The organism is Nostoc paludosum FACHB-159 (assembly GCF_014698835.1).
GTDB classification, from domain to species: Bacteria; Cyanobacteriota; Cyanobacteriia; order Cyanobacteriales; family Nostocaceae; genus Nostoc; species Nostoc paludosum.
Genome location: NZ_JACJTU010000008.1, coordinates 115,343 through 230,685, shown reverse-complemented (window position 1 = coordinate 230,685; position 115,343 = coordinate 115,343). Strand labels below are relative to the sequence as shown.

Genomic DNA, 115,343 nt, shown 5'->3' with positions numbered 1-115,343 from the left:
TAAAGCGCGTAACCTTTCATCATCACCAAAATCTGACAAGAACCCATTTATTATGCAACGCCAGTGATGTGATTGTTTTAGGAGCAAGTCGTAACAGTTGATGCAAGGAAATATTCCAGAGAATATTTCTCGCAAGAGTAATTGCACAGTGATTATGGTGAAAACCTACAGCACATTGCAGCTTGGTGAGGTACAGATAATCGTAGGGGCGCTAAGCTTGGTATTGGTGTCAAATTAAGGCTACTTAACGCTAGTGTAGAAGAATGACCATATCATCTCATAGGGAGCGTGTCATGTTGCCCAAACCCAAGAGAAATTGGACGCCCCAGCACTGGGCGAGTTGGAAGCCTTTCGGCATCGGGGAACAGTACCCGAATAACTACTGGGAAGTATTTCGGGCAATTTGGCTTTCTCGCGACCAACTACCCTATGCATGGAATATCTTAGATAAAGGTGTTTGCGATGGTTGCGCTCTTGGAACAACCGGGATGAAAGATTGGACTTTAGATGGCATTCATCTGTGCAATGTCCGGTTGCGGCTGTTGCGGATGAATACAATGCCAGCTTTTGATCCCATGCTACTAGAGGATGTCTCGCAGTTGCAAAACCAAAAAAGTGTCCAATTGCGCGACTTGGGAAGACTTCCTTACCCAATGATTCGTCAACGCAATGAAAAAGGGTTTCGTCGTGTTAGCTGGGATGAAGCTTTAGAGATAATTGCTACTCGCATCCGGGCTACCACACCAGACCGCCTCAGCTTCTATGTTACCAGTCGTGGCACCGTTAACGAAACTTACTACGCTACGCAAAAAGCTGTGCGGGCAATGGGGAGCAATAATATAGATAACGCTGCCCGTATTTGTCATTCTCCTAGTACAGCAGGGTTAAAAGCTGCTCTCGGTGCAGCCGCTACGACTTGTTCTTATAAAGACTGGATTGGTACTGATTTGTTGGTGTTCATTGGCTCGAATGTTGCCAATAATCAGCCTGTTACCGTTAAATATCTGCATTATGCAAAAAAAGCTGGCACTAAAATTGTAGTAATTAACACCTACCGTGAGCCAGGAATGGAGCGTTACTGGGTGCCTTCAATTATTGAAAGTGCCCTTTTCGGTACCAAGTTTGCCGAAGACTTCTTTTTAATTAACATGGGCGGGGACATAGCATTTTTAAATGGCACAATAAAACATATAATTGCTAACAATTGGGTAGACGAGTCATTTATTAATTTACATACAGTCGGCTTTGCACAACTGAAAGCATCTTTAGAAAGCCAATCTTGGGAAGAATTAGAACGGCTTTCTGGCGCATCTCGCGAAGAAATGTACGCCTTTGCCAAAATGGTTGGGGAAGCCAACAAAGCAGTATTTGTTTGGAGTATGGGCATTACTCAGCATGAGTGCGGTGAAGATAATGTCCGAAGTATTATCAACTTAGCCCTCACCAAAGGTTTTGTCGGTCGGGAAGGTTGCGGTTTAATGCCAATTCGCGGTCACTCTGGGGTGCAGGGTGGTGCAGAGATGGGGTGTTACGCGACGGTATTTCCTGGTGGTAAAGCCATCACCCCAGAAAATGCTGCCCAATTAAGTCAGCGTTGGGGCTTTGAGGTGCCAGCAACTAAAGGTTTGATTGCTCCGGAAATGATTAATGCCGCACATCACGGACAATTAGATGTGTTGTTTTCCGTGGGTGGAAATTTCCTAGAAGTACTACCAGAACCAGATTATGTGGAAAGTGCCCTCAAGCAAATCCCGCTGCGGGTGCATATGGATATTGTTCTCTCCAGCCAGATGTTAGTGGAACCTGCTGATACTGTGGTGCTTTTACCTGCCACAACTCGCTACGAAATACCGGGGGGAGTCACAGAAACTAACACCGAACGCCGGGTAATTTTCAGTCCAGAAATTCCAGGGCCGCGCATTGGGGAAGCGCGTCCAGAGTGGGAAGTGTTTTTGGAATTGGCAAGGCGCGTCAAGCCAGATTTAACAGACAAGTTAGTTTTTGCTGATACATCTGCAATGCGTCAAGAAATTGCCCAAGTCGTGCCACAGTATGCTGGTATTCAACACTTGCAGCAAGCTGGCGACCAATTTCAATATGGCGGTTCGCATTTGTGCTTTGGTTGGAACTTCCCAACACCTGATGGGAAAGCACACTTTGGAGTTTTATTGCCACGCCAGCGAGAATTGCCAGAGGGCTGTTTTTTCGTAGCAACCCGCCGAGGGAAACAGTTTAATAGTATGGTGCAGGAACCCAGAGATGCAATTACCGGAGCAGTACGAGAGGCGGTGTTAATGAATGCTGCTGATGCGGCAAAGTTGGGTTTAAAGGATGGGGATCGAGTAATTTTGAAAAATGAGTTAGGCGAGTTGCCTTGCCTAGTTTACATTGCACCAATTCAATCAGGTAACTTGCAAATACATTGGCCGGAAGGAAATGTACTATTAGATAAAAGTAAGCGATCGCTCGAAGGTGTTCCTGATTATAATGCGATCGCCTGGTTAGAAAAAATTTAAATTTCCTAGTTTTAACAACATCTTTAACTTCTACTGCTACGCTAAACTATATCACCCCATACTTGCAGCTATGTCTGTCGCCAAAGATGTAATATTTCCTTCAGGAAATATAGAAAGTAACGAACCGCCATTGGAAACATATCTACATTTGCAACAAATGTTGCTATTAATAAAATGCCTTGATTGGTGGTGGCGAGACCACAACAACTTTTTTGCTGCCGGGAATCTTAGCATTTATTACAGTCCTCGCCAGCGTAAATCTGAAGATTTCCGGGGGCCGGATTTCTTTGTGGTGTTGGATACTGAACGTAAGCCCCGTGATAGTTGGGTGGTTTGGCAAGAAGATGGTAAATATCCCAACTTGATTATAGAACTACTTTCTGATTCTACAGCAGCAGTTGATAAAGGGTTAAAAAAACAAATTTATCAAGATATCTTCCGCACACCCGAATACTTTTGGTTTGACCCCAAAAATTTAGAATTTGCTGGATTTATCTTAGTTGGTGGTACTTATCAGCCCATAGAACCCAACCCTCAAGGTTTATTGTGGAGTCAACAGCTAAGTTTGTACTTGGGTGTTTATGAAAGCAAATTGCGTTACTTTACAACTCAAGGACAACTAATTCCTACACCGGAAGAAGCTGTTGAACAAGAAAAACAACGTGCCGATCGCTTGGCAGCAAAACTGCGAGAATTAAATATAAATCCCGAAAATTTATAAAAATTGACCGCCCCTAAAATTTGATAGCTAATGAATAGACAAGCTGGTAGCAAAACCAAAGGGCGAGTTTGGGTTGTGGAAAATGGTAAAATGCGATCGCGCTTCGATCATCTCACCACCGAAGAACCTTTAGAAATTCGCCTCGCTCCCTTCCAAAAAACTGTAGCTGTTACCATGCGAACACCAGGCGCAGATTTTGAACTAGCTGCTGGTTTTCTCTATGCTGAAGGAGTCGTTAACCGTAGAGAAGATATCCAACGTATTAGTTATTGCGTAGACGAGTCAGTAGATGGGGAGCAACGATATAACATTGTAAATGTAGAACTGCGGCATGGTTTAATTCCAGACTTACAGCCCTTGGAGCGTCATTTCTATACCAGTAGCGCTTGTGGGGTATGTGGTAAAGCCAGCCTTGGGGCTTTGCGTTTGCGGGGATGTTCAGCGATCGTTACCGATCTAACAGTAACACCTGAAATTATCTACAGCTTACCAGATCGGCTGCGAGCTGCTCAAGGCATCTTCACCGCAACAGGAGGTTTACACGCTGCGGCCACCTTTGATACTCAAGGACAATTGTTAAATCTGCACGAAGATGTTGGGCGCCACAATGCTTTAGATAAACTGATTGGTTCTGCATTTCTCAGTGACGAGTTACCTTTAAATAATCATATTGTCTTAGTCAGCGGACGCTCTAGTTTTGAAATTTTGCAAAAATCTGCAATTGCTGGAATTCCCATCGTCTGTTCTGTTTCTGCTCCCAGTAGTTTGGCGGTGTCTGTCGCCAAAGAATTCGGAATTACCTTAATTGGATTCTTACGCGGAGAGCGGTTTAATGTTTACACTGGCTCGGAAAGAATAGAAACTATAAACTGAAACAGGTGCCTGAATTTTAAATTCATTATTTTGAAATTAAAAATTGCGAGAAAATGAAGATCGAACTTTGAGTACAAAATTTATAGTTTAACTGGTAACTCCTTGGATAAAATGCACTAACTCCAATTTAGAGTTCCTTTAATTTTGAACTATACGCAACTCTATAAATGGAGTTTTTGCTTCACCTGTCCAAATTTCTTCTAGTTGCTGCGTATCTTGACTTGAGAGTTCGTCAATTTTTACTTCTGTTTGTGATTTGTAATATGTAAATCTAAACTGATATACTCCTAGCTTCAAAGGTTTAAGTATCCAGCCACCGTAAAAACTTGTGGGAATTAAAATTCCTAACCTATTACCCCAAATCCAAAATGTTTGTGCTTCAATAAAAAAAGTTACATTTGCTTTTGGTATCAAAGAAGGATAAGTATATTCCTCTGATTGTGTATAGCTAAACCAGCCACCTTCTACTAATATTTCATCATCTTCACCTACAATTTCTGGATATAACAAGTCTGAAGCCAATTGAAATCGAAGAGTCTTATCTGTATTATTAGTGATGCGTATACCCATTTGTACAGAATCTATAGGAAAAATTTCTCCCCCTGATAGTGATAAAAGTTGCAAAATATAGCGCAATTTTCCTATACATTTTTTTTTGGGAACTGTTAATACTTGCTTTGAAACTAGGGTTTCAAAAGAAATCCCATTGATTTCAACACTATTACTAGCATTGTCTTCAAAATATGCCATCTTGACTATACTCTCAAAATTTGTGGCAGAAATTATAGAAAATATTAAATTAAATAACCTGTAAATATTGAAATCTCAATTTAGCATCAAGTCAAATATGTATTATGTATTCAATTAAACTTTAATAATCAATTTGACTGATAAGGATTAGTTAAAAGTCAATCTGCCTTGTTCGCTGAATGCTTATACAAACGAAATCTAAATACTTTATCCTGGTCTCTAGTTTCTAATTTTTCTCCTTTAGTAAATCGAGCCTTGACAGTAGTTACTAATTGATAATCACCTATCAAACTTTGTAAGCCTGTATGTAACTCTTTTGGACTTAATTGATTGAAAGCACCATAAAAATTTGGGGAACCATCATAAATATCTGGAATATAAAAACCACCTTTACCTGTATCAACAATCCACTTTGGTGGGTTCGCTTTTAAAACAGAAACTGCCTCGCGTGCAATCTTTAAAGTCAGAGCATCTGAGTTTGTGATATCAATATGTGTTGGATTTTGACAATCTAGGAGAGTATATAGAACTGATGCCGAACCATATATAAAACAAGAGTCCCCAGGCTTAATATTTTGTTGCAGCATCGAAAAAGCTTGTACTTTCTCTTTTGTGACTTTCACAAATTTTGTCATGGGGTGTTCTAGAGGATAACGAGTATTCTGATAAAACCCAGAAATGTAATACTTTGCTTCTACCCCAATGGAGTCACGAACCACATATCCAGAAAATACACTTGCTGTAATAAATAAAAATGCCAATGCTAAGCCTTTTTTCCAGCTAGGGGAAATTTTAGTTGACATAATTATAGTCAAGATTGCTGAAAAAATTAAAACATCGTCATCTGTATAAGGTCTACCAGGCCAGGACATTTGCATAGCCCAAGTTGTTCCTAGCGTGAGAGCTATCAGTAATGGGAAAATTGGATATGGCAATCCGAAAAACTGTTTACTCTTCTCAGGAAAAATACAACTAGCAATCAAAGCTAGGCTAAAGAATGTTCTTGGGATGTCATAAGAAATTATATTATTCTCACCTAAAAAAATTTTTCCTAATAATGCACTAACAATTAGCAAAATAATAATTACTATTGTAAATTTTAGGCGATATTTATTTAAAAATCTGATGATTATTTGTCTGACGTAATTACATTTTCTGTTAAATGATGTTGTTATAAATCCTGGGGGATTAAAATTTTGATTAAATACTAATTCTTCTGGTTTAATAATTATTAAAAAAGCTAAAAGACATAATAATAATGGGAAAACCAGGTATATTAAAATTTGTGCTATGGAAGAATTATAGTAAATTGCTCCACCTGATAAAGCATCGATTAAACTGGAAAACGTGCTGATATATTTTTTTTCAGAAGCACCAATAAAAAGATGATATAATGCTTGTGATAAGCTATTATTCCATAACAAAACTCCTACTATTAATCCTAATCCTAAAATAATTCCGATTAAAAATGGAGCTAACACAGAGAGCAAATAATTTTCTTTTTTTATATTTCTCCAAATATAGACCACAAGAACTGCTAACGTAACCCCTATACAAATAGTTCCGTTACTCTGGCGTGCCGCCATGACTAAAGCTAGAAAAAATCCAGCTGTAGTTAAATATATAAATGAAGCTTTTTTGGTTAGCTTGTTCAGACCAAGAATGAGAAAAAAAATAGTAATCGATAAAAACAAAGTTACATAATTATCATTTCCTCCACGATAAAGTACAGGATGCATGAATAACCATCCACTAGAGACAGAGAATGATATGAGCCTTGAAGTAAATTGCCTACAAGATAAATAAAAGAAAAATAGGGTGCTAATCTTCACCAACAACCTAGCAATTAAACTACTTAAGTAGTTTTCTCCTAATATTTTTTGAAAAAAGGCATCTATAACAATACCGATAAATCCAGTTTGGTAATCAAAATCTTTGTAGGGAAAATCACCATGCAAAATTCTATTACCAAAATGAAATATTTGACTAGTATCTGACCAGTTCATTCCATACAGTGACAGTGGGAATGAAATTAATATAATAACGATTAAGAGCAGAAATAAGGTAGAAGTTTCTCGAAATCCATTGGTTTTTGCAATTTGAATATTCATTTCTTGGCCTCAAATTCCAAAGAGGATTTTTTAATCTTGCAAGAAGAATATTGTTGAGCTATCTTGAGTATCTATGCCATTTTTTGATATTTCACAGCCTCTACACCCTTTGAAGTGAATGTCCACTGACGCCGATACTACATTGCAGCTGCCAGTATCATAAAGAAATAATTTATGTAATACGTGTACTTTACCATCATTCCCATGTATTATTAAAATAAAGTTCTTGTAAAGGTAAACATCTTAACTGCCTATGCTATGCACACAAAAACTTTAAAAAGTGATAATTAGAAGCCAGTTATATTGAGGTGAGAAGTTAAAACCTACTTATAAAGATGATTTCACTCATTGTAATTTGATATTTAAATTATATCTACTTATCTATTAGAGAAATTGCATAAATATGATCTTTATGTGTATTGATGCATTTGTTACCATAGCATCGGTTAACTATGAAAATATAGTGAATTTCTATACAAAATTGCTCAAGCAAAAACCAGCTACTTCGATGCCAAATGTCTATGCTGAGTTTCATTTGCCTAGTATGCGATTAGGTATTTTTAAACCAAAGGATACCAATGAATCGGAATTTGAAGTAATGTCTTTTGACTCGCCGCTTTGTGTCTACAGCAAAAGTAAGATAAGTTTATGTTTAGAGGTGAGTAACTTAGAAGATGCGATCGCCCACTTAACCGCTTTGGGCCATCCCCCACCAGGAAAGATTTCCATTGCTTCTCACGGCAGAGAAATTTATGCTTATGACCCTGATGGTAATCGTTTGATTTTACATGAAGCGAAAAGGAGTGTTGAGTGCTGAGTTAGGAGTTATTCCCGGATTTCTCACCACATCTCTCAAAACCTTGAGCAGGGGAGCAGGGGAGCAGGGGAGAGTTCAATGTGCCTTGTTCTTTCCCCTCTGCCCCTTTCCCCCTCTGCATTTCAAACTTGTGAGAAATGCGGGTTATTCTCCTTATCTCCCACCCTGCGGGAAGCTAAAGCTACATCTCCTTCATCTCCCCACTCCCTTTGATTGAAAATAATTAGTAATTGATAGTTAATCAAAAATTATGTCCATAACTCAAAACTATAAATTAAACCTGATTCAATGGTATCCAGGTCACATTGCCAAAGCTGAGAAGAATCTCAAAGAACAGCTAAAACGTGTAGACGTAGTGTTTGAGGTACGAGATGCCCGGATTCCTTTAGCGACTCACCATCCTCAAATAGCTGAGTGGGTGGAGGGGAAGACACGGGTGTTAATACTCAACCGGGTAGATATGATTACGCCGCAAATGCGATCGCTGTGGATAGATTGGTTTAAACGTCAAGGAGAAACGCCTTATTTTACCAATGCTCAACATGGTAAAGGTATAGCAGAAGTGGCACGGGCAGCCCAAGCCGCTGGAGTAGAACTGAATAAAAGAAGAAGCGATCGCGGCATGTTACCCCGTCCAGTGCGGGCTGTGGTCATTGGTTTTCCCAATGTTGGTAAATCGGCTTTGATTAACCGTCTGTTAGGACGGCGAGTAGTAGAAAGTGCTGCTCGTCCTGGGGTAACTCGCCAACTGCGCTGGGTGCGAATTTCGGAACATCTGGAATTGCTTGATGCTCCTGGTGTCATCCCTGCTAGGTTAGAAGACCAAGACGCAGCATTGAAATTAGCAATTTGTGATGATATCGGTGACGCATCTTACGATAATCAGCTAGTAGCAGCAGCTTTAGTAGATTTACTGAACTATTTAGAAGCTGTAGCCACAGATCTATTACCAAAAAAACCGCTAGAGTCCCGCTACCAACTCGATTCTATATCTGAAACTGGAGAAGCATATTTGCACGCCTTAGCAGAGCATCGTTACAAAGGTGATGTCGAACGAGCCGCAAGGCAGCTTTTAACAGATTTTCGCAAGGGATTACTCGGTGAAATAGCCTTAGAAATACCGCCGAATTGAACAAAAATGTAGAATACAGAATTTATAATTCAGTAAAATATTTATTGCAAAAGTTCAAAAAGGGCAGTCTTTGTCATCAAAATTCTTGTAGAGACGTTGCATTGCAACGTCTCTAATCCCTATTTTCAACGCAGGTCAATCTCTTCGTTGGGGATTCAAACCCGCCACTAATTGATTTTTAGCCTTGGTGGCGCGTCTCCTGCTTCTAAACTGAATTTCAACTTCTGGATTCTTCTTCAATTTTTGGAACTCCGTTAAAGGTAAGACTTCAAACAAAGCGCAAATCTTGACAACAGAACGAGGGTGATTTTGCCAAGCTTGGGGGAGAATAGCTTGAGCAGCTATAGCATCTGACCTAGTGAGTAATCCATATCGATTCACCTTTTGAATTAAGGGCTTTAACACTCCTGTCCAAGGTCGATAGTTCCACAAAGATGATTTGCCCTCAATATCCAATAAATCGTATCCCAGTAGCTTTAATCTCGGATGATTTTCTGGAATCTGGTGTTTGCTAGCATCTACAAACAATAGATAATATTGTTCGCTAGATACCGGAATTGGAAGCCAATCGAGCAAGTCCCACACTTCCTCTAATGAATCTAGACGAAAGTTGTGGGAATAACTAAAGTGTGGATTGCACCAAGAATCAATACTGCGAATTTCATAACTAGCAGGTAAACCAAGATTTTTTGTATACTCTCTATATTCGTAGTCATTCAAAGACTTAATTACTCTCGTACTTAACCACATTATTTGTACTGTATAAAATCTCTAACAAGGAATTTTGAATGAGTTATTTTTGGCAACTTCCCTTGAAGTTAGGGACATCTAAAATTTTAGATATCTCTGCCAACAGTTTTCAAAGCTCTTTTAACAAAGAACCATCTCAAATACACTACTAATAACGCACCCTACAAATAGTTAATTCTGTTCAAAAATTAAACCGGATTCCTATATCAACATACAGCTGATTAACAGCATAGTAAATTCATTTAATAAAAAATCCTACTTTTCTTACATTTCCTACTAAATGTTACCGATATTCCAAGTTTTCAAAGCAATACCGTAAGAGATGGTTTAAAAAATTACCTAGTATAGTCTAAACACATATCTTGCCCCTGAGAGGCTTTGAAATCGCCATTTTTTTGTAATTAAATAATCAATAGTATATGCACTAACTTTGATTCCGGTTTAAGAAGAATTTATCAAGGTATGATGAATAGTTCTAAGGAAATTCAAAATTTCTGACAGGGACAAGGTAGCGATCGCCAATTTACCAACAGCTAAAAACGGGATTTAGCCAGACTTTAACAGGGTTATAGTTGAAGTTGACACTAATTTACAGCTAGGCTCCCGACATCGAATTAATTGTAATATCAGATACACGCAGTTGTCGGAATGCAATTAACAGTGTCATAAAGAAAAGGTGAAAAGTTAACCTGTAGGGTATAACTTACCCAATTGCCTGCACCTGTAGCTTCAATGGATCATTACACTCATGACTGAACTCACCCTACGCCTACAAGAGGGAGATACCGAGACAACCATCGCAGTTGACCAAGATGTATTTACAATTGGTCGTTTGCCAGAATGTAACTTGTACTTACCTTTTGCTGGAGTATCCCGCAACCATGCGCGGATTTTAAAAACGGCTGAAGGTATGTGGACTATTGAAGATCTGGGCAGCAAAAACGGCACGCAAGTAAATAAATATCTTCTAAACTGTCCCCAACAGTTACATCACGGCGATGTCGTTTGGCTGGGTAATGTTAGCCTAGTAGTGCTGCTCACAAATCCGGTTTCAGAATCGACATTCACGCCAGAGTATGCGCCAACTTCAGAAACTAATGAGCAAAGAACAATTCTTCACAACGTCGAACAACTACAACAGCAATGGATTGCAGCTGATAGTAAAGATGGTAACATCAGCAATAAAGATAAAACCATTGCCCGTCTCAAAGACTTAGTTGATATCGCCAAAAATCTCTGTGCGGCGGCGTCCATAGAAGAGATTTTTTCCCAGGTGCAACAAGTTGTATTTCGTTACCTTGATAGTATCGATCGCTTGGCATTATTAATTGATGTTAATGGTTGCGGACACTTAGAATTAGTGAATGCTGCCACTAGAAATATTTCCCAACAAAAACATCTACCTGCCGATGGTAGTTGGATTAGTCGTAGCATCTGCCAAAAGGTATTTGACGAGAAAGTGGTCATCCAAACTGGTGATACTCATCAGGACGAACGATTTGCTAGCGAACAGAGTATTTTAGTCAAAGGCATTCGCAGTGCAATGGCAGTGCCTTTATGGGATGAAAATAAAGTTGTGGGCGTTCTCTATGCCGACGCCAATCTTTCTTCTTACCATTGGGCAAACGAAGGCGAAGAAGAACTGAGCTTTTTTTCAGCTTTAGCAAATCTTGTGGCTTCTAGCGTCCAGCGTTGGCTACTGGCAGAAAAACTCAAAACTGAAGAAGTGATTCGCCACCGACTAGAACGCTATCACTCTCCAGCAGTTGTACAGCAATTGATAGCTGTAGGCGCGTCCCCAGATGGACGTTTAGCCCCATCAGAGAGCGAAATTAGTATTTTATTTGCGGATTTAGTAGGTTTTACAGCAATTTCTGAAAGATTAACACCAACTGCGATCGCACAATTATTAAATAATTTATTTGAAGAAATGCTCAAAGAAGTATTTACTTACGGCGGTACTTTAGATAAATATATTGGCGATTGTATCATGGCATTTTTTGGCGCTCCAGAACCGCAACTAGACCACGCCGATCGCGCCGTAGCTGCTGCTAAGGGAATGCTAAATCGTCTCGAACATCTCAATGCCAATAATTTTTGGCAAGAACCCCTACAATTACGCATTGCAATTAATAGTGGTAAAGCCGTCGTCGGAGATGTTGGTAGTTCCCAGAGGGTGGATTATACAGCATTAGGCGCAACAATTAATCTTGCAGCCCGCATGGAAGGAGTTTGTCCTCCAAGTGAATGCGTGATTAGTGAAGCTACTTATGCAATGCTTTCGCAACCCTCAGATTTTCAAGAAATGGGAGATTATCGCTTCAAAGGTATCGATAGATTAGTGAAAGTTTATCAAACAAAATTGCAGCCAGTATCAACAATTATTAGTCATTAGATATAACAATCCTCTTTTAATAGTGAAATTTTCGTAGAGGCAATTGTTTAATAGGAGTAAGTTTATTGATTGAGATTATTAGAGTTCCTGCTACACCGGAGCAAATTGAGCATATGCTACAAAAGTTAAAAACTATGACTCAGTTCCAAATCTAAAATCCCAAATCTAAAATTAAATGCCTGTGCCAGCGTGAAAAATTTCCTCTGCGGTCAAATTTAACTCTGGAAAAGTTGGTGATTGGATGCGGTCATTGCCTCGAAATTTACTAACGCGATACTCACCTTCTTCTAAACAGCAAACCGAAATAGTAGGTTGTTTAGGGTTGCCAATAAATTCCCTACCGCCGAAAGCTGCGTAATCAACAATCCAATATTCAGGAATTCCCATCTCCTCATAGTCAGCGTATTTTTTTAGATAATCATCACGCCAATTTGTACTGACTACCTCAATTACTAAAGAAATTGATGCTGCTTGAGTAACAGTTGATTGTTTTTTCCACAGAGGTTCGTTAACTAAATTAGGAAGATTTAGAACTAGCACATCTGGCGAGTAAGCTGATTCGTTCTCAACTGGTTTAACTAATACTGTTTTTGGTATACCATAGGGCAAATTAAGGCGACTATATTCTAAAGTAATTTTTGTGGCTACAAATCCAATTACCTCTTCATGGTCGCCTGTTGGTTGAGGGATTTCAACTACTACTCCATCATATAGTTCGTAACGTTTTCCCGTCTTATCTGGATATTTAGCAACGAATTCATCGAATGTAACTAGTTTGCCTAAGGCTTGAGTCATAGCTTAATTCCTCGAATTCTGTTAGCGCAGGAGGGCGTAGCCCATTCTGATTTCTGACTTTTTCTTGATTGGTATATTTTATTCCAAAAATAGTTGCGAGATTGTAATACTAAGCAGCTAATTGTTAACTAAAAGACTACTCAACGCTCCAATAAAGAGCGCTTAATTTCTGTTTTGCAACTAACCACTGACAAAAGACTAAGATTTAAGTATAAATACACGATTAAATTGTATATATTACTTCAAGTTTAATTGCGAAACTGTAATATGTAGCAACCATTTCTTAACTAAAAGACTAGAATTTGGGTGGTGGCTTCCAGAATAGATCTGTGTAACACTAGGAAGCCAACAGTTAAGGTATTTTTTAACGGGAGGTCAGGTAATGGCGATCGCCACGATTAATCCCGCCACTGGGGAAACTATTCAAACCTTTGAGCCACTCAACGATGCAGAAATTGACGCTAAACTCGATTTGGCAAATCGGGCTTTTGAAGGCTATCGCCAGACTAGTTTTCAAAAGCGATCGCACTGGTTAGAAAAAGCTGCCGATATTTTAGAGCAAGACAAAGCGGAATTTGCCAAGTTGATGACTCTGGAAATGGGTAAGCCATTCAAAGCTGCGATCGCCGAAGTCGAAAAATGCGCCGCAGTTTGTCGCTACTACGCCGAACACGCCGCTGGTTTTTTAGCTGATGTTCCTGTAAAAACCGATGCCAGCCATAGTTTTGTACGCTATCAACCCTTAGGGGCGATTCTGGCAGTCATGCCGTGGAATTTCCCCTTCTGGCAAGTTTTCCGCTTTGCTGCACCAGCACTCATGGCGGGAAATGTCGGCTTACTCAAACACGCTTCCAATGTGCCGCAGTGCGCCTTGGCAATTGAAGAGATTATTCGACGGGCGGGTTTTCCAGAAGGTGTATTTCAAACTTTATTGATTGGGGCTAGCAAAGTCGCTGGCTTAATGGCAGACGAAAGGATAAAAGCTGCCACCTTAACAGGAAGCGAACCAGCAGGCATATCCCTCGCCGTCGCCGCCGGCAAACAAATTAAAAAAACAGTTTTGGAATTGGGAGGAAGCGACCCGTTTATTGTGTTAGCAAGTGCTGATTTAGAAGCAGCAGTTGTCACAGCAACTACAGCGCGGATGTTAAATAACGGGCAATCATGTATTGCAGCAAAACGTTTTATTGTCGCAGAAGCGATCGCTGACAAATTTGAAAAATTGTTGTTAGATAAATTCGAGGCGCTGAAAGTGGGCGATCCCATGCAACCAGACACCGATATCGGGCCCCTGGCAACTCCTGGGATTCTCCAGGATTTAGACCAGCAAGTACAAACTGCTACAAAAACTGGTGGTAAAGTCCTCATCGGTGGACATCCATTATCAGATCGTCGAGGGAACTTTTATCCGCCAACCATTATCATAGATATCCCCCCCCACACACCAATTGCAAAAGAAGAATTCTTTGGCCCGGTTGCTTTATTATTCCGGGTTCCAGATATCGATGCTGCCATAAAACTCGCTAATGACACCCCCTTTGGCTTAGGTGCAAGCGCTTGGACAACCGACGATGGAGAACGCGATCGCTTGGTTGAAGAAATCCAAGCCGGTGCCGTATTTATCAACGGTATGGTCAAATCCGATCCCCGATTGCCCTTTGGTGGTATTAAGCGTTCTGGATATGGCAGAGAATTGAGTATCCAGGGTATACATGAGTTTGTCAATGTTAAAACTGTGTGGGTGAAGTGATTAGGGATTGGGCATGGGGGATGGGGCATGGGGCATAGGCAATAGGCAATAGGGCAAGGACATAAGAGATAGTAAATACCGAATAGGGAATAGTAAATGGGGAAGTGGCAGACAAGAGGGACAAGGCGGACAAGAAGAATAACCCATGCCCAATGCCCAACTCCCAATGCCCAATGCCCAATGTCCAATGTCCAATGCCCAATGCCCAATGCCCAATGCCCAATATTTATTGTCGCTAGTCAGGAAATAAAATGAATACAGCAGAACTCTTGGTGCAGTGCCTAGAAAATGAAGGAGTACAATACGTTTTTGGACTTCCAGGTGAAGAAAACCTGCACGTTTTAGAAGCACTAAAACATTCTTCGATTAAATTTATTACAACTCGTCATGAACAAGGTGCAGCGTTCATGGCGGATGTCTACGGACGGCTAACTGGAAAAGCCGGAGTGTGTCTTTCTACTCTTGGCCCTGGGGCCACAAACTTGATGACTGGGGTAGCAGATGCGAACCTCGATGGTGCGCCTTTAGTGGCGATTACCGGTCAAGTGGGAACAGACAGAATGCACATTGAATCCCATCAATATTTAGATTTGGTGGCGATGTTTGCCCCTGTTACTAAATGGAATAAGCAAATTGTTCGACCGAGTATTACACCAGAAGTAGTGCGAAAAGCATTTAAGCGATCGCAATCTGAAAAACCTGGTGCAGTTCACATCGATTTACCAGAAAATATTGCTGCCATGCCCGTAGAAGGCAAACCTTTGCGTAAGGATAATAGCGAAAAAACCTATGCATCTTTTGCTAGCATTCGGGCAGCAGCAGCAGCAATTTGCCAAGCAGTTAACCCATTAATTTTAGTAGGAAATGGGGCAATTCGCGCTAGAGCCAGTGATGCTGTAACGCAATTTGCCACCTTGCTGAATATACCTGTTGCTAATACCTTCATGGGTAAAGGCGTGATTCCCTACACACATCAATTAGCGTTGTGGTCAGTGGGATTACAGCAAAGAGATTTCATTACATGCGGATTTGATAATACAGATTTAGTAATAGCGATCGGCTACGATTTGATAGAATTCTCTCCTAAAAAATGGAATCGTGACGGCAAAATTCCAGTTGTGCATATAGGATTAAATCCAGCAGAAATCGATAGCAGTTATATTCCTGATGCCGAAGTCGTGGGAGACATTTCTGATTCCCTCTATGAAATCTTAAAATTAGCAGACAGACAAGGAAAACCCGATCCCTTTGCCATCAGTTTACGAGCAGATATTCGCGCCGATTACGAACAGTACGCCCATGATGATGGATTTCCCATTAAACCGCAAAAGTTAATTTATGACTTACGGCAAGTGATGGGGCCAGATGATATCGTCATCTCTGATGTTGGCGCACATAAAATGTGGATGGCGCGTCATTATCACTGCCATAGCCCCAATACTTGCATTATTTCCAATGGCTTTGCGGCTATGGGCATTGCGATTCCTGGTGCCTTAGCAGCAAAACTTGTTCATCCCAACCGCAAAATTGTTGCTGTCACCGGCGATGGCGGCTTCATGATGAACTGCCAAGAATTAGAAACTGCTTTACGTGTCGGTACGCCATTTGTCACCATCATTTTTAATGACGGTGGCTATGGATTAATTGAGTGGAAACAAGAAAATCAATTTGGTAAAGGAAACTCATCTTTTGTGCATTTTGGCAATCCTGATTTTGTCAAATTAGCCGAAAGTATGGGTTTAAAAGGTTACCGAGTTGAATCAGCTTTAGATTTAATTCCCATACTCAAAGAAGCCCTCGCTCAAGATGTACCCGCAGTCATAGATTGTCCTGTAGACTATCGCGAGAATCACCGCTTTACCCTAAAAGCCGGCGAATTGAGTTGTGCGCTGTAAAAAGTTAGGAGTAGAGACGCGATTAATCGCGTCTTTGTAAAAGTAAGGAGTTAGGAGTTATTTATTCCTAACTTCTTATTAATTTCTACTAACGCACAACTTTACTTCATTTATAGATCAATACGGTTCAGATAAAATTAAAACCTTTATCCTGCGAACAGAGACGTTGCAATGCAACGTCTCTACAGGTTTATGGTTCTCCAAAAAATCCTTAACTGAACCGTATTGCAGTAAAAAGACCCTTGTACTGATAATTTAACTCGCTGTCATGTCTATTCTTTCGTTGACAATTAGCCGATTGTTTTTGCTAATTTACGACTTGGCTACCATGACTGCGGGGGTCATCTTGACTAGGCGTTGGTGCTACTGGGGCCGAGAATTTGGAAACTTGTCCGCTAGATTGACCATAGGGAAGAGAGGAGCCAGTAACTAAAGCCTCTAAGTTGCTAGCCATGATTGTCCGGGGTTGATCGCCGATCGCCTGGGCGATGGTTTCCCCACCCGGCTTCAAAAACACAAAGTGCGGAATCCCATCCACGCGATATTTCAGCATTTCTGGCAACCACTTGGTATTATCCACATTCAGCATCACAAAATTTAGTTTGTCAGCATATTCTGTTTCCAGTTGAGCGATATCTGGTGCCATTTTTTGGCAGACTGTACACCAATCAGCATAAAACTCCACTAGAGATGGTTTACCGTTGGTCATTGCTACTTCTAGTGGTGTGGACGCTTCACTTAATTTCGCCAAGGAAGCGGAAGTTGTTTCAGTTCGCAATCCTATGAAAAAGGTAACGCTCAGGGCGATCGCTACGATCGCAACTAAGAAGTTTCTCAAACGCTTCCCTAGGGTCGATTCAGACTTTTCGGGAGAATTAGCTGGTGAACCCGTACTCATAATAGTATTATTACAACTTATTAAGTAGTCTCTTTCACTCTAGCAATTTACACGAGTCGGGAGTAGTAAATTACTAAGATCAAACTACCCCATCAGAAATCCTGCATTTTTTACATTTCGCCTCTGTGGCGGGCAAAATCCTTGTTATCTAATAATCAAACTGCATATTTTGTCAACAGCGCCACTAATCAAACTAGTTTTTACCAAATGCGCGGATGGGTAGGTGTTGGCCAGAGGATGGTTACAAAAATGCCTGTATTGCCTTATATGTAAGCACTTGACGATTCGAGTACCAGTAAACCTACCGCGCACCTTATCTAGACTGGCTTTCAGCGATTTACATCTAGCCAAATTACAAACCGTCGTGTTATGATTCTTGCATTCGCGCAACCGAACCTTGAAAACCAAATAATACAAAGCTTTCAAATGCCAGCCATTGCAATTAATCAAAATCCCTATTAGGGATTGAAACAACATCTACGCCATTTCTCAAAGAGGTGGCATCCAATTGCAATTAATCAAAATCCCTATTAGGGATTGAAACAAAATTTTGATTTTATCTAGCGCTTTGAAGGTGAAATTGCAATTAATCAAAATCCCTATTAGGGATTGAAACCGCGCGATCGATCGCCATATTCAGACGATGGTGCATTGCAATTAATCAAAATCCCTATTAGGGATTGAAACATCGAAGCGTTCATCGACAAAAGCAGCAATACAATTGCAATTAATCAAAATCCCTATTAGGGATTGAAACAGAAAAGCAACCACAAGGTTGGACTCAACTGGAGGATTCAGGATTGCAATTAATCAAAATCCCTATTAGGGATTGAAACGAACGATATAGGACAGACGTTGCTAAGTGCAATCGAGATTGCAATTAATCAAAATCCCTATTAGGGATTGAAACTTGCGTTCCCCAGCAAGCCACCCCCACAGCAAAGGATTGCAATTAATCAAAATCCCTATTAGGGATTGAAACGTATCTTACGTTGAGGACATTCCCATATCCTAATTGCAATTAATCAAAATCCCTATTAGGGATTGAAACATTTTTAGCGCGGGCCATAGCTTTAAACTCCTAAATTGCAATTAATCAAAATCCCTATTAGGGATTGAAACTTAGAATTCCCGTTGAACCGTGCTAACCAGTACAAAAATTGCAATTAATCAAAATCCCTATTAGGGATTGAAACTTAATTTGTAAATCACTTTCTAGTAAATCTTCTCATTGCAATTAATCAAAATCCCTATTAGGGATTGAAACTTTACCTGCAAGCTGTGAGCAAACAGCTTTAACTTCATTGCAATTAATCAAAATCCCTATTAGGGATTGAAACGTAAATTCAACGCCTAATTATGCTGAAGGGCGAGAAGATTGCAATTAATCAAAATCCCTATTAGGGATTGAAACCTCCATTTTGAATTGTTTGTAAAACGCCACGTTGCTGCGATTGCAATTAATCAAAATCCCTATTAGGGATTGAAACCTGCCAACGCACAGATAATGACTGCGGCTCCCGAATTGTTATTGCAATTAATCAAAATCCCTATTAGGGATTGAAACAGTTTGAAATTCAATCACCTGATGGAATTGCCCTAAATTGCAATTAATCAAAATCCCTATTAGGGATTGAAACGCGGTGGTATAGCATCAGGAGGATTTTGTCAACCAGATTGCAATTAATCAAAATCCCTATTAGGGATTGAAACAACCTCAATACTGATAGTATTCCTGAGGTAAATGGAATATATTGCAATTAATCAAAATCCCTATTAGGGATTGAAACCAAATCTCTCATGATTGCCGCCCCGACCGCTGGAATTGCAATTAATCAAAATCCCTATTAGGGATTGAAACACTTTAGTACTTTCTAGGGTAACACCGAAGAAAGTAAATTGCAATTAATCAAAATCCCTATTAGGGATTGAAACTAAGACTAACTTACAACATTTCATTATTCATAGCGAATTCTCTGCGTCCCTTTGCGCTTACCACTGCGCTCCTTTGCGTTTAAATTTCAACCGTCAATTCGCCACGATTTTACGCAAAGCTGTACTTAGGTATCTCAGCCATTTAGCTTTCATTGCAATTAACCAGCCTATCCCCGACTTATCAAACAAGTCGGGGATAGCACTTAACTTACAAAATCACTCCAGTTTCTTTCAAATAAACTCGTGTAAATGGTTCATCTTGCCCCAAAGTGTAGTCCTCAATTAACCCTTTGCGACGAATAGAAATGTCGTTGCCTTTTCTAATCACCACAGTAGAACCGTCAAAAACATCCCGCGCCAATATCATCTCAGTTTCGGTGGGATTATCCAAAACTACGAGATTACTACGTTGGTAAAACATACCCTCTTGCTCTAATATGTCTTCCCCATACTCAGCAATCAACACATCAAGTTTGGGATGACGCAGCAAAGTTTGAACATTGCTGTTGTAAGTTGTGCTTAATACTTTTTTCGAGCGATTCACAAAAACTGCGTCACGACAAACAGCGCCAATTGTCCAGTCAGGATGTTGCAAAAGAATATGGTCAATTGTTGTTTGCAGTTCTTCAACTGAGATTTTATTAAAGGTAATAATCGGTATCCTGGCATCTGTACCAGACTCAAAAAACGTTTCTAAAATATGAGAAGGCACATCAACGCTTTCACCTTCAGAAGGTTTCAAATGCATTAAAATTCCTGGTGCAGCGTTAATTTCCAAGATAGCGAAGTTACTCGATTTCCAAGATTCTGCAAGACTTTTGGTAATGACATCAATACCCAAACAAGTCAGCTGAAAGTGTTGGGCAATATCTTGGGCGAGGATAATATTGTCATCATGAACTGTATGTGTTGCATTGATGCTCATACCCCCAGCGGAAAGATTGGCGACTTTACGTAGGTAGACGGTGCGCCCTTTCTCAATTACACTGTCCAATGACAAACGCTGTTCGTCTAGGTAGAGTTCCATCGCATTGTCCACCAGAATTTTACTCATGGGCGAGGTGGGTGAATCTAAACGTGCAGGTTTGCGGTTCTCTTGACGAATTAATTCGGCGATGGTTAGGTAGCCATCACCAACAACCGATGCCGGACGGCGTTCTGTGGCGGCGACGAATTTACCATCAACACACAACAAACGAAAATCCGATCCGGAAATGCTCTTCTCTACTATGATTCTGGGTAGCTGGTCTTCAGGAATCGCTGCTACTGCCCGACTATAAGCAGCTTCTAGTTCTTTTGAGTCTTGCACATCAGCGGTAACGCCAATTCCTTTATGACCTACCACTGGCTTAACTGCTACTGGGTAGCCAATTTGTCTAGCGGCTGCGAAAGCTTCCTTTTCGGAAAAGACGATCTCGCCTTCAGGTACTGGAAAACCCAGAGTTTTCAAAAATGCCTTACAGTCGTCTTTGCGGGTAGTAAATTCCGAATCTAGATGACTATCGCGGTTAAATGTTGTTGCTACCCCCCGCACATGTTTTTTTCCCATACCATATTGCATTAATCCTTCTTCCCACAGATAAAATGCGGGAATACCTTTTTCGTAGGCTGTTCGCAATAGGGCGTAGACTGTGGGCCCACCATAAACAGATGCGCGGAATCTACTTTGCAGCCTCACTAGCTGATCCTCAAAGTCGAAGTCTTCGTCTTGGGTAATGGCTTCAAACCAATCCCAAACAAAGTAAACTACTTCTCTAGTTGTGCGTTCGTGTAGGGATTCGATACCAATTCGCGTGGATTTTAGATATGGCTTGACACTCCAATGATTGAGGTGCAAATCCATGTCCAATTTTCCGACTTGTGAGGCCACTTGGGCGAATAGGTGGGCATAGGATTCGTAGCTTTGGTCGCGCAGATGGGGATAGCGATCGCTAATCCTCGAAATATAATCCTCAATAGGCAAAGGCTCTTTCAACTCAACTAGAGCAAAATCAAAAACTAGTGCCCCTCTATCTAAATAAGGGTTAGTTCCAATGTAATGCTTGAAGTTGAAGATATCGAATACATCCGTTCTTCTAGCATTAATGCGGACTAAATCGCTGCTTTTTTGTTGAACCATTGATTATGAACCTTTGGCTAAACACCCTGAAATTGAGACGCTGAGTTCGATTACTCAGACTTATTGATTGTTAGAATTCACGAGTCAGAATACTTACAAATATCATCGCCTTGCCTCCTCCTGAATACTGAATTCCAACAATTGATTCAGGCAATAGGCAAAAGGCACTCTTGCAAGAGGATTCTAGAAGATTAACTGTACCTAGCTTCCCAAAAATCAAATACGAGTCTTACTAGATGCGTATTTAATTGCGTAGCTTGCTTTACGAATTGACACGAACCTACCCTACCGATATTACGAAATATCTTCAACTATCTCAAGGCATAAATCAATCTTAAGTACATCAGCAAAAAAAAATTACATTCAATTCATCCTGATGAATCACCAAAGATACGACCTTTGAATGGTGCAATACTTTAAGAATAATTTGTATAAACTATATACAGTATCAACGTATACGGTATTGAGGAAACAGCAAAGTATGAATGGCACACAAGCTGCTCTAAGAGATGAAGTTAGGTTACTGGCTGAGGAAGCTTTTCACCGGAGGCTAATTTCTGGGCATGGAGATGGGCCAGACATCAAAGAGTATCAAATTGTCTATCAAGGCAAACCCAGACATCTCCCACTAGAACAAGCACGTTTTTTCTTGAGTAATTTGCTTTACAGAAGCGGGATTCATTAGATTATTCATCAAGCAATTTTAGATTTTGGATACTTCGACAGGCTCAGTACAAGTTTTGGATTTTGGATTGAACCTACGGATAAATTTAATTCTCAATTCCGATAGGGGGCAATTTTTTGACATAATCAAATAGCAAGCCTCTTGCTAGAATTAAGATTAACTGCTCAAACTGCACAAAAAATCTCCGATCGCCAACTCTAATACGATCCATCGTGCCTCTAGAGATATTTTCTAGGGGCTGTTGACGCAGTAAGGAATTCTTAATTAGTAAACAACCTGTTATCTAATTTAAAAAATCGTTTGGTTTAATTGCGATCGCCGGTTTTCATACTAGCTTTTTCAAGTAATCTCCCAAAAGGAAGATATTATAATCTCAATTGTCATGGTTTATTGAAATTTATCTAAATCAAATCAGGGGCCATCATGGTAGAAAGTAATCCTAAAAGACAATTAGTAATTATTGGCGGAGCCGAAGACAAAGAGGGAGATTCCCAAATTTTGCGGGAATTTGTACGCCGCGCTGGTGGTACAAAAGCGAACATTGTGATTATGACAGCGGCCACAGAACTACCCAGAGAGGTGGGAGAAAATTATATTAGAGTGTTTGAGCGATTAGGAGCCGAGAATGTCCGCATCATTGACACAGAAACTCGCGATGATGCGTCTTCATCAACCGCATTGCAAGCTATTGATAAAGCAACTGGGATATTTTTTACCGGGGGAGACCAAGCTCGCATCACCAGCATTCTCAAGGATACTGAAATCGATACGGCGATTCACAAACGGTATGGTGAAGGCGCGGTTATTGCAGGTACCAGTGCCGGAGCGGCTGTAATGCCAGATAAAATGATTGTCGAAGGAGATTCCCAAACCAACCCGCGAATCGAAACTGTGGAAATGGGCCCCGGTATGGGATTTCTCCCAGGAGTGGTAATCGATCAACATTTCTCTCAGCGTGGAAGATTGGGACGCTTAATTTCGGCTTTAGTACTAGAGCCGGCTGTCTTGGGATTCGGTATTGATGAGAATACCGCGATGGTTGTGACAGATAGTCAAATTGAAGTGATTGGTGAAGGTGCAGTCACAATTGTCGATGAATCAGACGCTACATATAACAATGCGGGCGAAATTTTGAAGGATGAGCCGTTGGCGATTTGTGGAGCTAAGCTACATATTTTGCCACACGGCTTCAAATTTGACCTCAAAACCCGCCAGCCTATCCTCAATAATGGCTCTGTGGCAAATGTCTCTGTAGGAGTTAGTTGATTTGAGTCCTGTGGGTTGAAATCGGCGATCGCTAAGTTACTATTTCTTATATGTTAAGAATTAGTTAATAAAGTTTTAATTCAGCAAAATGCAGTCATTATAAAAGACTGGGAAAATCAAAAATAATTTCCCAGTTTTTTAGTATCTTAGCTCAGTTAGTAACTTGACGATGAAAGCCATAATATTAGCTGCTGGTGTTGGACGACGCTTGGGTAAAGATGGGCAAATCCAACCCAAATGCTTACTAAAGTTTAACGGCAAATCTTTATTAGAGCGCCATTTGAACTATCTTCGTCATTATCAAATAGACGAAGTAGTAATTGCCGTAGGTTACCAGGCAGAAAAAATTCAGGATGAAATCAAAGCGTTGGGAGCCGAAAATTGGGTTAGTACAGTTTACAATCCTGACTATACCAAAGGCAGTGTCATCAGCTTGTGGGCTTTACGTCAACATCTTGCCGCTGGTGATGATTTATTGTTAATGGATGCAGATGTTTTGTACGATCGCCACATCATCGAACGATTGGTAAAAACAAATATCTCCAATTGCTTCTTGTTGGATCGAGATTTTGTACCGGGGGATGAACCCGTGAAACTTTGTGTTAAAGACGGTTATCTTGTGGAGTTTCGTAAACAACTGCCTTTGAACCTGGCTTATGATTTGAAAGGTGAGTCAGTGGGATTCTTTCGTTTTGGAAATGCGATCGCTCGCCGTCTCGCCAGCCGCACAGAACAATATGTGACTGATGGATTGCACGACCAACCTTATGAAGAAGTAATTCGGGATTTATTATTAGAAACTCCAGAAGTATTTGGTTACGAAGATATTACCGGTTTACCTTGGATTGAAATTGATTTTCCAGAAGATATTCAACGTGCCGAAAACGAAACTTTACCGCAAATTGAAATAGCAGAAAATAGAATTCAGAAGTAAAACAGGCTGGAATTGTTGGTATAAGACAGAGAATAGACTTCTTGCATAAATAATTTTTTGTCTCACGCAAAGGCGCAAAGACGCAAAGAAGAAGTCGAAAATAAGGACTTTTGCAAGAGGTCTAATGTCTACTCCACCAAGCTGAAATTTACTTTAAACACCAAGATTTGTTTGAGGAGCAACACAGATAATTCTTTTTGTTTATCTTTGGTTAAAAAGCATAAAACTCGGATTTTTACAATTTATTTGAAACGTTAAGACAAGCAAAATAGATGGATAAAATATTTACACCCGTCGTCAACACTGCAAAATTAAGTAAGTATTCTCAACTGCGGGCATTATTAGAATCGCCTCAACTCGAATTCATCATGGAAGCTCACAATGGAATTAGCGCCCGCATTGTGGAAGAGGCTGGATTTAAAGGAATTTGGGCCAGTGGATTAGCGCTTTCGGCTCAATATGGCGTTCGGGATAATAACGAAGCCAGTTGGACTCAAGTTGTAGAAATGCTAGAGTTCATGTCTGATGTTACCAGCATCCCGATTTTGTTAGATGGCGATACTGGTTATGGCAACTTTAATAATATGCGTCGCCTTGTTAGGAAATTAGAACAGCGAGGTATTGCTGGAGTTTGTATTGAAGATAAACTTTTTCCCAAAACCAATAGCTTTATTAATGGTAGTCGCCAAGCCTTAGCTGATATTGATGAATTCTGCGGCAAAATTAAAGCTGGTAAAGATAGCCAAACACATCCCGATTTCTGTATCGTCGCCAGACTTGAAGCTTTGATAGCCGGTTGGGATCTCTCAGAAGCATTGCGGCGAGCCGAAGCTTACCATGCCGCAGGCGCAGACGCGATCCTGATTCACAGTAAATCATCTCGTCCCGACCAAGTGCTAGCCTTTGCTAAAGAATGGGCGGGGCGTTCTCCATTAGTAATTATACCGACCAAATATTACAGCACCGCTACCGATGTGTTTCGCAAAGCTGAAATTAATTTAGTCATTTGGGCAAACCATCTGATTCGAGCTGCTGTTGCTAGTATGCAAGCGATCGCCCGCGAAGTTCAAGCCAGCGAAACTTTAATCAACATTGAAGATGATATTGCGCCAGTCAAGGAAATTTTCCGCCTACAGGGAGCCGACGAACTCCTAGAAGCCGAAAAACGCTACTTTAGTAACGGACGCCATCATACTCAAGCGATCGTTTTAGCTGCTAGTAGAGGACAAGAATTAGCAGGATTGACTTTAGATAAACCAAAAGTCATGTTACCTCTTGGAGGTAAACCCCTGCTGAGACTTTTAGTAGACAAATTCAAGAAACTTGCCATTAACGATATCACCGTTGTCGCCGGTTACAAAGCAGAAACTATCAACGTTACGGGAACAAAAGTAATTCGTAATCCAGATTATGAAACAACTGGAGAATTAGCATCCTTAGCCTGCGCTCAAGCTAGCTTTGCTGATGAAATGCTAGTAATTTACGGCGATTTACTATTTAGAAGCTATATATTGCGGGATTTATTAGAATGTCCTGGAGAAATTGTGGCTGTAGTTGATTCTGTTATCAACTCTAAATCGGTCAGTGGTTCCCCTGACTATGCTTATTGTTCAGTTCCAGATGACCTTTCCATCTTCGGGCAAGACGTTAACCTTTTGCACGTTTCCAAAGCAACCCAAACCAACTTGGGAAATTCCTGCGGACGCTGGATAGGAATGTTGCGCTTACGCAGTCAAGGTAGACAGTGGGTGAGTCAAGCACTCAATGAATTGCAAACACGGCCGGAATTTAATAGTTTGGGTTTACCGGAATTATGCAATTATTTAATCGAGCAAGGCAAACCCATTAAGGTGCTATATATTCGCGGTAATTGGTTAGATGTTAATTCCTTAGATGACCTTGATTTGGCCTTTCAATTGAAACAATAGGGAATGGGGCATGGGGCATGGGGCATGGAGAAATAAGCTTGAGCATTAAACTTTTAAACTAGAACGTTGAGGTTTTGAACTAGAACGTTGAGGTTTTAAACTAGAACGTTGAGGTTTTGAACTAGAACGTTGAGGTTTTGAACTAGAACGTTGAGGTTTTAAACTAAAACGTTGAGGTTTTAAACTAGAACGTTGAGGTTTTAAACTAGAACGTTGAGGTTTTGAGGTTAAAACTTTCAGTTCAAAGTCTCTACCTCACCCCCCTCATCCCCAATGCCCAATGCCCAATGCCCAATGCCCATGCCCAATACCCAATGCCCAATGCCCTACATTTATGATTGAAGCAAAGGAATTTGTCGAAGCTGCTCGTAATTTTGGTTTTGATTGGTATGCTGGCGTACCTTGTTCTTTTCTGACGCCGTTTATTAACTACGTCATTAACGATCCTCAACTGACTTATATTTCCGCAGCTAATGAGGGAGATGCTGTGGCGATCGCATCTGGAGCTACAATTACAGGTAAACATGCAGTGGTGATGATGCAAAATTCTGGTTTGGGGAATGCAGTTAACCCGCTAACTTCCTTGAATTATATTTTTCGGATTCCACTGTTAGTTATTTGTACCCTAAGAGGCGATCGCAATTTACAAGATGAACCCCAACATGAATTAATGGGGCAAATCACAGATAAATTACTGGAAACTATGACTGTACCTTGGGAATTTTTCCCCACAGATGCAGCAGAAATAGAACCAGTCTTGCAAAGAGCCACAGCTTACATAAAACAAGAGCGCCGTCCATACTCTCTAATTATGCGTAAGGGAACAATTGCGCCCCATGCACTGACGCGCTCTTCTATCCCCAAACGCGAAGATAACAATGACGCTCATATTGAGCAAAGCTTTTTTAAGGGTAATCAAGAAGAACGGATTTCCCGCAACCAAGCTTTAGCTCGAATTGTCGAACTCATCAACCCCGAAAATACCGTAATAATTGCTACTACTGGTTATACTGGCCGCGAACTCTTCGCAACTAAAGACAGCGCCAATCATCTTTATATGGTTGGGTCGATGGGTTGTGCTTCCTCAATGGGATTGGGGCTTTCCTTAGCGCGTCCAGATCTCAAAGTTGTGGTGATTGATGGCGATGGCGCAGCGTTAATGCGAATGGGTAATTTTGCGACTATCGGCACTTATGGAGGTGCGAATTTACTCCATATTCTCTTAGATAATGAAGTCCATGATTCCACAGGCGCACAAGCCACCGTCTCTTTTGGTATCTCCTTTGCCAAAATTGCCGAAGCCTGCGGTTATGGCGTCACATTAGCCGGAGACGACCCCGCGCTTTTAGATGCTTTATTTACCGCAGATACGAAAAGTAGACCGAAATTCGCTCATCTCAAAATCCGTCCCGGAACTCTAGAGAAGCTACCCAGACCAAACCTCACCCCGGAAGCAGTGTTGCAACGCTTTGTGAAACATATTAATAATTCGTAATTCGTAATTCGTAATTCGTAATTAATAAATTCAAAGTACAAACTCTTGATTTATTAATGCCCAATACCCAATGCCCAATAACAAAATGATTTTACTAAATCCTGGCCCTGTTAATTTGAGCGATCGCGTGAGGAATGCGCTGTTAAGTCCCGATTTGTGTCATCGGGAAGTGGAATTTTCTCAGCTGCAAAGTAGAATCCGCGAACAATTACTTCAAGTTTACGATCTTGCAGGTGCTCACTGGGTAGCAGTTTTACTTACCGGTTCTGGTACAGCAGCGATGGAAGCTATGGTCAGCAGTTTAGTACCCAGAAATGGGAAATTGCTGGTAATTGAAAATGGCGTGTATGGCGAAAGAATATCCAAAATTGCCAAAATTCACGACATTAATTACATTACACTTTCCCATCCTTGGGATGCAGAAATAGATATCAAAGGTTTAGTTAAACTGTTAGATGAAAACGTTGATATCACTCACCTCGCTGTTGTCCATCACGAAACTACTACTGGTCGCCTGAATAACTTAGTGGAAATTGCTGCAATTTGTCAGCAACGCGGCATTCAAATATTAGTAGATGCAGTCAGCAGCTTTGGCGCTGAGGAACTGAATTTTGAAGCTTGGGGAATTACCGCTTGTGCTGCAACAGCGAATAAATGTCTGCATGGTGTCCCTGGAACATCTTTTGTTATAGTGCGCCGGGATGCACTACCCTCAGCAGATACAATCCCCCGCACCTTATATTTAGATTTAGCAACCTATTGCCAACAGCAAGATAAAGGCGGTACACCTTTTACTCAATCAGTACAGACATTTTATGCTTTAGCAGAAGCTTTGCAAGAAATGGCAGAAGCAGGAGGATGGCGTGCTAGACACAGCTATTACAGCCAACTTGCAAACTTAGTCAGAGACGGATTAATTTCAATGGGAATTAAACCTTTACTTCCCGAAGGAAGTTCATCTGTAGTTTTGAATGCTTATTATTTACCAAATAATTTCAGTTATGAAGAATTTCACGACCAACTCAAAGCACAGGATTATGTAATTTATTCTGGACAGGGAAATTTAGCCCAATCTATCTTTCGAGTATCAACAATGGGAGCTATTACTCAGGCTGATATGGAAAGATTTGTTGCTGTTGTTCAACAAATTATTTCCAACTCATTTACTGACAAATATTGAAACTTTGCCGGCAAAATTTTGGCAACAGACGATTACAGCAAATAGTTCAACTCAATCTGAATGCTGCTCTCTCCAGCAACTAGGATGGCAGTATCTTGAAAGCTTGGCGCACCTATGCCAATCTTGGGATTGCGTGAAAATCCAAATCCTTCTTTTGGAATACCCAAAAAGCCTATATTAAGCTTGCCATCGTCGTTAGCATCATGGATGACCGCAACTGCATAATTACCCGGTACTAGCCGATCAAATATTACAGAAACCGATGCTTCTTTCGCCGCAACGCAACGAGAAGCAACAGCGCGATCGCTACGATTTGGAAAGCCTTGCTCATTAGAGAACAAACTAAAACATAAAGTTCCTTTTTGGTTCCTTAACCCATTAATTTCGACAGTTAAACGACTGTTTAAATTCGCATTTGCAGACGAAGACATCATCCATCCTCCTAACATCGATATCAGCAACAAACCAATAGATTGTTTTCTCATTCTTATCTTGGTGTAGAATTTACAAACGATAGCCAATTCCTAAAAGAAGTCCAGCATCAGTCTTATCTTCACCAAAACTGGCATTAAGGCGAGTAGTTGCCATGAGGCGATCGGCCAATGGGACATCAATACCTGCAACCAAGAGTGGATCGACTTCAAAATTTTGTGAAGTATTAATATTAATACCACCTCCAATAAAGGGAAAAGCAATCACAGAAGCATTACTAGCACCTCGAATTGAAACGCCAATCGTCAACGCTGGCATTACGGCAGTTTGCTCTCCAAAAACGGTAGAGTTATGAATAGAAACACTATCGGTAATTCCAATCCGAGACAGAATGGAAAATCCGCCATCTGCTAACCCTGTTTCACCCCCACTTAGCCCAAGCCCTCCGCCCACTCCGATATAGCTGCGCCGTTCTCGCGGTTGGCTGGATGCTTGAGAGGACTGAGATAATAGTGGTAAAGATTTTGGACTATTCGGCAATTCCGTCACTGTTGAATTTTGCGTATCTCTACCATTGGTTCCCTGAGCAGAGGACTTGTCATTTATAAAAATAGCGAGAGCGATTCCTGACACTATAAAACTGAATCGGACTAAGTGCATAGAATTATCTCCAGAACTTGCAACGCAACTGTTCCTGTTGTTAGCAGGAACACAATAGCCAGCCCAACAATCCACTTCAGATTCAAGTGTTTAATTGTCAGTTTGTCAGGTTCAAGTTGGTTGAACATGTTATGAGTTTTGCGATCTCAGGTATTGTCTGACCCTCGATTCCCTAAGTGTTAATATATCCAGGAAGAAAAGCTGACAACAGTTCTAAAATGCACGCAAAAACATGACCCAGGTCACGGTTTTAGGTGACAGCAGGTGCAGTATAGTCGTAAAAAACACAACTCACGTAAATCTCTTTTCTCAAGATGGTGTTTCTGAGGTCGCTTCCCCAAACATTCCGGTCGTTAGAGTGGATTTTTCTCACTGCTCATTTGGGAATGTGGCTGAGTGTTCCCAGCTATAATCTGCCTACGGTACTTGGTTTCGGTGGCTGCTTCTTCTTGCTCAGTTGGATCTATCCGGTTCGTCGTCTTCAATGGCAACGTTTGAGTTACATAGTGCTGGCACTGTGTATATTTGTTATCGCCAGATTTAAGGCTCTAGATCTGGCAATATTTCCGTTTATTTATTTTGCTAAGAGCTATTTTCTGCTGGGGCAGCGCCCAACAATTGTACTCATCGGCATCATGGCTATCCCTTGGACAATCAGCAAGTATGCGAGTGATGTTTATCAATTGCCACAGCAAATCCAGCCAGATTCACTTGGTATAATTTCTGGCAATCTGCTCAGGTTTGGTCTGTTTGGTCTAGGAACTTACGTTGCTGCTAGTTTTTTTACGGTTATGGTTACAGGAATGATTGTCAGGGAGCAGAAAAATCATCAGAAAATTGAAGAACTCTCGGAGCAAGTCGAATCTCTTGTAGCAACGCTAGAGCGCACACGAATTGCACGGGAAATTCATGACTCATTAGGACATACACTCACCGATCTCGATACTCAACTGGCTGTGGCACAAACTCTGCGATCGCACGATCCCAACCAAGCTTTTCAAGCGGTTGATACTGCCAAATTTCTTGCCAGACAATGTATTGAGGATGTTAGTCAGGCATTAAGTCGGATGCGCCAATCTGACTTCGACCTTAACCAAGCATTAATAGGTTTACTCGAACAACTGCGACAGACTTCAAGCTTACAAGTGCAGTGGAAAGTCAATTTACCAGTCCTTCCCATCTATCAAAGTTATCAAATCTACTGCATTGTCAAGGAAGGATTGATGAATGTACAAAAACACGCACAAGCATCCCAAATTAGTTTTTTTGCACAACAAACCACCGAAGGCATAATCTTAGAGTTAAAAGATAACGGGGTTGGCTTTGAGCAAACGCCATTTCATCAGGGTTTTGGGCTTCAAGGTATGATTGAACGAGTTCAGTTACTAGGGGGTAAACTTGACATTCAAACCGCCAAGGCTCAAGGGACTGGAATTTACGTGAGGTTGCCGTTATGATTCGCCTGTTGCTTGTAGATGACCAGAACTTGTTTCGGCAAGGACTTGCCACAATGCTTTCGGTAGAGGCAGATTTAGAAATTGTGGGACAAGCAAGCAACGGTCAACAAGCCATCCACGCAGCGAAAATGTTGCAGCCACAGGTAATTCTCATGGATGTACGAATGCCTGTGTGTGATGGAGTTCAAGCGACTCGTGAAATTCATCAATACTATCCTTGGATTCGGATTTTGGTGCTGACGACCTTTGATGATGATGAATATATCCTACAATCCCTGCAAGCTGGTGCATTGGGATATCTGCTCAAGCGTACACCTGCCCCAGAGATTGCCAGTGCAATTCGTTCTGTAGCACAAGGCTACAGCCAACTAGGGCCGACAATCGCACCGAAAGCCTTTTCTCAACTGAAGTCTTTGAGTGACGATCGCGTCCTGCATTCACTCAGCAAACGCGAAGTTGAGGTTTTGAAACTGGTGGGCGAGGGCAAGAACAACCAAGAAATCGCACTGGAACTCTATCTTAGTGAGGGAACCGTCAAAAATCATGTAAGTCAGATTTTAAGTAAGTTGGAAATGCGAGATCGTGTTGCAGCAGCACTGTGGGCGCAACGAAATCTGCTCTAGCAAAATATTAATTTTTGGACTTCTTGTTCTGCCAAGCCTTCTTGAAAGTTTGTAGAACTTGATTATCTTATAAACTAATGAGGAATTATAGGGGCACAGCAAGCATAATCTTTCATTTCATTAAATAATTCTACTTGTGTCGTACCCCTACTAGAAATTGCATTCTGATTTCTGAATTCTGAATTCTCTCTTAATTCCTACCAAACACACTAGTAAGGGCACGCGCCATATTTTGCGGTTGCATCGCATCCATCGCGGCGGTCGGTTCGTAGCCGCAGTGAACCATGCAATCAGCACACTTGGGATTACCACTCTTCTGGCCGTATTGACTCCAGTCAGTTTGTGCGAGTAATTCCTGGAAGGTAGAGTAATAACCTTCATTTAGCAGATAGCAAGGTTTTTGCCAACCGAGAACGCTGTAACTTGGGCTACCCCAAGGCGTGCATTCGTAGTCTTTCTCACCGACGAGAAAATCTAAGAACAGCGGATTGTGATTGAAGTTCCAATTTTTTGCACCGTTTTTGTATGGAGCCAGAATTTCTCGGAACAGGGCGCGTGTTTGTTCTCTTTGGAGGAAATGGTCTTGATCTGGTGCCCACTCGTAACTGTAGCCAGGGGAAATCATCATCCCGTCAGTATTAAGTGTTTCCAGAAAATCAAAGAACTCTTGCATATCTTTGGGGTCAGTACCCTCAAAGATAGTGGTATTAGTGGTGACACGAAAGCCTTTAGCTTTAGCGGCGCGAATGGCTTGGACGGCAATATCAAAAACACCTTTGCGATCGACACAGCGATCGTGCAATTCCCGCATTCCATCTAGATGGACGCTGAAAGTCAGATAAGGGGAAGGTTGAAACTTATCCAGGCTCTTTTCTAATAACAATCCATTGGTACACAAGTAAATGTATTTTTTGCGCTCAACTAATCCCCGCACAATCTCATCAATTTGGGGATGTAGTAGAGGTTCTCCCCCAGGAATTGAGACAACCGGTGCGCCACACTCTTCCACTGCGGCGAAGCACTGTTCTGGGGTGAGGTTTTGCTTTAATATTTCCTTGGGATGTTGGATTTTACCACAACCAGTACACGCTAGATTACACCGAAAAAGAGGCTCCAACATTAAGACTAAAGGAAAGCGTTTGCGTCCCAACAGACGTTGAGTCACCAGATACTTGCCGATATCTATAGCTTGTTGTAAGTTAACTGCCATTATTCCGATCGCTCCTCTTTAAGATATAGAAACACCACTGTCGCGGTACAAAGCATTGCACCCCTATTTGCGCTCGTTAATGTAACCCTGAGCCACAAACCAATCCACAGCATCCCGGAGTGCGCCATTGATGGGAGATTGGGGTAAACCCAACTCTCGCACTGCCTTGGCGGGATTGTAATACATAGGTTGTTTGGCCATGCGAACGCCATCTATAGGCACTGAAGGCGATTTCCCCAGTGGCGCGAGAATTTTTTCATCAACCCAAGCAACACTCAGGGGTAACCAAGCTGGTAAACTTCCTTGGGGTGCCCTCAAACCTGTAATCTCGGCGAGTTGTTCGAGTAGTTGTTTGAGACTGAGGTTTTGATGCCCCAAGATATAGCGATCGCCAGATTTACCCTTATGCAAAGCTAGTAAATGCCCCCATGCTACATCCCGCACATCGATAAAATTCAAACCAGTATCCAAGTAAAACGGCATTTGTTTCCGTAAAAACCGCAATATTATATCACCTGTCGGCGTAGGTTTGATATCCAATGACCCGATAGGGCTGCTGGGATTGACTATAACTATCTCCTGACCTTTAGCAGCCGCTTTTATAGCTTCTTGTTCGGCGAGATATTTAGACTTTTTGTAGTTACCCACCAACTTTTCTAAGGGACTCTGATGTGTTTCATCAACGGCTGCACCAGAGGAACCTACCCCAATAGCTGCCACCGAACTGGTATAAACTGTACGCTCAATCCCCGCTTTTTGGGCTGCTTGTAGCACATTGCGCGTACCGAGAACATTGTGACGCTGGAGTAATTCCTGGTCTGCTTGCCATAGTGAATAATGGGCTGCCACATGAAACAGGTATTGACAATCGCTCATCTGTTGCCAGAGATTTACATCGTTCAAATCGCCTTTGACAATTTCCACCTCCAGACCGCGTAGATTTTGCAGATTGCTGCTAGGGCGTACCAGTGCTTTGACCGTATATCCTTCTTGCAGCAGCAATCGCACCAAGTGGGCACCAATAAAACCAGTACCCCCCGTGACAAAAACCTTTCTGGATTTTGGATTGCTCAATTTGGAATTCCCCTATTTTCAATTTTAGATACAGAAACAATCTCAAATCTGAAATTTTTTCCGAGGAAACCAATCATCCAAAATTGTGTAGACGACCGGCACAACAATCAAGCTGAGGATGGTTGAAGTTATCAGTCCGCCAGCGATCGCAACAGCCATTGGCGATCGCAATTCCGAACCAGCACCAAGACCTAAAGCGATGGGTAGCATTCCTAAAAGCGTAGAAGCGGTGGTCATCATAATTGGTCGCAGCCGCACTAGTCCAGTATTGAGGATTGCTTCGGTGCGGTCTATGCCAGCACTGCGTAGCTGATTGATGTAATCTACCAATAAAATGGCATTTTTGTTTGCTAGTCCCAACAAAAACACAAAGCCAATCAGCGAGATCATGCCAAAGTCGCTTTTGGTAATCAGTAGCGCCAACATCGCCCCTACCAGCGCCAAAGGCAAAGAGACACCAATCACCAAAGGATCTACCCAGCTTTTAAACAGCAAAATCAGTACCACAACAATACACAGGGCAGATAAAGCTAGAGTACTGCCAAAACTGCCAAAAACTTCGTTTAATTTGGCAGAGTCTCCTCCTAAATCTAAGGAAACATCAGATGGCAACACGGCTTTGGCTTCGGCTACTACTTTATCGGTAGCATCGCCCAAGGAAAAATCCTTGCCAAGATTAGCACTGATATAAGCTACCCGCTGATTATTCAGACGCTCAATTTGCAACACCGTGCCTTGTGAATTGCTTTCACCTGTAACTGTCACATCCACAAATCCCGGTATTTTCTCAATCCTCTCTTTAATTGCCTTCACAGCTTTGCTTAGAGATTGGAGATTGTTACCTCGTAATGCCACCTCCAGAGGTTTTTGACCGCCGCTATCAACAAATTTAATGTCTTCAACACTGGTACTGACACCAGAAAGAACTGGTAATGAGGAGCGTAGCTGGTCTTGTAATTGGGCAGTTGTGATTTTCCGGTCTTCTTTGAGCCTCACATATAGCGTACCTTTGTTTGGCTCACCCTCGCGAGAACCAACGGTGGTAAATACCGTTTCCACTGCTGGATCTTTTCTCACCACCGCTTCGAGTTTCTTTGCAACCTCAAGGGAATCGTTTAAGGGATTGGGGATTGGGGACTGGGATGAGGCAGAATTTAGTCCTGCTGCTCCTTCTGCTCCTCCTAGTTGTGCTAGGTCAGGGATTTTTGGCAAGGGAGCCGTATAAGCAATATTAAATTCGCCGCGATCTAATTTGGGGATAAATCCTTTAGGGATTAGTGGAATTAGTGCTATGCCTGCAACGAAGCTGAGTACAGCTAATGCAATGACTGTTTTACGATGATTTAAAGACCAAGCTAGCAAGTTTCTATAAGATTGGGCAAAGGTCACCCAAATTTTTGCTTCACGGCGAGGGGAGGTTGAGGGTTTTGGTTTTAACCAGTAGATTGCCAAAACTGGAGATAAAGTCCGCGCCACTAGCATAGAAGCGAGCATTGCGGCTGAAACAGTGATCCCAAAGGGCTTGAAGAACTGACCGATGACTCCACCCATTAAACCTATGGGCAGAAAAACTGCTACTGCCGTCAAGGTGGCTGCTGTAACCGTCAATCCGATCTCATTGGTAGCTAAAAGCGCTGCTTGGCGGGGACTTTCTCCATCATCTACGTGTCGCATGATGTTTTCTACATCAACGATCGCATCATCAACAATACTGCCAATCACCAAAGCTAAAGCCAGCAGCGTAATTGTCTCTAAATTGAAGCCATAAATCGCCATGACGATAAATGTCGCCAAAATAGACGTAGGAATTGCCAATGCAGAAATTAAAGTGGCTCGCCAGTTCCACAAAAATGGAAAGATGACGACGATGGAAAGCAAAATTGCTTCTAGTAGAGAATCAATTGTTGATTGGGTGGCTTGGCGGATATATTCTGCTTGAGTGGCAGCTAAAGTGAGGTTGACATCTTTGAGTGTAGAGCGCAGCTTTTGGACTTCTTTTTCTACTAAACTCACCACTTCTAAGGTGTTAGCATCGCCGCGTTTGATTACCTGAAATGCAAGTGCATCTTGCCCGTTAAACCGAACTAAGGTAGATCCTTTTTGGGTTAAATTTGCTGCACTGAGCTTTGATGGATCTAAAGGAGTTGCAGTTGCATCGCCCAGTAGTGAGACTTTCAGGACTCCTGGTAGTTTAGCGATCGCACTTACAATTTGCTCTTTCGCCAACTGAGTCAAATCTGTGAGATTTCGTGTCGGACTCTCAATGGCATAGCTAATGGCGGCTGACTCGTTCAAGTTTAAGGGAATAATTTTAGAAGTCGCTCCCTGAGGGAGAGTCACCTGCTTGAGGGCGGTTTCAACTTCTTTGGTTGATGTTTCTAAATTCGTACCAACAGCAAAAGACAAGGCAACAGCTGTTTGACCGGGATAGGTAGATGAGCGGATATTCTCCAGTCCTTCCAAGGGACGCAAGCGTTCTTCTATGGGTTTGGTGAGCTTGGTCTCTGTATCTAGCGCAGTCGTCAGGGAGGCTGTAGCATTTACAACCACCACTGGGAAGGTAATATCTGGAAACAATGCATACTTCAGGGAACTGAAGGCAAGAACACCAGCTACCGTGACGGCAATCCAAAAACTTATGGTCAGCCACGAAAATTTAATCGCTAATTTGGAGATATTGAAGAATTCTCGTGCGGATTTTGAGCTAGAAAGCTTTACCATCTTGGAAAATTATCGTGCGGGTGACACAATTATTTAGTCATGCTACAGCAATCGCCTTCGGTTTGCGAGTTTTGGTCACCACCAAATGGCAATATTACTTATTGTCGCTCAAATTATGACAAAGTTTTTAACAAGCATGGAACTGTAACAATGAAACTTGGTTCTGTCGAGCATAAGGAATTATTTTGTCGCAGCTTTACCGAAAGCTACAGGGAATACGCTCCTGAGTATCTTCCCTGGCCAGATTTGGACGATGCAGCTTTGAGTTTTTTACGCAGTATTCCCTTTTGGGAGAAAGCCCTAGATACAGAGCGACAAGCCGGAGCAATAGTTAGTGGTTACGCCCAAACGGTAAGCGATCCCTTATTACAAGCTACCATCGCTCTCCAAGGTCAAGAAGAATTACGTCACGCTCGTCTTTTGAAAAGATTAATTGACCGTTACGGCATCGAAATGCCAGAACGTCCCCCCGTCGAAGTTCCCCAAAATATTGAGCCAATATTTACGCGCTTTGGCTTTGAAGAATGTCTGGATACTTTCTTTGCCTATGGGCTATTTGCGATCGCCCGTGAAGCTAATGTGTTTCCAGAATCAATTTTCACAATCTTCGATCCCATCATAGATGAAGAAACACGCCATATCGTGTTTTTTGTCAACTGGTTCACCTATACACAAATTCAACGCGGCCAGGGATTTATTCCATTACGGAATACTAAAACCCTTTGGCACTACGGCAAAGCACTCAGCAATCTGATTGCCGTCTTTGGCAATGATGACCCCAGTAGAACTGGTTTTGCTGCCACCGGCACCAACATCTTTACTAAAGACTTGACACTAGAAAAATTTCTACAGATTTGCTTAGTAGAAAATCAGCGGCGCATGAGCAAGTACGATCCCCGATTGCTGCAACCCGAATTATTACCGAGACTTGCCAATTTCGCCCTGAGCATCCTCCAGCTAATACCCAAACGTAAACTCCAGAATATCGAGAGCGCTAGTGCCTAACTTTTTATCCCACGACACAATTCTTGTGCCTCAAGGCGCAGAATATCAAGCCGTGTGTCGTGGATTACGCGGTGTTACTGGCTCCATCCCAACAGTATTACCCATACCCGTTGGGATGCAGCCATTACTTCAATACCTACAACAATCCGCAGAAATTGGACAAATTCTGGCTGCAAAATCCAGAGTGCTGATTGTAGGTTTATGTGGCAGTTTGAGCGATCGCTACAGTGTTGGTGATGTTGTGCTGTATCAAAATTGTCTTTATCAAGGTAAACGGCAAGAGTGCGATCGTTCTTTCACTGCACAGTTACACTCAGCATTGGGTATGGGGCATGGGGCATGGGGCATGGCAAGAAGCAGGGGAGCAGGGAGCAGGGAGCAGAGGGGAAAAACTCTTCTTTCCCAGTCCCCAGTCCCCAGTCCCCAGTCCCTAGTCAACGCCTTGACAAGCGATCGCGTCATTTCCTCTGCTGCTGAAAAACGTCATCTGGGCGAGACTTTGGCGGCTGATGTTGTTGATATGGAAGGATTTACTGCCTTAGAGTTTTTCAATGCAGCTGGGGTAGCAGTGGCAATGTTGCGAGTAGTTAGCGACGATTGTCAGCACGATATTCCTGACCTCACAACAGCGATCGACTCTGATGGTTCCCTGCGTCCTTTGCCTTTAGCTATGGCAATGATTCGCCAACCCGTAGCAGCTACTCGGTTAATTCGAGGTTCGTTAACAGCATTGAAAGTATTAGAGAAAGTTACAAATCAGTTATTTAAAAGCTGAAATAAGCAAAGTATCTTTTTGATAAAGTTTCTTTAAATTAATTATAAATTTATTATTCACGCAATAAATTTAACTTGAGACATGAAATACTAATGTAGTAAATAAAAACACGGAAAAAATTTCTAAATTTGTAAGCTGAAATTGATTAAACTTTCTAGTTCGTGATTTAGAAGTTTTGATAATTTCCGAGTTAGATATTTATTAAATAGGCGCTTATTTTATTGGTTTAGTATACTATGTACTGAAGAACCAGTAATATTAAAGTGTTTAAAAATAATTTTTCTATCTATTAGTTAGTAAATCACTTACATTGTGGCATGTGTAAGTACTAATGTCTTTGCGATCGCGCTGATGAATCAGCCGGATTTTTTCATGCGATCGCTTTTTTGAAGTAGGTCAAGATATGTGCGATCTCTGTTTCTCAAGTAAATTTATTAAGGAGATTATTTATGGCAGGCAGTATCACAAAGAATTTTAATTTAAATACTTTGAGTTATCAGATTAAGACTTCTGACTATCTAAATAAATTTTTAGGTTTAAAAGTTCCTCAATCGTATGAATATAACTCAGGAAATAGCTTTAAATTTATTAAAAACTTTGGTAGGGAAGAGGTATCTGTAGGAAGTGCATTTGGAATTTTTAGAGGTAAAGCCGGACTCTATTTAGAGCCAGGGAAGATTGGAGCAGGTCTAGAATTAAAAGCTGGCTATAATTTAGGTGAAATTAATCTTTCGTTGCCAATCTCAGGCTCATTTAATGCTTCTGCAACTAATAATCAACTAAATTTTGCTATAAATGCTAATTTAAGTAATCCACAATTTAATTATATTCTCCCATACGCTTATGCCTATTTAAATGCTGTATTTGAATATGACCTTAGATTGGCAGCATTTGCAGAACTTAAGGCATTTAAGAAAAAATATACTAAGGATTACACTATTTTTGATAAGGCTGGTAAATACACATATCAAATTATTCAGCTAGACACTCGTAAAAAAGAACAGTTTATCGATATACCCTTTTATAAAAGATTCAGCTTAGGTGGTACAGAAGCAGCTATTCCAAGAGATCAACTTGGAGGATTTGTCAGCGTCAACTATGATCTTCCTAATTTTAATAAAAGTGCGAGTCAAATTTACTTACCAGACTATTTAAATACTTGGGAAATAAAAGAAGAAACTAAACTTGTCGAAGTTAACCTTGCACTCGACAATTTCTTAGCACAAATTCCGCTTTTAACGTGGCTATCAGGTGCAGATGGGCAAAGTTTTAGTGTGTTAGGGAATAAATTTTCTTATGCTTATGACTGGCGGTTTCTTAAACTAGATTTATCTGCAAGTGTCAATTTTGGCTATGACTTCAAAACTGGTATCAAAGATTTAAATCCGCAAATTGTGGGAGGTGAATTTTCTAATCTCAATAATTCATTTAATAGTATTGACGAATTACTTATCAAAGATATTGATCGGGATTATAATATTGACCTTACAGTAGAGATTAATCCTATTATATTTTTTGAGGCAGATGTTTATTTAAAGCCAAATGTTAGTATTGATTGGGGTATTGGTTATATTGGTTTTGAGTTGTCACCCCTAACTGGTAGGAAATCACATACATTAATTCCCGGTACATCTCAAACATTATACGAAAACAAGATTCCGATTATCCCTAAGCGCAGTTTTACAACTTCTTTTAACGAAATTTATCGCTCTATAACTGGTAAAAATCCTAATTTCAATAGCTTCTCAGTTGAGATTCCTTTTCACTCTCTTTTCCCAAATGTCGGAACTAGTGGTGATGACATCTTAACCTTGACTGGTACAGCTAATGACAATTTATACGGTGGTGCTGGTAATGACTCTCTCTACGGCAATTTGGGCAATAACACCATTAAAGCAGGTGATGGTAACGACACAGTAGATGCTGGCGATGGCAATGATATCGTTTATGGTGAAACAGGTAACGACAGAATTTTAGGGGCAGTAGGGAATGATGTCATCTTTGGAGGCACTGGAGATGATTATATCGATACAAGCTATGGTAACGACCTAGCTTGGGGGCAAGATGGCAACGATACACTCTATGGTAGTGCAGGAGTAGACCGCCTCAATGGAGATGCTGGTGATGACTTCATTGACGGTGGTGCTGGCGATGATAAGGTTAGTGATTCCAATGGAGATTCTGCGGCTCTCAAAGGTGGTTTAGGCAATGACACCATCTATGGCAGTTTTGGTGATGACATTATTGATGGTGGCGAAGATAATGACAAGCTTTACGGAGATGATAAAGATTTTCCTGGGCGGAATATAGCTGAAGGTGGCAATGATGTCATCTCTGGAGGCACTGGAGATGATTATATCGATACAGGCTATGGTAACGACCTAGCTTGGGGGCAAGATGGTAACGATACACTCTATGGTAGTGCAGGAGTAGACCGCCTCAATGGAGATGCTGGTGATGACTTCATTGACGGTGGTGCTGGCGATGATGTTGAATTAGGTGGTGGAATCGCACTTAAAGGCGGTTTAGGCAGAGATACCATTTATGGCGGTTCAAGTAGAGACAACATTGATGGTGGTGAGGATGATGACACACTCTACGGAGATGCACCAAATCAAGTAGCTCCTTCTCCCGACTTAGAAATCAATGAAGCCGATGTAATTTTTGGTGGTGATGGAGATGACTACATTGATGGTGGATATGGAGGCGACTACCTCCGTGGTGGTAATGGAGATGACATCATTTTAGGTGGCTTTGGTAACTCTACTGATTTTCTGTACGGCGATGATGGCAATGACTATATTGATGGTGGTGCTGGAGATGACCAAGATGCAAATCGCGGTGAGGGACTAAAAGGTGGAGCTGGAGATGACATCATCTTAGGTGGCGATGGTAATGATGCTGTTCATGGACAAGACGGCAACGATATTTTATTAGGCGGAGCAGGTAATGACCTGTTGACAGGTGGCGGTGGTGTTAACACTCTCTTAGGAGGAACAGACAATGACCTCTATTACCTGGTTTATCTCGATCCGAACAATCCAGTAGTCAATGATTCTGGTAGCATCATCCAAGACGAATCTGGCACAGACACCCTAACACTACAACAGTTACCGACAAATCCCCAATTAAATATTAGTAACTTCCCACTGAGTCTATCTAACCTTGCCAGGGTTGGTACTGCGTTAGTTATTGACCTTAACAAAGACAACAAATTCATTTTTGCTCAAGATATCACTATCCTTGACTTCTTTGGCACAGGAAATACCAAAGGAACTGGCTTTATTGAATACATTGCGGGTCAGGATAGTACCACTTTTTTAAGTCTAGTCAGTAACAATCCCAATACTGGAACTACAGGAGACGATCGCGATTTATCTGCAATTCAAGGTACTACAGGTAATGACTATCTTGGTGGACAGACACGAAGAGATCAGATATATGGCTATGCAGGTAATGACATTCTCGTAGCCAAAGGTGGAAAAGATGAACTTTATGGCGGTACAGGAGATGATTTATATCTCGTCTCAGCAGCCGATGGGTTTAAAACTATCATTCAAGACGATGGCGGATATGATGCCCTGAATCTCAAAGATACAATTATTTCCCTGTCTCTACTCCAGAGTGGAAAAGTTGGACTTTACAGAAGAGATGATAACAACCTATTAATCGACCTCAATAAAGATGGTTATGCCACAACTTCCAGTGACTTAATCATTAACTTCTTTTTTGACCCCACTGCAACAGGAGCTAAAGCTGGTGTAGGCTTTATTGAGCAATTAGGTAATTTATCTGGCAATGATGTTCTGAATCTATTTAACACCTTGCCCACAGGTGGACGACCCGACGAAACTGTTAACTATATTCCCAGTGCTGGCTTAGGAAACGATACATACATTGGCACAAATGGCAATGACTTCATCTACGGTGGAGATGGCAATGACGTTCTTGACGGTAAAGCGGGGCGAGATCAACTCCAAGGCGATAACGGCAATGACATTATATATGGAGGAGATGGGGACGATCGCCGCCCAGATTTCACTGCTGGACTAAGAGGCGGAGCAGGCAACGATCTAATTTACGGCGGCTATGGAGATGACATCATTGATGGGCAGGATGATGTTGACATTATCTTTGGCGATGAAGGTGATGACATTATCTTTGGTGGTGCTGGAAATGACAAAGTTATCGACCCCAAAGGAGATTATGCAGCCTTAAAAGGTGGCGGAGGTTACGACACCATCTATGGTGGATTTGGTGATGACATCATTGATGGTGGCGACGGCGATGACAGACTTTACGGAGATGAGCAATATCAAGACCTTCTCAATCAAACTCAGGGTGGTAATGATGTCATCTCTGGCGGTGCTGGGGATGACTATATCGATCTCGGCTATGGCAATGACTTAGCTTGGGGAGGAGATGGCAATGATACCCTTTATGGTGCTGCTGGGGTAGACCGCCTCAATGGTGATGCTGGTAATGACTTCATTGACGGCGGTGCTGGAAATGACAAAGTTGTAGATTCTAATGGAGATTCTGCTGCCCTCAAAGGAGGTTTAGGCAATGACACCATCTATGGCAGTTTTGGTGACGACATCATAGATGGACAAGATGGTAATGACAAGCTTTACGGAGATGACAAAGATTTTCCTGGGCGGAATATAGCTGAAGGTGGTAATGATGTCATCTTTGGAGGCATTGGAGATGATTATATTGATACAGGCTATGGTAATGATACGGCTTGGGGGGGATCTGGCAATGATACCATTTACGGTGGTGCTGGTATAGATTTCCTCAGTGGCGATACTGGCAATGACAGCCTTTATTTGGGCTTAAATGATAATGCAGTAGATACCGTTAAATATGCCTCTGGTGATGGAACAGATACCATTTATCAATTTGTTCGTGGTGTTGGCGGCGATCAACTGCAATTCACAGGCATTGCTAACATTGATGTGGTGCAATCAGGTACAAATACACAACTAAGAATCAGTGATGGTCTTGTTGGTAATACAGGCTTTGGTACAGGTCAATTATTAGCAACGTTATCAGGTACATCTGGTTTTACTAATGCCGATGTAAATATTAATTTGTTTGGAGCTAATTTCTTATTTACTTAGCTCTTTTGATAAAACCGGGGGGAAAGTAGTACTCCCGGATTTTTCACTAGTGAGAAATCCGGGGATCGCCCATTGTCTGCGAAATCCTCGATCTTCATACAACTGCTAGTATGTATCCGGCAATTTCCACTGAGGATTTGTTAAATATTCCAATCTCAGTACCGAAAGAATCTACTCGCTAGAAAATCACAGAAAAGGTCACAGCATCTCGCAAAGCACGAGACCAAACAATTGCTAGAAATTGCTAAAACAGAAGTAGAAGGGGTGATTGAGAATGATGAAGCGACAGCCACAACTTGGATAAACCAGCAACTTGAAGCTTTAGAGTTACAAATGCCATGACGATTACTGCAATAGATTTACCAATGGATCGGATTCGTGAGTTTTGTCACAAGTGGCAAGTTACCGAATTTGCCCTGTTCGGCTCCGTCTTACGCGATGACTTTCGCCCTGAAAGCGATATTGATGTGTTGATTGCCTTTTCTCCGAGTGCGAAACGCGGCTTAACCGAAACTCTGCAAATGCGGGATGAACTGCAAGTTATTTTTAACCGTCCTGTAGATTTGATTGTAAAAGCCGCCATCGAGCGCAGTGAAAACTGGCTTAGACGTAAAAATATTTTGGAATCCGCACAAGTCATCTATGCCGCGTGACCAAGAATCTCTAATCGACATCGCCAATGCTATCAAGCGTAGCTTACGCTATGCAGATGGGATTAGCAAATCGGAACTGGAAACCAATGACGAGAAATTGTCTGCAATCCTCTACCAAATTACAATTATTGGCGAAGCCACCAAACGGCTTTCTCAGTCGTTCCGTCAGCAACATCAAGAAATTCCCTGGCGACAAATGGCAGGAATGCGAGATGTGATTGTCCATGATTACGATCAGCTGGATTTTGATGTGATATGGGATGTTGTTGAAAATAAATTGCCAGAACTTTTGAACTTGATTGATTCTTTACTTTAAAGGTGTTTTGTAGGCAAAGTCCAAAAAACAGCTAGAAATTTCTCAAGCAGAAGTAAAACGGGCAATAGAGACCGATGGAGCGATCGCAACAAGTTCGATAAATCATAACTTGAAGCCTTGGAAACGATCGCTGATATATACGTATTATTCGCAAATATTACTAATAACCTCACCTTTACGGACGGACAACACTACTGCTGCAAAGATTAAAACGCCTTAACATTTCGTTACACTAAAGACATCGAGAGGAAAGCAAACCTCTCGCAGTTGAAATCAAAGGTGAACGACATGAATGGCACAATTCGCGTTGGTAATCTCTTCGGAATTCCCTTCTACATCCATCCGTCGTGGTTTTTAGTTCTAGGTTTGGTAACTTGGAGTTATAGCAGCGGACTAGCGGCGCAGTTTCCCCAATTATCTGCGGGATTAGCTTTAATATTGGGATTGATGACAGCGCTGATGTTGTTCGCCTCTGTCGTCGCCCACGAATTAGGACACAGTTTTGTTGCTATCCGTCAGGGAATTGATGTCAAATCCATCACATTGTTTATATTTGGTGGTTTGGCAAGCTTAGAAAAAGAATCGAAAACTCCAGGTGAAGCGTTTTGGGTAGCGATCGCCGGCCCTTTAGTTAGCTTACTACTCTTTGGCATCGTTACAGCAATTAGTCTTACTACACCTGTATCGGGGCCGCTAGCTGCAATTCTCGGTGTTTTGGCTGCCGTTAACTTGGCATTAGCACTGTTCAACCTAATCCCTGGCTTGCCTTTAGATGGCGGAAATATACTCAAAGCCATTGTTTGGAAAATTACAGGCAATCCTTATAAAGGTGTAACTTTTGCCAGTGCAGTTGGTCAAATTTTTGGATGGGTAGCAGTTCTTTCCGGTATACTTCCCCTACTATTATTTGGCAGCTTCGGTAACTTCTGGAACTTGTTAGTTGGCTTCTTCTTGTTGCAAAATGCTGGTAATGCGGCTCAATTTGCCAGAGTGCAAGAAAAACTTACAGGTTTAACGGCTGAAGATGCTGTAACTGCTAATAGCCCAATTGTGTCTGCTAATCTGACCCTGAGAGAGTTTGCTGATGAACAAGTTGTAAGCGGGCAAAATTGGCATCGGTATTTAGTGACTGATGATGATGGACAATTAGTAGGTGCGATCGCAACTGATAACTTACGAACCATCCCTACAGCACTATGGTCGGAAACTCTAGTTAAACAAGTTATGCGACCAATTACAGAATCAACCACAGTTCAATCAGACCAACCTCTACTAGAAGTTATCCAACTACTAGAACAACAAAAGGTCTCTGTGCTTCCTGTAATTCGTGATAATGGTGTGCTGGTAGGAATCTTAGAAAAAGCTGCAATTATCCGACTGTTGCAAAGCCAAACCCAACCTAACCCTGCATAGTCTTCTCAAAAAACAATATTTTCTCCTCAACTCCCTCAAATTCTGAGGGACTTTTTTTATTACGGTTCAGTGAAAGGCTAATTGTAGACAATTGTGGGTTTTACCAGACGCGATAAATCGCCGTCTCTACAAGTTTTTTGCTCTTATCTGAACTGTATTGAATTCTGACTTGCATAATTTACCAAATCTGTTATTTGCAGGACTATGATTTGATTTTTGAAAAAACTCTGTACAGATCTAAAAGCCTGATTACCTAATTCCTACTCCCTGCATAAGTAGATAATTTCAAAAATCAAATGATTCCTAGAGTTAATTTTTTTGTAAGGATTTTTTCCGAGATAAGAAGTATATTCCTAGCAAGGATAAACCTGCTATTGTTGCAGGTTCTGGTATTGTTTTAATTTTGGCATAAACAGATGCTGTAGTTGTGCCTCCTTCAAGTGCTTGAATACTGAACAGAGGAACATCCGGATTAAAGCCTGTTAGCTCAAGTGTGTATTTATTACCTGCAAAGGTAAATGTTTTATAGCTCAAGTTTGTGTCTATAAATACAAAATCTGCATTTTGTTCTGGTGTATTTGTTGCGATATTTGGTGTATTTACCAAACGGAAGTCGAAGCCAAAAGCTTGGTTGATTCCAACGGGGGAGTTGAGGGATAAATTAAGATTTAAAGGTACAAATTCAACACTTGTGCCTTTAAGTACTGTTTCGTTAAAGTACTTCAATTCACCTATTTTAAATAGAGAGTCGGTGTTTCCTGAAAAGGAACTTCCATCAAAAATCAGTTTATTTGGAAGTGTTGATGGTGCAGAAGGTTGACCCCAAGTAAATGTGTTAGTTCCCACACCTGTAAATGTAGGGTTGGTATCAAGGCTTCCTGGAGTCGGTACTCCCCATGTACCACTGGAGATACCAGAAAAAGAAAAAGCTTGTGCTTGACCAGAGAAACCGAATGCTGTGGTCGCAGTCACAAAAAAACTAGATACGGCAGTTGTAACAACTAAACTTTGCTTCATAAACTTAGGTTTCAATTCTCACCCTGGAGCTTCCTTTAGTAAGTCTCCTGTATACCGTAGTAAATTTACGCAAAATGTGCCAACATCTTTTTGTAGTTTTTATGAAGTATTTATATGTATTTTTTTAAATCTTATTGAATAATTTATATTTATTAAACCTATTTAATGGGTTTTGCATTTTTATTACAAACCTTATAACCAGCAACCAGATTGACTATATTAACACTTGTCAATTTAATATCAAGTTGCTATTTGATCAAATAATAGCAGAGGAGCAGAAAATTCATAATCTGGAATTATGAATTTTCTGCTCCTAATGTTGGAATTCTAAATTCTGAATTCACTTAGGGTGCAAGGGCATTACCACGAATTAAGCTGGCAATGGTTTTGGCAGTAATTTTTAATTGGGTGATGGGATTAGCTGGAACAACGGTTTTGTACAGATAGCTATCGAATGTTAGCCGCTGTACATCGAGGTCGTCGCACATTTCCACGAAGGCTTCGCGGGTGGCGTCAGAACGATAGAAGACGGTTTGCAGAATGTCCAAGACTTTGTAAGTGAGTCCGTATTTTTTATCCCAACGCTTCAAGTAAACCTTCAGATCGTCTTCTGTGGGAATGCGGTTTCCATTGTTAGATGCTTCAACAATGGTTTCGGCACACATCCGCCCAGATTTAGCCGCAAAATAAATACCTTCGCCAGATGACTTGGTAACGTAACCAGCTGCATCTCCCACCAAAGCGATGCGACCGACAACACGACGGGGACGGGGATGTTCGGGAATGGGGTGGGCTTCTACTTTGATGATTTTACCGCCTGCCAGTTTCTCGGATGCACGAGCGCGAATACCAGCTTGTAACTGTTTGATGCTGGCTTTGTTAATGTGCATTGTGCCAGTACCGACAGCTACGTGGTCGTATTTGGGGAAAACCCACGCGTAGAAGTCTGTAGAAACATCATTACCGACATACATTTCCGCGAGGTCGTTGTAGTATGCCATTTTGTCTTCGGGTAAGCGAATTCGCTCTTGGAAAGCGATCGCATAATTATAATCCCCCGCGCCCATTTCTTTGGCAACTCTGGAGTTCGCCCCATCAGCCCCAATGATGGCATCCACTTTCAGGGTTTTGGCAACACCTTCTGCACCCGTTTCTGTATGGTCAACGTAATGGATGGTGTAGGGATCGGTATTGTTTGCTGGTATATCGAGTTTATGAACAGTGGCATTAATTAAATTTGCACCCAGTTTTGCCGCACGATTCCGCAAAAAGCCATCTAGGACTTCCCGGCGGCACATTCCTATATATTCTTCTTCATTAACCAAATTGATATCAACCTCGCGGTTGGAAGGCGAAATCATTTTCATCTTCCGCACGCGGCGATCGATAATCTCTGGTGGTAAGTCAAATTCACCCACCATACACAGGGGAATAGCGCCCCCACAAGGCTTTGCATTGTCTAGCTTCCGCTCAAACAGGTAGGTTTCAATCCCAGCTTTTGCCAGTGTTTCAGCGGCAGACGAACCAGCAGGGCCTGACCCAATAACAGCAACCCGTAGTGTCAAAGGTCTTTCTCCCAATCTTCACATTTACCGAGAGCATACTACCACGGTCTTTCGGCTGATTTGGCGCTTTACCTCCAGGTTTTGACTGAAATGCAATATTCCTTAACTTTTTGAAACAAAAAGCGAAATTGGGAATGGAAAATCTTGGTTGGGGAAGAATTTACTAGTATAATTTGTTGTAATACAAATGAAATATTACTCTGGATCGTTAATACATTATTTTTTATAAAGGTCTTTTATGCCTGAAAGTCTTGAAAACCGTTTTCTCGAAGAGGTTCGTAAGCTGAAGCAGAAAAAGAGAAAACGCATAGTTCGGATTGGGGTGCTTTTGCTGCTTGTGGCTATCCTGAGTGCCTCTGTATATTTGTTTTTTCAAGGCAATTTAGCTATCAGTAATACAACACTTTTCTTCAGCATTGCTCTAGTAATTTTTATTTGCAGTTTAATTGTTTTTATTTTTAATAAAAAAAGATCTTTAGTTCGTTACCAATCCGATACACACCCTTTGTTATTTTGGCAAAATAATAATTTTAAACGGATTAAGCCTAAATATTTATTAGGTTATACATTACTAATAATAGCATTGATTTATCAAACCAATCCGTATCTATTTAGCAATACAATTAATGATTTGGTTAATAGTATAGTATATAAACCTACACCTCCTATATTAAATTCACCTTGGCCGTGGCAATATAATGCAAGGATTGACCCAATTATTGCTAACATGCCATCTAATGTAGAAACAAGTATTCAATCTGTTGCAAAATATATTACTCAACATCAATCAGACCCATACTTACGAATTAAAGCCATACATGACTATGTTATTAGTCGAGTAACCTATGATTTAGATGTGCTGAAAATTGGTATACGGCCTGCTCAAGATGCTAAAACTGTTTTTTTAACTCACAAAGGGGTTTGTGAGGGCTATGCTAATTTATTCATGGCATTGGGACGAGCTATAGGTGCAGATGTTGTTTATATCAGAGGGAAAATTCGTCGAGATTTAGCGCCTGTGGAGTTAATTCCTAAGGTGGTTAGACTGGTAAATTCCGATTATGATTGGACAAATCATGCTTGGAATGCTGTCAAAATTTTAGATAATTGGCAATTAGTTGATACGACCTGGGACGATCGCGATTCTAGCGAAATGGGATTTTCGTCGTATAGTGCAGAGTATCTCACACTTCCTCCCCAAGTAATGAGTATTAGCCATTTTCCTGACCAATTAGATTGGCAACTCTTACCTCGTCGTGAAAATTACAATACTTTTGAAAATAAGCCACTTCTAATGCCTCAATTTTTCATCGAAAGCCTAACGCTAATTTCCCCAGCTGAATATAAAACCAATGTTGAAAAAGTTGCTGTAATTAAAATTGCTAGTTCTCCAAATTATCGTAAAAAAATTGTTGCCTTCTCTACTAAATTACAAAAATCTGAGTCTTCATTTTGGGAGTTGCCAGGATCTGTAAATTTGCTAGAAGACAATCAAGATACCCAACGAAAACTACAAGATATCAAAAAATGCGAGAGTCAATGGAATGGAAGCACAGAAACTGAAATCTCCTGTAAGTTTGCAGAATCAGGAGATTATGAAGTTTACGTGTTAAGTCTTGGAAAAAAGATTAGCCTCCTGGGTCAACTAAAATTTCATGCTCTACTGCGCTAGAAGTCAGAATTACCTGAATCTTATTTATCTAAAAATAATTAGTATGGTATATGTAAGACACAGTATTCCTAGCAAGGAACTGTAGATTTAGTTGCAGAGGTACAGCGGCAGTGGGCATTGTAGTTGAAAACGTCTCCAAACAATTCGGGAATTTCAAGGCAGTAGATCAAGTCAGCTTGGAAATTAAGAGTGGTTCCCTAGTTGCGTTGCTTGGGCCATCGGGATCTGGTAAATCTACTCTGCTGCGGTTAATAGCAGGCTTAGAAATGCCAGATAGTGGCAAAATCCTGCTGACCGGCAAGGATGCGACATATCAAACTGTGCAAGAGCGAAATATTGGATTTGTGTTTCAGCACTATGCTTTATTCAAGCATTTGACTGTGAGGCAGAATATTGCTTTTGGCTTAGAAATTCGCAAGGCAAATGCAAAGAAAATTAAAGGGCGTGTAGAACAGTTGCTAGAATTGGTGCAATTGAGTGGATTAGGCGATCGCTATCCATCACAACTTTCTGGTGGTCAAAGACAACGGGTAGCATTAGCTAGGTCACTGGCAGTAGAACCGGAAGTTTTATTGCTAGATGAACCCTTCGGCGCACTTGACGCTAAAGTCCGCAAAGATTTACGGGCATGGTTACGCAACCTCCATGATGAAGTACACGTGACCACGGTTTTCGTGACCCACGACCAAGAGGAAGCAATGGAAGTCTCCGATGAAGTTGTGGTGATGAATAAAGGGCGAGTGGAACAGGTGGGAACGCCAGCAGAAATTTATGATAATCCTGCCACTGCATTTGTGATGAGCTTCATCGGCCCGGTAAACGTATTGCCTAGCAGTTCGAGGATTTTTCAAAGTAGTGGATTTGATACACCCCATCCCCAAGTCTTTTTGCGCCCACAAGATGTAATTTTAGAAACTACTGCTAATGGTGCCACTACACCTGCTATAGTCAGTCGCTTGATACACTTGGGTTGGGAAATTCAAGTAGAATTAACTTGCGATGATGGGCAAGTAGTGACGGCGCATTTAACACGCGATCGCTATAATCAATTAGAGTTAGAACCAAAACAGCGGGTATATGTAAAGCCAAAGGATGCCAAGTCCTTCCCAGTGTCTTATTCAATTTAAAATTTTGTTAATTTTTTATAGCAGGGAACAGGCAATAGGCAATAGGCAACAGGTAAAGACAATCTCTTGTGTTGGGATTTTACGAACAGTTTATGTTCTAAAGTTTGCTTCAACTGCTATAACGTTCAAAACCCCAGACTAATAGCTGAATTCCACAGTTATTGGTCTGGGGTTTAGTTAATAAAAAGTCCGTTGTTTTTTTAGGAAACTTTAAGTATACCTTCGTCTACAGCTTTATTTTTCTGTGCTAACCCAGATTCTTGAGGGCATACAATATAGTCACATATAGCAATCCTAAATGAGTCGTGAAAAATATGGATAAGGAAACGAACCGCCAAGAACGCCAAGGACGCAAAGGTAAGAAAGAGGAAAGAGATATATAATTTTCACAAATGATTTAGGACTGCTATAGCTGGAATTCTATAAATGAAATGCCTATGAATGCTATTCCTGTCTTACCCAACTATATCAATGGTCAGTGGTATACATCTAGCACAACAGAATACTTAGATGTAGTTAATCCAGCTACAGCAGAGATACTAGCTCATGTGCCTTTATCACCAGCATCTGAAGTAAATCAAGCCTCCCTTGCAGCTGCCGAGGCTTTTGTGACTTGGAGACGCACTCCGGCAACCGAGCGAGTGCAGTATTTATTTAAACTTAAGAATCTACTCGAAGAACATTTGGAGGATTTAGCACGTACCATTAGCTTAGAATGTGGTAAAACTTTGGCTGAGTCAAAGGGCGAGATGCGTCGTGCTATAGAAAATGTAGAAGTTGCCTGTGGCATTCCCATGATTATGCAGGGAACTAACCTAGAGGATATTGCTAGGGGCATTGATGAAATGATGATTCGCCAACCTTTGGGAGTAGCAGCAGTAATTTGTCCTTTTAATTTTCCTGGGATGATTCCTTTTTGGTTTCTACCTTATGCGATCGCTTGCGGTAATACATACATTATCAAGCCGAGTGAGAAAGTTCCATTGACAATGCAAAAAATTTTTCAATTGTTAGAAAAAACTGGCTTACCTAAAGGAGTAATCAATTTAATCAACGGTGCTAAAGAAGCCGTAGATGCAATTTTAGAACAACCACAAATTCGAGCCATTAGCTTTGTTGGCTCAACGGATGTAGCTAAATATATATATAGTCGAGCCGCAGCCAATGGTAAACGAGTTCAATGTCAAGGAGGAGCAAAAAATCCGATTATTGTCCTGCCAGATGCAGACATAGAAATGACGACTCGAATTGCTGCTGAGAGTGCTTTTGGCTGTGCAGGACAACGCTGTTTAGCGGCCTCAATTGCAGTCACAGTGGGAGAAGCAAAGCACACATTCACAGAAGCAATTGCTGAAATAGCTACAAAGCGGGTAGTGGGTAATGGTTTAGATGAGGGTGTAGAAATGGGCCCTGTCATCAGTTCTTTGAGTAAACAGCGAATTGAAAGATTAATTCAACAAGGCGCTGCTCAAGGAGCAAAGTTGTTGATTGATGGACGAAATCCGCAGATTGCTGGTTATGAGCGAGGTAATTTTATCCGTCCTACTATTTTAGAAAACGTCAATCCAGCAGATGAAATTGCCCGCACAGAAATTTTTGGCCCAGTGTTGAGCTTAATAAATGTAGATAATATTGACGAGGCGATCGCTTTGGTCAATAGTGGTAAATATGGCAACATGGCTTGTTTATTTACTAGTAATGGTGCAGCCGCTAGAAAGTTTCGTTATGAAGCCGAAGCTGGTAATATCGGCATTAATATTGGCGTTGCTGCCCCAATGGCATTTTTCCCTTTTAGCGGCTGGAAAGACAGCTTTTTTGGTGACTTACACGGACAAAGCCATCACGCAGTCGAGTTTTTCACCCAAACCAAAGTTATTATTGAACGCTGGCCTAATGAATGGTCGCGTCAATTTTAAGCCAAGCGTGTGCTGATAATCTACTTAACCCTTATAGTGGGAACGTCAACGAACAACTTTCAAGCTATCGTAAAGTAGCTTGTAGCGATTAAAAGCTGCTTCATACAAAGGATTTGTCTGGGGCTGTACCACATAACTAGCTGGCGATATTATCTTGAGTGCAGCTTCTAAATTAGGGTACGCACCAACCCCGACCATTGCCAAAATAGCAGCTCCATAAGCGGCTCCCTCTTCGGCTTTGGGAGCAATAAGTTCTGTTTGCAAAACATCTGCTAAAATTTGCAACCAAATATTAGAGCGTGCGCCTCCACCTGTCGCTAAGAGTTGACGAACAGGAGCGATGGCACTAATTACTTCCAAGGCTTCCCGCAAGCTGAATGCAACCCCCTCCAGTACAGCACGAATTACATCTGCTTGAGTATGAGCTAATGACAAATTCACTAAAGCACCGCGAGTATCGGGATCGAGATGGGGGCTGCGTTCGCCTGCAAGGTGGGGTAGAAATAGAACACCACGCGCACCAGGCAGCGATCGCCCTGCCATTTCCATCAAATCAGTGTACGATATCTGCGGTGCAAATGTATCTCGATACCAACGCAAAGAACCACCCGCCGCTAAGGTTACTCCCAATAGATGATAGCCACCATCGATATGACAGAACAAATGTACGCGACCTTGGGGATCGGGAATTGGGCGATCGCATGGTGCAAAGATAACTCCGGATGTGCCAATACTCAAACTACCCAGGTTGAGGTTGCTGGATGAGATACCCAAACCAATTGCTGCTGCTGCATTGTCGCCTCCGCCAGCAATTACAGGTAATCCCACGGGTAATCCTACACGGGCAGCGATTTCTGGTTTCAGCCGTCCGGCGATCGCAGTAGATTCGATGACTGAGGGAAACAACGCTGGTTTGATATCCAAAGCATCGAGAATATCTGTATCCCAAAGGCGCTTCGCCAGGTTGAGACACCCAACACCAGACGCATCAGATGGTTCTGTTGCAAGTTCGCCCGTGAGCGCATATCCTAGATAATCTTTTGGCAAAAGAATTTGCCACAAGCGAGTATACGCTTCTGGTTCTTGACTCCGCAACCATAAAACCTTTGGCAATTGAAACCCCGTAATTGCCGGATTTCCAGTGCGTTGAATTAATTCTGGACGGGGAATAGTGGCTTCAATCTCAGCAACAGCTTTACCTGTGCGTTGGTCGTTCCACAAAATTGCTGGTCTAATGGCTTTGCCTTCTATATCAACAGGAACCATACCGTGCATTTGTCCCGATACACCGAGGGCAATTGCTTGGTATCCGTTTAACTGTTGAGTAACATCCAACAGAACAGCCAAACTTGCATCAATCCAATCTGATGAGTTCTGTTCTGTCCAGCCTGGTTGAGGAGTTAATAGGGGGTAACTTCTGGTTGCTTGAGCGATAATTTGCCCTTGCAGGTCAACTGCGATCGCCCGCACTCCTCCTGTACCCAAGTCTAAGCCAACTACGATGTCGCTCAATTGCGCCTCCAAATCCTGAATCGCTAACTAATCCAACTTCTTGAAGTATCTGGCGACTGGGAACAGCCTAAAACCCAGCTTTTCATAAGTACAACGTGCCGGGGCATGACCTGGATCGCCTCCGGTTTCAACCATAGCAACGGACATTCCAGCAACTTTCATCCAATCTAGAGCGAATTCCATCAAAGCAGTGCCAATGCCTCGACGTTGATAGTCTGGATCGACGGCGACCATATAGATTTCTCCCATACTGCTCTCAAAGTGGAGTTTCACGGCTACAAAGCCCAGAATTGAACCATCGATCGCCACCCACACCTTTGTGTCCGCAGCAGCGCAGACTCCCTCGACAGCATGAAGCTGGCTTACACGCCAACCGTCGGGATAGAATGAGCGATACACCTCAAGATCCATCGCTTTCTCAAGCGAATCAAAAACCGGAGACCATGCCCGAACCGAAAGGCTCTTGATGGCATCAAGCTGGCTATCTTCGTATGGTTCAATTCGCATTTTGGTATGGACTCGACTTATAACAATTCACAAATCGCAATGGGCTACGCCCCACTGCGCTAACGCAATTAAAAAATTCGGCGTTGCTGATTGAGAATATAAATTTAGCGGGCTACGCCCCGCTTTGCTAACACGCAGAGGAGCCAGTGCGTTGGGCGGGCAATGCCCGACTTGAAGCAACTGGCGTAGCGCAGAGTCGCTCCAGAGAAAGAGTTGAGAAGAGTTGATTTTTGAATTTCATATTCAAATTCAGCAACACCAAAAATTTAGATCGGGCAAGGCTTTGGTGGGTTTACATCTGTTTCATTATTTTAGTGATATCGTGTCCGGCTAATCACTTATGATTACCGCATCTTTAGCAAAATCCCAAAAGCCTCTTCTCCCCTGCTCCCTGCCTTAATGCCTCAGAATCGGGCTAATGTTTCTTTCGCTCCAAACTCATACAATCTGCGTAAATGGTTCGTAACTGCATCGACAAAAAGCGGTGACTGGGATAAATCGCCAAAAATCTCAGTCAGGTTGAGCAATGGTTTGGCATCAGAACCACTGGTATGAGCTAGTTGCGTTAAAGTACCTCCTATTGGGTCATCGATGGGAATAGTCTTGCCTTGGTCATCCTGTCCGTTGAGGTAACGGAACCAAGCTGCAACTGTGAGACTCATGTATTCAATCGCTCCGCCTTGATGCAGTGCATCACGAACTGAGCCTAAAACAAATTTTGGCATTTTTGCGGAACTATTGAGGCAAAGCCGCGGCAGTTGGTCGCGTATCTTGGGATTGGCAAAGCGTTCTATTAAGGTCTGTTTGTAATTATCTAAATCAATCCCTGGTACGGGTTGGAGTGTGGGTGTAACTTCTGCCATTAAACGATCCACGGCTTGCCTAATTAAAGAATCGCCCATTACCTCATGGACGTAGGTGTAACCTGCCAAGGAGCCGAGATAACCAATCAACAAGTGACTGGCGTTGAGTAGGCGGATTTTCATCATCTCGTAGGGATGAACATCATCGGTCATCTGCACGCCAACAGATTCCCAATCAGGTCTACCCGCACAGAAGTTGTCTTCAACTACCCACTGAAGGAACGGTTCGGCAACAACTGGAAAAGCATCATCAATATTAAACTGTTCCGCCACCATTTTGATATCTGCTGGGGTGGTGGCGGGGGTAATGCGATCGACCATACAGTTAGGAAAAGCTACCTGTTCGGCAACCCAACTTCCTAATTCCGGGTTCTGCATCTGGGCAAATGCAGTCAACATTTTCCGGGCAATGTTGCCGTTGCCTTGCAAGTTATCGCAGGACAACACAGTAAACGGTGCTATTCCCTGTTGACGGCGGCGATCGAGTGCTGCTGTCAAAAAGCCATATACGCCAATTGGCTCGTGAGGATGCTGCAAATCGTACTGAATTGTTGGGTGATTGGTATCAAATTCACCGCTACCTTCAATATAGTAGTAGCCACCTTCGGTAATTGTGAGGGTGACGATACGGCATTTGGGATCTGCTAAGGTATCAATTACTGTTTGGCAGTTATCTGGGGCAAAGAGATATTTTGTAATTGCTCCAATAACACGGGCGCGATCGCCTTCTGGCGACCTTTCAACTAAGGTATACAAACAATCTTGAGAACTCAGTGCATCTCGCATCCGCTTATCGAATTCTAGTAACCCAACCCCGCAAATTCCCCACTCACTGCCAGGATGCTGATGAAAGTAGTTATCAAGATATAATGCCTGGTGTGCCCGATGGAACCCACCCACACCGATATGGACAATGCCGTTAGTAATTTGGTGGCGATGGTACTGGGGTACGCAAACGTTATTTGCTAAACGAGCTAAAGCTGCTTCATTCAGCTTGATTGCTGAGTCTGTGCTGATATTGTTCATGGGATTCATTCATTCACATTACTCCTTTGATATAAAAAATCTAACGGAGAAAATTTTTGATTTTATGCTCTAACTTTGAGTAAAAGCTCAATAATAGAATCATACCAACCCCACTTCAATGACGGTAATTTGCAACAATTCTTCAATAAGAGGTTGAATTTATGACAGCAACAGCAACCTATGAGTTTGCAGGTAAGAATATCTTGATTACAGGTGGTGCTTGTGAAATTAACTCTTTCTTAAGCACTAGCTCAAGAGCTTCAAGAGCGTTAGATCTGCACTCTTGAGTTTATGTGAGCAAAAGTTATGTCCTTGGGCATATACTCAAAATTATCCAATCATTCTTTTGGTAGGTACATAGTTTTGGAAGGTGGGATATGGGAGAGCCTTTATTAGAGGGGCGCGATGCCAATAAAGCTGGCTTGCCCCTTAGATCCCGCAAATTAGATCTAGCTGCTCATGCTGCTTGGCTCTATTACATTGCTGGCAATACCCAAGAGGAGATTGCAGCAAAACTCAATGTTTCCCGGCAAGCTGCACAACGCTTGGTGGCGCTGGCGGTGAGTGAAAAATTGATCAAATTTCGGCTCGATCATCCGCTGAGCGAATGTATTGTTCTAGCTGAGTCGCTGCGCGATAAATTTGGGCTGTCGCTTTGTGAAGTGGTTCCAAGCGATGCAGGTAGTGGCGATACATTCAATGGAATTGGTGTGTGTGCTGCTACCCACTTAGAAGGTTACCTGATGGCGAAAACCCCTACCATACTAGCGTTGTCCTCAGGCCGCACATTGCGAACAATGGTGGAGCAAATGCCCTCAATGAACCAACCCCAGCATAAAATTGTTTCCATTATTGGGAATATGTCTCACTATGGGCGTGCAGGTCGCCACGAAGTAGTGATGCATTTGTCCGATCGCGTCGGTTCCCAAGCCTACCCAGTGACAACTCCGGTTGTAGCCACTAGCATTGAAGAACGGGAATTGTTGCAGACTCAGCGATCGTTTATCACCGTTAAAACTCTTGCAGAGCAAGCCAAAGCAACATTTGTCGGTATTAGCGAGATTGCCTGGAATGCGCCGTTACATCAAAACGGCTTTATCAATGATGATGAGGTGGCTGAATTGATAGAACTGGGGGCAGTAGGAGAAATTGCAGGTTGGGCTTACGATCGCTACGGTGTATTGCTGCAACAAGGAACGAATAACCGAGTTGCTAGCGTACCGCTTGAACAACAGGCTTCTCGGCTGATTGTTGGTGTAGCAGGCGGCGTCAAAAAGACAGAAGCGATTCTAGCTGCTTTACGCGGTCAGTTAATTACAGGATTGATTACTGATGAAGCCGCCGCCCAAGCAATTCTTACTAAAATTGTACAGTGACTTTTTATTTGCCGCTGTGCCAAATTAATGTTACCAAGGGTGTGAAGCTTGAACTTAAAGAGCGTTAGTTCATTTTGCCGCTGTATAAAAGTTGTATGATTGTTCCAGCAGTGCGACGTGTGGCTTAAAAAATCTGCTGGTTGGTTTTGGGTTTGGTTTCGTAGTCGAAGAAGATGAAGAAGGCAGAAGGCTCCAGGGCAGAGGGCAGAAGGTTTTGTTCCGAAGGGGATACATACCCCACCTGAACAAGAGCCACCAAATTGAAAATTTGGTGGGGGTCTTAAACCCTTACTCCCAAGGCGTCGTAGCAGAGAGCAGGAATCAGATTCCTTCTGCCTTCTGGCTCCTGCCCTCTGCCTTTTCCGATAACGAATTTGCGATCCTTTTGCGCCATTGGGACAACTGTAGCAAAACTTTATGGCTGAAGCAGCGATGAAAACCCTGAGTGACATGAAGCGAGAAATAGATGTGCCAGTTGTAATTACAGATCGACAAGGGTTCGTCACTTATGTCAACGATCGCTTTACTTCTGTTTTTGGCTGGAGTATGGCTGAAATTAATGGTCAAATCATTACGGTAGTTATTCCAGAGGGTTTTCATGCCCCTCACCATCTTGGTTTTTCCCGCTTTCTTTCAACAGAAAATTCTACTATTCTCAATCACCCCCTACGTCTAGTTGCGATCGCCAAAAATGGTCTAGAAATTGAAGCCGAGCATTTGATTATGGCAGAGAAACATCATGGGGAATGGGTGTTTATGGCGATGTTGCGTCCTCTTTAAAACAAATGGAAAGACGGGTAGAAAAACAAACCACAAATTAACCTCTACCCTTGCTTTTAAAACAGGAGTCTGCCGATGAGCATAAATTTGACTAGTTTAGTCAACCAATTACGCGCTATTTTGGGCAAAATGGAGGTGGCGCTGGGGGCGATCGCTGATGCTATTGTCTGGACTGGTAGTGATGGCAAAATACAATGGTGCAATACTGCTTTTGATAAACTTGTTAACCAACCACATATTTTAGTTCTTAATGCCAAGCTGAGTGACTTGTTATTTCTGAGCCTAGCTGGTGAAGCAGTTGCACCAGAATCCTATCCAAATATGAGGGTTCTAAGGGGAGAGTATGAAATCACACAAGAATATGAATGTCATGACGGCAGACATCGCTCCTTAATTTTAGAAATATCAGGCAACTGCGTCGAACTTGCAGGAGGTGACAGGTCATCTATATTAGTAATTCGAGATGTCACTCAAGCAAAACACTGGGAAACAGAACGCTACTTAGCACAACAAAAACAAGCAGAAACATTGTCTGTTTTGCAAGCAACACTGGAATCTACAGCTGATGGAATTATAGTTGTAAATCAAGACTTTAATGTAGCAGTCTTTAATCAAAAGTTTCTCCAGATGTGGTCAATACCAGAATCGTTGTTGCTACCTTCTCAAAGCAATGAACGATTCAAGTTTATGTCTGAACAAACGCGAGATCCCGAAGCTTTTATTACCAGGGTCAGGGAACTGTTTTATGACTCCCCAGAACAGGAAGCTTTTGATTTGGTAGAGATGAAAGATGGACGTGTTTTTGAGCGTTACTCTCAACCCCAATGGCAGGCCGATAAAATTATAGGACGTGTTTGGAGCTTTCGGGATATTACTGCACGCCAGCAAGTAGAGAAAGCTTTGAGCGAAAGCGAAATTAAGTTCCGGCGCATTGTGGAAAATTCTAATGATATTATTTCTCTGATTGACTTAGAAGGACGAATCAGCTATATTTCACCCAATTTAGCCAAGCTCACAGGATATGATACTACGGAGTTAGAAGGTATACCATTTGCGGATTTTCTTCATCCTGATGACTTACCAAGTTGTTTAGATGCAGTCAACAGGGTAGTAACAACAGGTGAGAGGGTGGAAGTTGAGTATAGAGCTAGACTCAAGGATGGTAGTTGGCAGTGGCAAGCCACAAACTTAGCTACAACTTTTGATATTAATGGTAACTTGTTACTGATCAGCGTTGCGCGTGTGATTACAGAGCGGAAGCAGGCTGAAGAAGCTTTGCTCAAGAGCGAGCAAAAGTTTCGCAACCTGTTCGAGAATTCTCAATTTGGTATCCTTCGCAGCCGAATTGACGATGGGCTGATTTTAGATGCTAATCAACGTCTTGCCGAGCTATTAGGCTACAGTTGTGTAGCAGACTTAATTAATGGCACAAAATTTACCACAGATTTTTATACAAACCCAAGCGATCGCCAGCGTATAATAACTGAACTGCGTCAAAAAGGTTCACTTAACAACTTTGAGCTACAGTTTCATCAATGCGACGGCAAGGCTCGTTGGGGCTTGTTTTCCTTACGTTTGAATGTGGAAGATAATTGTCTAGAAGCCGTGGTTGCTGACATTAACGATCGCAAACAAGTAGAGGCGGATTTACACCGCAGTAATGCTATACTCAAAGCCCAACAAGAAGCTTCAATTGATGGAATTTTAGTCGTTGATGAAAATGGTCAAATAGTATCTTACAATCAACGTTTTTGCCAGCTATGGCAAATTCCAGAAACCTTTGTCAATAGTAACGATCGGCGATTACTGGAATTAGTACTCGACAAACTCGAACAGCCACAGGAGTTTCTGGCGAAAGTTGAGTATCTGTACACCCATCCAGACCAAATCAGCCGGGATGAAATTCGCCTCAAAGATGGACGGACTCTAGACCGCTATTCTGCATCTGTGCGATCGCCAAGAGAAGATTACTATGGTAGAATTTGGTACTTCCGCGATATTACGGAGCGCAAACACTCAGAAGAAGCTCTACGTCGCAGCGAACAGAAATATCGTAATATTTTTGAAAACTTTCAAGTCGGGATTGCTCGCATTCGCTTAGAAGATGGGCTATTTCTGGAAGCCAACCAACGCCAAGCCGAAATTTTGGGTTATAGTTCCGCCACCGATCTAATTGGCAAGCAATTTACGACGGAGTTTTACGCCAATCCAGGCGATCGCCAAAAGCTGTTGGCAGAAATGGCACAGCAGGGTGAGGTACGTAACTTTGAGTTGCAACTATGCCGTCGCGATAAATCTCTTGGTTGGGGACTAATCTCGCTGAGACGGAATGCTGAGGATGGCTGTATAGATGCTGTAATTACAGATATTAGCGAACAGCAAGCTGCGCTGCGCGAACGCAAACTTGCAGAAGAATCTTTGCGACAATCAGAAGCCAGATTTCGCGCTCTTTACGAATCAACCAGTATTGCTGTCATGTTACAAGAAAACGGAATTGCCCTGGATTGTAACCGGGCAGCAGAAGAACTATTCGGCTATTCTCGGCAAGAGTTTTTGCAGAAGCATCCAAGTGAATTTTCACCGCCATTTCAACCAAACGGTCAAACTTCTGCTAGTTTGGCCCGCGAAAAAATTGCCCTCGCCTACAAGCAAGGCCGACATCGTTTTGAATGGGTTCACCGCCGCGCAGATGGTACAGATTTTCCGGCTGAGGTGTGGTTAACTGTATTTAAGTTGGGCGATCGCACACTTATTCAGGGATTGGTACAAGACTTGACCGAACGCAAGCAAGTTGAAGCCACACTACGGATTGCTAAAGAAACCGCCGAAACTGCCAACCGTTCAAAAAGCGCTTTCTTAGCCAACATGAGCCATGAACTGCGAACGCCACTCAATGCGATTTTGGGTTTTGCCCAGCTCATGGAACGAGACACCAGCCTCAGCAAACGTCAGCGAGACTCTTTAGCAACTATCAATCGTAGTGGAGAACATCTGCTCAACTTAATTAACGATGTATTGGAAATGTCCAAAATTGAAGCTGGACGGATTGTTCTTAATCCTACATCCTTTGATTTGCATAGGTTATTACAAGAGATACAACAGATGTTCCAGGTACGAGCCAAGGACAAAAAGTTATCACTATCATTTGAACTTGCCCCGGATTTGCACCAATATATCTTCACAGACGAAAGTAAGCTCCGACAAGTGTTGATCAACCTATTGGGAAATGCCATCAAATTTACCAATACTGGCAAAGTGACGTTGCGTGTAAAACCAACAAAAGATCATCCTGAGAATTCTTTGCCGAATCTCCAATCTCTAATTACCTTTGAAATTGAAGATACAGGATTGGGAATTCCTACCGAGGAATTAGATAGTTTATTTGAGCCTTTCGTTCAGACTACAAGTGCTAGACAAGTAAGAGAAGGGACAGGATTAGGACTAACAATCAGCCGTCAATTTGTGCAGTTAATGGGTGGCGATATCCGAGTTCATAGTGTGGTAGGTCGTGGCTCAACTTTCTACTTCGATATCAAAATTGAATTAGCAGATTCATTAGATATTGCACCACCAAAGCTCAAACGTAGAGTAATTGCTTTGACACCAGGACAACCTATATACAGAATTCTGGTAGTTGACGATCGCCAAGACAATTGCGATTTATTAATGCAGTTATTTAATGCTATTGGTTTTGAAACTCTGGCAGCAGCTAACGGTCAAGAAGCGATCGCTGTTTGGCAAACTTGGGAACCCCACCTGATTTTCATGGATATGCGAATGCCGGTGATGGATGGATATGAAGCTACTAAAGAAATCAGAGCTACTTTAAAAGGTCAAGCTACTGTGATTATTGCTCTAACTGCTAGTGCTTTTGACGAAGAACGGTTTGTGGTTTTATCGGCAGGCTGCAATGATTTTGTACGTAAGCCGTTCCGAGAGGAAGTAATCTTAAATATGATATCTAAATATTTGGGGGTGCGTTATGTCTATGAACAGGAACCCCTTCAACAAGACCAATTTACAGAAAATTCCGGCATTAAACTTCTCTCATTAGAAGAGATTCTGACCCAAATGCCCACTGAGTGGGTGACACAGTTACACCAAGCGGCACTGTGTACTGATGAAAAGCTAATTTTCAGGTTGCTTGAGCAAATTCCTGAAGAATTTGCTCTTTTGGGAAATACTATATCTGATTGGGTTAATAACTTTCGGATTGATAAAGTTATTGATTTAACACAATCGTAAAAAATGATTTATAGCATGAATTTTCAGAGGATAGACGATTTAGGATTAAGCTGTACCGTAACGATATAAATGGGTTTTTAGACCTAACAAATATGGATAACGATCGAGTTCAGCTACCAAAAGCAAATATTCTTGTTGTGGATGATACACCAGATAATCTGCGACTTTTATCTGCCATGCTAACTCAGTTAGGATATGAAATTCGGAGAGTGATTAACGGGCCAACAGCTTTGAAAACAGCGCAAGCTGCGCCGCCGGATTTAATTTTACTTGATATTATGATGCCAGAAATGAATGGTTATGAAGTCTGTCAACATTTGAAAGCTTCGGAGATAACCCGCGACATTCCAGTGATTTTTATTAGCGCTTTAGATGAAGTATTTGATAAAGTTAAAGCTTTTGCTGTTGGGGGAGTAGATTACATTACCAAACCTTTTAGTGAAGAAGAGGTTTTTGCCCGTGTAGAAAATAACTTAACTATCCGAAGGCTACAAAAACAACTCACTGAGCAAAATCTACTTTTGCAACAGGAAATTAGCGATCGCCAAAAAGCAGAATCAGCACTGCGGTTAAGCCAATTTTATTTAGATAAGTTTAAAGATTCAATTTTTTTTGTTAATTCAAATGCCCAGTTTGTTTATGTAAATGAAGCAGCTTGCCAAATTTTGGGCTATTCTCGCAAAGAATTACTGACCATGACCGTTCACGATATCGATCCAAATTTTCCCGCAGAAACTTGGCACTCACAATGGCAGGAACTTAGACAAAAAGACTCCTCCAGTTTTGAATCTATTCACCTAACTCAAGATGGTCGAAATCTACCTGTGAAAATAACTTTTAGTCATCTAGAGTTCAAAGATCAGCAATATTTGTGTACTAGTGCGTACTATCCCAGGACTTACTAATATTGTGTTGGGTTTATAGTTGACCTGTATTGATTATTATTTGACTTGTAAAGAAGCAGTCACGGCAAGAAATTCTTGGATCATTTTTTGGATCAGTTCTTCTGCTGGGAGAGCTTGAGCTAATGTTGCTCCCTGTCCTGCCCACATACTGACAAAATCTGGACTTGATTGTTGAGCAGAAGCTTGACGTAAAACTCGTCCTATAGACATCTGAGCCGGGAATGGCAGTATCTTGTCCTTGTGATTCTCCATTTCACGTATAAATCGATTTCGTATTGCTCTGGCGGGTCTGCCGGAAAATACCTCGGTAATAACCGTGTCTTCGTCCTTACAGTTGAGTACCGCCTGCCTATAGACTTCTGGGATATTGTTCTCAGGACAGGCGAGAAAGGCGGTTCCCATTTGTACCCCGCTTGCCCCAAGTGCAAATGCCGCAACGATTCCACGAGCATCCATAATTCCACCGGCAGCAACGACTGGAACCGATACCGCATCAGCTATTTGCGGGACTAAGGTTGCTGTTCCAATCAATCCATGTTCATAAGGTACAGCAAAAGTACCGCGATGACCTCCGGCTTCAAAGCCCTGGGCTATGATGACATCAACTCCTGCTTCGACTAGAGCTTTTGCTTCACCAGTTGTCGTCGCGGTAACTAACACAATCGAGCCTATGGCGTGTATCTCACGAATTGCCTCAATTGGTGGAGGCCCAAAGTGGAAACTAAATATAGGTATTTTCTCTTCAAGCAGGATATTAAATTGTTCTAGGAATGGCCCTAATATCGGTATTGGTTCGGGAACAGACCCCGCGTCAAGTTCGTTGTGCCATATTGTTAAAAGCTCAGACATGGGGAAATGCTGCTCAGGCGCAAGTTCATACGCTTCAACTGCTGGTGCAAACAAATTTACTGCAAAGGGTTGGTCTGTCAGGTCTCGGATTTGCCTGATAATCTGGCGAAGTTCGGCTGGTGCGGTGGCTGCACCGCCATAGGAGCCAAGACCTCCTGCATTAGAAACGGCCGCAACTAACTCAGGTGTGGAAGCGCCGGCCATCGGAGCCTGAATTATTGGGTGTGCGATCTTGAGCAAATCTATCAGTTCTGTCTTAGGCCACATAAGGTATCTCCCACCTTGGTAATAAAAGCAATGTATAAGCAATATATGTTCAAAAAGGCGATCGCCTGTTACGTAACTGTGATTAGCACTCGCTCTTTGGGAAAAAACTTTTTAGTTTCCTAAGTAAATCGGTGTAAAAAATCAAACCATATTAATAAAGGTTAATTTAGCTCAAACCCTCTTTACTTCTACCTCCTGCCTCCTGCCTGGTTGTTGAGCGTAGTCGAAACACTGCCTCCTGCCTCCTGCCTCCTGCCTGGTTGTTGAATCTCGACTTCGCTCGATTACCGCGTAGTCGAAACACTGCCTCCTGCCTCCTGCCTCCTACCCTATCCCGACGATAAATATTCACAACCACCTACTTAGTAATTGCTTCGAGGTAACTCAACAGTGCTTTTTATACTCAAAAGTCACTATCGCCAATCCTAAAACAACTATCAATGCCCAACCGAATGCGCCTAGAAAAAATAATCTTTGAAATCTAGCTGCTTTCTGCTCTTGAACTAGTCGAGCTTTGACTTCTTTAGTTCGTTCTGCTTCTAGCCATGTCTCAACTTCTCGCCGATCGCATTCTTGGCTAGCTGCTAAAAACTGATAATCCAAATCACTCAAGCTTTTACCTTGTGACCAAGCTAGAGCTTCAAGTAAGGCTTTCCCCCGTAATAGTCGTGAACTGTCATTGTATTCTGAGGCTACCCAAGCGTTAAATGCTTGGGAGTAGGGTCGCAATTTTGCTAATTGTTTTTCTACCCAAGTTTGGTTGAAAACCTCTTCATAAATGCGGTTTTTTACTATTAGTTGCCCTTGGTGCTTGGTGACTAATCCCGACAACAGCAGTTCTATTTGCTCCTCTCCATCATCAGAAGCTACCTGAATTCCTTGTAAAATTTGCTGATATAGTCCTAGTAAACCTCCAGTACGCTGCTCATTTCTCAGCAGGCGATCGCGGATGGTTTTCAAATGCTCTGGATCGTCCTTTGCTTCCCATTTCTCTATAATATGGGTTTCCACTAATTTTTCTAAAACTAACAAGGGAAATTGATAATAAAAATTGATCAGATGTTGATTAATAATCGGTAAATGGTCATCCAATTTATAACGCTCATCCACTTCTAAGCTTCTCTGCTCTTGAACATCTTTGCTTCCAGAGTTTCTTTCTTGCACCACTATTTGACATAGCTTTTGAGTCAGAAACGGCTGACCATTTGTCCAAGCTAAAATTTCTTTGAGAACTGCCATCGGATTAGCTACTTTACCTTCTAAACCTGCTGCTAATGGCTGAACTTCCGATAAATTAAAGCCGTGCAGTTCAATAGATTTACCGATATTAAATGGAGTACAGTTGCGATCGGTAATCAAATTTGAAGGTGTTGCTACTCCGAACAATGCCCAAGTTAGGCGGTTATATTCTGGATTTTCGGCTCGCTGATTGTAGCAGGAGCGAATCAAAGTAAAAAAATCGACTACAGGAAAATTCAACCCTAAAACACTATCAATTTCATCAATAAAAATAAATATTTTTTCCGTTTTTAATTCAACTAACAAAATATCTTCGACAAATTGGCTTAATCGCTGTAGGGCAGGCAAATCTTCTCGCTCTGACCACCAGGCTTTGATATTAACTTTGCTAAAGAGATTAAAGCTCCTTAATAAGTCAACTACTATGCCCTTATACCACTGAGCAGGAGTAATATTGCCATTGCCGATGCGAGTCATATCGATAGAAGCACAACTATAGCCTGCTTGTTCTAATCGATGTCTTGTTTGTAACCGCAAGCTAGATTTCCCCATTTGTCGGGAACTAAATACATAACAAAATTCACCTTGAATTAGAGCATTATAAAGTTCAGAATCAGCCTGCCGTTCTACATAGCTAGGAGCATCGACTTTGAGACTGCCACCAATTTGATATTCGTACTTCTTCATAACTTTTAGGCTAATTGCTCTCGGAAATATAGCTGATACAACTCACAGCTAGACATTGCTTGATTTCCCTCAAGTTTTACCAGACCCATACTTTCTAATTTATAGGCAGCGATCGCTTCTAATTGCACGCTTGTTGGAGAAGTAACTACCCGTTTAAGTGCTGTTGCCAATTCCGGATGTTCTTGGAGGTTTGCTAGATGATGCCGTAAATAGTTGCTATAGATGCCGGCAATTGTGGGAGCCTCTTGTAGTAGCTGCTCTAGGCTTACTGTTTGATTTCCCAGATTATAAAGAGCCAGACGGACTAGATAGGGATGACCACCAATCATCGCTAGTAGAGGAGCCAACTTCTCTAATCCTTTCTCACCTTTAGCCCAATCAAGTCCATGACGCACTGCCAATTCTTGCATCTGCTCTAAACTAAATTCTGGTAACTTAATCGGTAGTCCCACATTGAAAGGGGATTGATGAATATCTAACGGAATATAAGCTTCAGTGGCATGAACTACTACTAATCGAAGTTTTTGCCAGATATCTAATTCCGAAGCATCCTCATACCAAGAACGCAGTAACGGTAGAAAGTCCCTAGAGATTTCTGGATACTCGAAAATTCGATTCACTTCATCCAAAGCCAAGACTACCGGAGCCTCTATTTTCTCTAGCAAATACTCCTGTAAATACAATGTACAGCTAACTTTGCTGCCAATATCTTCATCCCAATAATCATCCAGTCTGATTTCTAGATTTAACTGCCGAGTGACGTTAGCACAAAACCAGCGTAAGAATTTTTCTAAGCTAGTGAAAACTTGACTATCTGCCCTTTGTAAACCAATTTGTACGGTGTGTACGCCAGTCTGTTTAGCATGAGCAAGGATTCTGTGCATTAGGGAAGTTTTTCCCATTTTGCTGGGAGCTTTGATTCTGATTAAGCTTCCAGATTTATTGATTTCTGTATATGCGCGTTCTTCAATTGGCGGACGTTCAATGTAAAAAAAAGAATTGAGCGGTACTGAGCCACCAGGAATTTCTAACAAGTCTGAATTAAGAACTGGGGTTTGTCTGTCTTGTTGCTTTTCTATTACCAAAGAAGACCCTGGTATCACATCTTTGACTTTGCTTGTTGACTGAGACTGCCTCAATCCTGTTGGTATTTGTACTTTTTCCGACAAAACGTTATTTTGCGTAGGCAAAGCCAGCCGGAGGCTTCGCCGTCTCAATACTGACCGAAAATTACTTTTTGTCACCTCCTCCCCGAAAGCTTGTGAAAGTAATTTCCATAACTTAGAACCAACATCTTTTATGTAATTAGCATCATAACCACAGCTTTCGGCAATATCTGGATAAGTTTGTCCTTCCCATGCTTGACGAAATATTATTTCCTGAACATCACTTAAGCCATGTTCCAGAAATGTATCTAAAACGACTAGTGCTTCTTCTATATTCATTTTTAAAAAAAATAAAGTTTGTTTTAAATAAGACTTTAGCGGAATTTTTCATAGTTTTTTCTTTATTTACTTAAATTTAAACAGTTAGCTTCATTTCTAGCTGCGGTTCTCAGGTACTAAGAAATGTCACAAAATATAGCGTATTTCAGGTTAATGAAATACACGGCTAGGGACGCAACAATTATCTCTACCTCCCAAGTTACAATTTGCTGTAAATTCTTTAATAAATGTATGGTGAGTTAGTAACCTACTATTTTTGTAAGGTTAATGGTGCGTTAGCCTTTAGCGTTACGTAGATCTCATACAAATTGAGGCTAGACTATATTGTATTTGCAGTTTATTTCTGGTTCCCAGATTGGAGTCTAGGAACGCCAGCAACAATTGTAACTAGGAGATGTTCATTTATGCCGAGATGGACTGCACAAGATAAAGAAGCTTATCGAACCGAGATAATGCGACGCATTACCGCAGCGATGCCATCAGTAATGCAGGAATATGGCTCAATTAATTGGGCAGAGGAACTCAAAGGCTACCGTACCGACCGTGAATATTACCCTGACTACATTCACGCTCCCATTCATGGGTCAACTGATTCCTACACTAACCCTCAGTCATGCTTAGGTTGGGATGCTGCTATGGATGCCATCATTCCCCTCAGCCACAATGTAAGTTGTCAGCAGTTGCGCGAGAAAATGGCTGAACTAATTCCTCAAGACGCTCAAATTGACACGGTGCTAGAGCTTGGTGCAGGTACGGCTGCTGGAGCGCTGGCTCTAGCAGAGAGGTTTCCCCAGGCTACTTTTCGCATTACTGATGTTTCGCCTTACATGCTGGTGATTAGTCAGCACAAGTTTAATAAGGCTGGATTTAGTGAGCGGGCTTCGTTTGAGCAGGTAGATGCTCGTCATACTGGCTATCCTGACAACTCATTTACTCTTGTCACCTCATCATTACTCTTCCACGAGACGCCTAAAGAGTGGACGCCTAAGATTCTTAAGGAGATGTACCGGATAACCAAACCCGGAGGTTGGGTACTCTATGCTGACACCTATCGTGGTGAATACGCTCTGAACGCTTCTTTTCAAGAACCGTGGTTGGATGACTTTATCCATTTCAACTTTGAGTACGAGTTTGCGAAAGCAGGTTTTACGGAACTTAATTACATTCGCTATGCTGTGGGTTTGTGGTATATGGTTGGCCGGAAACAATAAACGTGAAGATAAAACGGCGTTGCTGATTAAGAATATGAATTTAGCTCACGCAGTCAACTTAAGCCGTCAGCGATCGCCCGTCTTGGTCACAAGTCCCAATGAGGATAACAAAACGTCTTAAAACCTTCTGCCTTCTGCCTTAAAGTGCGTAACCTTTAATCATCACCAAAATCTGACAATAACCTCATTTTGAGCATCCTATTTTATTGAAGAAGGCAGGAGGCAGAGGGCAGAAAACAGTATTCCAACTGAGCCTCCAGCATAGCTGTCTTTCTTGATAAGTTCTATGCAGCATTCACTTCTTGAACCTGTGCTGGTTTGGTGTTGATTCCCATCCAGGTTTTTTCTTCCGGTGATAGTTGATTTAGTTGCTGTTGAAACCAAGTTTCAAAATTTTCTTGCAACAATCTTTGGCGCATAAAATCGTCCAACTGTGCAGTTAGAAACTTTTCTACACGTACAATCACCCATGATTCTCCGAAAGGCATAGGTGCTTGAACTACACCCACTTGACTTGTGCAAAGTAACTGAGCAAAATTCGGAGTCATACTACCAAGTTCCACTGGCCCGATAATGCCGCTTGTCTGAGCTTCCGGCCCTTGAGAATATTCACGCGCCAACTCAGAAAATGACTGTTCTCCTTCTGTAATTCGGAAGAATATTTCGTTGGCAATTTCTCTGTTTTCAATCCGAATTAAAGAATAAATTACTTTGTCAAAACGTCTTTTGTATTTCAGAAAGTAAGATTCTAGTTGATGCCCCCAAGTTAGTTGCTTAAACTTTTCGACTCTAAGCTTTCGAGTAGCAAAAAGTTCTAATTGTTCTTGAGTCAAACCATAACGTAAGCGCCAAGATTGGATTTTTTCTTCGCTGTTTAAATCCCAATACTGACAAAATTGCTCTAGAGCATGAGATGTTTCTTCTATTGTGCAGGTGATTGATGCGATCGCAGATTCGATAATGCTCTGAGATAACAATTGCCCAATCAGATTGTAGCTTGCCAAAAAGGGAATAATTTCTGGTGGTAAGAGGTCGCGATCGCCTAGTTGTAATGTTTTATTCATATTTATTTGTGGAAATATTTTAACCGTGTAGCGAGAAAATTCCGAAATACAAGCGGTAAAGGTGAAGTATGTATTGATACCGCTTGCATGATTTACATACTCTTGAAAGCGTTGCTGTACATTACTTTCAAGTATCTCTGACTATTGATGATGCCCAAAGTTAAGCTTCGGCGGTAGGGAATCGGTCGAAATTTATAGTGTAGGGAGTACTGCCAGAGAATTGATTAACCTGCAAGAAATAGTCACCAGTTTCCCTAAAGTTAGAAATAAACTCTGACTGACCTAAACCTCTTCCAGAACGCGCAACTTCCTCACCTAGATCGGCGATGCGATCGCCATCCAAGTCTCGAATCAGTCGGATGTCAGCATCGGCATTGGCACTAATTCCAGTCAAGCTAATGTTGACACCCTCAAAAAATCCTAAAGAGAAGTGGTAAACATCTGCGGTGTTATTGTTATTTATCTTACCAACATTGGTAACATCACCACTTAAGAAGCTACCAAGTTCAAATTCCTTCGGCAGAAGGTTACTGAAATCGCCTGTCGAAGTCGGTTTAGTCGCAGACAAGTCTAAATCGTAAAAAACAAAACCCGAACTACCTGTAGCAAAGCGAGATACTTCGGCAAAATAAGTACCTGCATTGGCTCTAACGTTAATCGCATCATCGACGTTGGTTGACTTAGTTGAACTGTCAATAAATCCATTTGCTCGGTCAGTAGCGTCTAATATACCGTTAGCGTTAACATCACGAAACAGTCTCAGGTCGGCATCATCGCCAGTGCTAATATTGTTGAGAGACAAGTTGATGTTTCTAGTGCTGCCGATTGAGAACTGAAAGATATCTGTGGGTTGAACTGCATTTACATTAAAGCTATTGAAGGAACGGGGTGTGCTATTTAATGAACCAAGGTCTTGAATACTCATTTTTTTCTCCTTAAGATATTGATTGTAATGTGGTCAAATTCACGTAAATGATGGTTTGCACAGGGGTAAACTTTCTATTTCAAGCGACATTTATTCAAATGTCGTGGCTTATAGTTTGATGAAAATACAGAAAATTTATTAACTTCAATAGAGCCTTAGCTGTTTGGTTTTGTGCTTGCCGTGTTCAGAAACTTTTGTTTAACCATGAATCTAAATTAAGCTGTTTTTCCCATAAACACAGCATGAAAAAGACTTCAATAGTTAGGTGTTTAAAAGCAAATTCAAAGTGCTTTGTATTATTTAGTCAGAAAAAGTCATATTAGATATTAACTGCTGCAACACACTGCAATAAACATTAAAATGGTGTGTTAGCAATAGCTAACACACCACTACCATTTACTGGATAATTAATTTTTTGGTGTTTCTTAAGAAGAAACACACATTTTGGATATTTTCCTTATGCTTTACCTTATGGGTTCTCCTTTTAAGTACAGCTGACCCTGGTTCCTATACTTGCCACGCTCGTACCCCTTCTCAAAAGCCAAGCTATGTGCAGCGTACCACAACCAAGAATTTAGTTAAGTCTGATGTAATTTTTTTTGTCTAGAGTGTGGAATAAAAGCGGCAAAGCTCAGGTATGATTCTTTGCCGCTTGCATGATTTACATACTCTTGAAAGCATTGCCGTACAAAACTTACAAGTACTACTCATCATTGCCAAGTCCTAAACTTAAGCAAAGGAGGTGGTGAACTGGTCAAAAGTCAAAGTGTAATTAGTACTACCTTTGAATTGATCGACCTGTAAGAAGTACTCACCAGTCTTGTCAGTGTTGGAAATAATATCTGAGGTAATACCGCTTTTAATCGAGCGGGCAATTTCCTCACCTACTTCAACTCTGCCATTATGATTAAAGTCTCGAATTAGTCGGATATCGGCATCATCGCTTAGTCCGCTCAATGTGATGTTGACACCCTGAAAGTTTTCTAGAGAGAAGTGGTAAACATCAGCGGTATTTTTGTCACTGATATAACCAATACGGGTAACATCACCTGACAATTTACCAAGTTCAAATTCCTTAGGCAAAAGATTGCTGAAATCGGATGTTGAATTGGGTGTCGTTGCAGACCAGTCTAAATCGTAAGTTACAGTACCAGAGCCAGAAAAGCGAGAAACTTCAGCAAAATAAGTACCTGCGCCTGCTCTTACATTAATCGAGTCATCGAAGTTGCTGCTATTGAGCGAACTTGCAACCAATCCATCTGCTCGGTCGTTGGCGTCAAATACACCATTACCGTTAACATCTCGAAAAAGTCTCAGGTCAGAATCATCACCAGCGCTAATCTCGTTAAGAGACAAGTTGACATTTCTAGTACTGTTGATTTGGAACTGATAGACATCAGTAGAGTTTGGTGTTTCAAAAGAGAAATGAGAAGGAGTGCTAGAGAGAGTACCAAGATTAAAATTAGTCATTTTTTTGTTTTTTCGGTGTAGATAATAATTTGATTAAGGCGCGATCGCTTTTAGTTTTGTCTGATGTAATTTTTTTGTCTAAAGTGTGGAATAAAAGCGGCAAATTTCAAGTATGATTCTCTGCCGCTTACATCATTTGCATCCCCTTGAAAACATCGCCGTACAATGCTTTCAAGTACTAATCACCACTGCGGATGTTTAAACTTAAGCAAAAGTAGTGGTGAAGTGGTCAAAAGTCACGTTGTAGTTAGTCGCACCACTAAATTCAGTGACCTGCAAGAAATAGTTACCAGATTGATTAATGTTGGAAATCAATTCTGAAGTAATACCTCCATTAGTAGAACGTGCAATTTCTTCTCCTGCATCGACGATACGATTGTTGTTCAAGTCCCGAATCAATCGGATGTCAGCATCGGTGCTTAGTCCGTTCAATTTAATGTTGACACCCTCAAAGCTTCCTAAAGAAAAGTTGTAAGCATCAGTAGTATTCTGGTTATTGACGTTACCTGTACGAGTGACATCACCTGACAAGTTACCAAGTACAAATTCCTTAGGTAGAAGGTTGCTGAAACTGGCTGAAAGGGGAAAAGTTCCAGACGGTTCAGTCGCAGACAAAGCTAAATCGTAACTGAGATCGCCTGAACTAGCTAAATTAACCGGAGACACTTCGACAAAAAAAGTACCTGGGCTGGTTTTAAAGTTAATCGCGTCATCATGGTTGCTTCCCTGATTGGAAACAAGTCCAACTTTTCGGTCGAAGTTGTCTAATACACCGTTAAGGTTAGCGTCTTTAAACAGTCGGATGTCGGCATTATCACCAGGGCTGATATCTGTCAGAGACAGGTTGATGTTTTTGCCACTAGTGATTTTGAACTGAAAGACATCCGTGAGTTCAGATGGATTTAAATTAAAGTTATTCTTAACAACAGGGGTGCTACCTAGTGTACCAAGATTGAAAAGTGCCATTTTTTTGTCCTTTAGATGTTGATTGTGATGTGGTCAAGTTCGGGTTAATTTGTGGTTTGCACAGACGTAAAATTTATACTTAAACCTACATTTAGGGAAATTTAGCAGCTTCTAATTTGATGACAATAAAGAAACTTTATTATTTTCAATAGAGTCTTAGCTGTTTGGTTTTGTGCTTGCCGCGTTCAGAACCTTTTGTTTAACCATGAATCTAAATTAAGCTGTTTCTTCAATAAACACAGCATGAAAAAGACCTGAATAGTTAGCTGTTTGAAAGGAAATTCAAAGTGCTTTGTATTATTTAGTCATAAAAAGTCTTTTCCAGGGCAAACACACCCGAATAAGGTAGAAGACACTGATGTTGCAATGGCGTAATATCTGTCAGCCTTCTCTAACCCTTACCTGAGAGAGCAACTTCAACCTGGGAGCATACCAAATTCTTGAGATAATCTGATACGAATTCAAAATTCAAAATGACGCTCTGTGCGAGAGCGTAGCTTGATTCTCCACAGGAGTATGCAAACACGGCTTAGCTGTGCTAACAAAATTAATAAAGCAAAGCTAGATATCAGAATGGTTTGAGTATGTGTATCTGTCGCATTCTTTTTTCAAAATTGATAATTCACTTATGCAGCTATAGGGGGTAACATTTCCAAAACTGCAATGCTTAAATCAGGAAATTCTAAAGGTGAAATAGTCGCATTTTCTACTAAAATCACTTCACTTTGATAGCCGTCTTCAGTTGGTTCTCGAAAAACGTGCAATTGACGGCTAACCACATCTAGCACCCAATAATCTGTAATTCCGGCTTGAGAATATGCTTTAGCTTTGGTTTCACAGTCTAGTTTCAGGCTGCTATCTGCTACTTCAATAATCAGATAAACTTCTGTTGGGGTGGGATGATGGTCTGCGTAGTCTAGCGGATCTACTTTCACAACAGCAATATCTGGTTCTGGTTCAGACCTTTGATTTAACTTTACTGGGTCTTGAACACATATGAAAGCCCGATTCCTTAAACTATTTTGCAGCAATCTATCTGTTCTATTGACAGCTGAACGATGAGCTGTGCCTTTAGCAATCATCCAAATTATTTTTCCTTCAAGGAGTTCCACACGTTCATCCGCACCAAAAATTCCAGCCTCAGCCATCCGGTGGTATTCTTCAACTGTCCACAGGCGAAGTTTTAACGTCGGTTCTGTGTTTTGCATAGCTTGTTTTGCAGCTGTGAAGAGTAATTAGTATGCTAGCATTTTTAACTTGACAAAATAATATTGGTATGGTGGTGATTAATAAAAGTCAGAATATTTCATCGATAAATCGAACCCCAGAGGAGGCAGAGAAAACAGAGGAATAACAAAATTTCAGAAGTATTTTGCGTAAATTCTAGTGTCATTAACTTGGGTATCAAAATCTTCTGAATTTTGAATTCTTACTCTTCTAAAATCTGAATTTCATCAAGTTGATTAATCACCACATCTGCACCTTTAACATTATCCAAATTACCCAGCCAAGTGATTCCTATAGAACCTGCGGCTTTAGCATCACGCGCCATTTGCATATCGCCAACGGAATCACCCACCATTAAGGTAGCGCTGGGTTCGACTCCCAAGGCTTGACAAGCTTGCAAAAATAGCACTGGGTCTGGTTTACTCGGCCCCTCATCGACTCCCATTTGTAGCTGAATATAATCGCTTAATTGGTGATGGGCTACAAACTGTTGTACTTCATAATTTGTGGCAGCTGAGAGGATACCGAGTTTTACACCAGCTTCGTGTAGATATTTCAATATCTCCAAACTGCCCACAAACAACGGTGAAGGAGTTTGTCCAAGGTATTTTTCCGCTTCATCCAAAGCTTGACGAGCTATTTTTAAGCATTCAAACCATCCTCTTCCAGTTTCGGCAATGTAAGCCGCAGCAGCAATTTCTGTTTCGCGGCGACTCGCTACCGATACTATGCCTGCTGGGTCGAGGATATTGCCATTGACACCAAATGCCATTAATAGCGGTTCCCCAACACCGGGAACTTGAGCGTCTATTAACCTCGCTGCCTTTTGGGCAAGCGATCGCAAAAACGTTTCCGAATCTTCTAGAGTACCATTCTTGTCAAACAAAATTGCTTGAACATTATAAAAAGTGACGTTTCTACATTTAATAGTGACCAAAATATTTCACCCCACTTATTTAGTTATTTGTCCTTTGACCAATGACTATTGTACAGACGCGATTAATCGCGTCTGTACTAATAACCAATGATTAAATACATAAAAAAAGAGGGGAAAACCCTCTTTCAACAATGCTTTAATACTCTTCATTAAAGACAGTAAAACTATAAATGCATTACTCTTCAATAGCTGCGGGAATCTCGTCCTCGGTTTCTATCGCTGCGGGAATCTCGTCTTCAATAGCTGGAGGAATTTCGTCTTCAATTTCCACTGCTGGTGGAATTTCTTCATCTGCTACAACTTCCGCAGTTCCACCAGGCGCAGCAGTAATACCTTGCTGCTTAGCTAGCAGCTGTTCGCGATACTTAGCAGCCATTTCTTCTGCTTTATCATAGACCAAATCCCGGTTTTTAATCATATCACCAGGTTCTGGTTCTAATTGCTTGGTAGATAGAGAAATCCGACCTCTTTCTGCGTCCAAATCAATGATCATAACTTTCACTTCATCATTGACATTGAACACACTATGAGGTGTATCAATATGTTCGTGAGAAATCTCGGAAATGTGTAATAGACCGCTGACGCCGCCGATGTCAATGAAAGCACCGTAGGGTTTGATACCACGAACTGTACCAATTACTACTTCGCCAACTTCTAGGCGGTTCATCTTGCGCTCAACTAACGCGCGACGGTGAGATAGAACTAAGCGGTTGCGTTCTTCGTCCACCTCTAGGAATTTCAGGGGTAGTTCTTCGCCTACCAATTCTTCTTTAGGCTTGCGGGTACTGATGTGGGAACCGGGGATAAAGCCACGTAATCCTTCAATTCTTACCAATGCACCACCACGATTGGTAGCAAATACGCCAGAACGAACGGTAGCGTCTTCTGCTTGCAGTTGTCGCACGCGTTCCCAAGCCCGCATATATTCAATACGGCGAATGGAAAGAGTTAACTGACCATCTTCATTTTCATCGGTGAGGATGAAAAATTCGCGTGTTTCGTTTGACTGTAAGACTTCTTCCGGGGCATCGACCCGGTTAATAGACATTTCCTGTATGGGTATGTATGCTGCTGTTTTAGCACCAATGTCAATCAGAGCGCCGCGCGGCTCTATACTGAAAACGGTTCCTGGTACAATATCTCCAGGGCTAAAATGGTAGTCGTATTTGTCAAGTAGAGCAGCGAAATCTTCGTGAGTGAATCCAATTTCTGTAGCGGTTAAATTCTGATTGACCATGCTGATTTAGTTCCTGGTTCTAGTCTCCGTAAAGGTTGTGCCACAAACGTAATGTACATGCAACTGTGTTTAATGCAGTCCGCACTTAACATCCTTTTTCATCCTAGCGCAGAAAAGCTAGTGTTAACACATATTAACTCCCAAGATTGGAAATTATATCACAATATTAAAAGGATTGGGGAAAGGGGAAAAGGGCAAAGGGGAAAGGGAAGATCCTTCCTTTTACTTTTAATCTTTCCACTTTTCCCTAATCGAAGGGTTTTGACTAATGACAAACACAATAATATCCGTTACTACCATATTTAGTAGTAACGGATACTAACATTGAATGCGCTTAAAGTTGTGGTAATAGCGATCTACTTCTCTTTTTTCTCAAAGCGGGGGGGTTCGCGAAATGCGATCGCAAAAAAGAGAACACCTATACACAGGGTAAAAATTAAGATGTATGCAACGCTTTCCATTTTATGAGTTCCTGCCTATCCAGCTAGTAATGAGGGATTAGGTATTTGGTATTGAGGATTGGGTATTGGTTACTAACAAAGTATTCCTAAATACTCCTTGCCTAGTTCCCAGTGCCCAGTCCCCAGTCCCTTAGAGGGCTTCCTTCCGGCGGGTAGATTTGTCACCCACTTTCTGGAATAGACCCCATTCGACTTGTTCTTCTAGATCCGCTTCAACACCGGCAAATACGTCTCTGTAAATTGTACGAGCGCCGTGCCACAGGTGACCGAAGAAGAATAGTAAAGCAAACACAGCGTGTCCAAAGGTAAACCAACCTCTAGGACTGGTGCGGAATACGCCGTCAGAGTTCAAGGTTTCCCGGTCAAATTCAAAGATTTCACCGCCTTGAGCCTTACGAGCATATTTCTTCACGTCAGCTGGGTCTGTAAAGGTCTGACCATTGAGGTCACCACCGTAGAAACTAACGGTAACACCAGATTGCTCGAAGCTATACTTAGATTCTGCACGACGGAAGGGAATGTCAGCACGGACAATTCCATCAGCGTCGGTCAAGACTACTGGGAAGGTTTCAAAGAAGTTGGGGAGACGACGCACGGTCAACTCGCGTCCTTCGGAATCTTTGAATACAGCGTGACCTTGCCAAGATTGAGCAATGCCATCACCTTTAACCATTGGTCCTGTACGGAATAGACCGCCTTTAGCTGGGCTATTGCCGACATAATCGTAGAAAGCTAGTTTTTCTGGAATTTGCGACCAAGCTTGCTCAAGGGTTGCACCTTGACCAACACTATTTTGGACGCGACGCTGAATTTCTTGACGGAAGTAGCCTTGATCCCATTGGTAACGGGTAGGGCCAAACAGTTCAATGGGGGTGGTAGCGTTACCGTACCACATAGTACCTGCTACTACGAAAGCAGCAAAGAATACTGCTGCGATACTGCTAGAAAGTACTGTTTCAATGTTCCCCATCCGTAGAGCTTTGTAGAGCCTTTCAGGGGGTCGGACTGTGAGGTGGAATAAGCCTGCAATAATACCAACAACACCAGCAGCAATGTGGTGAGCCACAATGCCGCCAGGGTTATATGGGTTAAAACCATCTGGGCCCCATTCTGGCGCTACTGGCTGGATGCTGCCTGTTATACCGTAGGCATCAGAAACCCACATCCCCGGCCCAAATAGTCCGGTGAGGTGGAAAGCACCAAAGCCAAAGCAAAGTAGACCAGATAAGAACAAGTGAATGCCAAACATTTTTGGCAAATCTAAAGCGGGTTCACCTGTGCGGGGGTCTCTAAAGAGTTCCAAATCCCAGTAAACCCAGTGCCAAACGGCGGCTAGGAATAATAGACCGGAAAGAACGATGTGAGCCGCAGCAACGCCTTCAAATGACCAAAAGCCAGGATCGCCTGTTGAAGCACTGGTAACACTCCAACCACCCCAAGATTGGGTAACGCCCAAACGTGCCATGAAGGGCAGCACGAACATTCCTTGACGCCACATCGGGTTAAGAACCGGATCGCTTGGGTCAAAAGTAGCCAGTTCATATAGTGCCATTGAACCAGCCCAGCCTGCTACTAAGGCAGTGTGCATCAGGTGTACAGAAATCAGCCGCCCTGGATCGTTCAGAACGACTGTATGTACTCGGTACCAGGGTAGTCCCATCGACTACGCTCCTCCTCGATGAGTTAGTTTACAAAGCAATTTTCTTACCGAGGTTCTGAGAAACGAAAGCCGCTACTCAGAAAACTCTCTTTTGTTTTTTGTTATTGCCAGAGCCAGAGTCATACCACGGCTTAGTCTTATAAAATCAGACAGCGTGGGTGTTTGGCAATGCTTACTTGCTCCCTTGAGATTTACCCCGTAGGGTAGCCATCGCCAAGCAAAAATGAGAATGTTTTAAAAAGTGTAACTATTGATGGAACTGTTTGCAAGCGTGTAAATTAATGCGATCGCGTAGCATGTGTAAGTTTTTTCGCTACCAATCCTGTCAGGGATTAAATTTGCTTATCTTTTCTTTACGGAATGGGGCATTGGGCATTGGGCATTGGGCATTGGGCATTAGGAGTGAGGAGTCAGGAGTGAGGAGTTAAGAGTTATTATTCTTCGTCTGCCCCTCTAGCCCATGCTCTATGCCCCATGCCCCATGACCAATTGTTACTGAACCACCAGCTGGATATTTTGCAGGTGACACTTCGTTTGGGCGCTACCCAGGCGTTCGATTACTTGTTCGGCGCTCATCAAACGCTTGAGTACTACTTGACCGATAGTCTGACTGGCGTTTACAGGAGTTGTTGGCTTCACTTCTACGGTTAAAATGGCTTCTTCAACTCGATAAAGCCATAGCAATTCGTTTTCTTCCACTAAACAAATATTCATTCGCTGAATATCTGGTTGGCGTCGCCATGCGGTGATTTGCCAGAGTCCGTCAGATGCCCATACTCTAGCAACTGTCCATCCTTCAGATAGAAAGAAATACTTCACGGTATTAGTCTCGCTATTAGACTTTAAATCTGCTGTTGGTGATATCGCGATCGCTTTTTTCGCTGATGTATAAACACTAGATTTGTCAGCCAAACCATGCAGCCGTTCTCTATAATAAACGGCTCCACGGTACATGTAACCAAGCAGCAACAGGCTAAGTTTTTATGTACGCTACTTGAGTTACTGTCAGAGCTTAACAAACTTACTTCCCTAGTTACTATGAATTTACGACAAATTTCGCCAATGTTTAAAATCTTAATTAAATAAAAATTTTTCCTCATTTAACTAATTGTCCTTTGTCATTAGTGATTAGCATTTGTATTTACAAAGGACGAACCAATAATGACGGTATTATCCTTTCACAGATGCTGCACGAATACTGAAAATAGGGCAATATATAAGCTTATTTGTACGTATATACTTAGCTACAACCATTGCCAAAATTATTTGTAAAAATTAAGGCACAATAGCCGCAAATGTAGTAAGATGTCTGACCGCTGATATCTAAAATTTTATCGCTATGACATGGTTTTCCTTGTCCGTGAAACGCTGGAGTCGGATTATACGATTCCTATCTTTGTTCTGTGTATGTTTATTTTTAGTTGTGAGTTGCGCTCCTCGTCCACAAACAACTACGCCACCATCGGGTTCTGTAAATAGTCCTACAGGTGATGGGCGCATTACTATAGGTACAACAGCCAAACCGAGAACCCTCGATCCGGCTGATGCTTATGAGTTGGCAGCGCTGGGTTTAGTGTTTAATATGAGCGATCGCCTTTATACTTACGAACCAGGAAGCATAGAAATTAAACCCCAACTCGCCACAGCATTACCGAAAGTCAGTCAAGATGGTTTAACTTACACCATCCCTTTACGCCAGGGAGTAGTTTTTCACGATGGAACTCCCTTCAACGCCCAAGCAATGGCGTTTACCATCCAGCGGTTTATTGAAAATAAAGGAAAACCCTCTTTCTTACTAGGCGATATAGTAGATTCAGTGAAAACCACAGGCAAATATGAATTAAGCATTAAGCTGAAAAAGCCCTTTGCAGCGTTTCCCTCATTGCTAGCCTTTCCTGGGGTGTGTGCAGTTTCGCCGAAAGCTTATGAAGTTGGTGCGGGTAAATTCAAACCGAATATTTTTGTAGGTACTGGCCCTTACAAGTTAGCCCAGTATGGTACTGATTCACTACGATTTGATGTGTTTGATAAGTATTGGGGCGAAAAACCAGCTAACAACGGTGTTAACGTCCAAATTCAGACTAGTCCTGTTAACTTGTTTAATGCTTTCCGTACAGGTGCAATTGATGTAGCTTATTTATCGCTACAACCAGACCAAACTCGGAGTTTGGAAGAAGGTGGTAAAAAAGGAGATTGGCAAGCGATCGCTGCTCAGGGTAGCGTAGTCAGTTATATGGTGTTAAACCGGAATCAAAAGCCTTTAGATAGGGTAGAAGTAAGAGCTGCGATCGCTTCAATAGTAGACCGTCCATTAATAAATGAACGAGTCTTACTTGGTCAAGCAGACCCGCTTTATAGCATGATTCCCACTACATTTAATGTATCTGTGCCATTATTTAAAGATAAATATGGTGATGCTAATTTCGATCGAGCTAAACAATTATTAACTACCGCTGGATTTTCTAAAGAAAATCCTGCAAAAGTTCAAGTTTGGTATCCTTCTAGTTCGCCTACTCGGAGTTTGGCAGCACAGACACTTAAATCGCTTGTTGATGCCAAAATGGACGGAATCCTGCAATTTGAAGTCGCCGTTGCCGAAGGCCCTGCTTTCTTTAAAGACATTGCTAGAGGATTATATCCAGCAGCTTTACTTGATTGGTATCCAGACTTTTTAGATCCAGATAATTACGTCCAGCCATTTTTGTATTGTGATAAGGGTTCTGCTGCTAAAGGATGTGAAGATGGAGGCAGTCAAAGTCAGGGTTCGTTTTACTATAGCGAAGTCATGAATAAATTGATTGACCAGCAACGTCAAGAACAAAACCCCCAAGCGCGTCAGAAAATTTTTGCTGATATTCAAAACCAGGTAATCACAGATGTACCTTACGTTCCATTATGGCAAAACAAAGACTATGTATTTGCCAGAAATGGTATTAGTAATGTAAAACTTAATCCAAACCAAATTTTGGTTTACCAAACAATTAAAAAGTAATTCGTAGTTCGTAATTCGTAATTCGTAATTAAATTTGTTGAAGCCTAAATCACCAACACCTAAAAGCCAAAAAATTGGCAATTTTGTGTAGCAAAAAGCTCAAAAAATACGAACTACGAATTACAAATTACGAATTACAAATTACGAATTACGAATTACGAATTACGAATTATTTATGTCTCGCTCTAAAGCTTTACAATATTACATTGTTTCCCGGTTGTTGTTAGCACCACTTCAGCTATTAACTATCATCACTATTGTATTTCTCTTACTCAGAGCAACACCAGGAGATCCAGCAGATGCGATTCTCGGTGGACGTGCGCCAGAAGCCGCTAAAGAAGAATTGCGAAAACAACTCGGTTTAGATCTGCCTTTGTGGTTACAGTATCTAAATTACTTAGGGAATGTGTTGCGGTTTGATTTAGGAACTTCTTTGTTGAGTCGGGGAGAGAATGTTTGGAATATCATTGCACAATATTTTCCAGCGACGGTGGAGTTAGCTGTATGTAGTATGACTGTTGCACTCATGGTAGGAATTTTAGTCGGTACTCTTTCGGCTTCCCGCCCTGGAACATCTTTTGATTTGGGTGGGCGGTTGTTTGGTATCGTCACCTACGCACTCCCTATGTTTTGGGCGGGAATGCTTTTGCAGTTAATTTTTTCAGTACAACTTGGTTGGTTTCCCAACTCTAACCGTTTTCCGCCCAACCTTCCCGCCCCCACACCCATCACAGGATTGTATACAATTGATAGCTTACTAGCTGGAAACTTGACTCAGTTTTTTACATCTTTGCATCATCTTGCCTTACCGAGTTTGACTTTAGGGCTTTTGCTGAGTGGGATTTTTGAACGAATTGTGCGAGTTAATTTGAAGCAAACCTTACAAGCAGATTATGTAGAAGCAGCTAGAGCCAGAGGTATTGGTGAAAATAAGATTTTAGTCTCCCACGCGTTGAAAAATGCCTTAATTCCGGTGATTACAGTTTTGGGATTAACCTTTGCGTCTTTGTTGGGTGGAGCGATTTTGACAGAGGTAACATTTTCTTGGCCTGGGTTAGCCAATCGGCTGTATCAAGCCATTAGCGATCGCGATTATCCCACAGTCCAGGGAGTATTAGTATTTTTTGGAGCGATCGTTGTCAGTGCCAGCATTTTAATTGACATTTTAAATGCTTATGTAGACCCACGAATTCGGTATTAATTAAAATATTCTGAATTCCGATATGGTAATGGAAGCATAGCATCTTAGCTGGTCAAATAGACGAGCATAGTTAATTTGTTTGAGCAGATTAGGTTTAGTAGCAAAAGACTGCTGAAAAAATTGTCATTAATAATTTGTTTTTTAAAAAAATAAATTATTATGACATCAATCAATGAGATTTAACAGCAAATTGTAGTTGCAAGATTATGAGTAAAATTCCGAACCAAATAATCGCACAAGAAGCTGAAATGAGCCTCAAGTGGTTAGAATGGGGACAAAAATTACAAGCGATCGCTCAAAATGGATTGACATATAATGAAAACCCATTTGACAAAGAACGTTATCAGCTAGTGCGTCAAATTGCTGCTGAAATTATATCGACACACTCTAATATTGAAGCCAGTTCTCTCCTTAATTTATTCAATTCGGAAGTAGGTTATGCCACACCAAAAGTGGATGTCAGGGCTGCTGTCTTTGATTCAGATAAAATTCTCTTAGTAAAAGAAAAAGAAGATGGTTGTTGGACATTACCAGGAGGTTGGGCGGATATAGGTGAGTCGCCGAGTGATGGAGTTGTACGAGAAGTCTATGAAGAATCTGGATATCAAACCAGAGTTGTTAAGCTGCTTGCTGTCTACGATAGAAATCATAGCCGTCATGGATATCCACCATTGGCATACCATATTTATAAACTATTTTTTCAGTGCGAATTAATAGGTGGGACTCCAAAAGCAAGTTTTGAAACCGAGGAAGTTGAGTTTTTTAGAGAAACAGAAATCCCAAACTTGTCCCTAACTCGTGTTGTCCCATCTCAAATTACTCGATTATTTGAATATTACCGCGATCCAAATAAACCAACAGATTTCGATTAACAACACATCCTTGAGTTAAGACGCGATCAATCGCGTCTCTACAAATGGTCTATTTGTCGCATTCTTTTTTCCAATTTGTATAATTTACATCTGTTGCCCAATTTTAGAGAATTTGTATTAACCGTCAACCATCAACAGCCATTATTGCCAATTTCCAACTAAAACATAAGATGCCCAATAATAAGGATGAGGTGGTAAATTCTGCAACTCTTCAAAAGGTGGATTTAGCTTCAAAGATTCTAACAGCGATAGTTGAGCTTTCCTCAAAGCATCAGCTTGTTTTGCTTCTGGCTTTTTCAAGTCTTCGTAAAATTGGCCCATAAATTGGGCGGTAGAAGCATCTCCTACAGGCCAGAGAGTGGCAAGGGTACTGCGTGCCCCTGAACGAACAGCCATTCCTGCCAAACCTAAGACAGCTCGTTCATCGCCAGTAGCAGTTTCACAGGCACTTAGCACTAATAATTCTATAGTTGTGCCTGGTTCTTTTAGCAAAGCACTCAACTCATTAATACTAATACTTTGACCATCTCCTGTAATAATAAAATTCTTTTGGGGATTAGAACTAAATAGCCCATGAGTAGCTAAGTGGATAACAGGGAAATTTGATTTCAACTGTTTTTGAATAGTTTTGATAGTAAACTCTTGATTGAGCAGTTTTTCGGAAGCAGGAAAAGTTTGTTGAATTTGATCTAATTCCTTTGGAACATTAACTAGTGCTGCAAAAAATTGCCCTTGTACCTTAATTTGCTCGCTAACTCCAGCAGCTAAAACCTTAAGTTGTTTTTTTTCCAATTGTTGAGGAGCTAGCAGTTGTAGGCTAGGAACCAGGGCAATACCATATTTTTCAATTAAGTAGTTTTGTCCATCGTAGAGTGCAGCTATTGGGACTCTCTGCAATCTTCCATTTAATACAAATACTAAATTTTTGATTTGCTTGGGATCTAGCTCTGCCTCAAAAGGTTTAATTAACCAATTATAAACTTCCCCAAAAATTGGTAAAAGTGTTTGCAGATTTTCCTTTAATTCTTGGGGATTTGGGTTAGAAGTAGAGAGAATATTTCGTGCAGAGTTATTGATACTAAGGTTGTCTAAATTATCGTAAAGCCGATCTAGAGTTTCATTAACTTCTTGTTCGCTAATAGGAACTACTACTTGCTGCAAGGGTTTTCCCGGCACGGAAAGGATAACTTCTAAGCGTTCTGGCAAAACAATCGGATAGATTACAGCTGCATTGGCATCAATATTATCAATTTGCAACGCCACATTTGCTGTTTCGGAACAGGGGTCTTGAAAGAAGTTATCTAGTTCTGCTAATTGCAGAGATTCTATCACCTGGCGGGCTAATTCTAGACGTTTTTGAGAATTTTTATTTTCCGACTTTTCCCGATTAATGATAGAATTAGAAACCATTAACGAATTTAATTCCTTGTCAGTCAAATTTGATTTCAACAGCAAATCTGCTAATTCTAGATAGACTGGTTTGACTTCTTGGAGAAAGTCAAATTGGACATCTTGATTATTAGCGTTTAAATCGCTGCGTAGGGATTGCAGAATATTAAATGCGGCGGTGTAAGCTGCGATCGCTCCTTTTGGATCTCCCTGTTTTCGTAGTAAACTTCCTAACTGAGATTGCCAAAGATAAGTAATTTCCCTAGCATCACCACTGATATCTTGTTCTTGGGCTAATATTAGTGCTTGCTGTGTCAGTTTGATTGCCCGATTTAACTGTCCTTGTTTGTCGTAAAGTTTGCCCAAATACCCTAGAGCATAGGTTTCAGTTCGTCTACTCTGTAAAGTCCGTGACTGTTGGAGTGCATTCTCTAATAAAGGTTCAACCTGATTTATTTGTCCGCTTTGCATCAAAGAATCAGCAAAGTTAATTTGGGCATAAATAGCAGCACGACTGGGAGCAAGAGTAGCTAAGTTAGGTAAAATTTGATTTTGCAATGCTTGAGCATCTTGGCTCAACTGCAACTCCAACCCAGAGAGAAAATCTTTCCCCCGTTGAATTAATTTAGATTCAGAAAATCTCGCCCAAGAAGCAATCCGGCGTTGCGTCTGTTCGCTCCACCATCTTTTCATCTCCAGTAATAGCTGGAATTGATTGAGTTGTGCCTGAATTTTAGGTATTGGTGGCGCTGATGCTACCTTTGTTGCTTGGATATAGTAATTAACAGCTTGATTGTAGGGCCCTAGAGCATCGACGACAGATTTGCGATCGATAATGTCCGTCACTACATCATAGTCCCAGCGATCGCGGATTTGGTTGCCTAAGATCCGTTCGGTGTTACCTAAACTCACTAGCACACCGCTTTTTTCAGCCGATTCGCCAATTGAAGAAAGACTTAACTGCAAGATTTCTTGTGATTTTTGTAATAACCCTTGTCTGCGTAGGACATCACCGAGGCTGTGCAAACCAATCGCTTGAGTTAAACTCAAAGAATCACTTTTTTGGGCTAGGTTTTTTTGGAGTTGCTCGATTTGGATTTGGCTACAGTTGGGGTTTTGAATCGCAAAAGCTTGGAGTAAAGTATTGCAAGCTTTGGGATACAATCCTAAATCTTGCAAAGCCTGGGATTTATTAATCAAACTCTTAGTCATACCATCGCGATCGCCCACTTTTTCATAAGCCTCAGCCGCCGCTTCCCATAACTTTGCTGCTGCTTCTAATTCTCCGGCATTGTATCTTTGTTCGCCTTCCCTTGCTAATTCTAAAGGACTAGCAGCATTAGCATGTAAGCTGGAAAAATTTGACCAAGCCGGCATAGTCAAACTAGATAACAGCCCCAATAAAGCTGAAAAGATAAAGATTAATAAACGACGGTAATTTTTATAAATCATTTTTATCAATTGCTCAGTTGTCATTAGGGACTTTAAAAAAAAATATGCGACTGATTACAGTCAACCGTCAACAGTCAACAGTCATCAATCAACAATTTAAAACGCTCTATACTCCATTTGAAAATACACGCCATTTTCTTGCCATGTGCGCTTGCTATTATCAATATCTATTAAAGGAATACCCCAATCTAAACGGGCCGTGAATTTATCTCCCATTTGCCAAAGTAGTCCTAATCCTGTGCCTAGTAGGGTGTTAGGGTCGGGATTTTCTCTGTCTGTGTTCCAGACAGTACCAAAATCGATGAATGGTGCAACCTGTAAAGTACCTCGCAGTTCTGGGAAACGGGCGATGGGTAATCGCAATTCTGCGGAAGCAAAAATGCCATTATCATTGAGTAAAACATCTTGGCGATAACCCCGCACTGTTCCTTGACCTCCCAAGCTAAACTGCTCGATGGAAAGTAGAGAGCTAGTGGTCAATTGGATATTAGAACGCAACAACAAAGTCGGAGCCGTTGTTTGTGCTTTTGGTTGACCGAGGAGACGCAAATAAATCATTTGTCCCCGCCAAAGGAAATATCGGCTATCTGGTTCGCTGTCATTAATCGTGGCGTCAAAAGCTCCAATTCCCAAATTAAACTCAGAACGAGCAGCTAAGACTTCTTTACGACTACGGTGTAGCCATTCTTGAGCGAAACTCAATTCAGATATTCGCGTTTCTCCTTGAGGATCGGCGCCAGCAAACAAGGGAAAATCCACTCCTCGAATGGAAGAATTACTTTCCCGCCTAGCTGCGGTTAAACTCAGGGTGAGTTCTTGGTTGACTTCTGGGGTGGCCCTTTGGAGAACTGGTTGGCGAAAAGATAATTCAAACTCACGGGAATTGACTTCGATATCCAAATTTTTAAAATCAGGTTCAATAATTTGGTTGTCGGTAATCCGATAGTTGAAGCCAACAGTGCCATTCCGGGGATTCACTGGCAAGGTATAACCACCTTCATAACTATTGCTACCATCGGTATTTTTGTAGGCAAAACTCAGGCGATCGCCGATTCCCAGGAGACTGCCTTCTGATAAGGCGATACCGCGCTCAAAACTACCAATGCTGGGGTTGCGGTTATTATTAATACTGAGTTGCGTATTAAAAGTTCTCGCTCCCTTGACGATTACCGCTAGGGAATTGACACCCGGTCTAGTACCTGCGGTAAGTTCGGCATCTAAGCTTTCAATTAGGGGATTGAGTTGCAGCAGTTGTAAAGCTTCTTTAAGGCGGTTGATATTTAGCGGTTTGGTAGTAGCGATCGCAATGCGACTGCGGACATAATTTGAGTTCAACCTTCCTTTAATCACATTGACTTGAATATCTTCTAAGCTGCCTTCTACTACCTGAATTTTGATAATACCCGAACGAAATTCTTGACTGGGAATGTAGGCACCAGAAGTAATGTAACCCTTTTGCACATACAACTCGGTAATTTGATTGGCAGCTTTGAGAAGTTCGGCAAAGGTAATTGGTTGGCGTGTAAAATTGGCGATCGCAGAGTTTAATTCTTCTTGACTAAAAGCAGTATTACCAACAAACTCGAACTTTTGCACAATAATACTGCCTGGAATATCTACGGCTTCTTCCGGTGTTGGCGGTACTGTCGGGGGTATTTGGATGGGTACGTTTGTTGGTGGTAGAGGATTAGTAGGCGGTTGTTCCGGCGGCTTCGGCGTTACAGGATTAATCGGCTGGGCGCAAACAGAATTTGTATGATACACCAGCAGTATAAAGGCAACACAAGGAGATAAAAAAAATCTCCGTCGCCAAACACTTAATACCATTTTGGATTTTAGATTTTAGATTTTGGATTGACGATCGGTTTGGTAGTTATGGGGTTCCCTTTTCCCTTTAACCCTTAACCTTTTCCCCCCTCGAAGGGCTTTGACAATTAGATGAAGTTAACCCAAAAGCATAAGGGGTAGGATTAGGCACTTGGCTGGCGAGAACTAGGACACCTTGGGCGTTAACATACCAACCTGTGGCTGGAGGTGGCAGTTGGGAAGTATTATTCACCTTTGTCGCAGCACTGGCATCACCAGGCTCAAAACTAATTAAAGCTCCACTACTTAGCTGTTCGCTCGGTCTAGGTGGTAATCCTCCACGTCCGGTGATGGTAAATTCACTTCTATTTTGATTTGTTGTCGCTCGACAAGCCTGAGCTACCACTTCTTCTGGTTTCGCCACTTCTTGCGGTACATCGATAATTTCAAAATTACTTTGGGCCTCTGGTGTAATAACACTGATTTGTCCGGCAACTCCCAGTTCGGAACTAGCAGTAATCTCACAAGTTGGACACACAAAAAATCCTCTGGTATTGATACTGATATTTCCTCCCATCCCCTCAAAGGCATCGGCGGTAATCTTACTGCCTTCTAACAGCGTCACAAAGTTAGCTGGACTAAAGCCAGCGATATTAATATTACCTCCGTCACCACTTCCACCAGCAGTGGCAGATATCTGACTGTTACGGCGCATCAATAAGGAGTTGGTTTGCAGAGATATGTTACCACCTTCCCCTGATGTGGTGGCAGCAGATAACAAGGCGCGATCGTCGAGTGTCAATTCACTCGCTGCAATTGTCAATCTTCCACCTGCTCCCGTACCAAAATTGTCGCTAGATATCTGACTATTACCAGACACCTGTAAGGAATTCTGGACTCGTAAATCAATGTTGCCACCTTGACCCCCTTTGGTAGCCGCCGTGATTCCACCTTGATTTTCGACCAAAATAGAGCCAGCGTTCACCCGCAGCGTCCCTGCGTTCCCGGTGCCATCATTCCTCGCTGTCACCTGTGCGCCATCTTTAACAACTAATTGCCCGGTATTAATTGTCACGTCTCCAGAAGCTCCACTGGGTATAGGAGGCACTCTTAATAGTAGTTGCAAGAGCGGATCGACTATATTAGCTGAGGAGATAATCAAACTAGGATTTACAGAGCCTGGGACTTTGCCACTTACCTCTACACTATCTTGAGCGTTAATGGTGACGCTACCAGCAGGGCCGCTGGCTAAGGTGGAAGCATCAACTCTACCACCGTCTTTGATTACCAACCGTTGAGTATTAATTATCACGCTACCAGCTTTTCCGGGGCCGCCGGTACCAGCAGTTATTTGGCTAGGAGTGAAAACAAATGGTGTTACACCGAGCAATTCCACTGACTTCGAGGCATTCACCGTTACGTTTCCACCAGAGCCAGTACCAGCAGTTACGGAGGCAATATTCCCTCCTAAAAGCGCAGTTAATTGCTGAGTTGTCACTGTTAGAGTTCCCGCACTCCCAGCCCCAAAACTTCCTGCCGTAATATTACTGAAGCGTGTGGGGTTAAATGGTGAAAACCCTGACACTAGCAAGGAATCATTGGCTTTAATATCAACATTCCCACCAGTAGCAGGGCTGTAAGTAGCCGCAGCTATGGCTGCTCCATCTTGAAGGACTAAGCGGGGGGTATTAACGCTAATATCTCCACTTTTGCCACCGCCGATAGTTTCTGTAAATAAGGTGCTGGAAATCCGCCCATCTGCTGTAGTACCCACTAAGGATAAAGATTCAGAAGCATTGGCGTTAATTCCTCCTGCTGATTCCGTTCCTTGGGTTTGAATCAAAACCATTGAGCCATCGCGGATGGAAATGTTTCGCCCCTGCAACTGAATCGAGCCACTACCAAGGCCGCTGGTGTCTGCTAATGCTTTTTGAGATAAAGCAATATCTTGAAAGTTTGTCACCCCTTGATAACCTAAATTCCAGCCTTGAGGACTGGGATTGAGACTTACAAAACCTCCTGCCACGCTACCTAAATCAATACGTCCGCCCTCGGCTGTGAGCGTTCCTCCCTCTGAGATAATTCCTCCTCCCACCAAAGCTAGGGTATTACCTGGCTGCACCTTTAGTCCGGCGGTTTCTCCCCTAGTGAAGGGCGAGAAGAGCGGGCTTTCTAGACTGATGTTATGCCCTTGACCTTGGACGCGAATCGCTTGCGGATTCTGCCCAAATTGCAAGCCTACTGGCACACTAATGGTTAGCCGAGGGGAAGTTGAATCCGTAGCGCTAAATTCTGCACCATCAGCAAATTTCAGGCTATCTGCTGTACTCGCCAAAAACGAGCCGCCAATATTAAGTTGAGCTTTAGCACCCAAGTTAATACCACTAGGATTTATCAGTATGAAATTCGCACCGTAGTTTTCTCTAATTAAGCCATCAATATTGGAAACTGAACCACCTGTAACTCGGCTAATTATGTTACTAATGTTACTAAAAGGTGCGGTGTTGTTGAAAAAAGCCTCTCCACCAGTGGGAACAGAAAATTCTCGAAAACTATGGAAGAGATTGTTACCAACTTGTGTTCCGCCTGTAATTATAAAATCCAGCCCTGGGGTCGTCCCTGGTGAAACTACACTTTGTCCATCACCAAGTGTGTTGTCTGAAGAAATTTGTGCTAAAACAGGAAAGCCCGTAATTAGATAACAGATATAAGCACTACTAGTAATTAAAATTTGGCAAAAAAATTGTTTCATTTTACACAGGGCAAATTACCAAAAAAGAAGAAATCACTTAAATTTTTTTAGCTGAATTTAAGTACATTTAACTAAAATGATATTATTGAGCCTATATTCGAGCCTAAATTGTGGTCAAGAAAGGTGTTTAAGTAATATGAACAACTGGCAGTCTTGGACAACTATGGCGACAGCCCCAATATTAGCTCTGGGTGCTATATTAGCAGTCTCTGTGCCCAGTAGAGCTAATAGCGTACAAGTAACTTGCAAGACTAACGCCAGTACACCAAAAGTAATTTTGAGTTTGGAAAAAGACGGAAGTCCTAAAGATTACATCATGTTAAATTTCCTTCCGAAATATTTTTCTGCGGGGAATGGCGTCCAAAATTGCCAAAACACAGCTAAAAGTTTACAAAGTATTTATGATACAGGTCGTTCGGAATATTTAACCGCCGATCGCCTGAACGAGCAATCTGTTGTGTGTGCAGTAGAACGCAGAGGTATCGGTTGCAATCATTACAGTGCTAAAGTTTTATTTTTTCTCAAACCAGCTGATAACCCCTCTCAAGCTTTATACGAAATGCTGGGTAGCGATTTTAAGCAAGCAAAGCCTTCCGATGCCCGGACTCTTAGCCGTACTTACACTAACACCAAACCTTTTTGGTGGCCATTTTAATTTGGATAAAATTTCGATATAAAAAAGCGTTTAACCCTGGCAGCAATGGGGCTGTATAGGTGTTGCCTAGATAATAGCGATCGGCAAAATTTAGCGACTTCAGAAATTTATATAGTTAAATTTTCTCAGGGTTTTTCGACTTGATACGCACTGCCGTGGCGAGTCTCTTGAATTTGGCAGATAAAGTGCGTTTACTAATTACATGATACAAAACTTAAACCAATCATATTCAATTTCTATTAAAACTATCAATTAAAACTATAACTATTGCCAGAGTTGACTTACAGAGTAAAGTTACTGTTAATTATTGTTATAAAAGTTAAGTAAATTAAGTATATATCTATATCGTCATAAGTCCTGATATAAAATACTAACACAACTAATCATCTAAGTAACTCAGTGAAAATAAACAGAACTACACTTGAAACCTTGACCAATAACAAAGGACAAAGCGCAAAGTCTCTGGCGTTGGCTCAGCAATCGCAAGAGAAGTTTTAAAGCATCAGACGGTGCTGAAAGAGCCGCCAAAACTTAGTCGAGCAGTGGCTCAAGTTTATCTTCTCTAAGAAACTTGAGCCTTCAACAGTTAGATTTGTTTATTTGCACCCGCTTACTTAAAGATATTTATACAAAAAGGTAAAAATTGTTACATGAATAAGAAAATTGACTTTTGATAACTCAAAAAAATAATTTGTTTTGCTACCTTCATAACTAAATATAATATCTTTTTTGATTATGAAGCCACTTGGTAAAGTTTTACAACAGGCTGACCTAATTTCATCTGAGCAGATAGAAATTGCTCTCAAAGAGCAGACCAAAGTTACTGGGTTGAAGCTTGGTGAAATTTTAGTCCTGCATGGATGGCTTAAACAAGAAACGGCTGATTTTTTCTCTGATAAATGGCCAGTGTTACTGGAGCAAAAACCCAAACAGCCCTTGGGCGAATATTTAAAAGAAGCTGGACTATTAAATGAACAGCAAATCACAACTATTCTTGCCGAACAACCATACAAAAAACTTCACTTTGGCGAATTAGCAGTACTTAAAGGTTGGTTGAAACCGACTACAGTTAATTTTTTTCTAGAGCATTTGGCTTTAGAATCACAACTCCAGCAAGAAATTTCAAATAACCATAACCTAACCCAAAGAAAACAATTACATTTGAAAATCCTAGTGCCACACCAGAACAATTTGAAAATCTCGAACCCCATTGAGCATTCAGCTTTTGCTTTCAATTCGGCAGAGCAGGAATCAGCAACATTAACACTTTTTAGCCCTAGTACTCTAGAATTATTAAAAAAATTGGAAGAAAAATCTAGTAGTTTGGAAGCCGTGCTAGCAGAAGTCCAAATTTGGACAGATGGACAACCGAATTTGACCGAACAAATTTGTCAATTGCTTGTGGAATGGCCCGATAATATTGCCGCAGGAGCAGAAGCAGTAATAGTCCAACAAGTAGTACATAAGAACTTCATTAACAATTGGAAAACTCAAATCACTGCTGAGTATTTGCAAAGCATACGTGAAAGTATAATCTACAATCAGCAATGCGATCCCTTATCTTTGTTGAAACTGTACCGAGAAATTTGGCAAGAGGGCGAATTACCAATCAATAATAGTCCAGAACAGGCAGAACTGTTGCATATAGGATTGATAGTTCAACAAGAAGGTAAGCTAAAAGTTGCAAACCGCATTTACCAAGCAGTTTTTAATTGCAATTGGGTAAACCTGGAGTTAGAGAAAATACTTGCTGCTTCATCGGCAAAAACAACTATTTCACCAGATAATAATTGGAATGTCAGCAATCCTATTACTACACCTAAATCTACTTTAAATAAACGATTTTTAGCATTGCTAGGAATAGCTGGTTTAATGGTCTGTGGTTCTGGCTTGATTATTTTTGGCTTGAGTGTATTTAGATGGTTACAAGTAGAAACGATTTTCAAACAAGGTAATGGTTTGTTACAGCAAGGAGAATATCAACAAGCGATCGCCAAATACAACAACCTTTTAAAATTTGATAGCAATTACTATCAATCTTGGACTAACCGAGGCTATGCACTAGCTGGACTCAAAGACTACAACCAGATGCTAGAATCATGCACTACAGCAACTATCATTAATCCAGAAGCTGTTTATGCCTGGAATTGCAAAGGAGAAGCCCTATTTAACCTCAAACAATATAATGAGGCAATCTCCGCTTTTGATAAAGCCATTAAACTCAATTCCAAAGATCCTGTATTCTGGATTAATAAAACTGAAGCGCTACTAGCACTCAACAAACCTGATGCAGCACTTACTAGTATTAATCAAGCAATTGAGCTTTTAAAAGAAATTTCGGAAGTTCAACATAAAAATACAAATGCTAAAGAATTAGCCATTGCTTTTAGCTATCAAGGTAAGGTATTATTCCGAAAACAAGAATACGAAAGTTCTCTAAAAGCCTATGAGCAGGCATTAAAATACAATCCTCAATACTTTGTCGCTTTACGGGGTAAAGGGATGGCGCTACAAGCGCTAAAGCAAGACGATCGAGCGATCGCGCAATTTTATTTCCTTCTAGATCATCACAAACTAAGTGATGCTCAAAAAGCTGAGGTCTGGTATTATCTAGGATTGAGCCTGTGTAAATTCCAGCAAAGCGAAAAAGCGATCGCCGCCTTCGATGAAGCTTTGAAGCTCAAACCCAATTACCAACCCCCACAACAAGCCAAAGAAAGTTGTCCAAAATAAATGACTAAATTCGTAATTAAATCGAAACTTTAGGCGGAAGGTAAATACTAATTAATCATCAATTCACTGAAATGAGCGCCCATATTTTTGGTCATTTCAGTAAATATGTAATGCGTATTTATGTTGTACATAACTTCGTTTATTCGTGCCAACCTAACTTAATTTTCTTTTATTCCTCAAAATGAGATAACCGACAGTTATACATACCAAAAAATAACTTTGCAAGATTTCTAAACTATTTACTAAAAAAGTAATCAGCATGAAAAAACAAGTTATAGCCGCAGGATTTATATTATCTTCTTCTTTTGTATTTTCACTAAAAGCATCGGCCGCCAGTTTTAGTCAAATTTACGCCTTTGGCGACAGCCTCGTTGATACTGGCAATGCTTACAATTTCATCAAAGCGGCTACTGGAGATGAATTTCCTCCCAGTCCACCCTATTTTCAGGGACGCTTTACCAATGGCCCTGTTTGGGTAGAAGGTTTATCTTCTAGTTTGGGAATAACACTTACTAACTTTGCCTTTGGTGGTGCTACCACAGGTACTTTGAACACCGTTAATGCAAATTTACCAGGATTAGCTCAGCAGATAACAAACTTTAGTACAGCTAATACTCAAGCTGACGACAAGGCGCTGTACGTAATCTGGGCTGGTGCAAATGATTACCGTAATGGCGTAACAAACCCTCTTGAACCAGTCAATAATTTAATAAATGCGGTAAAATCACTGGCTAGTGTTGGTGCTGAAAATTTTCTTGTAGTAAATTTACCTAATTTAGGTGCCCTTCCTAGCATCAATAACAATCCAACGGTTTCTGCTGGGCTAACTGCTTTAACTAACGCCCATAACTCCGGCTTAGCTTTCGGTGTCAATACTTTGAACCAGCAAGAAGATATTCATGTCACCCTTTTTGATGTTAATTCCTTATTCAGTAGAGGGCTTGCATCTCCCGAAGAATTCGGTCTTACAAATGTTACTGATGCTTGCTTGACAATAACCAGCCCAACGAGCTTCACTACCTGTCCTAACCCCAATCAATATTTATTCTGGGATCAGCTGCATCCCACAGCATACACTCACAGCATTTTAGCAGGAGCCGCATTAGCAGCAGTTCCAGAATCTTCGCCAGCTTTAGGAATGTTGGCACTGGGGGCTTTAGGTACAGTAGGAGTGCTGAAGCGTCAACGCACGCATAGGGGAACTTGAAGAAATAAATTATCTCCTTGAAGTTGATGATTGATGATTGATGACTGATGACTCAGGAGTGCTGAGGAATTTTATCCTCTGCCTCCAACAAAGTTGCTACGGCAATTGAAATTACTGTCCAACATCCAAGTCAAAGTAGAAACTGCTGTCAACGATTCTATTGCGCCTATTCATTTGTTACAAAGATTTTTTTTAGAAATGGTTTGAGCGATCGCATTTTTTATTTCAGCAATCGCAAAAACTATTTCAGCGTTCGCAAAAACTATTTTGGTGTCGCAAAAACTATTTCAGCGACAGCATTTGTTATTTCGGCACTCGCAAAAACTATTTTGGTGTCGCAAAAACTATTTTGTTGTCGCAAAAACTATTTCGGCGACAGCATTTCTTATTTTGGCGACAGCATTTGCTATTTTTACAATCTACCTCCGTAAACTGCGCGGGTCAAGTGCATCTCGCAAGCCATCGCCGAGTAAGTTGAATGCTAGCACTGTCAGGATAATCAACACAGCTGGCGGCCAAATTAACCAAGGTTGCAAAACCATAATTGAAGCATTACTAGCCAGAGAAAGCATATTGCCCCAAGAGGGGTCTGGTTGTTGAATACCCAAACCAATCAGACTCAATATCGCTTCTGCACCAATAAAGCTGGGGACTGCCAGAGTAGCAGAAATAATTACGTAGGTAGCCGTTTGCGGCAAAACATGGCGGACAATAATATAAAGCGGGTTACCGCCCATTGCCCGTGAGGCTTGGACAAATTCTCGCTCTTTAATTGATAGTACCTGTCCGCGGATTACGCGTGCTAAACCAGCCCAGCCAATAACCGAAGTAATCACCACAATTAACAAAAACCGCTGGGTACTGCTTAACCCAGGTGGCAAAACTGCCCCCAAGGTGACCAAAAGATAAATACTGGGAAAAGTCATTAACACTTCTGCCAAGCGCATGATGATGCTATCTGTCCAACCTCCGAAGTAGCCGGATATTCCACCTATGAGCAAACCGAGAGGAAAGGAAATAGCAACGCCAAAAATCCCGATAAACATACTGATGCGGCCGCCATACAACAAGCGACTTAGTTGGTCGCGGCCTTGGTCATCAGTACCCAAAACGTTAAATTTTACGCCATTTGTTGTGCCAAACAAATGCCAATTCAAGGGAATTCCGGGAAAAATTGTTACTTCATCCCACTTGGGCGGTAATGGTACACTTAGCTGCAACAATCGGTATTCTGCACCAGAGACAAATAGACGCAAGGGTGAGGGTTTTTTAAAGTCTACAATCAGTTCGCGATCGCCTGTTTCTAAATTCGTCTCACCTTGAGTCGTCGGATAAACATGAGGCCCAATAAACTGCCCTGATTGAGAAAACCAATGTACCTTAGTTGGTGGTAACAATGAACCATTAGGCTGTGAGGCATAGGGGTCATAAGGGGCAATGAAATCGGCTGCAATTACCGCTATGTAGAAAATTAACAGCAAAATTGCCCCAAATCGTGCCAAAGGATTTTTCTTCAGTCGTCGCCACCAATCCATAGTAGTTAGGAGTTATGAGTTAGGAGTTAAAAGTTCTGAGTTCTGATTTATCAAACTTTCATGTTTATCATAATTCATGGTTAATAATTCTTAACTCCCCACTCCATACAGACAAGGGTTAATCGTGTCTCTACTTTTAACTCTTAACTCTTAACTCCTCTAAATACCGCTGTTGTTCTTCTTGTTGTCTTTCGTGTTCTACAACAAACACATTTGAGTAGAGATTAGCCAGAATTTGTTTTCCTTGTTGTGTCAGTGACAGATAATGCAGTCCTTCTTGGATATAGGGATATACCCCATTCCAGTAAAATTTCGCGTAGTTCTTACGTAAATCGGCAGGAGTTTTATAGCCCAAAACTTTATTCATCCCAGTTTCTTCAAACTCGTAGAATAAAGAATTAATTTTCTTTAAGTAACGTGGGTCGCTTAATTGCCCAATCAAATCAGCAGCACGTACTAATCCTGCAAAGCACTTGGTATCTTGCTGATCCTCTGCCGCAGGCACCGGAAATCGAGTCAATTCAATATTGCTTTTAATTGCATCGGCATCTATTAACTTGTGACCGCCAAAACGCTCATCAATAAACAGCTTTGCTCTATCAACGTGATATGGCGTGAGGCTGGCATCAGAAGCCCCAGGAGCCAAAGAAATCATTCTGCCATTTTTGCCTGTGGCATATAAGCCTGCTGTTTCTTGGTCTTGTCGGCAAACCCCTTTAACGTAGCCAATATCATGGCTAACTAACGAGATAATAAAATGCAGCCAATCTTCGCTAGAAACACCACCTTCTCTGATGTGTTTGCCACGCAAAATTTCCTGCCCCACCAGGGTAACTAAGACGGTGTGTTCGACATTATGGTAAAGGGCGTCGCTATTGGCAATGTTTTCCAAAGCCATATTACCAGCCCAGGCAATAATATCCTGATAATCATTTTTAAAACAGCCATAGGTGCGACGGTAGCCTTCTCGAATTTGATTTACAAAGGCATCAATTAAAATTTCAGTGGCATTGAACATATCTGTTTGCTTTGGTATGTACTTTTTTATTCAAGGAGTGGGGAGACAAGGGAGATAAGGGAGACAAGGGAGAAGATCCTGCTCTCTGCTCCCCCGCCTCTTTCCATGCCCAATACTCTTGGTGTAATTTCGGACAATGCAGTTTGCTCTTTTGTAACTCAGGTGTAGATGTAGACGCTACCTTGACCTGTACTGTATTACAGGATAAGCTGTGAATTTCTAGCAATACAAACGCTTTAGAGGGATTATAGATTTGGTGGGAAAATAACGGCGTAGTATAGCAAAGTACATTAACGTTTTTAATTTTAATTGGATAAATCTAGATTAGCTTTATCTATCAATTTTTCATTTCTAACTCATGATTGACAGTGATCTAAATACATCTCCTCTGTGATGTAATACTTGACCAAGTGAAAAGCCATAGGTTAAGACTCAGACAAAGATGTGGAGACAGTGTAAGACAGAGAATTTTCAAGTTGGGAAATTTGCCTTGGTAGGATAGTACGGTTAATAAGTAAAATTACATTAAATTGTATTTTAATTTACATTATTTTTTTATGTACTTTACTGGTAATTACTCTGACGACCAAATATATTTTTGTTATGTTATATACTGCTGCACACAAAACATATTGACTGAAAAATGCGCCGTTTTTGATATAAAGTAAATAAATTTCAAGTTTTCTTAAGAAAGTATTAACAGTGGTAAACATACACAAAAAGTGGAGGTGGCACTGTGAGCGATGAAAGTATTTCAGAAGTTGAGGTGAAAGAACCTGTAACCTCTGAAGATGCTACCTTGCCAAAGAAATCAGAGCAAAAACAAACCAGAACATGGTTGAAGCCATTATTCTTGGGTACTGGTTTAGGGATAGCGATCGCCTTTGGTGGTATGGCTATATTTAGTCGTCTGCCATCTCGTCAACAAGGGGCGATCGCGGATCAAAAAATTAACCCAGCAATGACAGTCACCATCGCCACAGTGGAAAACGCCCGTGTTATGCGTACCCTGAAAACAACTGGTACTGTAACAGCCAGCGATTTAATTCCCGTGCTACCCCAGACAAACGGACTACAAATCAAAAGCATCCCTGAAGATGTCAAAGAAGGAGCTTTTGTCAAAAAAGGTCAAGTTTTAGCCATATTAGATGATTCCGTACTCCAAAACCAAATTAGCCAAGCAAAAGCAGATGTGGAATCAAAACAAGCAGATGTCAAATCCCGGCAAGCAGATCTGGCATCCAGGCAGGCAGATTTGGCATCAAGTCAGGCAATAGTCCAGCAAAAACAAGCAGATTTAGCTCAAGCCCAGGCGAAATTAGAGGAAGCAGGCAAGAATTATCAGCGATATCAACAACTTGCCGACTCTGGAACCATTAGCAAACAAGAACTCGACACTCGTTCCTACGCTGTGAAAACTGCCATAGAAGTTGTGAATCTCGGCCAACAAAATGTCCGTAGTGCCCAAGCCAGCGTTAAAAGTGCCCAATCGAACATTGCCAACGCCCAAGCCAGCATCAACAAAGCCAAAGCTGATGTCAAAAGCAGTGCTGCTAGGGTGCAACAACTCCAAACTCAATTGGGACAAACTGTAGTGCGTGCGCCGGTTTCTGGAGTCATCGCCGAGAAACTTGCTAGGGTTGGTGATGTTACCGGGGTGCCACCGCAAACCCAAGTGGGAACTGTGGTTGGTGGTACACAAAAGCTATTTTCGATTATTCGGGATGAAAAACTAGAACTTCAGGCCAAGGTGCCTGAAACTCAACTCACGCAGGTAAAAGTTGGCGCATCGGTGCAAATTACTTCTGATGTCGATCGCCGCGTGCGATCGCAAGGACGAGTCAGGGAAATACAACCACTGGTGAACGATCAAAGACGTGAGGCTATAGTAAAAATTGACTTGCCACCAACAACTCCCCTCAAACCAGGAATGTTTGCCCGTGCTGCAATTACTACCAGTTCAGCCATCAGTATGGTAGTACCGCAAAAAGCAGTGCAGTCCCAAGCAGACTCAAGTGTAATCGTATTTACCCTATCGGCTGAGGATACAGTCCGCAGCCAAAAAGTAGAGTTAGGAGATCCTGCTAACGGTGACAAAGTAGAAATCAAAAGTGGCTTGCAGTTAGGTGAACGTGTAATAGTTGATGGTGCACCATATCTCAAAGATGGCGACAAAGTGCGAATTGCAAATTAGGGCATGGGGCATAGGGCATGGGGCATGGGGGAGATGAGGAAAATAAGGGAGATAAAGGGAATACCCAATACCTAATGCCCAATGCCCAATGCCCAATGCCCAATGCCCAATGACTAATAACTAATCTCAAATTTCCCAATGTCTTTTAATATCTCTGCTTGGTCGATCAAAAAACCTGTTCCGACGATAGTTTTATTTTTAATTTTGACGATATTGGGTTGGTTTTCCTTCATGTCCTTGGGGATTGATACGAACCCAAATATTGATGTGCCAGCAGTTGTGGTAAAAGTCACCCAACCGGGTGCAGGGCCGACGGAATTAGAATCCCAAGTGACGAAAAAAATTGAAGATGCTGTTGCTGGCTTGGGCAATATCGATAACATGATTTCCAAGGTCAGCGATGGTAGTTCTCAGACGACAATCAATTTTGTTTTGGGTACAAATAGCGATCGCGCCACTAATGATGTCCGTAATGCGATCGCTCAAATTCGCCAAGATTTACCCCAAGATATCAACGACCCAATTGTCGAACGGCTAGAATTTTCCGGCGGCCCTATCGTTACCTACGCCGTGAAATCAGACCGCCGTTCCGTAGAAGAATTAAGCAACCTCGTAGACCAAACCATTAGCCGCGCCTTGTTGGGAGTTCCTGGTGTCGCACAAATTCAGCGTATCGGTGGAGTTGACCGAGAAATTCGCGTTAACCTCAATCCAGACCGCTTGCAATCTTTAGGTATCACCGCAACCCAAGTAAACGACCAAATCCGCGCTTTAAATATTAACTTACCTGGCGGACGTGCCGAAGTCGGTGGTAGCGAACAAAGTATTCGCACCCTTGGAAGTGCCGCTAATGTCGATATTCTAAAAACCTACGAAATCATCTTACCAGCAGGTGGTTCTGTACCCTTATCCAGCTTGGGAACTGTAGAAGATAAATTTGGCGATATTCGTCAAGCCGCCTATTTAAACAATCAACCCGTAGTAGCTTTTCAGGTATTGCGTAGTACTGGCAGCGTCCTGGTGAGTGTGGAACAAGGAGTAAAAGCAGCAGTTAAACAACTGGAAAAAACACTCCCTCCAGATGTCAAAGTAGATTTAATTTTTACCAGAGCTGATGTTGTCCGTCAATCTTACCAAAGCACCATTGATGAATTAATTCAAGCTTCGGTGCTGGCTGTCGTCGTGATTTTACTATTTTTACGCGACTGGCGAGCAACATTAATTACTGCCGTTGCCTTGCCATTGTCAATGATTCCTACCTTTGCTGTGCAGCACGCTCTTGGTTACACCCTCAACAACATGACTTTGTTGGCATTAGCGTTGGCGGTGGGCAATTTAGTTGATGATGCCGTGGTGGAAATTGAAAATATGGAACGACACATGGCAATGGGCAAATCAGCTTGGGAAGCTGCTTTTGATTCTTCTGATGAAGTAGGATTGGCGGTAATCGCAAGTTCAGCAACGATTATTGCTGTGTTTTTGCCCGTTGCTTTTATGGGTGGAATTCCAGGGCAATTTTTTCAACCATTCGGTGTTACCGTTGCTGTTTCCACAATTTTCTCAACCCTTGTAGCGCGGATGATTACGCCAATGATGGGGGCGTATCTATTGCAAGAGAATGAGGGGAATAGGGAGCAGGGAATAGGGAGTAGGGGAACAATAAAATTTTTTAATTTCAAATTTACACTTCCTGGTAGCAGAAAACTCAGAACTGAAAAGCGTCCGCGTTTTCAACCTTATAGATTACTTCTGGAGTGGGCGTTAAGGCATAGATTGACAACAATGGCGATCGCTTTAGCTTTTTTCGTTGCCAGTATGATGCTAGTTCCTTTGATTCCCAAGGGTTTCGTTGATGATGGTGACTTCGGAATTTCCAACGTCACTATAGAACTACCTCCTGGTTCGACTTTGGCAGATGTTAACAAAGTAGCAACACAAGCCACTGACATCATCCGCCAAAATCCAGTAGTTGCAGGCGTACTAGCAACACAAGAAATAAATTCTGCAACTCTGACTATTAATCTCAAACCCAGAGAAGAAAGAGATGTTTCCCAAAAACAGTTTGAGGAACAAGTACGCCCTCAATTTTCGCAAATACCAGGAGCGAGAATTAGTTTTCAAAGTCAGTCACCAGGTGACAGTCGCAAAGCTTTATCAATTGTCCTCAGAAGTGAAAATCCCCAAGCATTAAATCAAGCTGCTGATGCTTTAGAAAAGCAGATGCGAACGATATCGGGATTGGTAGAAGTGTCCTCAACTGCGAGTTTAGTAAAACCAGAGATTTTAGTAATTCCTAACCCGCAACGGGCGGCAGATTTGGGGGTGACAGTGCAAGCGATCGCCCGGACTGCTTCCCTTGGTACTATTGGCGATAACGATGCCAATTTAGCAAAATTTAATTTGAGCGATCGGCAAATCCCCATTCGCGTGCAAATCGACCCCGAAGCACGGGCTGACATCAACACAATTACAAATCTCCAAGTCCCCACCCAAAATGGTAAACTAGTTCCCCTTGTAGCAGTGGCAGATATTCGCTTTGGTAGCGGCCCTGCTACCATCAACCGCTACGATCGCGCCCGCCAAGTCGCTGTCGAAGCCAACCTCCAAGGTATTTCTCTAGGACAAGCAGTAGAAACAATCAACAAACTACCTGCAATGCAAAACTTACCGCCAGGAGTAGTACAGCAACCTTCAGGTAGCGCCAAAATTATGCAAGACATTTTCGGTCGTTTTGGCAGCGCCTTAGGACTAGCATTAATATCTATCTACGCAATTCTGGTGCTGCTGTATAACAACTTTCTCCATCCATTATCGATTATGGCAGCCTTACCCTTTTGTTTAGGCGGCACATTGGTAGCATTGATGGTTGCCCAAAAACCTTTGGGATTATATGCCTTAATTGGTGTCGTCTTGCTGTTAGGAATTGTCACCAAAAACTCGATTCTGTTAGTAGACTACACCATTATCAATATGCAGGAAGGCAAAAAACAACGTCAAGCCTTAGTAGAAGCTGGCGTGTCACGTCTGCGCCCGATTATGATGACTTCCCTAGCAACCATCGCAGGTACTCTACCTTTAGCATTGGGAATTGGCACAGGTTCCGAAGTTCGTCAACCAATGGGAATTGCCATTATGGGCGGTTTCACAACTTCGACCCTGTTGACACTCTTGGTAGTGCCAGTGATATTTAGCTACATTGACAACTTCCAAACTTGGATTATAGATACACTGCGCTATGTTTTTGGTAAGAAACCACAGCGGCCATAACGAGTGTTGACCAAATAATTATTAATTCATAATTCATAATTAAAAATGGAAGCCCCCACCGAATTAAAAATGAGCGTGGTGCAACAATGCAGTGGAGAGTTCAATCGACAACTGATTGCAATTATGAATTATTAATTATAAATTAGTTTGACTGTTAACTGAGGACTGTTTGTTGAGTAACGAGTTATTATTCTCCCTCATTTCCAATGCCCCATGCCTAAATTTGTGCGATCGCACATCATCGCTACGATCAAATAAACTTCCGACCTACCTGGAATGTTGAATAGTTAGGAGTTAATCTGAAAAATGCCTAACCCACTATACGATCGCGATTTACAATTATGGATTGAGCAAACCATTCAACAGTTACAAAATCATGATTTTGAGGCGTTGGATATTGAGCATTTGATTGAGGAGCTAGTTGATTTGGGCAAAGCAGAGAAAAATGCCCTCAAAAGTAATCTCACAATTCTGTTGGCGCATTTACTCAAGTTACGGGTTCAGTATGATGTACCCGATACAATGAAAGGCAGCTGGTATACCTCAATACTTGAACATCGACAACGAGTTCTCAATAATTTGGCAGATACTCCTTCTTTAAAAAGTTTTTTAGTAGAAGCGGTGGAAAAAGCCTACCCAGATGCTCGCAAGCTAGCCATTAAGGAAGCTAAGCTAGCTAAGTTTGGAGTTCGGATACCCAAAGAAAGTGAATATCCCACAGTCTGCCCTTTTTCCATCGACCAAATTATAGATGAAGATTTTTACGGACTGTAGGTACTTCACATCTAAAGGATGGACAGGTTGACCGAAAAGTTCTACAATCTGAACTGATTGCGGTAATTTTACCTATTGCCCAATCCATACATGCATAGTAAAGATTTTCTAGCGATCCCATTTGATTATGGAAGCACTAAATTAATATAGGAAAGTCTTGAATAAAGGACAGCAAACAAATGGATGTCAAGCTGATTCTAGCTGGTTTAACAGTTGTATTTACGGTTTCGTGTCTATTTTTTGGCACGAAAAACGGATTCTATGACTCAGATAATTATCACGGCAATGGTTCGGCGCATTAAGAGAAATTTGTAGACGCTGGGGCAACTTTCCGTAGGGTAAGTTGGCTAAGAGCGCTCATAACTTTCACAGGGAAAACAGGCAAGAGGCAAAGCTCCTTGAGCTAGTAATTTGATAGCTCTCTCGTTATCCAACTTTTCCGAACTCGTGCGGGTTCGGTAGAGGCGTCCTCCCCAATCAAAAATCCGTATTCTCAGGGTGTAGGGGCGCATGATAAAACTTACCCCTAAGTCACAAAACCGAAATTTGTGCAATTTTTGGGTTTTGGGATATGTCCATGACGATGAGGTTTGAGGGGAGGAGAGCATGAGGGATAATCTGTCGGCATCCTCTCGCGTAGATGCTGGGGAAACTGGTAGTGAATTAGAATGTTTGCCCTATAGCGTTCAGCATCACGATGAGGGCGTGTGTTTATTAGTGAAGATGGGGCCACACCGCATCTTGTTGGATTGCGGTTTGGAGGACATATCATCGCTGGCGAAGGGGCTTGGCAAGTCAGTACGTGGAGCGAGTCCGCCCTTACCAGCAGATTTAGTTTTAGTCAGTCATGCCCATCCAGATCACGCCAGAGGCTTGCTAGCACTGCACACAGCTTTTCCTAAGTTACCCATTTATGGTAGCGAAGTAACCAGCAAGTTACTGCCACTGAATTGGCAAGACCAAGACCCCGAAAAAATCTCTCAATTTTGCCACGCTTTGCCGTTGCGATCGCCTGTGGAATTTCAAGACGGTCTGGTGGCAGAATTATTTCCCGCAGGGCATCTACCAGGGGCAGTGGCAATTCTCCTCACCTACACCACCCAACACCGTAGTTACAAGCTACTGTATACAGGGGACTTTTTCTTATCTAACTCCCGGCTGGTAGAAGGTTTACGTTTAGAGGAACTACGGGGCTTAGACTTGGATGTGCTAATTATTGAAGGCACTTATGGCACATCCCGCCATCCCCACCGCCGTAACCAAGAAAATCAATTAGCAGAGCGAATTAATAGAGCGATCGCTGACCATTGTTCTGTAATTCTCCCCACCCCCGCTTTAGGGCTGGGTCAAGAACTGTTGATGCTTTTGCGTTCTCATCACCACTTCACTGGACGAGATTTAGATATCTGGGTGGATGGCGCCGTCGCCACTGGCTGCGACGCCTACCTAGAACTGCTGCCGCACCTCCCCCCTTCAGTACAAAACTTTGCCCGCCATCAACCTTTGTTTTGGGATGAACGGGTGCGTCCGCGGGTGCGTCGTTTGCACCCAGAAGAACGTGCCACTGTTGGCAAGTCACCTTGTATTGTCCTGACTGACTCGACAGCTGATTTGCGCGAACACTGCCAAACCAATACCGGCCCTTGGCTGATCCTCGTACCGGAAAAAATTGATATAAAACTTAATAAAAAATATCTAGCACCCACCACTGTCGAAAGTTACCTTCTCGCTCAGCATAGTGATGGCCCTGGGACTACGCAGTTAATTCATAATTTGCGACCCCAACACGTGATTTTTGTCCACGGTTCTCCTGCCTACTTAGCCGACCTCACAAGCTTAGAGGAGTTACAAAACCGCTATCATATACATTCTCCAGCGGCTGAGACTTTGGTGGAACTGCCCATTGGCGATACGTTCTTGCAACCGGCAGCCCCAGAGACGAATTACGAAGGCGAACTGACGGAGTTAGGAACAGTAGTTACAATCACCCTCCCCGATGCCATTACAGCCGATCCTCGTTGGCAAAATTTTGCCGATACTGGCTTAATCGAAGCTCGTTGGCAAGGGGAGGAACTAGTATTACGGGGATTGTCTCAGCGAGAACTGCTCAATCAAAATAGCGATCGCTATACATGGACAGATATAGACTGTTGTGGTACTTGCCGACATCAAAGGGGGCAGCGGTGTTGGAATCCAGCTTCCCCATTGTATAACTTTAAGGTAACTTTAGAAGGTTACTGTCCTGCTTTCGAGCGGTTAAATGATAGTCAATAGTCATTTATTAGTAAATAACTATTGACCAATGATTAATAACCGTTTATTCAGGATTGGAGTCAGTGTAACGATTGCGGATGCGTTCGGCTTCGGGACAATCCTCTGTCAGGAGAGGTTCCACATTTCCGCGTGGCACTGAAGCCAATTTTTGCGTTACAGCACCGATGCTCTCAAGACGAACCATTTCTTCCCAAGAACAAATTTCGTCCTCTTCTTCTGTTTCATAGCGCAGGGTTACTAAATCTCCCTCTATGTCTATGATGCGGGCACGCTCAATCCAGCGTTGCTGATCCCGCAAGAAAACACATACCTCCCGCCCGTCGCAACACAGTTGATAAATCTTGCGGTGTAGCATGTACTGCTTCTGCCTTTTTAAACAACGTAGTTAAACCTGTCAAAATCTGGGTTTGACCCCATTAGATTACACCTTTAAGAGGTTAATTTCACGGTTGAGAACAAGTACGCCTCATAACCCAATCTCAAGATTTGCTTGTAGTTGTCAAAATCTAGGAGATTTTGGGTCATCAACCAATGGTTGCCTTACCAGTGAATTCAATCTCTTTCGGGCTGAATTTTAGGGAATGTTTGCTTCATAGAAGTCGAACAAATCGGGATTTCTCCTCGCAAGGTTAATATTTGCTGGTGAGTCCTTTCTACCATTATGTAATAAAAAATACTGAGAAACAAGCGTTGATTGCGGTTGTTTAATTTGCCTACTTGTAGTCATTGGCATTATAAGAAGTCCGGGGACTTGGCTTTACTTTTACCCCTGTGTATTTGATCTTAACTCATTCTCTTGCTGACCTTGATGATTTTCAAAAACAACACACAAAGAGTTTTGAGTTTTTCAGGTTTTTGTTTGCACAAGAGGCTTAGAGAGATGGGGAAATGGGGAAATAAGGGAGATATGGGGTATGGAAAGAGGACACGGGGACACTCTGACGCGGAGATAGTATTTGATTGTTTCTTTGCCTTACCTTCTCATCCGAAGTTTGGAGCGTCGGCTTCCGGCGTTCTAACTTCCTTCTCACCTTGCCTACTCCATCTCCTCATCTCCCGTCTATCTTCTATAGAAGTATCAAAAAGATTTATTCGGTAGGGGTAATTCCATTAGCACATTGGACGAGGATGCTTCTCGTTTAATTTGACCTGTGCGAACTGCATCGTATAGGGCTGCGAGGGCTGACAAATCCTCTGAGTTGTAGCATTTAGTAGCCAGCACTTGATGGAGTAAACCTTCAGATTCAACACTAAGATATCCCGTTTGGAAAGCAGATTCAACAATTGTGCGAATCATCTTGATTAGGCCAGAGTGAGCGATTTATAACGTCCAGTGTGGAATATTTATCTCTACTGCTAATTGATATGGAACATTAATAATACGTGATTATCGTTACACGTGTTTGGTGATTTATATCACAAGAGGGATTAAAAATATGAGTTTATGCTGCATTTACTATGTAATCTATTGGCATAGATGAATACATTGAAGAAGTCAGGATAGCGCAGCTAAGCCGTGTCCGCGAGCGTCGGCAAAAGGCAGCTATGCTGAAGGCAATTAGTGAGGCGCAGCACCACACCAATTGTTTTGCACTAAATCATAGATTTAGAGGGGGTCTTAAACCCAGTTTGGGCTGCGGCTTAAAGGCATACCTTAAAACTTAAATAATAGTTTAAATAAAAACAATCAAGCAAAAAATTGGCGGAAATCCTCATCTTTTTGACTTAATTGCACCCAGTCTAGGTTCAAGGACTGAAATTTTTGCACTAAGCGATCGCAAGCAGGACGTTCGGTAGCATAATGGCCAGCGTCGATTAAAATGAGATTGCGTTGGCCCAGCCCGCCGTAGGCATCGCGGCTTTCTTGAAATTGATGAAATTTGCAGTCAGAAGTTAAGTAAGCTTGGGCATCAGTTTTGGTAACTGCTGAAATGAAACTAGCTCCCGAACCACCCAAAACGGCAACTCGTGAAATTGTTTGCTGTAAATTAGCTGTTGGGGAAAAAATTAAATTTGGAGAAGCAAGTCTGGTTTGAATGGCTTGGAGTAATTCCTCTAGGGTCATCGATGGCTCTAGCAAACCAACACGACCATATCCTAATCCAGGCTGTGTGGGTACTATGGGAGTAACTTGTTGAAGTTGTAAAATTTGAGCCAAGACATCAGCAGTGCCATCCTCTACTTGGTCAAAATTCGTGTGGGCGCTGTAAATACCAATATTGTGGGTAAAGGCCAAGCGTACCATTTCTGCGATCGCTTCACCAGTGCATAAGGACTTGAGAGGTGTAAAAATCAGAGGATGATGGGCAAAAATTAGATTAGCATTTAAAGCGATCGCTTCCTCCATCACTGCCAAAGTTGGTGTCAAACACACCAATACTCGTACTCTTTCCTGCAACACTCCTGGCTCAATCTGCCAGCCACAATTATCCCAGCTTTCGCACCAAGCGGGATTTGCCCATGCTTCAAACCAAGTAATTAAATCAGCAATTTTCATCATTTAATCTTTGAGTTGTAATTTCTGATTGCTAATCAGTGTTTCTGTGGTTGAATATTTAATTTTAATGCTATTTGCTGACGCATTTCTTGGAAAGGTTTATTCCATACAGGGCTAGCATTCCAGTTCCATACTGCTACGGGAATCAGTTCTTCCTGGGCAAGATAAGTTAACAGACGATATTCATCTTCTGGTTCGCGAGAAAAGGAGAATGGATTGCGGTAGCCTGTGTCACACAGTTTATAATAAGTGATTTGACCGTGACTAATACGTTGTATCAGTTCCTTACCTTTGGTGAGTAAATAATCAAAAAAAACTAAGCTAAAAGGCTCTATATTTGCACGAGCTTCGGGGTCTTTTTGTACCCATCTTGCCCACTCAAATCCATATAGAAAATCGTGGACGTAGCGAAAGCGGATTTCTGTGTTCATTCCGAACATTTCTGTTAGGGAAACCATCTTTTCACAAAAAGTCTTTAAAAAACAAACAGCACCTTCGTCTGCTACTAAAGCCTGTCTCAGCATACTACTGACCAGAAAATCAAAATCCCAGAATATGTTTTCTGGAAAATTTTGCAACTGGCTATCAACTATAGATTCCAAAGTTTCCTGAAGAGTTGTGATAATTTGGATGTCGGTATTTTCTTCAGCAATCAAATTCCCCAATTCCGCAAAACTGGTAATTATTTTTTTTTCGGGATTAAGCGACAACAGGTTAACAGAGTGCTGGGCAAGTATTTGATCGATAAGTTGGAAAGTATGAGTCGGTGTTAGTTCTTGCTTCATAGTGATTGAAATAACCCAGCCAGCTGACACTAAGTATTAGTTTATATTGAAATATACAAATTATTAAAACAATATAAAAAAACTTAATTTTTCATTTACAAACTGATACATACAAATTTTTCAATATGTATATGGTTTATTTCTCATAAAGATTTTTTGCCAAAAAGGCATTATAGGAAGGTTTACAATATTTTATCCAAACGGTAGGCAGTAAAAACAGAGTATTTAAACTCTAGAAAGCTACACCTTAAATAAATTAAATTTGAGAAATTGCTATCCAGAAATGTGGACAACTAATTCTCTTGAATGACTGCGCTGGCGGTGTTCCCAAATATAAATTCCCTGCCAAGTTCCCAGTACTAGATGACCACGATTGATGGGGATATGTTCAGAAGTGTGGGTGAGGGCTGTACGGATATGTGCTGGCATGTCATCAGCGCCTTCTGCATCGTGAATATATTTAGCTGATTCTGGCACTAGTTTTGCCATAAAATTAGCTAGATCCACAAGAACATCAGGATCGGCGTTTTCTTGGATAACTAAGCTGGCTGAAGTGTGGCGTAAAAATAAAGTGCAAAGACCAGTTTCAACACCCGATTCTGCAACGATCGCTTCAATTTTATTAGTGATATTGTAAAAAGATTTGCCAGTGGTGGTAATTCTTAATAACTTTTGGTAGTGACTCATTTGAAACAATAATATTGATGACAATAAAAGTTAATTAACAGTTCAATCTGCTTGATTTGGTTGTTGTTTAGTTTCAGTTTTATCATTTGATTGAGTATACCTTCCTGTAAAGAATCTTAAAACTGCATTGACAGATTCTTTTAAGGCACTAGGGATGATAGGTGTGTTAGGTAGGTTGTGAGACAAAGCTGTAATATTCTCTAGGTTAGGTTCCGGTAATTGTAAATTTTTTGGAGAAGGTATTGTCTCATCTTTGCTATTCATAGTTTTTGTAGTTCAGGAATAAAATAAACCGTTACTTGATGTAATAAGGCAACCATAGCAATTCCGGCAGTCACACCAGTAGCATATTTCAAAGCTAGAGAAATATCATCTACTTGTTTCTGGTTCTTATTATAAGTCTCTATCAAGTCAACTAACATCTGCAAATGGTATTGCTCAGGCGAAAGCGTCAAATAATCATCTGGAAATTTGAGCTTTTCTTTTTTTTCTTGGGTTTCTTGCTTTTTTTCTAAATTGGGGCTGATAAAAAATCTACGTGGTAATAAAGCCCAAATTAGTAGCAGGAAGTTGATGAAAAATAAAAATATCTCTAAGGTGCTGAAGATACTAAATCTAGTAATCAGTCTAGATATTGTTAGAAAACTTAGTAATGCTGTGTTTGTGACAAATAGGATGTTCATCTGAGTGATTAAAACTTGGCGTTCTTCCTTTTGTCTTTCAAGCACTCGACGTACATCTTGGGCGGCTAATTCTAAAGTCTCTTTGTCTATTGTTGAACTTTCCATTATTGATTTTAACTTGACTGAAAATAATTAATAACAGCCTGGGCGATCGCCTCATTACCATCCTTAGCAATTGGTTGGGATTGCTTTGGTGGTTGGGGTAACTCACGCAGAAAATCCCAAGTTCCTTCAAAAAAGTCAGCAGAGGTAATAATTTGATGTTGGTTGTAGTTAGTTATGCCTTCTACTAGAAAACTGGCTTCAGCAAAGTCTTCACGGAGAAGAGTAACAATAGGTAACTGTAATTTTGTGGCTTCTGCAAAAGTACTATAACCAGGTTTGGAAACGACTCGCGTACAAATGGGCATAAAATCTACAGGACGGTATTTATAGTCATTAATTTTGACTAAATTTGGTAGATCGGGGGCAGAGCGATCGAAGATAATGAATTGCGAATCTGAAAATTCTTGCAAGTTATCATAGGGAATTTGCTGTAAACCCAAGCCACCAAAAGTTAATAAAATAGTTTTTTCGACTGGTGTAGTTATTCCCCAAAGAGACCGTAAATCATCAAGGGGATAACGAGGAGAACCGCCTGTTAAGCCAATATCTGTGATATTGTTAAAAGCTGCCATTGGTTCATGGAAAGGGAGACGAAACAGGCGATCGCACTTTGAATACCAATCACTAATCCAATCTGCAATTGGTAAAAATTCACCTCCCCAATCTCGGTAAATCAAGTCCCAACCAAAGTTACTAATCATCCAGCACGGAATGTTTGCAGCATTCGCAAACCCAGAAGCAAGAAAGGGAATATCTGCCAAAATAAGATTCACGCGATTTTGACGAATAAAATTCACTTCTGAGGCAATTAACGAATTTTGATGCTTTTTAATATCTAGCAACTTTTCTAAAGTCGCTGCTTTATCCATTGTCAAACTGTCTGCTTGCACCACACCCAAATCAAATGCACGGGGACGATAGATAAAATCGCCTTCTATGTAGCACTCTAACAACCAACGCGGCGCAGTGGTCACCATAATTAGCAGAACTTCTGGACATAACTTTTGAATTGTTGCAGCTACAGAAGCCATGCGGGTGGCATGACCAAATCCGTGGTTAGTGATGGCTAAATATAAAATTGGGCGTTCCATTTTTAAGTTAGGAGTTGGGAGTTGGGAGTAGAGAGTTAAAAGTTTGTAATTTTTATTTATTAACTTCTAACTCTTAAGTCTTAATTAGTTTTGCAAAAAGTTTGAATCGCCTCAATTAATTGGTCGATTTCCGATTCTAAAGTAAAGTAATGGACGGTGAGGCGGATACAACTAGGATTGGCAATTGTACGAGTTAATATTTTTTGTGAGTCTAAAAATTCCACTAATTTAAGATGAGCTTGAGCCTGATTATTTGTCAGTTCAAAAGAGACTATGCCGCTTTCTGGTGGAGAATTTCGCAGACATTTAACATCAGTTAACGCCGCTAACTTTCGCCAGAGGTACTCACTGTTGTGACAAATTTGTTCGTAACGTTCTTGTGAAGTTCCCCATTGCTGATGGATAGCGATCGCCTCCCGTAAACCGACATACAAAGGATAAGCTACTGTAGAGACTTCATATCGTCGCCCATCTGGAAGCCAATCCACAGGCTGAGATTGACTATCTACAACAAGGCCATTCAAGCCAATAAATGTAGGTTTGAGGCTTTCTCGCGCTTCTGGTCGCACATACAAACCCCCTGCACCAGCAGGGCCACATAACCATTTGTGACCAGTGAAAGCATAAAAATCTACCCCCAATTCAGTCAAATTTAAAGGCAACAAACCAGCAGATTGGGCAGCATCTATTAACAGCGCAGAATGATTATTTCTGCATAGTTCGGCAATTTTATCCAGGGGTAAAACCTGACCCGTATTCCAGAAAACATGACTCAATATTACTAGGCGGGTATTGGGGCGTAAATGTTGGC

At 41.7% G+C, this 115,343-nt stretch carries 85 protein-coding genes and 1 CRISPR repeat array (1 of these 86 cut by a window edge); of the genes, 41 read left to right on the top strand and 44 right to left on the bottom strand.

The window, feature by feature from the left end; genetic code table 11:
• The first annotated feature begins 293 nt into the window (after positions 1–293).
• The 3 genes from H6H03_RS10935 to fdhD all read left to right on the top strand — a co-directional run bounded on the left by H6H03_RS10935 (position 294) and on the right by fdhD (position 4,110).
• Entirely contained in the window at positions 294–2,516 is a 2,223-nt protein-coding gene (locus H6H03_RS10935; protein ID WP_190955185.1) for an FdhF/YdeP family oxidoreductase, read from the top strand.
• A gap of 70 nt (positions 2,517–2,586) precedes the next feature.
• The gene (locus tag H6H03_RS10930) at positions 2,587–3,237 is read left to right on the top strand and encodes a Uma2 family endonuclease (protein ID WP_190955147.1); all 651 of its coding nucleotides are present in this window, start codon (positions 2,587–2,589) and stop codon (positions 3,235–3,237) included.
• Positions 3,238–3,267: 30 nt separating this feature from the next.
• The gene (gene fdhD / locus H6H03_RS10925) at positions 3,268–4,110 is read left to right on the top strand and encodes a formate dehydrogenase accessory sulfurtransferase FdhD (RefSeq protein WP_190955146.1); all 843 of its coding nucleotides are present in this window, start codon (positions 3,268–3,270) and stop codon (positions 4,108–4,110) included.
• Between the two features lie 138 nt (positions 4,111–4,248).
• On the opposite strand, the gene H6H03_RS10920 is transcribed toward fdhD, so the two are convergent.
• Both H6H03_RS10920 and H6H03_RS10915 read right to left on the bottom strand, forming a co-directional pair.
• The gene (locus H6H03_RS10920) at positions 4,249–4,860 is read right to left on the bottom strand and encodes a hypothetical protein (protein ID WP_190955145.1); all 612 of its coding nucleotides are present in this window, start codon (positions 4,858–4,860) and stop codon (positions 4,249–4,251) included.
• A gap of 158 nt (positions 4,861–5,018) precedes the next feature.
• On the bottom strand, positions 5,019–6,971 hold the full coding sequence (locus H6H03_RS10915) for a hypothetical protein (RefSeq protein ID WP_190955144.1): 1,953 nt from the start codon (positions 6,969–6,971) through the stop codon (positions 5,019–5,021).
• 403 nt (positions 6,972–7,374) lie between these two features.
• Here H6H03_RS10915 and H6H03_RS10910 point away from each other — a divergent pair, with 403 nt between their 5' ends.
• Together H6H03_RS10910 and ylqF are read left to right on the top strand one after the other, a co-directional pair.
• On the top strand, positions 7,375–7,788 hold the full coding sequence (locus H6H03_RS10910) for a VOC family protein (protein WP_190955143.1): 414 nt from the start codon (positions 7,375–7,377) through the stop codon (positions 7,786–7,788).
• Positions 7,789–8,038: 250 nt separating this feature from the next.
• The gene (gene ylqF / locus H6H03_RS10905; RefSeq protein ID WP_190955142.1) at positions 8,039–8,920 is read left to right on the top strand and encodes a ribosome biogenesis GTPase YlqF; all 882 of its coding nucleotides are present in this window, start codon (positions 8,039–8,041) and stop codon (positions 8,918–8,920) included.
• Positions 8,921–9,055: 135 nt separating this feature from the next.
• Here the strand turns inward: ylqF and H6H03_RS10900 are convergent, their stop codons facing one another.
• Complete coding sequence (locus tag H6H03_RS10900) at positions 9,056–9,670, bottom strand: hypothetical protein (protein WP_190955141.1); 615 nt, start codon at positions 9,668–9,670, stop codon at positions 9,056–9,058.
• A gap of 748 nt (positions 9,671–10,418) precedes the next feature.
• Here H6H03_RS10900 and H6H03_RS10895 point away from each other — a divergent pair.
• Positions 10,419–12,065 (top strand): adenylate/guanylate cyclase domain-containing protein, encoded by a 1,647-nt coding sequence (locus tag H6H03_RS10895; protein WP_190955140.1) that lies wholly within the window; start codon positions 10,419–10,421, stop codon positions 12,063–12,065.
• A gap of 171 nt (positions 12,066–12,236) precedes the next feature.
• Here the strand turns inward: H6H03_RS10895 and H6H03_RS10890 are convergent, their stop codons facing one another.
• Positions 12,237–12,860 (bottom strand): Uma2 family endonuclease, encoded by a 624-nt coding sequence (locus tag H6H03_RS10890; protein WP_190955139.1) that lies wholly within the window; start codon positions 12,858–12,860, stop codon positions 12,237–12,239.
• 382 nt (positions 12,861–13,242) lie between these two features.
• Between H6H03_RS10890 and H6H03_RS10885 the strand changes: the two genes are divergently transcribed.
• Positions 13,243–14,610, top strand: a complete 1,368-nt coding sequence (locus H6H03_RS10885) for an NAD-dependent succinate-semialdehyde dehydrogenase (protein WP_190955138.1) — start codon at positions 13,243–13,245, stop codon at positions 14,608–14,610.
• On the opposite strand, the gene H6H03_RS10880 is transcribed toward H6H03_RS10885, so the two are convergent.
• Positions 14,588–14,833, bottom strand: coding sequence for a hypothetical protein (locus H6H03_RS10880; RefSeq protein WP_190955137.1), 246 nt, complete (start codon positions 14,831–14,833; stop codon positions 14,588–14,590). The two genes, H6H03_RS10885 and H6H03_RS10880, sit on opposite strands and share 23 nt — an antisense overlap.
• Before the next feature lie 28 nt (positions 14,834–14,861).
• On the opposite strand from H6H03_RS10880, the gene H6H03_RS10875 reads away from it, so the two are divergent.
• Entirely contained in the window at positions 14,862–16,505 is a 1,644-nt protein-coding gene (locus tag H6H03_RS10875; RefSeq protein WP_190955136.1) for an acetolactate synthase large subunit, read from the top strand.
• A 307-nt stretch (positions 16,506–16,812) separates the two neighbouring features.
• On the opposite strand, the gene H6H03_RS10870 is transcribed toward H6H03_RS10875, so the two are convergent.
• Together H6H03_RS10870 and H6H03_RS10865 are read right to left on the bottom strand one after the other, a co-directional pair.
• A complete protein-coding gene (locus H6H03_RS10870) occupies positions 16,813–17,403 on the bottom strand; it encodes a thioredoxin family protein (protein ID WP_190955135.1) in 591 nt (196 codons plus the stop codon).
• A 435-nt stretch (positions 17,404–17,838) separates the two neighbouring features.
• Positions 17,839–19,338: a CRISPR direct-repeat array (repeat unit 37 nt; unit sequence ATTGCAATTAATCAAAATCCCTATTAGGGATTGAAAC).
• 208 nt (positions 19,339–19,546) lie between these two features.
• On the bottom strand, positions 19,547–21,457 hold the full coding sequence (locus tag H6H03_RS10865) for an acetate--CoA ligase family protein (protein WP_190955134.1): 1,911 nt from the start codon (positions 21,455–21,457) through the stop codon (positions 19,547–19,549).
• A 481-nt stretch (positions 21,458–21,938) separates the two neighbouring features.
• Between H6H03_RS10865 and H6H03_RS10860 the strand changes: the two genes are divergently transcribed.
• From H6H03_RS10860 to H6H03_RS10835, 6 genes are all read left to right on the top strand, one after another.
• Positions 21,939–22,142 carry a hypothetical protein gene (locus tag H6H03_RS10860; RefSeq protein ID WP_190955133.1) on the top strand — a complete coding sequence of 68 codons (204 nt, stop codon included), beginning with the start codon at positions 21,939–21,941 and terminating at the stop codon, positions 22,140–22,142.
• Between the two features lie 423 nt (positions 22,143–22,565).
• A complete protein-coding gene (locus H6H03_RS10855; protein WP_190955132.1) occupies positions 22,566–23,408 on the top strand; it encodes a cyanophycinase in 843 nt (280 codons plus the stop codon).
• Positions 23,409–23,577: 169 nt separating this feature from the next.
• Positions 23,578–24,342: a phosphocholine cytidylyltransferase family protein gene (locus H6H03_RS10850; RefSeq protein ID WP_190955131.1), complete on the top strand. Its 765-nt coding sequence runs from the start codon at positions 23,578–23,580 to the stop codon at positions 24,340–24,342.
• A 272-nt stretch (positions 24,343–24,614) separates the two neighbouring features.
• The gene (aepX, locus tag H6H03_RS10845; RefSeq protein WP_190955130.1) at positions 24,615–26,270 is read left to right on the top strand and encodes a phosphoenolpyruvate mutase; all 1,656 of its coding nucleotides are present in this window, start codon (positions 24,615–24,617) and stop codon (positions 26,268–26,270) included.
• A 280-nt stretch (positions 26,271–26,550) separates the two neighbouring features.
• Entirely contained in the window at positions 26,551–27,765 is a 1,215-nt protein-coding gene (aepY, locus tag H6H03_RS10840) for a phosphonopyruvate decarboxylase (protein ID WP_242057809.1), read from the top strand.
• 70 nt (positions 27,766–27,835) lie between these two features.
• The gene (locus H6H03_RS10835; RefSeq protein WP_242057808.1) at positions 27,836–28,945 is read left to right on the top strand and encodes a 2-aminoethylphosphonate aminotransferase; all 1,110 of its coding nucleotides are present in this window, start codon (positions 27,836–27,838) and stop codon (positions 28,943–28,945) included.
• A gap of 32 nt (positions 28,946–28,977) precedes the next feature.
• Here H6H03_RS10835 and H6H03_RS10830 read toward each other — a convergent pair whose 3' ends face one another.
• Complete coding sequence (locus H6H03_RS10830; protein ID WP_190955129.1) at positions 28,978–29,430, bottom strand: DUF2141 domain-containing protein; 453 nt, start codon at positions 29,428–29,430, stop codon at positions 28,978–28,980.
• Positions 29,431–29,449: 19 nt separating this feature from the next.
• A complete protein-coding gene (locus H6H03_RS10825) occupies positions 29,450–30,037 on the bottom strand; it encodes a hypothetical protein (RefSeq protein WP_190955128.1) in 588 nt (195 codons plus the stop codon).
• Positions 30,038–30,351: 314 nt separating this feature from the next.
• Between H6H03_RS10825 and H6H03_RS10820 the strand changes: the two genes are divergently transcribed.
• Both H6H03_RS10820 and H6H03_RS10815 read left to right on the top strand, forming a co-directional pair.
• Entirely contained in the window at positions 30,352–31,494 is a 1,143-nt protein-coding gene (locus tag H6H03_RS10820; protein WP_190955127.1) for a sensor histidine kinase, read from the top strand.
• A complete protein-coding gene (locus tag H6H03_RS10815; protein ID WP_190955126.1) occupies positions 31,491–32,117 on the top strand; it encodes a response regulator in 627 nt (208 codons plus the stop codon). The genes H6H03_RS10820 and H6H03_RS10815 overlap by 4 nt, the downstream gene beginning before the upstream one ends.
• 190 nt (positions 32,118–32,307) lie before the next feature.
• Here H6H03_RS10815 and hpnH read toward each other — a convergent pair whose 3' ends face one another.
• The 3 genes from hpnH to H6H03_RS10800 all read right to left on the bottom strand — a co-directional run bounded on the left by hpnH (position 32,308) and on the right by H6H03_RS10800 (position 37,122).
• Positions 32,308–33,327 (bottom strand): adenosyl-hopene transferase HpnH, encoded by a 1,020-nt coding sequence (gene hpnH / locus H6H03_RS10810; RefSeq protein WP_190955125.1) that lies wholly within the window; start codon positions 33,325–33,327, stop codon positions 32,308–32,310.
• Between the two features lie 63 nt (positions 33,328–33,390).
• Positions 33,391–34,401, bottom strand: coding sequence for a hopanoid-associated sugar epimerase (hpnA, locus tag H6H03_RS10805; RefSeq protein WP_190955124.1), 1,011 nt, complete (start codon positions 34,399–34,401; stop codon positions 33,391–33,393).
• A 42-nt stretch (positions 34,402–34,443) separates the two neighbouring features.
• Complete coding sequence (locus tag H6H03_RS10800) at positions 34,444–37,122, bottom strand: efflux RND transporter permease subunit (RefSeq protein ID WP_190955123.1); 2,679 nt, start codon at positions 37,120–37,122, stop codon at positions 34,444–34,446.
• 39 nt (positions 37,123–37,161) lie between these two features.
• On the opposite strand from H6H03_RS10800, the gene H6H03_RS10795 reads away from it, so the two are divergent.
• The 6 genes from H6H03_RS10795 to H6H03_RS10765 all read left to right on the top strand — a co-directional run bounded on the left by H6H03_RS10795 (position 37,162) and on the right by H6H03_RS10765 (position 46,407).
• Positions 37,162–38,127, top strand: coding sequence for a ferritin-like domain-containing protein (locus tag H6H03_RS10795; RefSeq protein ID WP_242057807.1), 966 nt, complete (start codon positions 37,162–37,164; stop codon positions 38,125–38,127).
• Positions 38,120–38,902: a 5'-methylthioadenosine/S-adenosylhomocysteine nucleosidase family protein gene (locus H6H03_RS10790; RefSeq protein ID WP_190955122.1), complete on the top strand. Its 783-nt coding sequence runs from the start codon at positions 38,120–38,122 to the stop codon at positions 38,900–38,902. The genes H6H03_RS10795 and H6H03_RS10790 overlap by 8 nt, the downstream gene beginning before the upstream one ends.
• A 449-nt stretch (positions 38,903–39,351) precedes the next feature.
• Positions 39,352–44,025, top strand: coding sequence for a calcium-binding protein (locus tag H6H03_RS41245; protein ID WP_190955121.1), 4,674 nt, complete (start codon positions 39,352–39,354; stop codon positions 44,023–44,025).
• 338 nt (positions 44,026–44,363) lie between these two features.
• Complete coding sequence (locus tag H6H03_RS10775) at positions 44,364–44,678, top strand: nucleotidyltransferase family protein (protein ID WP_199338900.1); 315 nt, start codon at positions 44,364–44,366, stop codon at positions 44,676–44,678.
• Positions 44,668–44,994: a HepT-like ribonuclease domain-containing protein gene (locus tag H6H03_RS10770; RefSeq protein WP_190955120.1), complete on the top strand. Its 327-nt coding sequence runs from the start codon at positions 44,668–44,670 to the stop codon at positions 44,992–44,994. Before H6H03_RS10775 ends, H6H03_RS10770 begins: the two co-directional genes overlap by 11 nt.
• 288 nt (positions 44,995–45,282) lie before the next feature.
• Positions 45,283–46,407, top strand: coding sequence for a site-2 protease family protein (locus H6H03_RS10765; RefSeq protein WP_190955119.1), 1,125 nt, complete (start codon positions 45,283–45,285; stop codon positions 46,405–46,407).
• Positions 46,408–46,716: 309 nt separating this feature from the next.
• Here the strand turns inward: H6H03_RS10765 and H6H03_RS10760 are convergent, their stop codons facing one another.
• Together H6H03_RS10760 and chlP are read right to left on the bottom strand one after the other, a co-directional pair.
• Positions 46,717–47,424, bottom strand: a complete 708-nt coding sequence (locus tag H6H03_RS10760; RefSeq protein ID WP_190955118.1) for a choice-of-anchor K domain-containing protein — start codon at positions 47,422–47,424, stop codon at positions 46,717–46,719.
• A 344-nt stretch (positions 47,425–47,768) separates the two neighbouring features.
• Positions 47,769–48,989 (bottom strand): geranylgeranyl reductase, encoded by a 1,221-nt coding sequence (gene chlP, locus H6H03_RS10755; protein WP_190955117.1) that lies wholly within the window; start codon positions 48,987–48,989, stop codon positions 47,769–47,771.
• A 238-nt stretch (positions 48,990–49,227) separates the two neighbouring features.
• Between chlP and H6H03_RS10750 the strand changes: the two genes are divergently transcribed.
• The 3 genes from H6H03_RS10750 (at position 49,228) to H6H03_RS10740 (ending at position 53,704) form a co-directional block, all read left to right on the top strand.
• Positions 49,228–50,661, top strand: a complete 1,434-nt coding sequence (locus tag H6H03_RS10750; protein WP_190955116.1) for a transglutaminase domain-containing protein — start codon at positions 49,228–49,230, stop codon at positions 50,659–50,661.
• Between the two features lie 110 nt (positions 50,662–50,771).
• Entirely contained in the window at positions 50,772–51,788 is a 1,017-nt protein-coding gene (locus H6H03_RS10745; RefSeq protein ID WP_190955115.1) for a sulfate/molybdate ABC transporter ATP-binding protein, read from the top strand.
• A gap of 437 nt (positions 51,789–52,225) precedes the next feature.
• The gene (locus H6H03_RS10740) at positions 52,226–53,704 is read left to right on the top strand and encodes a CoA-acylating methylmalonate-semialdehyde dehydrogenase (protein WP_190955114.1); all 1,479 of its coding nucleotides are present in this window, start codon (positions 52,226–52,228) and stop codon (positions 53,702–53,704) included.
• Positions 53,705–53,749: 45 nt separating this feature from the next.
• Here the strand turns inward: H6H03_RS10740 and xylB are convergent, their stop codons facing one another.
• The 3 genes from xylB to H6H03_RS10725 all read right to left on the bottom strand — a co-directional run bounded on the left by xylB (position 53,750) and on the right by H6H03_RS10725 (position 57,612).
• Positions 53,750–55,216, bottom strand: coding sequence for a xylulokinase (gene xylB / locus H6H03_RS10735; RefSeq protein WP_190955113.1), 1,467 nt, complete (start codon positions 55,214–55,216; stop codon positions 53,750–53,752).
• Positions 55,217–55,243: 27 nt separating this feature from the next.
• A complete protein-coding gene (locus H6H03_RS10730) occupies positions 55,244–55,627 on the bottom strand; it encodes a GNAT family N-acetyltransferase (protein ID WP_242057806.1) in 384 nt (127 codons plus the stop codon).
• Between the two features lie 500 nt (positions 55,628–56,127).
• Positions 56,128–57,612, bottom strand: coding sequence for a mannitol dehydrogenase family protein (locus H6H03_RS10725; protein ID WP_199338899.1), 1,485 nt, complete (start codon positions 57,610–57,612; stop codon positions 56,128–56,130).
• 161 nt (positions 57,613–57,773) lie between these two features.
• Here H6H03_RS10725 and H6H03_RS41240 point away from each other — a divergent pair, with 161 nt between their 5' ends.
• The 5 genes from H6H03_RS41240 to H6H03_RS10705 all read left to right on the top strand — a co-directional run bounded on the left by H6H03_RS41240 (position 57,774) and on the right by H6H03_RS10705 (position 64,918).
• The gene (locus H6H03_RS41240) at positions 57,774–57,899 is read left to right on the top strand and encodes a hypothetical protein (protein WP_277926143.1); all 126 of its coding nucleotides are present in this window, start codon (positions 57,774–57,776) and stop codon (positions 57,897–57,899) included.
• A 90-nt stretch (positions 57,900–57,989) separates the two neighbouring features.
• Entirely contained in the window at positions 57,990–58,988 is a 999-nt protein-coding gene (locus tag H6H03_RS10720; protein WP_190955110.1) for a sugar-binding transcriptional regulator, read from the top strand.
• 417 nt (positions 58,989–59,405) lie between these two features.
• A complete protein-coding gene (locus H6H03_RS10715) occupies positions 59,406–59,768 on the top strand; it encodes a PAS domain S-box protein (RefSeq protein WP_190955109.1) in 363 nt (120 codons plus the stop codon).
• Positions 59,769–59,843: 75 nt separating this feature from the next.
• A complete protein-coding gene (locus H6H03_RS10710; protein ID WP_190955108.1) occupies positions 59,844–64,013 on the top strand; it encodes a PAS domain-containing hybrid sensor histidine kinase/response regulator in 4,170 nt (1,389 codons plus the stop codon).
• A gap of 92 nt (positions 64,014–64,105) precedes the next feature.
• On the top strand, positions 64,106–64,918 hold the full coding sequence (locus H6H03_RS10705) for a response regulator (RefSeq protein WP_190955107.1): 813 nt from the start codon (positions 64,106–64,108) through the stop codon (positions 64,916–64,918).
• Positions 64,919–64,954: 36 nt separating this feature from the next.
• Here H6H03_RS10705 and H6H03_RS10700 read toward each other — a convergent pair whose 3' ends face one another.
• The 3 genes from H6H03_RS10700 to H6H03_RS10690 form a co-directional block, all read right to left on the bottom strand.
• Positions 64,955–66,034, bottom strand: a complete 1,080-nt coding sequence (locus H6H03_RS10700) for an NAD(P)H-dependent flavin oxidoreductase (protein WP_190955106.1) — start codon at positions 66,032–66,034, stop codon at positions 64,955–64,957.
• A gap of 384 nt (positions 66,035–66,418) precedes the next feature.
• Positions 66,419–67,960: an AAA-like domain-containing protein gene (locus tag H6H03_RS10695; RefSeq protein ID WP_190955105.1), complete on the bottom strand. Its 1,542-nt coding sequence runs from the start codon at positions 67,958–67,960 to the stop codon at positions 66,419–66,421.
• 5 nt (positions 67,961–67,965) lie between these two features.
• Positions 67,966–69,405, bottom strand: a complete 1,440-nt coding sequence (locus H6H03_RS10690; RefSeq protein WP_190955104.1) for an AAA-like domain-containing protein — start codon at positions 69,403–69,405, stop codon at positions 67,966–67,968.
• A 404-nt stretch (positions 69,406–69,809) separates the two neighbouring features.
• Here H6H03_RS10690 and H6H03_RS10685 point away from each other — a divergent pair, with 404 nt between their 5' ends.
• Positions 69,810–70,616, top strand: coding sequence for a class I SAM-dependent methyltransferase (locus tag H6H03_RS10685; protein ID WP_190955103.1), 807 nt, complete (start codon positions 69,810–69,812; stop codon positions 70,614–70,616).
• Positions 70,617–70,900: 284 nt separating this feature from the next.
• Here H6H03_RS10685 and H6H03_RS10680 read toward each other — a convergent pair whose 3' ends face one another.
• The 10 genes from H6H03_RS10680 to H6H03_RS10635 all read right to left on the bottom strand — a co-directional run bounded on the left by H6H03_RS10680 (position 70,901) and on the right by H6H03_RS10635 (position 81,382).
• Entirely contained in the window at positions 70,901–71,680 is a 780-nt protein-coding gene (locus H6H03_RS10680) for a peptidylprolyl isomerase (RefSeq protein WP_190955102.1), read from the bottom strand.
• Positions 71,681–71,840: 160 nt separating this feature from the next.
• On the bottom strand, positions 71,841–72,605 hold the full coding sequence (locus H6H03_RS10675; protein WP_190955101.1) for a pre-peptidase C-terminal domain-containing protein: 765 nt from the start codon (positions 72,603–72,605) through the stop codon (positions 71,841–71,843).
• A gap of 729 nt (positions 72,606–73,334) precedes the next feature.
• On the bottom strand, positions 73,335–74,075 hold the full coding sequence (locus tag H6H03_RS10670) for a PPC domain-containing protein (RefSeq protein ID WP_190955100.1): 741 nt from the start codon (positions 74,073–74,075) through the stop codon (positions 73,335–73,337).
• Positions 74,076–74,279: 204 nt separating this feature from the next.
• The gene (locus H6H03_RS10665; protein ID WP_190955099.1) at positions 74,280–75,041 is read right to left on the bottom strand and encodes a PPC domain-containing protein; all 762 of its coding nucleotides are present in this window, start codon (positions 75,039–75,041) and stop codon (positions 74,280–74,282) included.
• A gap of 626 nt (positions 75,042–75,667) precedes the next feature.
• On the bottom strand, positions 75,668–76,249 hold the full coding sequence (locus tag H6H03_RS10660; RefSeq protein ID WP_190955098.1) for a Uma2 family endonuclease: 582 nt from the start codon (positions 76,247–76,249) through the stop codon (positions 75,668–75,670).
• 221 nt (positions 76,250–76,470) lie between these two features.
• Complete coding sequence (locus H6H03_RS10655) at positions 76,471–77,205, bottom strand: HAD family hydrolase (RefSeq protein ID WP_190955097.1); 735 nt, start codon at positions 77,203–77,205, stop codon at positions 76,471–76,473.
• 175 nt (positions 77,206–77,380) lie between these two features.
• Positions 77,381–78,442, bottom strand: a complete 1,062-nt coding sequence (locus tag H6H03_RS10650; protein WP_190955096.1) for a 30S ribosomal protein S1 — start codon at positions 78,440–78,442, stop codon at positions 77,381–77,383.
• Between the two features lie 356 nt (positions 78,443–78,798).
• Positions 78,799–78,903, bottom strand: coding sequence for a photosystem II reaction center protein T (locus tag H6H03_RS10645; RefSeq protein WP_096537819.1), 105 nt, complete (start codon positions 78,901–78,903; stop codon positions 78,799–78,801).
• A gap of 130 nt (positions 78,904–79,033) precedes the next feature.
• Positions 79,034–80,563 (bottom strand): photosystem II chlorophyll-binding protein CP47, encoded by a 1,530-nt coding sequence (psbB, locus tag H6H03_RS10640; protein WP_190955095.1) that lies wholly within the window; start codon positions 80,561–80,563, stop codon positions 79,034–79,036.
• Positions 80,564–81,055: 492 nt separating this feature from the next.
• The gene (locus H6H03_RS10635; RefSeq protein ID WP_190955180.1) at positions 81,056–81,382 is read right to left on the bottom strand and encodes a hypothetical protein; all 327 of its coding nucleotides are present in this window, start codon (positions 81,380–81,382) and stop codon (positions 81,056–81,058) included.
• A gap of 520 nt (positions 81,383–81,902) precedes the next feature.
• Between H6H03_RS10635 and H6H03_RS10630 the strand changes: the two genes are divergently transcribed.
• From H6H03_RS10630 to H6H03_RS10620, 3 genes are all read left to right on the top strand, one after another.
• Complete coding sequence (locus tag H6H03_RS10630) at positions 81,903–83,555, top strand: ABC transporter substrate-binding protein (RefSeq protein WP_190955094.1); 1,653 nt, start codon at positions 81,903–81,905, stop codon at positions 83,553–83,555.
• A gap of 175 nt (positions 83,556–83,730) precedes the next feature.
• The gene (locus tag H6H03_RS10625; protein WP_190955093.1) at positions 83,731–84,756 is read left to right on the top strand and encodes an ABC transporter permease; all 1,026 of its coding nucleotides are present in this window, start codon (positions 83,731–83,733) and stop codon (positions 84,754–84,756) included.
• Between the two features lie 248 nt (positions 84,757–85,004).
• Complete coding sequence (locus H6H03_RS10620) at positions 85,005–85,628, top strand: NUDIX hydrolase (protein ID WP_190955179.1); 624 nt, start codon at positions 85,005–85,007, stop codon at positions 85,626–85,628.
• Positions 85,629–85,769: 141 nt separating this feature from the next.
• Here H6H03_RS10620 and H6H03_RS10615 read toward each other — a convergent pair whose 3' ends face one another.
• The 3 genes from H6H03_RS10615 to H6H03_RS10605 form a co-directional block, all read right to left on the bottom strand.
• On the bottom strand, positions 85,770–88,469 hold the full coding sequence (locus H6H03_RS10615) for a CHAT domain-containing protein (RefSeq protein WP_190955092.1): 2,700 nt from the start codon (positions 88,467–88,469) through the stop codon (positions 85,770–85,772).
• 96 nt (positions 88,470–88,565) lie between these two features.
• Complete coding sequence (locus tag H6H03_RS10610) at positions 88,566–90,296, bottom strand: ShlB/FhaC/HecB family hemolysin secretion/activation protein (RefSeq protein WP_190955091.1); 1,731 nt, start codon at positions 90,294–90,296, stop codon at positions 88,566–88,568.
• A gap of 67 nt (positions 90,297–90,363) precedes the next feature.
• Positions 90,364–93,027 carry a beta strand repeat-containing protein gene (locus H6H03_RS10605; protein WP_190955090.1) on the bottom strand — a complete coding sequence of 888 codons (2,664 nt, stop codon included), beginning with the start codon at positions 93,025–93,027 and terminating at the stop codon, positions 90,364–90,366.
• Positions 93,028–93,163: 136 nt separating this feature from the next.
• On the opposite strand from H6H03_RS10605, the gene H6H03_RS10600 reads away from it, so the two are divergent.
• From H6H03_RS10600 to H6H03_RS10590, 3 genes are all read left to right on the top strand, one after another.
• Entirely contained in the window at positions 93,164–93,682 is a 519-nt protein-coding gene (locus H6H03_RS10600; RefSeq protein ID WP_242057804.1) for a COP23 domain-containing protein, read from the top strand.
• Between the two features lie 735 nt (positions 93,683–94,417).
• Complete coding sequence (locus H6H03_RS10595) at positions 94,418–96,415, top strand: tetratricopeptide repeat protein (RefSeq protein WP_190955089.1); 1,998 nt, start codon at positions 94,418–94,420, stop codon at positions 96,413–96,415.
• Positions 96,416–96,674: 259 nt separating this feature from the next.
• Entirely contained in the window at positions 96,675–97,622 is a 948-nt protein-coding gene (locus tag H6H03_RS10590) for an SGNH/GDSL hydrolase family protein (RefSeq protein ID WP_190955088.1), read from the top strand.
• Positions 97,623–98,041: 419 nt separating this feature from the next.
• Here the strand turns inward: H6H03_RS10590 and H6H03_RS10585 are convergent, their stop codons facing one another.
• Positions 98,042–99,157 (bottom strand): ABC transporter permease, encoded by a 1,116-nt coding sequence (locus tag H6H03_RS10585; RefSeq protein ID WP_190955087.1) that lies wholly within the window; start codon positions 99,155–99,157, stop codon positions 98,042–98,044.
• A 136-nt stretch (positions 99,158–99,293) separates the two neighbouring features.
• On the bottom strand, positions 99,294–100,175 hold the full coding sequence (locus tag H6H03_RS10580) for an Npun_R2479 family HD domain-containing metalloprotein (RefSeq protein ID WP_190955086.1): 882 nt from the start codon (positions 100,173–100,175) through the stop codon (positions 99,294–99,296).
• Between the two features lie 736 nt (positions 100,176–100,911).
• On the opposite strand from H6H03_RS10580, the gene H6H03_RS10575 reads away from it, so the two are divergent.
• From H6H03_RS10575 to H6H03_RS10560, 4 genes are all read left to right on the top strand, one after another.
• Positions 100,912–102,369, top strand: a complete 1,458-nt coding sequence (locus tag H6H03_RS10575) for an efflux RND transporter periplasmic adaptor subunit (RefSeq protein ID WP_190955085.1) — start codon at positions 100,912–100,914, stop codon at positions 102,367–102,369.
• A gap of 138 nt (positions 102,370–102,507) precedes the next feature.
• Positions 102,508–105,636, top strand: a complete 3,129-nt coding sequence (locus H6H03_RS10570; RefSeq protein ID WP_190955084.1) for an efflux RND transporter permease subunit — start codon at positions 102,508–102,510, stop codon at positions 105,634–105,636.
• Between the two features lie 306 nt (positions 105,637–105,942).
• On the top strand, positions 105,943–106,410 hold the full coding sequence (locus tag H6H03_RS10565) for a DUF29 domain-containing protein (protein WP_190955083.1): 468 nt from the start codon (positions 105,943–105,945) through the stop codon (positions 106,408–106,410).
• Positions 106,411–107,016: 606 nt separating this feature from the next.
• Positions 107,017–108,684, top strand: a complete 1,668-nt coding sequence (locus tag H6H03_RS10560) for an MBL fold metallo-hydrolase (RefSeq protein ID WP_190955082.1) — start codon at positions 107,017–107,019, stop codon at positions 108,682–108,684.
• A gap of 43 nt (positions 108,685–108,727) precedes the next feature.
• On the opposite strand, the gene H6H03_RS10555 is transcribed toward H6H03_RS10560, so the two are convergent.
• The 9 genes from H6H03_RS10555 to H6H03_RS10515 form a co-directional block, all read right to left on the bottom strand.
• The gene (locus tag H6H03_RS10555; protein WP_099069747.1) at positions 108,728–109,039 is read right to left on the bottom strand and encodes a DUF6679 family protein; all 312 of its coding nucleotides are present in this window, start codon (positions 109,037–109,039) and stop codon (positions 108,728–108,730) included.
• A 723-nt stretch (positions 109,040–109,762) separates the two neighbouring features.
• Positions 109,763–109,981, bottom strand: a complete 219-nt coding sequence (locus tag H6H03_RS10550) for a hypothetical protein (RefSeq protein ID WP_190955081.1) — start codon at positions 109,979–109,981, stop codon at positions 109,763–109,765.
• Positions 109,982–110,371: 390 nt separating this feature from the next.
• Positions 110,372–111,181 carry a Nif3-like dinuclear metal center hexameric protein gene (locus tag H6H03_RS10545; protein WP_190955177.1) on the bottom strand — a complete coding sequence of 270 codons (810 nt, stop codon included), beginning with the start codon at positions 111,179–111,181 and terminating at the stop codon, positions 110,372–110,374.
• 35 nt (positions 111,182–111,216) lie between these two features.
• Positions 111,217–111,966: a hypothetical protein gene (locus H6H03_RS10540; RefSeq protein ID WP_190955080.1), complete on the bottom strand. Its 750-nt coding sequence runs from the start codon at positions 111,964–111,966 to the stop codon at positions 111,217–111,219.
• Positions 111,967–112,239: 273 nt separating this feature from the next.
• On the bottom strand, positions 112,240–112,653 hold the full coding sequence (locus H6H03_RS10535; RefSeq protein ID WP_096537801.1) for a secondary thiamine-phosphate synthase enzyme YjbQ: 414 nt from the start codon (positions 112,651–112,653) through the stop codon (positions 112,240–112,242).
• Between the two features lie 42 nt (positions 112,654–112,695).
• On the bottom strand, positions 112,696–112,917 hold the full coding sequence (locus H6H03_RS10530) for a hypothetical protein (RefSeq protein ID WP_190955079.1): 222 nt from the start codon (positions 112,915–112,917) through the stop codon (positions 112,696–112,698).
• On the bottom strand, positions 112,914–113,441 hold the full coding sequence (locus H6H03_RS10525) for a hypothetical protein (RefSeq protein WP_190955078.1): 528 nt from the start codon (positions 113,439–113,441) through the stop codon (positions 112,914–112,916). Before H6H03_RS10525 ends, H6H03_RS10530 begins: the two co-directional genes overlap by 4 nt.
• Positions 113,442–113,449: 8 nt before the next feature.
• Entirely contained in the window at positions 113,450–114,532 is a 1,083-nt protein-coding gene (locus tag H6H03_RS10520; protein ID WP_190955077.1) for a glycosyl transferase, read from the bottom strand.
• An 80-nt stretch (positions 114,533–114,612) separates the two neighbouring features.
• Positions 114,613–115,343 carry the 3' portion of an aminotransferase class V-fold PLP-dependent enzyme gene (locus tag H6H03_RS10515; RefSeq protein ID WP_190955176.1) on the bottom strand. Its footprint extends 463 nt past the window's final position, so 731 of the gene's 1,194 nt are visible here — the last part of the coding sequence; its start codon lies beyond the right edge, outside the window; it ends in the stop codon at positions 114,613–114,615.

Bases quoted from the DNA above. Each gene is read 5' to 3' on its own strand.
- H6H03_RS10545 (WP_190955177.1), bottom strand. From the start codon at position 111,181: ATGAAAATTGCTGATTTAATTACTTGGTTTGAAGCATGGGCAAATCCC.
- H6H03_RS41240 (WP_277926143.1), top strand. From the start codon at position 57,774: ATGACAGCAACAGCAACCTATGAGTTTGCAGGTAAGAATATCTTGATT.
- H6H03_RS10895 (WP_190955140.1), top strand. From the start codon at position 10,419: ATGACTGAACTCACCCTACGCCTACAAGAGGGAGATACCGAGACAACC.
- H6H03_RS10520 (WP_190955077.1), bottom strand. From the start codon at position 114,532: ATGGAACGCCCAATTTTATATTTAGCCATCACTAACCACGGATTTGGT.
- H6H03_RS10535 (WP_096537801.1), bottom strand. From the start codon at position 112,653: ATGAGTCACTACCAAAAGTTATTAAGAATTACCACCACTGGCAAATCT.
- H6H03_RS10610 (WP_190955091.1), bottom strand. From the start codon at position 90,296: ATGGTATTAAGTGTTTGGCGACGGAGATTTTTTTTATCTCCTTGTGTT.
- H6H03_RS10645 (WP_096537819.1), bottom strand. From the start codon at position 78,903: ATGGAAAGCGTTGCATACATCTTAATTTTTACCCTGTGTATAGGTGTT.
- H6H03_RS10540 (WP_190955080.1), bottom strand. From the start codon at position 111,966: ATGAAGCAAGAACTAACACCGACTCATACTTTCCAACTTATCGATCAA.
- H6H03_RS10770 (WP_190955120.1), top strand. From the start codon at position 44,668: ATGCCGCGTGACCAAGAATCTCTAATCGACATCGCCAATGCTATCAAG.
- H6H03_RS10935 (WP_190955185.1), top strand. From the start codon at position 294: ATGTTGCCCAAACCCAAGAGAAATTGGACGCCCCAGCACTGGGCGAGT.
- H6H03_RS10555 (WP_099069747.1), bottom strand. From the start codon at position 109,039: ATGCTACACCGCAAGATTTATCAACTGTGTTGCGACGGGCGGGAGGTA.
- H6H03_RS10740 (WP_190955114.1), top strand. From the start codon at position 52,226: ATGAATGCTATTCCTGTCTTACCCAACTATATCAATGGTCAGTGGTAT.
- H6H03_RS10910 (WP_190955143.1), top strand. From the start codon at position 7,375: ATGATCTTTATGTGTATTGATGCATTTGTTACCATAGCATCGGTTAAC.
- H6H03_RS10765 (WP_190955119.1), top strand. From the start codon at position 45,283: ATGAATGGCACAATTCGCGTTGGTAATCTCTTCGGAATTCCCTTCTAC.
- H6H03_RS10835 (WP_242057808.1), top strand. From the start codon at position 27,836: ATGCCCAATAACAAAATGATTTTACTAAATCCTGGCCCTGTTAATTTG.
- H6H03_RS10670 (WP_190955100.1), bottom strand. From the start codon at position 74,075: ATGACTAATTTTAATCTTGGTACTCTCTCTAGCACTCCTTCTCATTTC.
- H6H03_RS10620 (WP_190955179.1), top strand. From the start codon at position 85,005: ATGAGCCTCAAGTGGTTAGAATGGGGACAAAAATTACAAGCGATCGCT.
- H6H03_RS10820 (WP_190955127.1), top strand. From the start codon at position 30,352: ATGGTGTTTCTGAGGTCGCTTCCCCAAACATTCCGGTCGTTAGAGTGG.
- H6H03_RS10750 (WP_190955116.1), top strand. From the start codon at position 49,228: ATGCCTGAAAGTCTTGAAAACCGTTTTCTCGAAGAGGTTCGTAAGCTG.
- H6H03_RS10725 (WP_199338899.1), bottom strand. From the start codon at position 57,612: ATGAACAATATCAGCACAGACTCAGCAATCAAGCTGAATGAAGCAGCT.
- H6H03_RS10825 (WP_190955128.1), bottom strand. From the start codon at position 30,037: ATGCACTTAGTCCGATTCAGTTTTATAGTGTCAGGAATCGCTCTCGCT.
- H6H03_RS10660 (WP_190955098.1), bottom strand. From the start codon at position 76,249: ATGCAAAACACAGAACCGACGTTAAAACTTCGCCTGTGGACAGTTGAA.
- H6H03_RS10885 (WP_190955138.1), top strand. From the start codon at position 13,243: ATGGCGATCGCCACGATTAATCCCGCCACTGGGGAAACTATTCAAACC.
- H6H03_RS10720 (WP_190955110.1), top strand. From the start codon at position 57,990: ATGGGAGAGCCTTTATTAGAGGGGCGCGATGCCAATAAAGCTGGCTTG.
- H6H03_RS10685 (WP_190955103.1), top strand. From the start codon at position 69,810: ATGCCGAGATGGACTGCACAAGATAAAGAAGCTTATCGAACCGAGATA.
- H6H03_RS10690 (WP_190955104.1), bottom strand. From the start codon at position 69,405: ATGAATATAGAAGAAGCACTAGTCGTTTTAGATACATTTCTGGAACAT.
- H6H03_RS10585 (WP_190955087.1), bottom strand. From the start codon at position 99,157: ATGGATTGGTGGCGACGACTGAAGAAAAATCCTTTGGCACGATTTGGG.
- H6H03_RS10930 (WP_190955147.1), top strand. From the start codon at position 2,587: ATGTCTGTCGCCAAAGATGTAATATTTCCTTCAGGAAATATAGAAAGT.
- H6H03_RS10865 (WP_190955134.1), bottom strand. From the start codon at position 21,457: ATGGTTCAACAAAAAAGCAGCGATTTAGTCCGCATTAATGCTAGAAGA.
- H6H03_RS10860 (WP_190955133.1), top strand. From the start codon at position 21,939: ATGAATGGCACACAAGCTGCTCTAAGAGATGAAGTTAGGTTACTGGCT.
- H6H03_RS10870 (WP_190955135.1), bottom strand. From the start codon at position 17,403: ATGAGTACGGGTTCACCAGCTAATTCTCCCGAAAAGTCTGAATCGACC.
- H6H03_RS10710 (WP_190955108.1), top strand. From the start codon at position 59,844: ATGAGCATAAATTTGACTAGTTTAGTCAACCAATTACGCGCTATTTTG.
- H6H03_RS10570 (WP_190955084.1), top strand. From the start codon at position 102,508: ATGTCTTTTAATATCTCTGCTTGGTCGATCAAAAAACCTGTTCCGACG.
- H6H03_RS10625 (WP_190955093.1), top strand. From the start codon at position 83,731: ATGTCTCGCTCTAAAGCTTTACAATATTACATTGTTTCCCGGTTGTTG.
- H6H03_RS10650 (WP_190955096.1), bottom strand. From the start codon at position 78,442: ATGGTCAATCAGAATTTAACCGCTACAGAAATTGGATTCACTCACGAA.
- H6H03_RS10680 (WP_190955102.1), bottom strand. From the start codon at position 71,680: ATGAATAAAACATTACAACTAGGCGATCGCGACCTCTTACCACCAGAA.
- H6H03_RS10600 (WP_242057804.1), top strand. From the start codon at position 93,164: ATGAACAACTGGCAGTCTTGGACAACTATGGCGACAGCCCCAATATTA.
- H6H03_RS10595 (WP_190955089.1), top strand. From the start codon at position 94,418: ATGAAGCCACTTGGTAAAGTTTTACAACAGGCTGACCTAATTTCATCT.
- H6H03_RS10530 (WP_190955079.1), bottom strand. From the start codon at position 112,917: ATGAATAGCAAAGATGAGACAATACCTTCTCCAAAAAATTTACAATTA.
- H6H03_RS10675 (WP_190955101.1), bottom strand. From the start codon at position 72,605: ATGAGTATTCAAGACCTTGGTTCATTAAATAGCACACCCCGTTCCTTC.
- H6H03_RS10665 (WP_190955099.1), bottom strand. From the start codon at position 75,041: ATGGCACTTTTCAATCTTGGTACACTAGGTAGCACCCCTGTTGTTAAG.
- H6H03_RS10890 (WP_190955139.1), bottom strand. From the start codon at position 12,860: ATGACTCAAGCCTTAGGCAAACTAGTTACATTCGATGAATTCGTTGCT.
- H6H03_RS41245 (WP_190955121.1), top strand. From the start codon at position 39,352: ATGGCAGGCAGTATCACAAAGAATTTTAATTTAAATACTTTGAGTTAT.
- H6H03_RS10855 (WP_190955132.1), top strand. From the start codon at position 22,566: ATGGTAGAAAGTAATCCTAAAAGACAATTAGTAATTATTGGCGGAGCC.
- H6H03_RS10920 (WP_190955145.1), bottom strand. From the start codon at position 4,860: ATGGCATATTTTGAAGACAATGCTAGTAATAGTGTTGAAATCAATGGG.
- H6H03_RS10695 (WP_190955105.1), bottom strand. From the start codon at position 67,960: ATGAAGAAGTACGAATATCAAATTGGTGGCAGTCTCAAAGTCGATGCT.
- aepX (WP_190955130.1), top strand. From the start codon at position 24,615: ATGGATAAAATATTTACACCCGTCGTCAACACTGCAAAATTAAGTAAG.
- H6H03_RS10775 (WP_199338900.1), top strand. From the start codon at position 44,364: ATGACGATTACTGCAATAGATTTACCAATGGATCGGATTCGTGAGTTT.
- ylqF (WP_190955142.1), top strand. From the start codon at position 8,039: ATGTCCATAACTCAAAACTATAAATTAAACCTGATTCAATGGTATCCA.
- H6H03_RS10815 (WP_190955126.1), top strand. From the start codon at position 31,491: ATGATTCGCCTGTTGCTTGTAGATGACCAGAACTTGTTTCGGCAAGGA.
- H6H03_RS10830 (WP_190955129.1), bottom strand. From the start codon at position 29,430: ATGAGAAAACAATCTATTGGTTTGTTGCTGATATCGATGTTAGGAGGA.
- H6H03_RS10800 (WP_190955123.1), bottom strand. From the start codon at position 37,122: ATGGTAAAGCTTTCTAGCTCAAAATCCGCACGAGAATTCTTCAATATC.
- fdhD (WP_190955146.1), top strand. From the start codon at position 3,268: ATGAATAGACAAGCTGGTAGCAAAACCAAAGGGCGAGTTTGGGTTGTG.
- H6H03_RS10875 (WP_190955136.1), top strand. From the start codon at position 14,862: ATGAATACAGCAGAACTCTTGGTGCAGTGCCTAGAAAATGAAGGAGTA.
- H6H03_RS10795 (WP_242057807.1), top strand. From the start codon at position 37,162: ATGCTACAGCAATCGCCTTCGGTTTGCGAGTTTTGGTCACCACCAAAT.
- H6H03_RS10630 (WP_190955094.1), top strand. From the start codon at position 81,903: ATGACATGGTTTTCCTTGTCCGTGAAACGCTGGAGTCGGATTATACGA.
- H6H03_RS10580 (WP_190955086.1), bottom strand. From the start codon at position 100,175: ATGTTCAATGCCACTGAAATTTTAATTGATGCCTTTGTAAATCAAATT.
- H6H03_RS10915 (WP_190955144.1), bottom strand. From the start codon at position 6,971: ATGAATATTCAAATTGCAAAAACCAATGGATTTCGAGAAACTTCTACC.
- aepY (WP_242057809.1), top strand. From the start codon at position 26,551: ATGCCCAATGCCCAATGCCCATGCCCAATACCCAATGCCCAATGCCCT.
- psbB (WP_190955095.1), bottom strand. From the start codon at position 80,563: ATGGGACTACCCTGGTACCGAGTACATACAGTCGTTCTGAACGATCCA.
- H6H03_RS10590 (WP_190955088.1), top strand. From the start codon at position 96,675: ATGAAAAAACAAGTTATAGCCGCAGGATTTATATTATCTTCTTCTTTT.
- H6H03_RS10565 (WP_190955083.1), top strand. From the start codon at position 105,943: ATGCCTAACCCACTATACGATCGCGATTTACAATTATGGATTGAGCAA.
- H6H03_RS10700 (WP_190955106.1), bottom strand. From the start codon at position 66,034: ATGTGGCCTAAGACAGAACTGATAGATTTGCTCAAGATCGCACACCCA.
- H6H03_RS10760 (WP_190955118.1), bottom strand. From the start codon at position 47,424: ATGAAGCAAAGTTTAGTTGTTACAACTGCCGTATCTAGTTTTTTTGTG.
- H6H03_RS10615 (WP_190955092.1), bottom strand. From the start codon at position 88,469: ATGATTTATAAAAATTACCGTCGTTTATTAATCTTTATCTTTTCAGCT.
- H6H03_RS10705 (WP_190955107.1), top strand. From the start codon at position 64,106: ATGGATAACGATCGAGTTCAGCTACCAAAAGCAAATATTCTTGTTGTG.
- H6H03_RS10900 (WP_190955141.1), bottom strand. From the start codon at position 9,670: ATGTGGTTAAGTACGAGAGTAATTAAGTCTTTGAATGACTACGAATAT.
- H6H03_RS10605 (WP_190955090.1), bottom strand. From the start codon at position 93,027: ATGAAACAATTTTTTTGCCAAATTTTAATTACTAGTAGTGCTTATATC.
- H6H03_RS10550 (WP_190955081.1), bottom strand. From the start codon at position 109,981: ATGATTCGCACAATTGTTGAATCTGCTTTCCAAACGGGATATCTTAGT.
- H6H03_RS10715 (WP_190955109.1), top strand. From the start codon at position 59,406: ATGGCTGAAGCAGCGATGAAAACCCTGAGTGACATGAAGCGAGAAATA.
- hpnH (WP_190955125.1), bottom strand. From the start codon at position 33,327: ATGGCAGTTAACTTACAACAAGCTATAGATATCGGCAAGTATCTGGTG.
- H6H03_RS10560 (WP_190955082.1), top strand. From the start codon at position 107,017: ATGAGGGATAATCTGTCGGCATCCTCTCGCGTAGATGCTGGGGAAACT.
- H6H03_RS10730 (WP_242057806.1), bottom strand. From the start codon at position 55,627: ATGGATCTTGAGGTGTATCGCTCATTCTATCCCGACGGTTGGCGTGTA.
- H6H03_RS10850 (WP_190955131.1), top strand. From the start codon at position 23,578: ATGAAAGCCATAATATTAGCTGCTGGTGTTGGACGACGCTTGGGTAAA.
- H6H03_RS10525 (WP_190955078.1), bottom strand. From the start codon at position 113,441: ATGGAAAGTTCAACAATAGACAAAGAGACTTTAGAATTAGCCGCCCAA.